The organism is Arthrobacter sp. B3I4, from assembly GCF_030816855.1.
Classification (GTDB): domain Bacteria; phylum Actinomycetota; class Actinomycetes; order Actinomycetales; family Micrococcaceae; genus Arthrobacter.
Map to the genome: position 1 here is coordinate 2658907 of NZ_JAUSYK010000001.1, position 114258 is coordinate 2773164.

99 protein-coding genes, 1 tRNA gene, 5 pseudogenes and 1 riboswitch (2 of these 106 cut by a window edge) are annotated in these 114258 nt (G+C 68.4%); of the genes and pseudogenes, 60 read left to right on the forward strand and 45 right to left on the reverse strand.

Annotation, left to right across the window (positions count from 1 at the left end; translation table 11 throughout):
- From QFZ61_RS12655 to QFZ61_RS12665, 3 genes are all read right to left on the reverse strand, one after another.
- Window positions 1–835 carry the start of an ABC transporter ATP-binding protein gene (locus tag QFZ61_RS12655; protein WP_307038187.1) on the reverse strand. The gene continues 1004 nt to the left of window position 1, outside the view, so the window shows 835 of its 1839 coding nt (coding positions 1–835); it begins with the start codon at window positions 833–835; its stop codon lies off the left edge, out of view.
- Window positions 836–927: 92 nt separating this feature from the next.
- The gene (locus QFZ61_RS12660) at window positions 928–2727 is read right to left on the reverse strand and encodes an ABC transporter ATP-binding protein (RefSeq protein WP_307036529.1); all 1800 of its coding nucleotides are present in this window, start codon (window positions 2725–2727) and stop codon (window positions 928–930) included.
- Between the two features lie 133 nt (window positions 2728–2860).
- A complete protein-coding gene (locus tag QFZ61_RS12665) occupies window positions 2861–3634 on the reverse strand; it encodes a trans-aconitate 2-methyltransferase (protein ID WP_307036532.1) in 774 nt (257 codons plus the stop codon).
- Window positions 3635–3695: 61 nt separating this feature from the next.
- Here QFZ61_RS12665 and QFZ61_RS12670 point away from each other — a divergent pair, with 61 nt between their 5' ends.
- From QFZ61_RS12670 to QFZ61_RS12680, 3 genes are all read left to right on the forward strand, one after another.
- Window positions 3696–6242, forward strand: a complete 2547-nt coding sequence (locus QFZ61_RS12670) for an RNA helicase (RefSeq protein WP_307036534.1) — start codon at window positions 3696–3698, stop codon at window positions 6240–6242.
- A gap of 20 nt (window positions 6243–6262) precedes the next feature.
- Complete coding sequence (locus tag QFZ61_RS12675) at window positions 6263–6763, forward strand: GNAT family N-acetyltransferase (RefSeq protein ID WP_307036536.1); 501 nt, start codon at window positions 6263–6265, stop codon at window positions 6761–6763.
- A 142-nt stretch (window positions 6764–6905) separates the two neighbouring features.
- Window positions 6906–8171 carry an alpha/beta fold hydrolase gene (locus tag QFZ61_RS12680; protein WP_307038190.1) on the forward strand — a complete coding sequence of 422 codons (1266 nt, stop codon included), beginning with the start codon at window positions 6906–6908 and terminating at the stop codon, window positions 8169–8171.
- Here QFZ61_RS12680 and QFZ61_RS12685 read toward each other — a convergent pair.
- The 5 genes and pseudogenes from QFZ61_RS12685 to QFZ61_RS12705 all read right to left on the reverse strand — a co-directional run.
- On the reverse strand, window positions 8161–9501 hold the full coding sequence (locus QFZ61_RS12685; protein WP_307036538.1) for an MFS transporter: 1341 nt from the start codon (window positions 9499–9501) through the stop codon (window positions 8161–8163). The two genes, QFZ61_RS12680 and QFZ61_RS12685, sit on opposite strands and share 11 nt — an antisense overlap.
- An 88-nt stretch (window positions 9502–9589) precedes the next feature.
- Window positions 9590–10618 (reverse strand): TerC family protein, encoded by a 1029-nt coding sequence (locus QFZ61_RS12690; protein WP_307036540.1) that lies wholly within the window; start codon window positions 10616–10618, stop codon window positions 9590–9592.
- A gap of 179 nt (window positions 10619–10797) precedes the next feature.
- Complete coding sequence (gene uvrB, locus QFZ61_RS12695; protein ID WP_307036543.1) at window positions 10798–12879, reverse strand: excinuclease ABC subunit UvrB; 2082 nt, start codon at window positions 12877–12879, stop codon at window positions 10798–10800.
- 96 nt (window positions 12880–12975) lie between these two features.
- Window positions 12976–14082, reverse strand: coding sequence for a dephospho-CoA kinase (gene coaE / locus QFZ61_RS12700; protein WP_307036545.1), 1107 nt, complete (start codon window positions 14080–14082; stop codon window positions 12976–12978).
- A 52-nt stretch (window positions 14083–14134) separates the two neighbouring features.
- Window positions 14135–14194: pseudogene (locus QFZ61_RS12705) on the reverse strand (hypothetical protein); the annotation flags it as partial.
- A gap of 22 nt (window positions 14195–14216) precedes the next feature.
- Between QFZ61_RS12705 and QFZ61_RS12710 the strand changes: the two are divergent.
- The 3 genes from QFZ61_RS12710 (at window position 14217) to QFZ61_RS12720 (ending at window position 15961) form a co-directional block, all read left to right on the forward strand.
- Window positions 14217–14918: a YigZ family protein gene (locus QFZ61_RS12710; protein ID WP_307036548.1), complete on the forward strand. Its 702-nt coding sequence runs from the start codon at window positions 14217–14219 to the stop codon at window positions 14916–14918.
- Window positions 14902–15462, forward strand: coding sequence for a GNAT family N-acetyltransferase (locus tag QFZ61_RS12715; RefSeq protein WP_307036550.1), 561 nt, complete (start codon window positions 14902–14904; stop codon window positions 15460–15462). The genes QFZ61_RS12710 and QFZ61_RS12715 overlap by 17 nt, the downstream gene beginning before the upstream one ends.
- A gap of 70 nt (window positions 15463–15532) precedes the next feature.
- Window positions 15533–15961 carry a DUF1810 domain-containing protein gene (locus QFZ61_RS12720; protein WP_307036551.1) on the forward strand — a complete coding sequence of 143 codons (429 nt, stop codon included), beginning with the start codon at window positions 15533–15535 and terminating at the stop codon, window positions 15959–15961.
- A gap of 70 nt (window positions 15962–16031) precedes the next feature.
- Here the strand turns inward: QFZ61_RS12720 and rpsA are convergent, their stop codons facing one another.
- The 3 genes from rpsA to polA all read right to left on the reverse strand — a co-directional run bounded on the left by rpsA (window position 16032) and on the right by polA (window position 21921).
- On the reverse strand, window positions 16032–17513 hold the full coding sequence (rpsA, locus tag QFZ61_RS12725) for a 30S ribosomal protein S1 (RefSeq protein ID WP_307036553.1): 1482 nt from the start codon (window positions 17511–17513) through the stop codon (window positions 16032–16034).
- 243 nt (window positions 17514–17756) lie between these two features.
- The gene (locus tag QFZ61_RS12730; RefSeq protein WP_307036555.1) at window positions 17757–19043 is read right to left on the reverse strand and encodes a GNAT family N-acetyltransferase; all 1287 of its coding nucleotides are present in this window, start codon (window positions 19041–19043) and stop codon (window positions 17757–17759) included.
- A 28-nt stretch (window positions 19044–19071) separates the two neighbouring features.
- Complete coding sequence (gene polA, locus QFZ61_RS12735; RefSeq protein WP_307036558.1) at window positions 19072–21921, reverse strand: DNA polymerase I; 2850 nt, start codon at window positions 21919–21921, stop codon at window positions 19072–19074.
- On the opposite strand from polA, the gene QFZ61_RS12740 reads away from it, so the two are divergent.
- A complete protein-coding gene (locus QFZ61_RS12740) occupies window positions 21920–22396 on the forward strand; it encodes a hotdog fold thioesterase (protein ID WP_307036560.1) in 477 nt (158 codons plus the stop codon). The genes polA and QFZ61_RS12740 overlap by 2 nt on opposite strands.
- Window positions 22397–22463: 67 nt before the next feature.
- Here QFZ61_RS12740 and QFZ61_RS12745 read toward each other — a convergent pair whose 3' ends face one another.
- The 7 genes from QFZ61_RS12745 to QFZ61_RS12775 form a co-directional block, all read right to left on the reverse strand.
- Window positions 22464–23012, reverse strand: a complete 549-nt coding sequence (locus QFZ61_RS12745; RefSeq protein ID WP_307036563.1) for a dihydrofolate reductase family protein — start codon at window positions 23010–23012, stop codon at window positions 22464–22466.
- A 54-nt stretch (window positions 23013–23066) separates the two neighbouring features.
- Window positions 23067–23288 (reverse strand): hypothetical protein, encoded by a 222-nt coding sequence (locus QFZ61_RS12750; RefSeq protein WP_307036565.1) that lies wholly within the window; start codon window positions 23286–23288, stop codon window positions 23067–23069.
- Window positions 23285–24496: an inorganic phosphate transporter gene (locus QFZ61_RS12755; RefSeq protein WP_307036567.1), complete on the reverse strand. Its 1212-nt coding sequence runs from the start codon at window positions 24494–24496 to the stop codon at window positions 23285–23287. The genes QFZ61_RS12750 and QFZ61_RS12755 overlap by 4 nt, the downstream gene beginning before the upstream one ends.
- A 216-nt stretch (window positions 24497–24712) precedes the next feature.
- Window positions 24713–25390 carry a hypothetical protein gene (locus QFZ61_RS12760; protein WP_307036569.1) on the reverse strand — a complete coding sequence of 226 codons (678 nt, stop codon included), beginning with the start codon at window positions 25388–25390 and terminating at the stop codon, window positions 24713–24715.
- A gap of 80 nt (window positions 25391–25470) precedes the next feature.
- Window positions 25471–26340: a universal stress protein gene (locus QFZ61_RS12765; protein WP_307036571.1), complete on the reverse strand. Its 870-nt coding sequence runs from the start codon at window positions 26338–26340 to the stop codon at window positions 25471–25473.
- Window positions 26341–26643: 303 nt separating this feature from the next.
- Window positions 26644–27969, reverse strand: coding sequence for an erythromycin esterase family protein (locus QFZ61_RS12770; RefSeq protein WP_307036573.1), 1326 nt, complete (start codon window positions 27967–27969; stop codon window positions 26644–26646).
- Window positions 27966–29348, reverse strand: a complete 1383-nt coding sequence (locus QFZ61_RS12775; protein WP_307036575.1) for an MBL fold metallo-hydrolase RNA specificity domain-containing protein — start codon at window positions 29346–29348, stop codon at window positions 27966–27968. The genes QFZ61_RS12770 and QFZ61_RS12775 overlap by 4 nt, the downstream gene beginning before the upstream one ends.
- A gap of 231 nt (window positions 29349–29579) precedes the next feature.
- On the opposite strand from QFZ61_RS12775, the gene QFZ61_RS12780 reads away from it, so the two are divergent.
- Window positions 29580–31361, forward strand: coding sequence for a long-chain-fatty-acid--CoA ligase (locus QFZ61_RS12780; RefSeq protein WP_307036577.1), 1782 nt, complete (start codon window positions 29580–29582; stop codon window positions 31359–31361).
- A 7-nt stretch (window positions 31362–31368) separates the two neighbouring features.
- On the opposite strand, the gene QFZ61_RS12785 is transcribed toward QFZ61_RS12780, so the two are convergent.
- Window positions 31369–32235, reverse strand: a complete 867-nt coding sequence (locus QFZ61_RS12785; RefSeq protein WP_307036580.1) for a dienelactone hydrolase family protein — start codon at window positions 32233–32235, stop codon at window positions 31369–31371.
- Window positions 32236–32349: 114 nt separating this feature from the next.
- Window positions 32350–33330, reverse strand: a complete 981-nt coding sequence (locus tag QFZ61_RS12790; protein ID WP_307038192.1) for a LysR family transcriptional regulator — start codon at window positions 33328–33330, stop codon at window positions 32350–32352.
- 117 nt (window positions 33331–33447) lie between these two features.
- Between QFZ61_RS12790 and QFZ61_RS12795 the strand changes: the two genes are divergently transcribed.
- The 14 genes from QFZ61_RS12795 (at window position 33448) to QFZ61_RS12860 (ending at window position 47232) form a co-directional block, all read left to right on the forward strand.
- Entirely contained in the window at window positions 33448–34344 is an 897-nt protein-coding gene (locus tag QFZ61_RS12795; protein ID WP_307036582.1) for a xanthine dehydrogenase family protein subunit M, read from the forward strand.
- A gap of 5 nt (window positions 34345–34349) precedes the next feature.
- Window positions 34350–34928, forward strand: a complete 579-nt coding sequence (locus tag QFZ61_RS12800; protein ID WP_307036583.1) for a (2Fe-2S)-binding protein — start codon at window positions 34350–34352, stop codon at window positions 34926–34928.
- A complete protein-coding gene (locus QFZ61_RS12805; protein WP_307036585.1) occupies window positions 34925–37318 on the forward strand; it encodes an aerobic carbon-monoxide dehydrogenase large subunit in 2394 nt (797 codons plus the stop codon). Before QFZ61_RS12800 ends, QFZ61_RS12805 begins: the two co-directional genes overlap by 4 nt.
- Complete coding sequence (locus tag QFZ61_RS12810; RefSeq protein ID WP_307036587.1) at window positions 37261–38280, forward strand: XdhC family protein; 1020 nt, start codon at window positions 37261–37263, stop codon at window positions 38278–38280. Before QFZ61_RS12805 ends, QFZ61_RS12810 begins: the two co-directional genes overlap by 58 nt.
- Window positions 38264–38893: a nucleotidyltransferase family protein gene (locus tag QFZ61_RS12815; protein ID WP_307036588.1), complete on the forward strand. Its 630-nt coding sequence runs from the start codon at window positions 38264–38266 to the stop codon at window positions 38891–38893. The genes QFZ61_RS12810 and QFZ61_RS12815 overlap by 17 nt, the downstream gene beginning before the upstream one ends.
- Window positions 38890–39813: a MoxR family ATPase gene (locus tag QFZ61_RS12820; RefSeq protein ID WP_307036591.1), complete on the forward strand. Its 924-nt coding sequence runs from the start codon at window positions 38890–38892 to the stop codon at window positions 39811–39813. The genes QFZ61_RS12815 and QFZ61_RS12820 overlap by 4 nt, the downstream gene beginning before the upstream one ends.
- Window positions 39806–41137, forward strand: coding sequence for a VWA domain-containing protein (locus QFZ61_RS12825; protein WP_307036593.1), 1332 nt, complete (start codon window positions 39806–39808; stop codon window positions 41135–41137). Before QFZ61_RS12820 ends, QFZ61_RS12825 begins: the two co-directional genes overlap by 8 nt.
- 11 nt (window positions 41138–41148) lie before the next feature.
- Entirely contained in the window at window positions 41149–42024 is an 876-nt protein-coding gene (locus QFZ61_RS12830; protein ID WP_307036595.1) for an SRPBCC family protein, read from the forward strand.
- A 9-nt stretch (window positions 42025–42033) separates the two neighbouring features.
- Window positions 42034–43161: an XdhC family protein gene (locus QFZ61_RS12835; RefSeq protein WP_307036597.1), complete on the forward strand. Its 1128-nt coding sequence runs from the start codon at window positions 42034–42036 to the stop codon at window positions 43159–43161.
- A gap of 27 nt (window positions 43162–43188) precedes the next feature.
- A complete protein-coding gene (locus QFZ61_RS12840) occupies window positions 43189–43809 on the forward strand; it encodes an L-threonylcarbamoyladenylate synthase (protein WP_307036599.1) in 621 nt (206 codons plus the stop codon).
- Window positions 43810–43845: 36 nt separating this feature from the next.
- Window positions 43846–44379, forward strand: a complete 534-nt coding sequence (locus QFZ61_RS12845; RefSeq protein WP_307036601.1) for a GNAT family N-acetyltransferase — start codon at window positions 43846–43848, stop codon at window positions 44377–44379.
- 76 nt (window positions 44380–44455) lie between these two features.
- Window positions 44456–45397, forward strand: coding sequence for a hypothetical protein (locus QFZ61_RS12850; RefSeq protein ID WP_307036603.1), 942 nt, complete (start codon window positions 44456–44458; stop codon window positions 45395–45397).
- A 118-nt stretch (window positions 45398–45515) separates the two neighbouring features.
- Window positions 45516–45947: a LexA family transcriptional regulator gene (locus tag QFZ61_RS12855; RefSeq protein ID WP_307036605.1), complete on the forward strand. Its 432-nt coding sequence runs from the start codon at window positions 45516–45518 to the stop codon at window positions 45945–45947.
- Complete coding sequence (locus QFZ61_RS12860; RefSeq protein WP_307036607.1) at window positions 45940–47232, forward strand: Y-family DNA polymerase; 1293 nt, start codon at window positions 45940–45942, stop codon at window positions 47230–47232. The genes QFZ61_RS12855 and QFZ61_RS12860 overlap by 8 nt, the downstream gene beginning before the upstream one ends.
- 48 nt (window positions 47233–47280) lie before the next feature.
- Here QFZ61_RS12860 and QFZ61_RS12865 read toward each other — a convergent pair whose 3' ends face one another.
- Entirely contained in the window at window positions 47281–48417 is a 1137-nt protein-coding gene (locus QFZ61_RS12865) for a BTAD domain-containing putative transcriptional regulator (RefSeq protein ID WP_307036609.1), read from the reverse strand.
- A gap of 233 nt (window positions 48418–48650) precedes the next feature.
- Window positions 48651–49316: a DedA family protein gene (locus tag QFZ61_RS12870; protein ID WP_307036611.1), complete on the reverse strand. Its 666-nt coding sequence runs from the start codon at window positions 49314–49316 to the stop codon at window positions 48651–48653.
- Between the two features lie 137 nt (window positions 49317–49453).
- Here QFZ61_RS12870 and QFZ61_RS12875 point away from each other — a divergent pair, with 137 nt between their 5' ends.
- Window positions 49454–50203: a CDP-alcohol phosphatidyltransferase family protein gene (locus QFZ61_RS12875; protein WP_307036613.1), complete on the forward strand. Its 750-nt coding sequence runs from the start codon at window positions 49454–49456 to the stop codon at window positions 50201–50203.
- A 44-nt stretch (window positions 50204–50247) separates the two neighbouring features.
- Here the strand turns inward: QFZ61_RS12875 and QFZ61_RS12880 are convergent.
- From QFZ61_RS12880 to QFZ61_RS12895, 4 genes and pseudogenes are all read right to left on the reverse strand, one after another.
- Window positions 50248–52141, reverse strand: a pseudogene (locus QFZ61_RS12880) (DUF222 domain-containing protein).
- A gap of 586 nt (window positions 52142–52727) precedes the next feature.
- Window positions 52728–53750: a non-homologous end-joining DNA ligase gene (gene ligD, locus QFZ61_RS12885; protein WP_307036618.1), complete on the reverse strand. Its 1023-nt coding sequence runs from the start codon at window positions 53748–53750 to the stop codon at window positions 52728–52730.
- A 35-nt stretch (window positions 53751–53785) separates the two neighbouring features.
- Window positions 53786–56332 (reverse strand): cation-translocating P-type ATPase, encoded by a 2547-nt coding sequence (locus tag QFZ61_RS12890; protein ID WP_307036620.1) that lies wholly within the window; start codon window positions 56330–56332, stop codon window positions 53786–53788.
- A complete protein-coding gene (locus QFZ61_RS12895) occupies window positions 56332–57615 on the reverse strand; it encodes a class I SAM-dependent methyltransferase (RefSeq protein WP_307036623.1) in 1284 nt (427 codons plus the stop codon). The genes QFZ61_RS12890 and QFZ61_RS12895 overlap by 1 nt, the downstream gene beginning before the upstream one ends.
- A 206-nt stretch (window positions 57616–57821) precedes the next feature.
- Here QFZ61_RS12895 and QFZ61_RS12900 point away from each other — a divergent pair, with 206 nt between their 5' ends.
- The 3 genes from QFZ61_RS12900 to QFZ61_RS12910 all read left to right on the forward strand — a co-directional run bounded on the left by QFZ61_RS12900 (window position 57822) and on the right by QFZ61_RS12910 (window position 59840).
- Window positions 57822–58580, forward strand: coding sequence for an alpha/beta family hydrolase (locus tag QFZ61_RS12900; RefSeq protein WP_307036625.1), 759 nt, complete (start codon window positions 57822–57824; stop codon window positions 58578–58580).
- Window positions 58577–59521, forward strand: a complete 945-nt coding sequence (locus tag QFZ61_RS12905; protein WP_307036627.1) for an amidohydrolase family protein — start codon at window positions 58577–58579, stop codon at window positions 59519–59521. Before QFZ61_RS12900 ends, QFZ61_RS12905 begins: the two co-directional genes overlap by 4 nt.
- A gap of 97 nt (window positions 59522–59618) precedes the next feature.
- Entirely contained in the window at window positions 59619–59840 is a 222-nt protein-coding gene (locus tag QFZ61_RS12910; protein WP_307036629.1) for a hypothetical protein, read from the forward strand.
- A gap of 26 nt (window positions 59841–59866) precedes the next feature.
- Here the strand turns inward: QFZ61_RS12910 and hrpB are convergent.
- Window positions 59867–62571, reverse strand: a pseudogene (gene hrpB / locus QFZ61_RS12915) (ATP-dependent helicase HrpB).
- Between the two features lie 95 nt (window positions 62572–62666).
- On the opposite strand from hrpB, the gene QFZ61_RS12920 reads away from it, so the two are divergent.
- The 6 genes from QFZ61_RS12920 to ggt all read left to right on the forward strand — a co-directional run bounded on the left by QFZ61_RS12920 (window position 62667) and on the right by ggt (window position 68211).
- Window positions 62667–62933 carry a hypothetical protein gene (locus QFZ61_RS12920; RefSeq protein ID WP_307036631.1) on the forward strand — a complete coding sequence of 89 codons (267 nt, stop codon included), beginning with the start codon at window positions 62667–62669 and terminating at the stop codon, window positions 62931–62933.
- A gap of 120 nt (window positions 62934–63053) precedes the next feature.
- Complete coding sequence (locus QFZ61_RS12925) at window positions 63054–64097, forward strand: NAD(P)-dependent alcohol dehydrogenase (protein WP_307036633.1); 1044 nt, start codon at window positions 63054–63056, stop codon at window positions 64095–64097.
- Between the two features lie 215 nt (window positions 64098–64312).
- Window positions 64313–64795: a GNAT family N-acetyltransferase gene (locus QFZ61_RS12930; RefSeq protein ID WP_307036635.1), complete on the forward strand. Its 483-nt coding sequence runs from the start codon at window positions 64313–64315 to the stop codon at window positions 64793–64795.
- Window positions 64796–64840: 45 nt separating this feature from the next.
- Complete coding sequence (locus QFZ61_RS12935; RefSeq protein ID WP_307036637.1) at window positions 64841–65770, forward strand: hypothetical protein; 930 nt, start codon at window positions 64841–64843, stop codon at window positions 65768–65770.
- 34 nt (window positions 65771–65804) lie between these two features.
- On the forward strand, window positions 65805–66311 hold the full coding sequence (locus QFZ61_RS12940; protein ID WP_307036639.1) for an NUDIX domain-containing protein: 507 nt from the start codon (window positions 65805–65807) through the stop codon (window positions 66309–66311).
- Window positions 66312–66384: 73 nt separating this feature from the next.
- Window positions 66385–68211 (forward strand): gamma-glutamyltransferase, encoded by a 1827-nt coding sequence (ggt, locus tag QFZ61_RS12945; RefSeq protein ID WP_307036640.1) that lies wholly within the window; start codon window positions 66385–66387, stop codon window positions 68209–68211.
- On the opposite strand, the gene QFZ61_RS12950 is transcribed toward ggt, so the two are convergent.
- Window positions 68203–68709 (reverse strand): DinB family protein, encoded by a 507-nt coding sequence (locus tag QFZ61_RS12950; protein ID WP_307036642.1) that lies wholly within the window; start codon window positions 68707–68709, stop codon window positions 68203–68205. The two genes, ggt and QFZ61_RS12950, sit on opposite strands and share 9 nt — an antisense overlap.
- A 294-nt stretch (window positions 68710–69003) precedes the next feature.
- Here QFZ61_RS12950 and QFZ61_RS12955 point away from each other — a divergent pair, with 294 nt between their 5' ends.
- The 4 genes from QFZ61_RS12955 (at window position 69004) to QFZ61_RS12970 (ending at window position 74015) form a co-directional block, all read left to right on the forward strand.
- Window positions 69004–69777 (forward strand): TetR/AcrR family transcriptional regulator, encoded by a 774-nt coding sequence (locus QFZ61_RS12955; RefSeq protein WP_307036644.1) that lies wholly within the window; start codon window positions 69004–69006, stop codon window positions 69775–69777.
- A gap of 139 nt (window positions 69778–69916) precedes the next feature.
- On the forward strand, window positions 69917–71167 hold the full coding sequence (locus QFZ61_RS12960; protein ID WP_307036645.1) for an acyl-CoA dehydrogenase family protein: 1251 nt from the start codon (window positions 69917–69919) through the stop codon (window positions 71165–71167).
- A 37-nt stretch (window positions 71168–71204) separates the two neighbouring features.
- Window positions 71205–72401: an acetyl-CoA C-acyltransferase gene (locus QFZ61_RS12965; protein ID WP_307036647.1), complete on the forward strand. Its 1197-nt coding sequence runs from the start codon at window positions 71205–71207 to the stop codon at window positions 72399–72401.
- Window positions 72402–72452: 51 nt separating this feature from the next.
- Complete coding sequence (locus QFZ61_RS12970; protein ID WP_307036649.1) at window positions 72453–74015, forward strand: long-chain fatty acid--CoA ligase; 1563 nt, start codon at window positions 72453–72455, stop codon at window positions 74013–74015.
- A gap of 91 nt (window positions 74016–74106) precedes the next feature.
- On the opposite strand, the gene crcB is transcribed toward QFZ61_RS12970, so the two are convergent.
- From crcB to QFZ61_RS12985, 3 genes are read right to left on the reverse strand one after another with little or no spacing between them, the layout of a single operon-like run.
- Complete coding sequence (gene crcB, locus QFZ61_RS12975; RefSeq protein ID WP_307038194.1) at window positions 74107–74475, reverse strand: fluoride efflux transporter CrcB; 369 nt, start codon at window positions 74473–74475, stop codon at window positions 74107–74109.
- A 5-nt stretch (window positions 74476–74480) separates the two neighbouring features.
- The gene (locus QFZ61_RS12980; RefSeq protein WP_307036651.1) at window positions 74481–75047 is read right to left on the reverse strand and encodes a CrcB family protein; all 567 of its coding nucleotides are present in this window, start codon (window positions 75045–75047) and stop codon (window positions 74481–74483) included.
- The gene (locus tag QFZ61_RS12985) at window positions 75044–75607 is read right to left on the reverse strand and encodes a universal stress protein (protein ID WP_307036653.1); all 564 of its coding nucleotides are present in this window, start codon (window positions 75605–75607) and stop codon (window positions 75044–75046) included. Before QFZ61_RS12985 ends, QFZ61_RS12980 begins: the two co-directional genes overlap by 4 nt.
- A 72-nt stretch (window positions 75608–75679) precedes the next feature.
- A riboswitch (Fluoride riboswitch) is annotated at window positions 75680–75768 on the reverse strand.
- A gap of 107 nt (window positions 75769–75875) precedes the next feature.
- On the opposite strand from QFZ61_RS12985, the gene arfB reads away from it, so the two are divergent.
- From arfB to QFZ61_RS13015, 6 genes are all read left to right on the forward strand, one after another.
- The gene (gene arfB / locus QFZ61_RS12990; RefSeq protein ID WP_307036655.1) at window positions 75876–76298 is read left to right on the forward strand and encodes an alternative ribosome rescue aminoacyl-tRNA hydrolase ArfB; all 423 of its coding nucleotides are present in this window, start codon (window positions 75876–75878) and stop codon (window positions 76296–76298) included.
- 154 nt (window positions 76299–76452) lie between these two features.
- Entirely contained in the window at window positions 76453–77619 is a 1167-nt protein-coding gene (locus QFZ61_RS12995) for a cytochrome P450 (RefSeq protein ID WP_307036657.1), read from the forward strand.
- 120 nt (window positions 77620–77739) lie between these two features.
- Entirely contained in the window at window positions 77740–78843 is a 1104-nt protein-coding gene (locus QFZ61_RS13000; RefSeq protein ID WP_307036659.1) for an alkaline phosphatase family protein, read from the forward strand.
- A 12-nt stretch (window positions 78844–78855) separates the two neighbouring features.
- A complete protein-coding gene (locus QFZ61_RS13005) occupies window positions 78856–80544 on the forward strand; it encodes a phospholipase C (protein ID WP_307036661.1) in 1689 nt (562 codons plus the stop codon).
- A gap of 63 nt (window positions 80545–80607) precedes the next feature.
- Window positions 80608–81471, forward strand: coding sequence for a phosphatase PAP2 family protein (locus QFZ61_RS13010; protein ID WP_307036662.1), 864 nt, complete (start codon window positions 80608–80610; stop codon window positions 81469–81471).
- 143 nt (window positions 81472–81614) lie between these two features.
- The gene (locus QFZ61_RS13015; protein WP_307036664.1) at window positions 81615–81830 is read left to right on the forward strand and encodes a hypothetical protein; all 216 of its coding nucleotides are present in this window, start codon (window positions 81615–81617) and stop codon (window positions 81828–81830) included.
- 111 nt (window positions 81831–81941) lie between these two features.
- Here QFZ61_RS13015 and QFZ61_RS13020 read toward each other — a convergent pair whose 3' ends face one another.
- A complete protein-coding gene (locus QFZ61_RS13020; RefSeq protein WP_307036666.1) occupies window positions 81942–82973 on the reverse strand; it encodes an NADPH:quinone reductase in 1032 nt (343 codons plus the stop codon).
- 398 nt (window positions 82974–83371) lie between these two features.
- On the opposite strand from QFZ61_RS13020, the gene ligD (QFZ61_RS13025) reads away from it, so the two are divergent.
- The gene (ligD, locus tag QFZ61_RS13025; RefSeq protein WP_307036668.1) at window positions 83372–84616 is read left to right on the forward strand and encodes a non-homologous end-joining DNA ligase; all 1245 of its coding nucleotides are present in this window, start codon (window positions 83372–83374) and stop codon (window positions 84614–84616) included.
- A 183-nt stretch (window positions 84617–84799) separates the two neighbouring features.
- The gene (locus QFZ61_RS13030; protein WP_307036670.1) at window positions 84800–85720 is read left to right on the forward strand and encodes a hypothetical protein; all 921 of its coding nucleotides are present in this window, start codon (window positions 84800–84802) and stop codon (window positions 85718–85720) included.
- A gap of 27 nt (window positions 85721–85747) precedes the next feature.
- On the opposite strand, the gene QFZ61_RS13035 is transcribed toward QFZ61_RS13030, so the two are convergent.
- On the reverse strand, window positions 85748–86839 hold the full coding sequence (locus tag QFZ61_RS13035; RefSeq protein ID WP_307036672.1) for a tartrate dehydrogenase: 1092 nt from the start codon (window positions 86837–86839) through the stop codon (window positions 85748–85750).
- Window positions 86840–86956: 117 nt separating this feature from the next.
- Window positions 86957–87841 (reverse strand): NAD(P)-dependent oxidoreductase, encoded by an 885-nt coding sequence (locus tag QFZ61_RS13040; protein ID WP_307036674.1) that lies wholly within the window; start codon window positions 87839–87841, stop codon window positions 86957–86959.
- Between the two features lie 246 nt (window positions 87842–88087).
- On the opposite strand from QFZ61_RS13040, the gene QFZ61_RS13045 reads away from it, so the two are divergent.
- The gene (locus tag QFZ61_RS13045; RefSeq protein WP_307036676.1) at window positions 88088–88945 is read left to right on the forward strand and encodes an isocitrate lyase/phosphoenolpyruvate mutase family protein; all 858 of its coding nucleotides are present in this window, start codon (window positions 88088–88090) and stop codon (window positions 88943–88945) included.
- Between the two features lie 8 nt (window positions 88946–88953).
- Here QFZ61_RS13045 and QFZ61_RS13050 read toward each other — a convergent pair whose 3' ends face one another.
- On the reverse strand, window positions 88954–89100 hold the full coding sequence (locus QFZ61_RS13050; protein WP_307036678.1) for a lmo0937 family membrane protein: 147 nt from the start codon (window positions 89098–89100) through the stop codon (window positions 88954–88956).
- Window positions 89101–89325: 225 nt separating this feature from the next.
- Here QFZ61_RS13050 and QFZ61_RS13055 point away from each other — a divergent pair, with 225 nt between their 5' ends.
- Window positions 89326–89700: a VOC family protein gene (locus tag QFZ61_RS13055; RefSeq protein ID WP_307036679.1), complete on the forward strand. Its 375-nt coding sequence runs from the start codon at window positions 89326–89328 to the stop codon at window positions 89698–89700.
- 51 nt (window positions 89701–89751) lie between these two features.
- Here the strand turns inward: QFZ61_RS13055 and QFZ61_RS13060 are convergent, their stop codons facing one another.
- Window positions 89752–90216, reverse strand: a complete 465-nt coding sequence (locus tag QFZ61_RS13060; protein WP_307036681.1) for a phage tail protein — start codon at window positions 90214–90216, stop codon at window positions 89752–89754.
- A 70-nt stretch (window positions 90217–90286) separates the two neighbouring features.
- The gene (locus QFZ61_RS13065; protein ID WP_307036683.1) at window positions 90287–91900 is read right to left on the reverse strand and encodes a phospholipase D-like domain-containing protein; all 1614 of its coding nucleotides are present in this window, start codon (window positions 91898–91900) and stop codon (window positions 90287–90289) included.
- Window positions 91901–92030: 130 nt separating this feature from the next.
- On the opposite strand from QFZ61_RS13065, the pseudogene QFZ61_RS13070 reads away from it, so the two are divergent.
- From QFZ61_RS13070 to QFZ61_RS13085, 4 genes and pseudogenes are all read left to right on the forward strand, one after another.
- Window positions 92031–92571 (forward strand): annotated as a pseudogene (locus QFZ61_RS13070) (PadR family transcriptional regulator).
- Window positions 92572–92576: 5 nt separating this feature from the next.
- Window positions 92577–94289, forward strand: coding sequence for an AarF/ABC1/UbiB kinase family protein (locus QFZ61_RS13075; RefSeq protein WP_307036685.1), 1713 nt, complete (start codon window positions 92577–92579; stop codon window positions 94287–94289).
- 455 nt (window positions 94290–94744) lie between these two features.
- Complete coding sequence (locus QFZ61_RS13080) at window positions 94745–95260, forward strand: GAF domain-containing protein (protein ID WP_307036687.1); 516 nt, start codon at window positions 94745–94747, stop codon at window positions 95258–95260.
- The gene (locus QFZ61_RS13085; protein WP_307036690.1) at window positions 95257–95784 is read left to right on the forward strand and encodes a DUF427 domain-containing protein; all 528 of its coding nucleotides are present in this window, start codon (window positions 95257–95259) and stop codon (window positions 95782–95784) included. Before QFZ61_RS13080 ends, QFZ61_RS13085 begins: the two co-directional genes overlap by 4 nt.
- Window positions 95785–95799: 15 nt before the next feature.
- On the opposite strand, the gene QFZ61_RS13090 is transcribed toward QFZ61_RS13085, so the two are convergent.
- On the reverse strand, window positions 95800–96279 hold the full coding sequence (locus QFZ61_RS13090; RefSeq protein WP_307036692.1) for a hypothetical protein: 480 nt from the start codon (window positions 96277–96279) through the stop codon (window positions 95800–95802).
- Between the two features lie 138 nt (window positions 96280–96417).
- Here QFZ61_RS13090 and fdh point away from each other — a divergent pair.
- The 3 genes and pseudogenes from fdh (at window position 96418) to nrfD (ending at window position 101954) form a co-directional block, all read left to right on the forward strand.
- A pseudogene (gene fdh, locus QFZ61_RS13095) lies at window positions 96418–99757 on the forward strand (formate dehydrogenase).
- A 104-nt stretch (window positions 99758–99861) separates the two neighbouring features.
- The gene (locus QFZ61_RS13100; RefSeq protein WP_307036694.1) at window positions 99862–100866 is read left to right on the forward strand and encodes a 4Fe-4S dicluster domain-containing protein; all 1005 of its coding nucleotides are present in this window, start codon (window positions 99862–99864) and stop codon (window positions 100864–100866) included.
- The gene (nrfD, locus tag QFZ61_RS13105; RefSeq protein ID WP_307036696.1) at window positions 100863–101954 is read left to right on the forward strand and encodes an NrfD/PsrC family molybdoenzyme membrane anchor subunit; all 1092 of its coding nucleotides are present in this window, start codon (window positions 100863–100865) and stop codon (window positions 101952–101954) included. The genes QFZ61_RS13100 and nrfD overlap by 4 nt, the downstream gene beginning before the upstream one ends.
- Before the next feature lie 32 nt (window positions 101955–101986).
- Here the strand turns inward: nrfD and selD are convergent, their stop codons facing one another.
- Window positions 101987–102994: a selenide, water dikinase SelD gene (gene selD, locus QFZ61_RS13110; RefSeq protein ID WP_373427202.1), complete on the reverse strand. Its 1008-nt coding sequence runs from the start codon at window positions 102992–102994 to the stop codon at window positions 101987–101989.
- A 60-nt stretch (window positions 102995–103054) separates the two neighbouring features.
- On the opposite strand from selD, the gene QFZ61_RS13115 reads away from it, so the two are divergent.
- The 3 genes from QFZ61_RS13115 to selB all read left to right on the forward strand — a co-directional run bounded on the left by QFZ61_RS13115 (window position 103055) and on the right by selB (window position 106331).
- A tRNA-Sec gene (locus tag QFZ61_RS13115) sits at window positions 103055–103150 on the forward strand.
- A gap of 37 nt (window positions 103151–103187) precedes the next feature.
- The gene (gene selA, locus QFZ61_RS13120; RefSeq protein WP_307036700.1) at window positions 103188–104519 is read left to right on the forward strand and encodes an L-seryl-tRNA(Sec) selenium transferase; all 1332 of its coding nucleotides are present in this window, start codon (window positions 103188–103190) and stop codon (window positions 104517–104519) included.
- Window positions 104520–104522: 3 nt separating this feature from the next.
- On the forward strand, window positions 104523–106331 hold the full coding sequence (gene selB / locus QFZ61_RS13125; protein WP_307036701.1) for a selenocysteine-specific translation elongation factor: 1809 nt from the start codon (window positions 104523–104525) through the stop codon (window positions 106329–106331).
- A gap of 31 nt (window positions 106332–106362) precedes the next feature.
- Here the strand turns inward: selB and QFZ61_RS13130 are convergent, their stop codons facing one another.
- From QFZ61_RS13130 to QFZ61_RS13140, 3 genes are all read right to left on the reverse strand, one after another.
- A complete protein-coding gene (locus tag QFZ61_RS13130) occupies window positions 106363–107115 on the reverse strand; it encodes a glycoside hydrolase family 16 protein (protein ID WP_307036703.1) in 753 nt (250 codons plus the stop codon).
- Window positions 107116–107279: 164 nt separating this feature from the next.
- Window positions 107280–107939 carry a dihydrofolate reductase family protein gene (locus QFZ61_RS13135; protein WP_307036705.1) on the reverse strand — a complete coding sequence of 220 codons (660 nt, stop codon included), beginning with the start codon at window positions 107937–107939 and terminating at the stop codon, window positions 107280–107282.
- A gap of 135 nt (window positions 107940–108074) precedes the next feature.
- Window positions 108075–108827 (reverse strand): lytic transglycosylase domain-containing protein, encoded by a 753-nt coding sequence (locus tag QFZ61_RS13140; RefSeq protein ID WP_307036707.1) that lies wholly within the window; start codon window positions 108825–108827, stop codon window positions 108075–108077.
- A gap of 38 nt (window positions 108828–108865) precedes the next feature.
- Here QFZ61_RS13140 and QFZ61_RS13145 point away from each other — a divergent pair, with 38 nt between their 5' ends.
- Window positions 108866–109156: a hypothetical protein gene (locus QFZ61_RS13145; RefSeq protein ID WP_307036709.1), complete on the forward strand. Its 291-nt coding sequence runs from the start codon at window positions 108866–108868 to the stop codon at window positions 109154–109156.
- A 13-nt stretch (window positions 109157–109169) separates the two neighbouring features.
- Here the strand turns inward: QFZ61_RS13145 and QFZ61_RS13150 are convergent, their stop codons facing one another.
- Both QFZ61_RS13150 and QFZ61_RS13155 read right to left on the reverse strand, forming a co-directional pair.
- The gene (locus QFZ61_RS13150) at window positions 109170–110642 is read right to left on the reverse strand and encodes an MFS transporter (RefSeq protein WP_307036711.1); all 1473 of its coding nucleotides are present in this window, start codon (window positions 110640–110642) and stop codon (window positions 109170–109172) included.
- Between the two features lie 133 nt (window positions 110643–110775).
- Window positions 110776–111228, reverse strand: coding sequence for a hypothetical protein (locus QFZ61_RS13155; RefSeq protein WP_307036713.1), 453 nt, complete (start codon window positions 111226–111228; stop codon window positions 110776–110778).
- Window positions 111229–111420: 192 nt separating this feature from the next.
- Between QFZ61_RS13155 and QFZ61_RS13160 the strand changes: the two genes are divergently transcribed.
- The 3 genes from QFZ61_RS13160 to QFZ61_RS13170 are packed head-to-tail and all read left to right on the forward strand — an operon-like array spanning window position 111421 to window position 113459.
- Window positions 111421–112113: an MSMEG_4193 family putative phosphomutase gene (locus QFZ61_RS13160; RefSeq protein WP_307036715.1), complete on the forward strand. Its 693-nt coding sequence runs from the start codon at window positions 111421–111423 to the stop codon at window positions 112111–112113.
- Between the two features lie 24 nt (window positions 112114–112137).
- Entirely contained in the window at window positions 112138–112692 is a 555-nt protein-coding gene (locus QFZ61_RS13165) for a DUF3090 domain-containing protein (protein ID WP_307036717.1), read from the forward strand.
- Entirely contained in the window at window positions 112692–113459 is a 768-nt protein-coding gene (locus QFZ61_RS13170) for an SCO1664 family protein (protein WP_307036720.1), read from the forward strand. The genes QFZ61_RS13165 and QFZ61_RS13170 overlap by 1 nt, the downstream gene beginning before the upstream one ends.
- Window positions 113460–113535: 76 nt before the next feature.
- Here the strand turns inward: QFZ61_RS13170 and QFZ61_RS13175 are convergent, their stop codons facing one another.
- On the reverse strand, window positions 113536–114258 hold the end of the coding sequence (locus tag QFZ61_RS13175; protein WP_307036722.1) for a hypothetical protein. Its footprint extends 1779 nt past the window's final position; the window shows 723 of its 2502 coding nt (coding positions 1780–2502); its start codon lies beyond the right edge, outside the window; the stop codon is at window positions 113536–113538.

The following is a 114258-nucleotide window of genomic DNA, read 5'->3' on the forward strand; positions in this document are numbered from 1 at the left end:
GGCCCATCGGCTGGCTGAAGAGCCGGCTGAACTGGATGAAGGCCTGCACACCGCCGACAGTCATGGCACCGGCGATGACCTGCAGCGCACCGATCACCGCGACCGCGATGTAGTTAAGGTTGGAAACGAAGATCATCAGGGGCTGCACGACGCCGGACAGGTACTGGGCGCTGGACGCTGCCCGGAAGAGCCGGTGGTTGCTGTCCGCAAAGGTTGCCGCGGCGGCGTCCTGCCGCCCGAAGGCCTTGATCACCTCGTGCCCGGTGAAGAACTCTTCGAGGTGTGAGTGCAGGGTGCCGGTACTGGCCCACTGTTCGGTGAAATGGGCCTGTGATTTCCGCGCCACGAGCACGGTGATCCAGGTGGAGAGCGGAACCGAGGCCAGCGCCACCAGGGCCAGCAGCGGGGACAGCCAGACCATCATGGCGAGGGCGCCGGAGAGCATCAGCACCGACATGATCAGCTGGTTCAGCAGTTGGTTGAGGGCCTGGGAGACGTTGTCGACGTCGCTGGTGGCCCGGCTCAGCACGTCCCCGCGGTGCTGGTCGTCGAAATGGCTGAACGGCAGCACATGCAGTTTCCGTTCCACCGCGGCGCGCAGCCCGTAGCTGAGCCGCTGCACGGCCGTCGCGGTCAGCGCACCCTGGATCCAGCTGAACAGCGAGGCGCCCAGGTACATCAGCGCCACCGCGAGCAGCAGGAGGCCGAGCTTCTGTTCGTCAAAGGTCCCGCCCACCACGCTTTTCACCACGACGTCGGTGGCGTCCCCGAGGTATTTGGGTGCCGCGACGTTCAGGGCAGCAAAGCCGCAGGTCGCGGCAAGCGCGGCGGCCATCCGGAGCCGCACCGGCCGGAGAAGCCCCAGCAGCCGTGCGGCGATCAGCCACGTTCCGGAAGCGCCCCGGCCCGGCGCTGCTGGGCCTGCGGTCACAGGGTTTCCTCCACAACGAGCTGCGAGGCGGCGATGGCCTGGTAGGTCGGCGAGGACTCCAGCAGCGCCTCGTGGGTGCCCTGCGCGACCAGCTGCCCGTCCTCCAGCACCAGGATCAAGTCCGCATCCACGATGCTGGAGACCCGCTCGGCGACGACCAGCAACGTGGCCCCGAGGAGCAGCCGTTCCAGCGCGCCGCGCAGGCGCCGGTCGGTGCCGTAGTCCAGGGCGGAGAAGCTGTCATCAAAGACGTAGACGGGACCCGGCCGCAGCAGCGCCCGGGCGATGCACAGGCGCTGCCGCTGGCCGCCGGAGAAGTTGGTGCCCCCCTGGCTGACCGGAGCGTCGAGTCCCCCGGCCAGGTCCCGGACGAAGTCGGCGGCCTGGGCTGCCTCCAGCACGCGCCACAGCTCTGCCTCGCCCGCGTCCGGGCCGCCGACCCGCAGGTTCTCCGCCACCGTCCCGGAGAAAAGGTAGGAGTGCTGTGGAACGAGGGCAATCAGGCTGCGCAGCGACGCCAGCGGCAGCGAACGGACGTCGCGGCCGCCGATGCTGATGGTGCCTGCCGTCGGATCCAGCAGCCGCGGCAGCAGGTTCAGCAGCGTGGTTTTGCCGCTGCCAGTGGCGCCGACGATCGCCGTCGTGGTTCCCGGCGCGGCGGTGAAGCTGACTCCGGCCAGGACCGGAGCCTCTGCCCCCGGGTAGGCGAACGCCACGCCGCGGAACTCCACAGTGCCGGCAGGCGCGGGGCTCTGCGCACGCGGGGCGCCGTCCGGTTCCCGACTCCCGGTCGCGGGCGGGCTCCGAGTGGCGGACGGGCTCCCGGTGGCGGCCGGACTGCCGATTGAGGGCACGGTGGCCAGGACAGCCTGGATGCGTTCGGCGCAGGCGGCAGCACGCGGCGCCGTCGTGAGGACGTACATGGCCATCATGATGGCGATCAGAATCTGCAGGATGTAGGCGATGAACGCGGTGAGGGCACCCAGGCGCATGTCCCCGGCCTGGATCCGGTGGCCGCCGAACCAGACCACTGCGACGGAGGACAGGTTGACCACCACCATGATCATCGGGTTCATGCCGGCGACCAGCAGCGCGGAGTCCAGGTTGTTCCGGGTGAGCTCCTTGTTGGCAGCGTCAAAGCGGCGGATCTCGTGGTCCTGCCGGACGAAGCCGCGGATGACGTGGGCGCCGATGATCTGTTCCCGGAGCACGCGGCCGGTCCGGTCGATCAGGTCCTGGCCCTGCCGGTAGAGCGGGATGAGCCGGCGCACGATGAGGACCATGATGACGGCGAGCACGGGGATCACCGCGAGCACGATCCCCGCCAGCGGCAGGTCCTGGTGTACCGCCAGGGCGATCCCGCCCAAAAAGCTCGCAGGCGCCGCAACCAGCATGGTGAAGACCAGGACGGTGAGGTTCTGGATCTGGGTGACGTCGTTGGTGGCCCGGGTGACGAGGCTGTGCGCCCCGAAGACGCTCATGTCCTGTGAGGAGAACGTCTGCACCGTGGCGAACAGCTCCTGGCGCAACTCCCGGCCGACGCGCATCGCGACGACGGCGCCGAGGTAGCCGGCGGCGACGGCGGCGGCCACCTGAAGCGCCGCGACGCCGGCCATCCAACCACCCAGCCGCAGGATCTCCGCGGTGTTCCCCGCGACGATGCCGTCGTCAATGACGGCGGCGTTCAGGGTGGGAAGCAGGAGGTTCGCCGTGGTCTGGACGAGCTGCAGGCACGCGATGGCCAGGACGGTCGTTCGGTGGGGAGAAAGCAGCCGACCCAGCAGTCTTGGCAGCACCGAACCTCCATCATCGCCGCAGGGCTCGGATACGGACCAGGCGGCCGCCCCCAGGCCGCTTTGTCATTGTAAGGCACGTCACACGCTGCATCTTGTCATACGGCCTGTCACGTCCGTCAAAGCGCTGGCCGGACTAGCCGCGCTTCCGGGCGACCGCGAAGATCCGCCGGAAGGGAAACACGGTTCCGTGGGCTCCCGGCGGGTAGGCCTCGGTGAGCAGCCGTGCGTAGTCCGCCTCGAACCTTTCGGCTTCCTCGGCTGAGAGCGCCGCCAGCACCGGCCGGAGCCCGGTGCCCCGCACCCACTCAAGGACCGGGTCGCGTCCCGGCAGCAGCTGAAGATACGTGGTCTCCCAGGCGTCGGCCTCGCAGCCGGCGTCGAGCATCAGGGCGAGGTAGTCTGCGGGTTCGGCGACGGCGCCGTCGTGGCGCAGCACGCCGGCCAGGCGTCCGGCCCACTCGTCCGAGTCAGCCAGGCCGCGCATCAGCGAGTGGGAAGGGGCACTGAAGTTTCCCGGGACCTGCAGCGCGAACCAGGCGTCGGGGCGCAGTGCCTCGAGCCAGCGCGGCAGCAGCTCCCGGTGCCCCGGCACCCATTGCAGGGCGGCGTTCGTGACCACCACATCGGTGTCCGGAGCCGGCATCCAGGCGGCGATATCCGCGGCGCCGAAGGAGAGGTTCCCGGCTGCTAGCCGGCCGGCCTTTTCAAGCATCTCTGCGGAGGAGTCGAGCCCCTGCACCGCGGCGTCCGGCCAGCGGGCCGCGAGCGTTGCGGTCAGGTTGCCCGGCCCGCAGCCGAGGTCGACGACGCGCCCCGGGGCCTCCGCGTGGACCCGGCCGGTCAGGTCGAAGAACGGCCGGTCCCGATAGTTCCCGAACTGTACGTACTTGGCTGGGTCCCACTGCATGCGCTTCCTCCGCTTCCAGTCGAAGCCTAACCCCGGCCGGGGGCCACTAAGCTGGAAGGCAATGAAACTTGTTGATCAACTCCCCGCCCCGGCCGCCCGAGTCCCCGGCAGGGCAGGCCTCGATCCGGATGAGCTGTACACCCGGTTCGTCGAATGGACGGAGAGCCGCGGGCTGGCCCTCTACGCCGCCCAGGACGAGGCCGTGATGGAGCTCGCCGCCGGTGCCAACGTCATTCTGGCCACGCCCACCGGATCAGGAAAATCCCTCGTGGCGATCGCCGCGCATTTCCAGGCGATGGCCCGCGGTGCGCGCAGCTACTACACCGCGCCGATCAAGGCACTGGTCTCGGAGAAGTTCTTCGCCTTGTGCGAGATCTTCGGAGCCGAAAACGTCGGCATGATCACCGGCGATTCCGGCGTCAACCAGGACGCGCCGATTATCTGCTGCACCGCGGAGATCCTGGCCAACATCGCCCTGCGCGAGGGCTCCGACGCGGAGCTCGGCGCCGTGATCATGGACGAGTTCCACTTTTACTCCGATCCGCAGCGCGGCTGGGCGTGGCAGGTGCCGCTGCTGGAGCTTCCGCAGGCCCAGTTCCTGCTGATGTCCGCCACCCTGGGCGACGTCAGCCGCTTCGAAGACGGCATCACCGCCCTGACCGGCCGGCCGACGACGACGGTCAGTTCGGCCGAGCGGCCCATTCCACTGCACTTCTACTACCAGCAGACCCCCGTGCACGAGACCCTCGAGGAGCTGCTCTCCACCAAACAGGTCCCGGTATACGTGGTGCACTTCAGCCAGCTCGAGGCGATCGACCGGGCCCAGAACCTGATGAGCATCAACGTCTGCACCCGGGAGGAAAAGGACAAGATCGCGGAACTGATCGCCGGGTTCCGCTTCGCCGCCGGCTTCGGCAAGACCCTCAACCGGCTGGTCCGGCACGGCATTGGTGTGCACCACGCCGGCATGCTGCCCAAATACCGCCGGCTCGTCGAGCAGCTGGCCCAGGCCGGCCTGCTCAAGGTCATCTGCGGCACCGACACCCTGGGCGTCGGCATCAACGTCCCGATCCGCACCGTGCTGCTCACCGCGCTGAGCAAGTACGACGGCGTCCGCACCCGGCTGCTGAACTCCCGCGAGTTCCACCAGATTGCCGGCCGGGCCGGCCGCGCCGGCTACGACACCGCCGGGACTGTCGTGGTGCAGGCCCCGGAGCATGTGATTGAGAACGTCAAAGCGATGGCCAAGGCCACCGCCAAATTCGGCGATGACCAGAAAAAGCTCCGCCAGGTGGTCAAGAAGAAGCCGCCGGAAGGCTTCGTGTCCTGGGGCGAACCGACCTACAAACGACTCGTGGACTCCGTGCCGGATCCGCTGGGCTCCAGCTTCACCGTCACGCACGCCATGCTGATGAACCTGATGGAGCGCCCGGGCGACCCGTTCAAGGCCGCGCGCCGCCTGCTGACCGAAAACCACGAACCCCGCGCCGTCCAGCTGCAGCTGATGAAGAAGGCCCTGGGCATTTACCGCGAACTGCTGGCCGCCGGCGTCGTCGAGCGGATCCCGCCGGCGGAGCAGGGCCCGGACGGGCGCACCGTCCGGCTCACCGTGCACCTGCAGGCCAACTTTGCCCTGAACCAGCCGCTCTCCCCCTTCGCACTGGCAGCCCTGGAGTTGCTGGATCCGGAGTCGCCGTCGTACGCCCTCGATGTGGTGTCGGTGATCGAGGCGACCTTGGAGAAGCCGCGGCAGATCCTTTCGGCACAGCAGAAGAAGGCCCGCGGCGACGCGATTGCCGCGATGAAGGCCGACGGGATCGAGTATGACCAGCGCATGGCCCTGCTCGAGGAGGTCAGTTATCCGCAGCCGCTCGCGGAGATTCTGGGTGAGGCGTTCGACGTGTACCGTAAGGCCGCGCCGTGGATCGGCGACTTTGAGCTGGCGCCCAAGTCGGTGGTCCGGGACATGTACGAGCGTGCGATGAACTTCGGCGAGTTCGTGCAGTTCTACGGGCTGGCCCGCTCCGAGGGCATTGTGCTGCGGTACCTGGCCGATGGTTTCAAGGCGCTCCGGCAGACCGTGCCGCAGGATGCGCTGCGCGAGGATCTGGAGGACCTCATCGCCTGGCTGGGCGAGCTGGTCCGTCAGGTCGACTCCAGCCTGCTGGACGAATGGGAGGAGCTCACGTCCGGCGCCGCCCCGACCCCGCATGACGCGCCACCGCCCCCGCCGCCGTCACTGACGTCCAACATCCGGGCCTTCCGGGTGATGGTCCGCAACGAAATGTTCCGGCGGGTGGAACTGTTCGCCGATGAAGCCGCCACGGCGCTGGGCGAGCTCGACGGCGGCGCCGGCTGGGACGCTGAGCGCTGGGAGGATGCGCTGGACGACTACTTCGAAGAGCACGGGGACATCGGCACCGGCCCGGACGCCCGCGGGCCGGGCCTGCTGATCATCACCGAGCAGCCCGGCAGCTGGAAAGTCCGGCAGATCTTCGATGACCCGGCCGGCAACCACGACTGGGGAATCTCCGCGGAGGTCGATCTGGCCGCCTCGGATGAGAGCGGCACCGCCGTCGTGCGGGTGGTCGACGTGAACCGGTTGTAGCCGCTAGTAAACTGGCGCCCATGAGTGTAATCCGTCCGGCCACGGCCGCCGATGTCCCCGCCATCCTGCAGATGATCCACGACCTCGCTGTCTACGAGAAGGAACCGGACGCCGTCCGGAACACCCCGGAGATGCTGACGGAGGTGCTCTTCGGCGCCGACCCGCGGGTCTTCGCGACGATGGCTGAGAACGGTTCCGGCGACGTCCAAGGGTTCGCGTTGTGGTTCCTCAACTACTCCACCTGGGAAGGTGTGCACGGCATCTACCTGGAGGATCTCTACGTCAAGCCGGAGGCCCGCGGCGCCGGCCACGGCAAGGCGCTGCTGCAGTACCTCGCCGGCACCGCCGTCGAACGCGGCTACGCCCGGGTGGAGTGGAGCGTGCTGGACTGGAATGAGCCTTCGATTGCCTTTTACCGGAACCTGGGTGCCGCTCCCATGGACGACTGGTCCACCTTCCGGCTCACCGGCGGCGCCCTGGAAGCGTTCGGCGGGACACAGACAGCTGACATCCGTGGCTGAGCAGGCGGCCGTGGCTGGGCAGGCGGCCCTGGCAGGAGAGGGCCGCCCGGACCGGGCTGCCCTCTCCGGCGCGGGACGCCCGGGGGGAACCGTGCCCGGCGGTGTTCCCCACACCGTCAAGGCCCGGCACGAGTACCGCGGGATGCGCACCGCGGAGCACTACTTCGAGGTGCCCCTGGACCACTCCGACGCCCAGGGTGAAACCATCACGGTGTTCGCACGCGAGTACGTCTCGGCCGAACACACCGAGGAAGCCGCGGCGGAACTGCCGTGGCTGCTGTACCTGCAAGGCGGCCCGGGCGGCCGGGGCAACCGTTTCTCCGGCCTCGGCGGCTGGGGCAAAGCCGCGGCAAAAGAGTTCAGGATCCTGATGCTGGACCAGCGCGGCACCGGGCTTTCCTCCCCCGCTGACCGCAAGACCCTGCCGCTGCGCGGCAGTGACCGGGACCAGGCCCAGTATCTGGAGCGATTCCGGGCCGACTCGATCGTGGCCGACGCGGAAGCCATCCGCCGCACCCTCGGCGCCGCGCCGTGGACCGTCTACGGACAAAGTTTCGGCGGTTTCTGCGTGCTGAGCTACCTCTCGTTCGCTCCTGAAGGCGTGCGGGAGGCGCTGATCACCGGCGGCCTGGCTCCCCTGGCCGGCCCTGCCGACCGGGTCTACCAGGCGACGTTCCGCCGGGTGGCGGCGCGCAACGCCGAGTACTTCGGCCGGTACCCGCAGGACCGGGAGCTCGTGACCCGGATCGCCCGCCACCTGCGCGAAACCGAGGAGGTGCTGCCCGACGGCAGCCCGCTCACCGTGGAGCGGTTCCAGATGGTGGGCTCCTACCTGGGCGGCAACACCCGGGTGGACGGGCTGCACCACCTGCTGGAGGATGCGTTCGTCAGCACCCCCGGCGGCGACCGTCTCTCCGACGCGTTCCTGGAGCAGGTCCGCGGCCTGGTTTCCCGCGCCGCCAACCCGCTGTACGCACTGCTGCACGAGTCGATTTACGGCCAGGACGAGGCCACCGACTGGGCGGCGCTGCGGGTGCTGCAGGACTACCCGGAGTTCCGCCCGGACGCCGCCGCCCCGCTGCTGACCGGGGAAATGGTCTATCCGTGGTACTTCGACCAGGACCCCGCGCTGCAGCCGCTGCGGACGGTGGCGCAGCTACTCGCGGAGAAAAACGACTGGAAGCCGCTGTACGACGCGGAACGGCTCGCGCTCAACACCGTTCCGGTGGCCGCCGCCGTGTACAGCGATGACATTTACGTGGACCGGGACCTGTCGCTGGAAACCGCCGCCGGCGTGCGCGGCCTGCGGGTGTGGGAGACGGACAAGTTCCACCACGACGGTATCGCGGACGACGGGGAGGCCATCTTCGGGCGGCTGCTTGGCATGGTCCGCGGCGTCAGGTCCTGACGCGGGGCCGTGCCGCCCCGGCCACGCCAAGCACAACCAGGGCCACCACGGCCGCTGTCAGGTTCAGCCCCCGGTAACCCACTCCGCTCATCACGAGCCCGGCGAAGCCGGAGCCGACGGCCCCGGCGGCCCCCATCAGCGTGTCGGACACGCCCTGGACGAGGACCCGGTCGTCGGCGGCGACGCTTTCGGCGAGCAGCGTGGAACCGGCGATCGTCGCCGCGGACCAGCCAAGGCCCAGCAGCACCAGCCCCGTCGTGACCAAGGCTGGCTGGGCCTGGCCGAAGCCCGCGATGCAGACCGAGACCAGGATCAGCCCGTGGCCCAGCAGGATCACGGGCAGCCGCCCGGTCCGGTCGGTGAGCCAGCCCATCACCGGTGAGAGGGCGTACATGCCTGCGATGTGTAGTGAAATGGTGAAGCCGATCAGCACAAAGACGTCCGTGCTGGCGGCGTGCGTGTGGCCGGCGGCCTGGCCGGCCAGCGGTCCCTCGGTCAGCAGCTGCAGGTGCAGCGGGGTCATGGACATGACGGCGGCCATGCAGCCGTGCGCCGCGACGATCGCGAGCAGTGCCAGTTTGGCCCGCGGCGAGGAGCGGGCTGCCCGCAGCCCGTTCCGCAGCGCATGCCTGCCGCGGGTGCCAGTGGTGCCCTTGGCCTCCGTGTCCCCGGCGCCGTTTCGGAGCCTGGCGGCCAGCAGGAGGGGGTCCGGGCGCAGCGCGATCATGAGCAGCAGCCCGGCGAGGGCGAGCCCGGCGGTGGAGAACACGAACGGGCCCGCGATCGCCGGCAGCCCTAAGGCTTGGCCCACCAGCGCCCCGGGCTGGATCAGGTTGGGTCCGGCGACGGCGCCGACGGTCACGGCCCATACCACGATCGCCAGGGATCTGCCCCGGTGTTCGGGGTCGGCGAGGTCGACGGCGGCGAACCGGGCCTGCAGGTTGGCTGCGGTGCCGAGCCCCAGCAGCGCCGCGCCCAGCAGCAGCACCGGGAAGACCTCGGTGACTGTGGCGAGGATAACGAGAAGGGCGCCGGTCATCGCGGAGAAAATACCGGTGACGAGGGCGGACCGTCGTCCCCGCCGTCCGGCGAGCCCGGCCAGCGGAAGGGCCGCCAGCGCGGCCGCCAGCGTCATCGTGGTGGTGACCGAACCGGCCCAGGCGTTGGAGCCGGAGAGCTGCACGGCCAGCAGCGAGCCGACGGAAAGACTCGCGCCGCTGCCCACGCCGCTGAGCAGCTGGGCGGTGCTGAGCACCACGACAGTACGGCGCTGCACCTGTTGCGGGTGCAGCGCCGTAGCGGCCGCCGCAGCGGCATCAAAGCTTTTCACGGTCCGAGCTTAGCCGGTGCCGGCGCCCGCCCGGGAGGGCCGGCAGCGAGCCCGGGGAAACCTGGCCCGGCTGGCCCTGCCGGGCCGGTTACTCGGCGTCGGTCAGGCTCTTGCGCGAGTCCTCTTCGAGCCGGGCGTCCAGCTTGGCTTTGGACGCCTTGGAGCTGAGCAGGCTGGCGACCACCGCGACGATGATGGTGCCGACGATCACCGCGAGCGAGACATAGGTGGGGATCTCGGGGGCCCATTCAATGTGCTTGCCGCCGTTGATGAACGGCAGTTCGTTGACGTGCATCGCGTGCAGCACCAGCTTGACACCGATGAAGGCGAGGATGACGGAGAGGGCGTGCTTGAGGTAGACCAGCCGGGTCATCAGGCCGCCGAGCAGGAAGTACAGCTGACGGAGTCCCATCAGGGCGAAGATGTTGGCGGTAAACACGATGAAGGCGCTCTGGGTGAGGCCGAAGATCGCAGGGATGGAATCCACCGCAAACAACAGGTCCGTCATGCCGATGGTCACGAAGACGATCACCATGGGGGTGAAGACCTTCCTGCCGTTGACCTCGGTGCGCAGCTTGCCGCCGTCGAACTTCTCGGACATCGGCAATACCTTGCGGATCCGGGCGATCAGCGGGTTTTCCTTGTCCTCCTCGTCCTCGCCGTCGTCCTGGGCCTGCTTCCAGGCAGTCCAGAGCAGGAACGCACCGAAGATGTAGAAGACCCAGCTGAACTGTTCGATCACAAGCGCGCCGAGCAAAATGAAGATGCCGCGCAGGATCAGGGCGATGATGATGCCCACCATGAGCACTTCCTGCTGGTACTTACGGGGTACCGAGAAGCGCGCCATGATGATGATGAAGACGAACAGGTTGTCGATGCTGAGGCTGTACTCGGTCACCCAGCCGGCGATGAACTGTCCGCCGTATTCCGGGCCGGTGAAGAGGAACATAGCGCCGGCGAAGACCAAGGCCAGGGCGATGTAGAAGGAAACCCAGAGTCCGGCTTCCTTCATGGACGGTTCGTGCGGGCGCTTCACGACCAGGAGCAGGTCGATAAGGAGGATGATCCCGAGAACGACAAAGGAGCCGATCTCAAACCAAAGGGGAAGTTCGGGCACGAAGATACCTTTCGCAGGGCACAGCTAAGCGGTGTAAGTCTCTCCGGCTGGACCGCTGCTCCGGGGCCATGGCCACCTGGTGCTGCTTCACTGCCCGCTACGCCCGGCAGGGCATCTGTGCCCTGCGTGTTGACGATCGTAGCGCTTGGGATACTCCCCTACGTTTGTTCCACTTTACCTCAGGCGTGCCCGGCGGACTGCATCTGGCGCAGTTCCTTCTTGAGGTCGCCGACCTCGTCGCGGAGCCGGGCAGCGAGCTCGAACTGCAGTTCGCCGGCGGCGGCGTGCATCTGCTCGGTGAGCTGCTCGATTAGTCCGACCAGGTCCTCCGCCGGGGCCGCGGCGAGGCCGTCGGCCCGGACCTTGGCGTTGCCCTTGTTCTTGCCTTTCGCCTTGCCGGCGGTCGCCAGCAACTCACGGGTGTCGGCGTCCTCCTTGGCCAGCTGGTCGGTGATGTCGGCGATTTTTTTCCGCAGCGGCTGCGGGTCGATGCCGCGTTCGGTGTTGTAGGCGACCTGGATGGCGCGCCGGCGGTTCGTCTCGTCGATGGCCTGGGCCATCGAGTCCGTGATCTTGTCGGCGTACATGTGGACCTCGCCGGAGACGTTGCGGGCGGCACGGCCGATGGTCTGGATCAGCGACGTCGCCGAGCGCAGGAACCCTTCCTTGTCCGCGTCGAGGATGCTCACCAGCGACACCTCCGGAAGGTCGAGGCCCTCGCGGAGCAGGTTGATGCCGACCAGGACGTCGAAGACACCCATCCGGAGTTCGCGGAGCAACTCCACGCGGCGCAGCGTGTCGACGTCGGAGTGCAGGTACTCGACTTTCACGCCGTGCCCCAGCAGGTAGTCGGTGAGGTCCTCGGCCATCCGCTTGGTCAGGGTGGTGACCAGCACGCGCTCGTTCTTCTCGGTGCGGGTGCGGATTTCGCCGAGCAGGTCATCGATCTGGCCCTTGGTCGGTTTGACGATGACCTCGGGATCGATCAGGCCCGTGGGCCGGATGATCTGCTGGACGAAGCCGTCCGCCTTGCCGAGCTCGTACTTGCCGGGGGTCGCGGACAGGTAGACGGTCTGGCCCACCCGTTCGAGGAACTCGTCCCATTTGAGCGGGCGGTTGTCCATCGCGGAGGGCAACCGGAAGCCGAAGTCCACGAGGTTCCGCTTGCGCGACATGTCGCCTTCGTACATAGCGCCGATCTGCGGGACCGTGACGTGGGATTCGTCGATTACCAGCAGGAAATCATCCGGGAAGTAGTCGAGCAGGCAGTGCGGGGCGGTGCCGGGGGCCCGGCCGTCGATGTGGGACGAGTAGTTCTCGATGCCGTTGCAGAAGCCCATCTGCTGCATCATCTCAAGGTCATAGGTGGTGCGCATCCGGAGCCGCTGGGCTTCCACGAGCTTGTTCTGGCTTTCCAGCACCTTCAGCCGGTCCGCGAGCTCGTCCTCGATGCGTTTGATGGCCTTGGCCATCCGCTCGGGCCCGGCGACGTAGTGCGAGGCCGGGAAGACGTACATCTCCTCTTCTTCCCGGAGCACCTCTCCGGTCAGCGGGTGCAGGGTTTGAATGTTCTCGATTTCGTCGCCAAAGAACTCGATCCGGATCGCGAGTTCCTCGTACATCGGGATGATTTCGACCGTGTCGCCGCGCACCCGGAAGGTCCCGCGGTGGAAGTCCATGTCGTTGCGGGCATACTGCATGGACACGAACTTCCGCAGCAAGTGGTCCCGGTTCATCTCCGCTCCCTTGCGGAGCGTGACCATCCCGGCGATGTACTCTTCGGGGGTGCCGAGGCCGTAAATGCAGGAAACGGTGGCGACGACCACGACGTCGCGGCGGGTGAGCAGCGCGTTGGTGGCCGAGTGCCGGAGCCGTTCGACTTCCTCGTTGATGGAGGAGTCCTTCTCGATGAAGGTGTCCGTCTGGGCCACGTAGGCCTCGGGCTGGTAGTAGTCGTAGTACGAGACGAAGTACTCGACCGCGTTGTTGGGCAGCAGTTCGCGGAACTCGTTGGCGAGCTGCGCGGCGAGGGTCTTGTTCTGCACCATCACCAGGGTTGGCCGCTGGACCTGCTCGATCAGCCACGCCGTCGTCGCGCTTTTACCGGTACCGGTGGCGCCGAGCAGCACCACGTCCTTTTCGCCGTTCTTGATCCGCTCGGTAAGTTCAGCGATGGCGGCGGGCTGGTCGCCGGCGGCTTGGAATTCGCTGATGACTTCGAAGGGGGCCACGACGCGGCCGATTTGCTGGGCAAGGCTCATGTATCTAATCTACCGCCGCCCTCCGGCAGCATTCCGGAATTCAGCTTTGGGCGGTACCCGGCGGTGCGGTACCCGGCGGTCAGAGCCGGCGTCCGGTCAGGGCGCGGCGTACGACGGCGGCTGCCAGCCGGTGTGTGTGGCCCACTCCTCCATCCGGGGGGCGGCGTAGCCGGTGAACCAGCCCTCCTTGTCGGCCGCGTAGGCCGCGGTGGACTTGTCCACACCGTGCCGACGGGCTGCCTTCCGTTTCTCCGTGAGATAGTCCGCGCGGGCGGCGGCATCGTCGCGCAGCCAGTCGCGGAAGCACAGGGCATAGCGCCAGCCCGGCGACCCGGCCGCACGGACGTGCAGGTTGACGGCCCGGTCCGGGTCCGCGCTGCCGTGCACCCGTTTGTCCCACGCGGCCGGGTCCGGCTGCCCGGGTTTGGGGTTGTCCGGCCCCGTCCCCGGCCAGCGCGGGAAGCCTGCCTCGGCCAGCAGCGGCTCCAGCCGGTCGGCCGCCGCCAGGTCCCGGACGGTGAGCTGCAGGTCCAGCACGTCCTTCGCATCCAGGCCGGGGACGGCGGTGGAGCCGATGTGGTCCACCGCCAGAACCTCCCGCGGGGCTACTGCCAGCAGGCGGGCCGCGATCCGGGCGGCCTGCTGCGCCCAGCCGGGGTTGGCTGCAGTGAGCACCGGCCCGCCGGGCCGCGCGGCGATTCTGCGCTTGGCCAGGTTCTCGGCGTACGGCGCGAGCCGGTGCCGCCAGAGCAGGTCCACCGCGTCGCGCAGTTCGTCCTTGGTGCCGGCGTTGTCCAGCACGACGTCGGCGGCCGCGAGCCGGTCCTCGCGGCTGGCCTGCGCGGCAATCCGGGAGCGGGCATCGTCGGCCGACATCTTCCGGTGCTCAATCATCCGTTGCAGCCGGAGGTCCTCCGGGGCGTCCACCACCAGCACCAGGTGGAAGCTGGGACCCTGGCCGGTCTCAACGAGCAGCGGGATGTCCTGGACCAGGACGGCGCCTTTCGGGGCGGCGGCCGCGAGGGCGGCCGCGCGTTCCCGGACCAACGGGTGGATGATGCCGTTCAGCACGGCCAGCCTCTCCGGGTTGCCGAAGACCAGGGCACCCAGCCGGGGACGGTCGAGTCCGCCGTCGGCGGCCAGGACGGAGGCGCTGAACGCCTCCACCACCCGCGCCAACCCCGGCGTTCCAGGCTCCACCACTTCCCGGGGCCAGCGCGTCGGCGTCGATCAGGACCGCACCGAGCTCACGCAGCCGCGAGGCCACCACAGACTTCCCCGAGGCGATGCCGCCCGTCAATCCGATCTTCAGCATCCCACCAGACTAAACTGAACCGGTGCCAGACGACGCGGTTTCCTTTCACAGCGGGGCTCCGCTGTACACGACGCTGGCGGCCGGTACAGGGTTCCGGAATGAGCTGGAAATCAAGCGGTCCCGCTTCATCACGGTGCTGCAGCGCACTGCCGACGAGGAGGACGCCCGGTCCCTGGTGGCGTCGCTGCGCCGGGAGTTCCACGACGCGCGGCACCACTGCTCGGCCTTCGTGCTGGGCCCGGACCGCGGCGTGCAGCGGTCGAACGACGACGGCGAACCCTCCGGCACAGCCGGGATCCCGATGCTGGAGGCGTTGCTGAGGCGCGAAACCGCGCCCGGGGTGGCGGACCTCAGCGACGTGACCGCCGTCGTCGTCCGCTATTTCGGCGGGATCCTGCTCGGTGCCGGCGGCCTGGTCCGGGCCTACTCCGAATCGGTGTCCGCCGCGCTCGAACTGGCGCCGCTGGTGCGGCGGCAGCGGCTGCGGATCTGCGCGGTTGAGGTGCCGCACGCCGCTGCGGGCCGGCTCGAGAACGACCTGCGCGCTGCGGGCTACGTCATGGCGGGGGCCAGCTATGATGCGCAGACGACGGTTCTTCGGCTGGCCCTGCCCGACGAGCCTGCAGGCCTGGCGCAGGCAGCCGAGCGCCTTGCCGCCCTAACGGCCGGAAGCGCGGCGTTGCTGCCTGGAGAAACGGAGTGGATGGATGTGCCAATCGACTGAGCCGGACCCCGGAGTCGCGCTGGTCGACGTCACCGAGCCGGTGCTGGAAATGCTGCTGTCAGCCGCCCTGCACGACGCCGACGCCGACGAAGTCGCCCCGCCGCTGGGCACCGCCGGGGGCTGGAACACCGAGCGGATCAGCTGGTTCCGGGAGTACCACCTGGCTGCCGCGGCAGGCCTCGACGGACCGGCGCAGCAGAAGACCTGGGCGATTACGGCCGGCGGCGAGATCGCAGGTTCCATCCGGCTGCGGCGGCTTCCGCAGGCCGGGCCGGCGCCAGGGCAGGCGGGGCAGGCGCAGGTCGGGACCCTGGGGACCGGGACCCTGGAGACCGGGATCTGGCTGGGCCGCAGCTTCCGCGGGCGCGGCATCGGCGTTGCGGCCCTGCGTTTGGTCAGGGCCGAGGCTGCGGCGGCCGGCGCAGACCTGCTGCAAGCTGAAACCACAGCCGGCAACGCGGCCGCGCAGGCCCTGCTGCGGTCCGCCGGCGCGGAACTCACGACGAACGGCCCCCAGGTCACGGCGCGCTTCACGCTCAGCTAACCGCCGGCGCAGGCGCATGCGAGACTGTGACCAGTCCGGCGCCGAGCCGGACCAGGACAGGAGAACCGACGTGGACGACCCCTTCGAGCTATCCCGTTTCACCGAAGCCCAGGACTCGACGGGCACCTACCAGCGCGCGCTGTCGGAGCTGCAGAGCGGTTCCAAGAGAAGCCATTGGATGTGGTTCGTTTTTCCGCAGATCGCCGGCCTCGGCATGAGCCCCACGTCCCGCCGGTATGCCATTTCGTCGCTGGACGAGGCACGGGCCTACCTGGAGCACCCGGTGCTGGGCCCCCGCCTGCTCGACTGCGCCCGGGCGGTCCTTGCAATCGAGGGACGAAGCGCCGAGCAGATCTTCGGAAGCATCGACGCACGCAAGCTGCACTCGTCGTCGACCCTGTTTCTCCGCGCCGCGCCCGGTGAGCCGGTGTTCCAGCAAGTCATCGACACGTACTTCGGCGGGGTTCCCGATACAGCCACGGACCGGCTTCTCGGTTAAGCCACAGCGGGCCCCTGCCTGTGGCAGGGGCCCGCTGTGGCTGGCCCGGAGCGATCCGGGCCGTTGGCAATTAGTTGCCGGTCAGCTTCTCACGCAGAGCTGCAAGAGCCTCGTCGGAAGCGAGCGTGCCGCCACCGGTGTTGGACTCGGCTGCAGCCGGCTCGGAGGAGTAGCTGGTGGTGCCGGAGTCGCTCTCACCGGAGGTTGCAGCGGCAGCGTCGTCGGCAGCGTGCTGGACAACCTGCTTCTTGTGGGCTTCCCAGCGGGTCTGGGCGTCAGCGTACTGCTGCTCCCAGGCGGCGCGCTGCGTCTCGTAGCCTTCAAGCCACTCGTTGGACTCCGGGTCGAAGCCCTCCGGGTACTTGTAGTTGCCCTCTTCGTCGTACTCTGCGGCCATGCCGTAGAGAGCCGGATCGAATTCGGTGGAGTCGGCGTCGACGCCCTCGTTGGCCTGCTTGAGGGACAGCGAGATGCGGCGGCGTTCCAGGTCGATGTCGATGACCTTGACGAACAGCTCGTCGCCAACGGAGACGACCTGCTCGGCCAGCTCAACGTGACGCACGGCGAGCTCGGAGATGTGGACCAGGCCTTCGATGCCGTCTTCGACGCGAACGAACGCACCGAACGGAACGAGCTTGGTGACCTTACCCGGAACAACCTGGCCGAGGGCGTGGGTGCGGGCGAAGGTCTGCCACGGATCTTCCTGCGTAGCCTTGAGCGACAGGGAGACGCGCTCGCGGTCCAGGTCGACCTCGAGAACCTCGACGGTGACTTCCTGGCCGACTTCGACAACCTCGGACGGGTGGTCGATGTGCTTCCAGGACAGCTCGGAGACGTGAACCAGGCCGTCGACGCCGCCCAGGTCCACGAAGGCACCGAAGTTGACGATGGAGGAAACGACGCCGGGACGGACCTGGCCCTTTTCCAGCTTGTTGAGGAACGTGGAGCGGACCTCGGACTGGGTCTGCTCGAGCCAGGCGCGGCGGGACAGCACAACGTTGTTGCGGTTCTTGTCCAGCTCGATGATCTTGGCTTCGATCTGCTGACCGATGTACGGAGCGAGGTCGCGCACACGACGCATCTCGACGAGGGATGCGGGCAGGAAGCCGCGCAGGCCGATGTCGAGGATAAGACCACCCTTGACAACTTCGATGACGGTACCGGTGACGACACCGTCTTCTTCCTTGACCTTCTCGATGTCGCCCCAGGCGCGCTCGTACTGAGCGCGCTTCTTGGAGAGGATCAGACGGCCTTCTTTGTCTTCCTTGGTGAGCACCAGGGCTTCGACCTGATCGCCGACGGAGACGACGTCTCCGGGGTCAACGTCGTGCTTGATGGAAAGCTCGCGGGAGGGAATGACACCTTCGGTCTTGTAACCGATGTCGAGCAGGACTTCATCGCGGTCGACCTTGACGACGGTACCTTCGACGAGGTCTCCGTCGTTGAAGTACTTGATGGTCGCGTCGACTGCTGCGAGGAAGTCCTCAGCGGTACCGATGTCGTTGATGGCGACTACGGGGGTACCGGGCTTCTCGGTGGAGGTGATGGTCATGTAGTAGGGGCTCCGTTGTGGATAGTTAGTCGGTCAGGCGGACCGTCACACACGCGTCGGCGACGCGAGTGAAGAACACGGCGAATCTCAGCGATTCGCCGGGCCATCCTGATTTGTGGATTTGGTTGCGCGCACGTAGTACACGCCCGCTCAGTCTAGTCGGATACGACAACGCGGGTCAAAGCGCGCCGGGCCGCTGCGGGGGCGTCACCGCCGCGCCCGGGGCCACGCGAACCGCTGCCGCTAAAAGTGCGTGAGGCAGTGTGCCGGGCGTTCGACCGCGAACATCCCGGCAGCGCGGAACGCCGCACCGGCTGACTTCTCATGAAGCCGCCCGGAAGCGGCCAGTGTGGCCGGGTGCACGCCGCCAAGGTACATCGAGGACAACGCTGCCACATCCAGCTCAAGGTCAACCTCAGCGTCGCGGTCTTCCGTGACGACGCCGGCACCCCGGACGACGTCCAGGGCGAACGTCCCACCCGTCAGGCCGAGCGGATCCGACACTTTCAGCACCAGCCGGCCGTCGACCGGGTAGTAGCGGGCCGCCAGGGCCTTCTGCACATCCAGGATCCGCAGCCAGAGCATGTCGCGCGACGCCGAGGCGTCCACGCAGCGCGGATCCTTGAGGGCCCACGGCAGCGGGTCGTCCACGGGCGCCTCCTCCCAGGTGACGCGCTCCACCAGATCGATGGCGCCGAGGTACTGCCACAGTTCCAGGTACGCCGCGCGGGTGGCGGCGACCAGGTCGATCACCTCCATCGTGTACGGGGTGCTGGCCCAGCCGCCGAACTTGTAGGACACGTAGCCGTCGACGGCGCCGTCGGGGCCGTAGTGCAGCGCCACCTTGACCTTCGTGTCCTCGCCGTCGTCCCTGCTGATGGACCCCGAAGCGAACTGCCGGTAGAACTCGTGCCTGCCGATGGAGCCCGGCGTCAGCCGGTGCAGGCGGTCGAAGACCAGCGGTGCCAGCTCCAGCAGCACCTTGGGATCGGCCACCTCGACGCTGCCGGCCGGGGTGTGGTCCAGGACGAAGCGGGCACTGGTGTCGACCTTGATCGACTGCTCGGAGGTTGCGACGCCGTATCCGAAGCGGCCATAAATGGACGCCTCCGACGCGGTGAGGGCTGCCATGGCGAGGCCCTCCTGCCGTGCGAGGCCAAGTTCCTCAGCCATCATCCGCCGCAGCAACCCGCGGCGGCGGTGGGAGGTACGCACCGTCACGGCGGTCACGAGCCGGGTGTCAAGCAACCGGCCGAAGCCGACGTTCAGCGTCTTGTCCAGCGTGCCGAACGTCGCCACCGGTATGTCGGCGTGGAGTGCGTGCTCTGCGACCGGCCCGGTCTGATAAACGCCGGTCATCACCCGCCCGTCCGCGCGCTGCATCTCAAGGCCCCGGTCCACCCGCTCCTCGCTGCGGCGGGCGTCGTGGAAGCCGAAGGCCACGGCGCGCATCCAGGCGACGGACGCCGGGTACGACGGGTCGTCCTTGGCCGCAGGTTTGAACCGCCGGACTTCGTACTGCTCTGCCACGTGCTTCTCCCCCAAGGAATGTCGTTGGTTAGTGCCCGGCCTCGTACCAGCTGGTGCCGATACCGATCTGGACTTCAAGCGGAACCGACAGCTGCGCTGCGGCGCCCATCTGCTCCGTGACGAGCCGCTCGACCGTCTCTCGTTCGCCCTCGGCGACTTCGAGGACCAGTTCATCATGGACCTGCAGCAGCATCCGCGATTTCAGCCCCTGTTCGGCCAGCGCGCCGGCCACGCCGAGCATGGCCCGTTTGATGATGTCAGCGGCGGACCCCTGGATCGGCGAGTTCAGGGCAATGCGCTCCGCGTTCTCGCGCAGCTGCCGGTCGGTGCTCGTCAGGTCTGGCAGGTAGCGCCGTCGTCCCTCGATGGTGGCGGTGTAACCGTCGATCCTGGCCTGCTCCACGACACCGCGGAGGTAGTCGCGGACGGCGCCGAACCGGTCGAAGTAGTCCTTCATCAGGGTCCGCGCCTCGTCAACGGAAATCTCCAGCTGCTTGGACAGGCCGAAGGAGGTCAGGCCGTAGGCGAGGCCGTAGGACATGGCCTTGACCTTGGAGCGCATGGCGCTGGTGACCTGGTCGGTGGGCACGTGGAAGATATTCGAGCCCACGAACCGGTGCAGGTCTTCGCCGTCCTTGTACGCCTGGATCAGGCCGGCGTCGCCGGAGAGGTGGGCCATGATGCGCATTTCAATCTGCGAATAGTCCGCGGACAGCAGGCACTCGTAGCCCTCGCTGACGACGAAAATACCGCGGACCCGGCGGCCTTCCTCACTGCGGATCGGGATGTTCTGCAGGTTGGGATTGTTGGAGGAGATCCGGCCCGTGGCTGCAACGTTCTGCGCGTAGGTGGTGTGGATCCGGCCGTCTTCGGTGACGGATTTCTTCAGCGACTCCAGCATCTGGCGCAGCTTGGATGATTCCCGGTGCGCCATCAGCTGGACGAGGAACTCGTGCCCGGTCTTTTCCAGCAGGTTCTTGAGCGAGGCGGCGTCGGTGGTGTAACCGGACTTGATTTTCTTCGTCTTGGGCAGCTGCAGCTCCTCGAACAGGACTGTCTGCAGTTGCTTGGGCGAACCGAGGTTCACCTCGTGCCCGATCGCGGCGAAGGCCTGCTCGCGGGCGTTGTCGATGACCTTGGCGAGGTCCGAGAGCTGCTCGTCCATCCGCGGCATATCGATGCCGATACCGGCGAGTTCCATGCCGGCAAGGACCCGGCTGACCGGCAGTTCCAGGGTGGTCAGCAGGTCCTGGGCCTTGCGGTCCTTGAGCTCGGATTCGAAGTAACGGCTGAGGGCCTGCACGACGGCGGCGACGTGGACCAGCTCGCCCGCGGCGGCGGCGTCGTCGCCGTCGAACGTCAGCTCAAGTTGCCCGGCCTTCGCGACCTCCTTGGAGATGCCGATGTTGAGGTGGTGCTGCGCCAGTTCGGCGAGTTCGTAGCTGCGGCGGTCGGGCTGGATGAGGTAGCCCGAGATGGACGTGTCATCAACTACGCCCTCCAGCGCCAGTCCGCGGCTGGACAACGCTTTCAGGGCCCCTTTGTAGCCGTGCATGACCTTGGCCGCACCGGCATCCCGCAGCCAGTCGGCGAGGACGTTCTCGGCGGCAGCATCCTGGCTTGCGAGGTCGATGTAGGCCGCACCGTTGTCGTGGACGATAGCCAGCGCGGCGGCGTCCTCGACTATCCGGCCCGGCACCAGGTCGACGGCGACAGCGCAGCGCAGCCCGGCGCCGGTCTCGAGGAAAGCGCGCAGCTCGGCGGCGTCCTGCGGCGTGACAAAGTCAGGGATGTCGAGGGTCTCCCGCTCAGCTTCCGTGACTTCACTGCCGTAAAGGTCGAAAAGCCTGGTCCGGATGGTCTTGAATTCAAGTTCGTCAAAGAGTTGCTCGAGCGCGGCCTCGTCCGGCCGCGGATCCGCGAGGTCCTCCAGCGTGACGGGCAGGTCGAGGTCGGTGCGGAGCCTATTGAGCCGCCGGTTGCGCTTGACGTCCTCGACGTTTTCGCGGAGGGCATCCCCGACCTTCCCGCCGATGGCGTCCAGGTTTTCCAACACCCCCTCCAGACCGCCGTACAGGTTGATCCACTTCGCCGCCGTTTTGGGCCCGACGCCGGGGACGCCCGGAAGGTTGTCCGCGCTCTCGCCCACCAGGGCGGCGAGGTCGGAGTACTGGGCCGGGCTGACGAAGTACTTCTCCTGGATGGCCTCGGCGTCCATCCGCGGGATGTCGCTGACGCCCTTCCGTGGATAGAGCACGAACACGTTGTCGGTGATCAGCTGGAAGGCGTCGCGGTCGCCGGAGACCAGCAACACTTCAAAGCCGGCCTTCTCACCCTGGGCGGCGAGCGTGGCCAGAATGTCGTCGGCTTCCCAGCCGGGCAACTTGATGGTCTTGATGCCCCACGCCGTCATGACCTTGTCGATCAGGTCGATCTGTCCGCTCATCTCCCGCGGGGTCTCGTTGCGGCCGCCCTTGTAGCCGTCGTACTCGGCCTTCCGGTGCGTGGTCTCATCCGACACGTCGAAGGCCACCGCCACGTGCGTCGGTTTCTGTTCCTTGATCAGGTTGATCAGCATCGACGTGAAGCCGTGGATGGCGTTGGTGTGCTGCCCGTTGGCGGTCGAGAATTTGTCTGCCGGAAGCGCGAAGAAGGCACGGAAGGCCATCGAGTGCCCGTCCAGCACCAGCAGGCGCGGCTGGTCGGTGATCGGAATGACGGGTGCCTCTGTGGCGGAAACCGGCTCCGCCCGGCGGGGGCTTCCGGGACGCTTCGCCGGGGGCGCCGCCTCCGGTTCCGGTGCCGGAAGGGTGTCCACTGCGGATCGGGAAGGGGCCGGTTTGGTAGTTTCGCTCACAGGTGCCAGCCTAGTTCCCATGATCGACAATTTCACGCCCGCCCCGTTCGCCGCCGAACTGGAAGCCGCCGGTGTACCCCCGGAACTGCACGACTGGCTGGGCCGGATGGGTGTCGGCGCCCTGGTGGTGAAGATGGGGATCCGCTTCCTGGAAATGAGCCCGGAGCGCACGGTGGCGACCATGCCCGTGGAGGGCAACACGCAGGTGGCCGGGATTCTGCACGGCGGCGCCCACGTGGTGCTGGCCGAAACCCTGGGGTCGTTCGCCGCCGGCATGCATGCCGGACCCGGGCGGCAGGCGCTGGGCGTCGACGTCGGTGCGACGCATCACCGCGCCATCGCCTCCGGCACCGTGACGGGCACCTGCACGGCCATCCATCTGGGGCGCACGCTGACCACCCACGAAATTGTTATGACCGATGAGCAGGGCCGCCGGTTGTCCACGGCGCGGATCACCAACATGCTCCGCGATGTGACTCAGCAGCCAGTCAAGTAGGGCAGCCAGTTAAGTAGGGCCAGGCAAGTAGGGCCAGGCGGCCAGCCGGAGCGCCGGCGGGGCCCGCTCAGGAACGGCCGGGGAAGCGGTACCGGAGTTCGACGATGCCGCGGCCCATGGTCCGTGAGGCGAGCAGCTCCAGCGGCGCGGTCGGCCCGGCGAGGGGCAGCAGCGGCTTGCCGGCCCCCAGAACCACGGGAATGACCGAGAGGATCAGCTCCCCCAGCAGCCCGGCGTCGGCGAACTGCGCGGCGAGGACTCCCCCGCCCACGACCCAGACGTTCCTGCCGTTCGCCGCCTCCGTCAGGTCCTCGGCGAACTCCGGCACCGGGCCGCGGACAAAGGTGATGTCCGTGCCGTTCGGGGCGGCGAGTTCGTGGTGCGTGAAGACCCAGCAGGGAGTGCCGTGGTACGGCCACGCACCGGCGGCGTGTTCTGCCAGCCAGGCGTAGGTTTCGCCGCCCATCACGATGCAGCCGACGTCGGCCAGGAAGGAATCGTAGCTTTCCTTCCCGCCGGCGAAACCGTCGAACTGGAGCAGCCAGTCGAGGTTGTCGTCCGGGGTGGCGATGAAGCCGTCCAGGGAGGCCGCGACGAAGTACTGGAAACCAGGCATGGCCACAGCGTAGCCAGTCCCGGCTGTCATTCCCAGAGCCGCGCTGCGGGCAGCCTATTTACTGAAGTACGGAATGATCAGGTACAGCCCGAAGAGCACCGCGAGGCCGCAGAGGCCGAAGCAGAGGTAGGAAAGCGGCCGGATCCATCCGGGCTGGGCGGTCCGCGTATCGCCGGCGATGGCGGTGAGCCGGACCCCCAGTGCGTAGAGAACGGTGACGGTAACCGCGGCAAGGAGGGTAGACCCCGCTACCAGGACGAGTTCAAGCCATTTCATTTCCGGCCACCCTTGGATTTGTTGTTGCGGCTGACCGCCGCTGCCTTCTTCTTCGCGAACCGGATCGCCTGGCCTGCCTCTTCAACCTCGACGGCGTTGTGGTGGCCGACATGGGACTTCCGGGAAGCGACGAACATGTAGACCACCGCTGCTGTGCCGGCGACGGCGGCAATGATGAATCCGGCAGTCCCGGTCTGGACCAGCAGCGCCGTCAGGGCGCCGACGATTCCGGCGGCCGGAAGGGTGAAGAGCCATCCCACCACGATTTTCCGGGCGGTGCCCCAGCGGACTGTGGTGCCGCGGCGGCCCATTCCGGAACCGATGACCGAGCCTGACGCCACGTGGGTGGTCGAGAGGGCAAAGCCGAGGTGGGAGGAGGCCAGAATGGCGGCGGCCGTGCTGGTTTCGGCGGCGAACCCCTGGGCCGGTTTGACCTCGGTGAGGCCCGAACCCATAGTCCGGATAATCCGCCAGCCGCCGGAGTAGGTGCCGACCGCGATGGCCAGGGCACAGGCGGCGATGACCCAGAGCTGCGGGCCGGAGCCGGGCGCCTGGCTGCCGGCCGAAATCAGGACCAGGGTGATGATGCCCATGGTCTTTTGAGCGTCGTTCGTGCCGTGCGCGAGGGCCACGAGGCTGGACGTGAAGACCTGGCCGGTGCGGAAGCCGCCGCGTTTCTGCGTGAGTTTGCTGCCGGTCTCCGGGTCATGGCGGGAGGTCAGTGCGTAGGCCAGCCTGGTGCACACGTACGCCGCTGTGGCCGCGATGACCGGGGCGAAGACGGCCGGAAGGAGAACCTTCTGCACCACGGAGATGAAGTTCACCGAGTGCAGGCCGATGCCGGCGATGGCGGCACCGATGAGCCCGCCGAAGAGGGCGTGCGAGGAGCTGGAGGGAAGACCCTTCAGCCAGGTGATCATGTTCCAGAGGATGGCGCCCATCAGGCCGGCGAAGATAATGGCCGGGGTGATTTGGACGCCGTCGGAACCTTCCCGGATGATTCCGCCGGAAACGGTCTTCGCAACTTCGGTGGAGAGGAACGCCCCGACCAGGTTGAGCACCGCCGCGAGGGCGACGGCCGTCTTCGGTTTGATGGCACCGGTGGCGATGGGGGTAGCCATCGCGTTGGCGGTGTCATGGAATCCGTTAGTGAAGTCAAAAAACAGCGCCAGCGTTATAACCAGCGCCACCATTACGGTGATTTCCACCTGTTGCCCAATCTGCAGAGTCGACGGTCAGCAGTTTCATCCCCGTGGCGGCCTTGTTGGGTCTGTTCATCCGTTGTTAAGGCGGAGTCACTTTCGCCGTACACCAAAGCTGTCTGAAACCCTATCGATCGTACGCGGGAAAGGGGGCAGGGCAAAACATGGTGTGCTGCACCACGGGCGACGGGCGGCCGGCCGGAGACGGCCTGGTCAGTGGGCTCAAGCCGGTGGCTTAAGTCCCCGGCTGACGAGCATGCCGGCACTTTTCTGTTCCAGGGCCGCGAGCGTGGCCTCGGGCAGGACGATCAAGCCGTCCAGCTCCCGGCGTGCCCGTTTGTAGGCTGTCTGCCGTTCCGCGGGGGTGGCGGCGGCGTCGGAGGCGATGCGCAGCAGCTTCCGGGCGGTGGCGAGTCTTTCGCGTTCCGGGCCGGTGAAGTTGCTGTCCTTGATCCGGCGCGCTTCCCGCTCGGCCACGTCGAAGGCCAGTTCGAAGCCGCGGACAGCAGTCCGGTAGTCGGCGAGCCGCGCCGCCGTCGTGATCTGACCTGGGTCGCCGGGGCGCAGGCCGTCCGCTTCGCGCTTCGCACGGAGAAACGCGACCGTCAGCGGTTCACGCACGTCGGTCATCGCGGGAAAGTCGATCAGCTTTCCGACGTCCAGTTCGTAGTCCAGCCAGCGCCGGTTGACAGCGTCATGGGCATCCATAAGGCCCTCCACTTCAGTCCGGCTGGCGTGCTCTGCCGCGGTCTGCTGGTTCCTCAGGCGGTACAGCTCCACCCTGCGGCGGTGCCGGCGTTCGGATGCGTTGGTCCAGGTCCGCAGCCAATGGCCGAGGAGGGCACTGAGCGGAAACACCATCCACCAGTTGTGGCCGATGATATTGAAGAGGGAGTCCACGTCATCATCCTGCCACCGGCCTCGGGCGGCGGAAAGCCCCGAAGCAAAGGGGGCTTCCCGCCGGCTGTGCAGAGTCTGCCTCAGTCCTCGTGCTTGACCTTGTGCACCCGTGTGACGACGGTGGGGCATGGCACGTCCAGCAGTACGGCGTGGGCCGTGGAGCCGAGCACCAGCCTGGAGAAACCGCCCCGCCCACGGCTGCCGATCACCAGCAGTCGTGCTTCGCGTGCCGCTTCCACGAGCGCCTTGGCCGGTTCCGTGTCGGTCTCCAGTCGCTGGTTGACCACGAGGTCGGGGTACTTGTCCCGGAGCCCCGCCACGGATTCGGCCAGCACGATCCGGTCCTCTTCAACGATGCTCTCGGCCAGTCCGCTGGACGGAAGCTGGCGTTCAATCCAGCGGGCCGGGCTGCGGAAGGCAAGGACCACGGTCAGCTCGTCGCCGCCGCGGTCCGCTTCAGCTGCAGCGAATGCCACAGCCTGCAGCGACTCTTCCGACCCGTCAACGCCGACCACCACACCGCGGTTTCCCGTGCCACGCGCGCTGGGGATGACGGCCACCGGGCAGTCCGAGGCGGACACGGCCTGCAAGGCCCGGTCGGTCATCGGTCCGCCGTCCAGCCAGTGCTTGTCATGACCGCCGACCACCAGCAGGGAGGCGTCCTGGGACGCCTCGCGCAGCGCGGAACCGGGGCTTCCGTGCCGCAGCTGCACGTCAACGTCGACGTCCGGGGCCTGGTTGGCCGCACTGGCTTTGCTTTTCTCCAACAACTCCATCCCGGAGTCGCGGATAAGTTCGTGATACTGGAAGTCCGGCGACATCCAGCGGTCGTCCACGGCGTGGACGCACAGAACCGGGGACTTCTGCTGCGCGGCGCGTTCCAGCGCCCACGTCAGCGCAGCTTCGCTGCCGGTCGAACCGTTGATGCCGACGACGATTGGTTTACTCATGCTGAACCCTGCTCTTTTCCATCGCGGCCTGCGCCTGCCCGCTGCAGTGGTCCCGGCAGCGCACCCTTCTGTGACCGCTGCCTGCCGCCGCTGCAGGCCTTTGCTCTGGCCACTGCTGTCTGGCATGAAACGCCGGCAGCACCGTGGCCCTGCCGACACCCCAGTGTGCCCAAGGTGCAAGGGCCCTGGTTAGGGCCTTAAGCCCCACACTCGCTCCCGGCGCGCCCTTCACGTCGGCCCGAAAATCCGACGCGTCGGCCCGCGCCTGCCGGAAGACCGGTCGGCGCCGGGGCTGCGCCGGGCTTAGAAGCCGGTCGGTTCCGTCTCGAACTCGGGCTCCCGCGGCGGACCCTCGTGGTGCACCGGGCGGACCGCGGCCGTGTGTTCGAGCCAGATCAGCGCGTCGTAGCGCTCCCCCATCTTGGTCGGAACGTAATTCCCCAGCTCCCGCTCCGGATCGTAAACCACCCCGATGGCCCGGTGGCCGAGCCGGGTCGAAAGCCAGGGTCCGCTCCGGTCCTCGCCGAAGACCAGCACCGCGGGCACGCCCAGGGCCTCGTGCAGGAAGTCCTCATGGCTGCCGGGGCGCGCAACCGGCACCGGCAGGATCCGCTCCGGCGAACCCCAGGCATCGGCGGCGAGCACCGTGCCGCGGTGGGCGGCGAGGCCTACCAGCAGGACCCCCTCCGGGGCGTGCCGCTCGCGCAGCAACTGCCCGACGTTGACGAGGCCGTCCTGTGCCATGTCCGTGGCCCGAGCGTCGCCCACGTGGGTGTTGTGCTCCCAGATGATGCCTTTCGATCCAGTCCCCAGGTGCCGGCTGAGCCGGTCGATGGTGTCCGCCATGTGGTGGTCCCGGACGTTCCAGGACTGCCGGTCACCGCGGACCATGATCCGGTAGTAGTGCTCGGCGTTGGCCGCCACCTCGGCATTTTGGACAGCGTCAAACGCTTCAGCGTCGTGCTCCCCGGGCCCGGACAGTCCGGACACGCGGCCCCGGACCTCGGCCAGCAGGGCGACGACGTCGGCCTCACAGGACTGCGGGACCAGCCGGGTACTCCAGGCGTACCGGTGCGGGTCCTCGTGGTGCGGCAGGAAACACCGCCAGGCGCGCAGGGCGGCCGGCACGGCGTCGGGCTGATGTTCTTCAAGCCAGGTGATGATCTCCCGCAGCGAGTCCCACAGCGAATAGACGTCGAGGCCGTAGAAACCAACCCGTTCCGGCACGGGCCGCTGCAGGTTCCAGGTCCGCAGCCAGTCCAGGAACCCGGCCACCTCCTCGTTGGCCCACATCCACGTAGGCCAGCGCTGGAAACCGGCGAGGAGCGCGTGGACGCCCTGGTCGGGTCCGCTCAGGCCGCGGACCCACTGGTTGATCCGCCAGCAGTCCGGCCAGTCCCCTTCGACGCCGATCCAGGTGTAGCCCTGTTCCTCGATCAGCCGGCGGCTCAGTGTCGCCCGCCAGGTGTAGAACTCGTGGGTGCCGTGGGAGGCTTCCCCGATAGCGGTGTAACGGCACTCGGCAGCGCGGCGGACGACGCCGTCGAGGTCACGGTCGCTGCGCAACTGCCGTGCGAGGGAATGGATCTCCCCCAACACGGCTGACTTGGCGACGTTGCCCGGCGTCACTGCGGGTCTCCGAGGTCGATGCGTTCCAGATGTTCGGGGACACGGGCCCGCCATCCCAGTTCGCGTTTGATCCGTATCCGCAGCGCGTCGGAGGCTTCCGGTTCGCCGTGCGTGATGTAGGTCATTCGCGGCTGCCGCGGCGCGGCTTTCATCCAGTTGATCAGCCCATCGGTGTCGGCGTGCGCGGACAGGTTCTCCATCTGGATGACCTCCGCCCGGATCGCCACATCCTCGCCGTAGATCCGCAGGTTCCGTTCGCCGGCGGCGAGGGCAGCGCCGCGCGTGCCGCCGGCCTGGTAGCCGCTGAGGATGAGGGCGTTCGCCGGGTCGGGGCCGTACGCGGCCAGGTGGTGCAGAATCCTGCCTCCGGTGAGCATGCCGCTGGCGGAGATGATGATCATCGGACCTCCCCGCAGGTTCAGCAGCTTGGATTCGTCAACGCTGCGGGTGAGTTTGGCGACGCTGTACATGTTGTCGTACTCGTCCTGCTTCAGCCGGTGCTCCTCCGGGTGCCGCTGGTACATGTCTGAGGCGTCGATGGCCATCGGGCTGTTGAGGTACACCGGGATGTCCGGGATGGCGTTTTTCCGGCGGAGCCTGGACAGGTACAGCATGAGCGTCTCGGCCCGCCCGACGGCGAACGCGGCGATCATGACCACGCCGCCGCGCTTCGCGACCCGGGTGATGATCTCGCCGAGCTGCTTTTCGGGATCCAGCGGGGAGTGCACGCGGTTTCCGTAGGTGGACTCGGTGACGAGCACATCAACCTCCCCGAGGGCCCGGGGCGGAAACATCAACGGGTCGTCCGCACGGCCCAGGTCGCCGGTGAAATGCACCGACTGGGAGCCGAACCGGACAAGGACCTGCGCCGCTCCCAGGATGTGCCCGGCCGGTACCAAGGTCAGTTCCATGCCCCCGCCCAGGTCCAGCGGGTCGTCAAAGTCCCGGATCGTGAAGCTGTTTAGCGACTTGACGGCGTCCGCGGCGGTGTACAGCGGCAAGGCCGGGCTGTGGCTGGCGGAGCCACGGTGGGTCGCGTAGCGCGCCTCCTCCTCCTGCAGGTAGCCGCTGTCCGGCAGGATCAGTTTGCATAAGTCGGCGGTCCCGCTGGTGGCGTAGACCGGGCCGGCGAACCCGTCCCGGACCAGTGCCGGAACGTAACCGCTGTGGTCGAGGTGGGCGTGGCTGAGGACGACGGCGTCAACGGACGCCGGCGGGACCGGAAACGGCAAGCGGTTGCGCTCCCGGCTGCGTTTGTAGCCCTGGAACAGTCCGCAGTCGATCAGCACCCGGCGGCGGCCGGATTCGAGCAGGTATCGGGATCCGGTCACGGTATCGGTTGCACCGAAGAACCGGAGGGTCGGCCGGTCGTGTGTCATGGTGCTCTCATGGTGCTTCCGATCCGAAAATCCGTCACGGCCCACGCTCCGCGCATTCCGGTCCCGGACCTAGGGCCGAAAGTCACCGGCAGCCCGCGGCCGCAGGGTGGCGCTCCTGGGTTGCAGAGCGGGATGCCCGCACCGGTAGGCTTTTTACGGCACGCCCGGCGGGCGGGGCCTCCGGGGCAGGGGCCATTACGGGCTCCGCCATACCAGCGGCAAGGACTCAGCATGACGAAGAACCTCAACGGCGGCAGCAGGAGATCCACCGGCGGCGCCGCGGTTCCCGGCCTTCCCTGGGCGGACCGGCCCTGGACGAAGCACTACAGCCCCGGGGTGCCCGCCGGCCTGACGCTGCCCCAGGGTTCCCTGGTGGATCTGGTGGACGCCTCGGTCCGGCGCTTCGGCAACAGGACCGCGCTGGAGTTCTTCGGGGCGAGGACCAGCTACCGGGAGCTCGGCGCGCAGATCAGCCGGGTGGCAGCCGGGTTGAAGAAACTCGGCGTCAAGGCAGGCGACCGGGTGGCTCTGGTCCTGCCGAACTGCCCGCAGCACGTCATCGCCTTCCACGCAGCCTTGCGCGTGGGCGCCGTCGTCGTCGAGCACAACCCGTTGTACACGGACCGCGAGCTGCGTCACCAGTTCGAGGACCACGGGGCGGCCGTGGCCATTGTCTGGGACAAAGCGGTGGAGCGGGTACTGCAACTGCCGGCCGACATCGGACTGCGCAGCGTCGTCTCGGTCGACCTGATCCCCGCGATGCCGCTGGGCAATCGGCTCGCGTTGCGGCTGCCGCTCCCGGCCGCGCGCCGGGCCCGGGCCGCCCTCTCCGCGGGCAAAGCGGCACCGCACGCCTCCCACGCGCACCTCCGCACCGTTCTGCCGTGGCGCGAACTGCTGGACGCCGGCGAGCTGAAGAAACGCCACCCGCGACCGGCGGCCGATGACCTGGCGGTGCTGCAGTACACCAGCGGCACCACCGGGGCGCCGAAGGGTGCCATGCTGACGCACGCAAACCTGCAGGCCAACGCCGCCCAAGGCCGGGCCTGGGTGCCGGGACTCAAGGACGGCAGGGAGACCGTCTACGCGGTGCTGCCGATGTTCCACGCCTACGGGCTGACCCTGTGCATGACTTTCGCGCTGAGCATCGGCGCCCGGCTGGTCCTGTTCCCCAGGTTCGACGTCGACCTGGTGTTGAAGGCGTACCGGAAGTCCCCGGCGACGTTCCTGCCGGCGGTGCCGCCGATCTATGACCGGCTCGCCGCCGCGGCCGCTGCCCAGGGCGTGAGCCTGAAAGGGATCCGCTACTCGATTTCCGGGGCGATGAACCTGCCGACGTCGACGGTGGCGACCTGGGAGAAGGCAACCGGCGGCTACCTGATCGAAGGCTACGGGCTCACCGAGACCTCCCCCATTTCGATAGGCAACCCTTTCGGCCCGAGCCGCAAGCCGGGCACCGTGGGGGTGCCGTTTCCGCTGACCGACATCCGCGTCGTGGACCCGCAGAACATCCGAATCAACCGCGGCCCGGGCGAGGAGGGCGAGCTGCTCATCCGCGGCCCGCAGGTGTTCGCGGGGTACTGGAACCGCCCGCAGGAAACCGAAGAGGCGCTGCTGGAGGGCGGCTGGTTCCGCACCGGTGACATCGTGTCCGTGGACGAAGACTACTTCGTCACGATCCGGGACCGGATCAAGGAACTGATCATCACCGGCGGCTTCAACGTCTCCCCCACCGAGGTGGAGGAGGTCCTGGCACAGTACCCCGGGATCGCCGACGTGTCGGTGGTGGGCCTGCCCCGGTCCGGCGGCGGCGAGGACGTGGTGGCCGCAGTCGTGGCCGCGCCCGGTAGCACCGTCGACGCCGCAGGCCTGCAGGAGTTCGGCCGCGGGCATCTGGCCGCGTACAAGGTCCCGCGGCGGGTCGTCGTCCTGGACGAGTTACCGCGCTCGCTGATTGGCAAGGTCCTGCGCCGGGAGATCCAGGACCTGCTGGCCACCGCCGGCCGGGACTGACTCCCCCTTAGCGGCCCTCTTCCGGGCGCAACCGCTCGGCGATGAAGTCAAGGGTCCGGTCCAGGGCCTCCCTGGTGGGGTGCCCCGGGCGGTCCACCAAATCGACGGTGAGGACGCAATGGGCGGTCTCCGGGATGCCGTGGCCGTTGCCCCGGGAAGAGTCGATTTCGATGCCTTCGAAACGGTCGCCGAGTTCCCGGCGCAGCGTAGCGAACCGTTCCGCCGGGCAGCCCCGGTCGCTGCTGAACCGAAGGCCCAGCACGCCCAGTCCCTCGTTCACCGTGCGTTCCTTCAGCCGGGACAGTTCGCCGGCATCGAGCCCGACGGCGGCCCGGCGGCGCGCTGACAGGGGCGCGGGCAGGGCAGGCTGGCTCATCACCGGTGCCAGCACGGATGGCTCCAGCGCCATGGCGAGGGCGAAACTCCCCGTCAGGCACATGCCGATTGCGCCCACGCCCGGTCCGCCGCACTCCGCGTGCGCTTGAGCGGCCAGGGCCCGCAGCCAGCCGGTGACAGGACTGGAACTGTCCGCCAGCAGCCGGAACTCCCGTGAGACGCAGATCCGGGTGACGGCCCGGGCGATGCCCTCGCCGGGCTCGCCGCCGGGCCGGCCGAAGAGCGAGGGAAGGTAGACCGTGAAGCCGCGGTCGATCAGCCGGTGGGCCAGTTCCACCACTCCCTTGTGGAGGCCGGGGATTTCGTGGATCAGTACCACCGCCGGCCCGCTGCCGGCCCGGAACACCTGATGGCGAATGCCGCCGTGGCTGAAGGAGGATTCGGTAAAACCGGCCAGTGCCTCGGGCACGCCGCCTGGCGTGCCGCTGCCCTGACCACCGTTGCCGCCGCTGCGGTCTCCGATCGGCTCCTGGGTCATGGCCCCTCCTCTCGCCTCCCGGCCGACGCCGGCCGAAGTAGGGCACATACTACGGAACCCGCACCCCGCCGTCGACGCCCCGAGGAAGACCGGCCAGCATTGGCCCGGCCGCAATCAGCTCCACAGTGCGACGTGGAACTTTGAGCCGCGGCGTTCCAGCCCGCGGGAACCGCCGCGGGCGACCATCGCCGCCGTCGCATCGGCCGTACCGACGAAGCGCTGCAGCGTCTGGGTCATGGTGGTGGTCCGGTACCGGTCCAGGGTGCTGGCCCACCACAGCCCGGGCACCGGCGTGCCGGCGACGGGCACCCGCAGCAGCGTACGGCTGCGGACGTCGGCCTGGACGATGTGTCCCAGCGCCAGCATGGTGCCCTCACCCGCCCTCACCGCGGCAAGCGCGTCCGTTTCGCTGCTAAGCCTGATGATCTCCGGCACCACGCCCAGGCGCGCGAGCCAGCGCCCTTCCTCTGAGCTGTCCAGGATGCCCGCGGGGCCGGTGAACCAGGGCCGGCCCAGCAGCCGGTCCACGGCAACCGGTCCGCTCAGCCGCCCGAGCGGGTCACCCGGCGCCACCACAAAAACCCGCTGGTAGCGCAGCAGCGGAACGGATTCCAGGCCGGGGACAGTCGTGGGGCCGCCGCCCGGCGCGGTCGGGCGGGCGCCGAGCGCGATGTCGTAGGCCCGCTCCAGCAGCAGGGAGGCCAGCTCTTCGGCGGCTTCAGCGACGACGTCCACCGCGGCCCCGGGGACCCGTGCGGTGAACAGGTCCAGCAACGGGCCGGCGGCGTGCTCGGCAAACGGCGCGGTTGCGGCGATCCTTAGCCGCCCGGCGTCGTTCTTGGCGTTGCCCACCTCCCGGCGGGCCCGGTCCGCGAGCCCGACGATGTCCTGGGCGTACTCCGCCAGCACCCTCCCGCCGGGCGTTAGGCTGATGCCGCCGGAGGAACGCACAAACAGGGGATCACCGAGGTCCTGGCGCAGCGCGGCGATGGCCGCGGAAACGGCGGGCTCACTGACACCGAGTGCTGCTGCGGCGGCATGGAGCGAGCCAAGGCGTGCCACCAGCGCAAAGGTGCGCAACTGGTTCAGCGTCATGGACACGGCTTCATAACCTTTCGCTTATTCCGATATTGACACCCCCGTTTTGGCAGGGCAAGACTGGCCTTAAATCGGCGCTGGCGGCGTTGCCTGCGCCTCGGAATGAGGTGGGACATGCAGATTCCGGCTCCATTCGACTATGTTCGCGCCGCCACGGTGGAGAACGCGCTTGAGCTGCTGGCACGCCACGGTCCCGACTCCCGGATTATCGCGGGCGGCCACAGCCTGCTTCCGATGATGAAGCTGCGGCTGGCCCGGCCGGAACGGCTGATAGACATCAACGACCTCTTCGAACTGGACTTCATCCTGCGCGACGGCGAAGAACTGCGCATCGGCGCTCTCACCCGGCACACCGCCCTGTTGGAGGACGACGAGCTGGCCCGGCTGTTCCCGATCATCCGGGACGCGGAACTCGTGATCGCCGACCCCGTGGTGCGGAACCGCGGCACCATCGGCGGCTCGCTCTGCCAGGCCGACCCGGCCGAGGACCTCTCCACGGTCTGCGACGTTCTCGGCGCCACCGCAGTCATCCGCGGTCCCGGCGGCGAGCGCGTCCTGGCGATGCGGGACTTCCACCGCGGCCCGTACCAGACCGCCGTCGGCCCGGATGAACTGTTGTGCGAAGTCCGTCTGCCGGTCCGGCAGCGCTCCGGCAGCGCCTACGAAAAGGTGGAACGCCGCGTCGGCGACTGGGCGGTGGCAGCCGCGGGCGCGGCCGTGATGCTCGCGGAAGACGGCAGCATCGCCGACGCCGCCGTCGGGCTGACGGCGCTGGGCCTGGACCACACCGTGGCCGAAGCCGCCGGGCTGCTGCGCGGCAAGCAGCCCTCCGAGGAACTGTTCGCCGACGCCGGGCGCCTCGCCGCCGAAGCCTGCGACCCGGTCGCGGACCAGCGCGGGCCGGTCGACTACAAACGGCATCTGGCCGACGAACTCACCCGTCGCGTCTTGCGGCAGGCCTGCGCCCGCGCCGCACAGGCAACCCAGACGGCCCAGACCAAGGAAGGCTGAAGCGCATGCAGATCAGCATGACCGTGAACGGCGACGAAGTAACGTCCGACATTGAACCCCGCGTGCTTCTGGTGCACTACATCCGTGAGGTGCTCGGTCTGACCGGCACCCACTGGGGCTGCGACACAAGCAACTGCGGGACCTGCGTGGTCCTGATGGACGGCCAGCCGGTAAAGTCCTGCACCGTCCTCGCGGCGATGGCTGCCGGGCACGATATCCGCACGGTCGAGGGGCTCGCTGCCGGAGCGACCCTGGACCCGGTGCAGCAGGGCTTCATGGAGGAACACGGGCTGCAGTGCGGCTTCTGCACGCCGGGCATGATGCTCACCGCCCGGGCGCTGCTGGACAAGAACCCGCACCCGGACGACAGCGAAATCCGGCAGGCGATCTCCGGTCAGATCTGCCGCTGCACCGGCTACGCCACGATCGTCCGCTCGGTGCAGTGGGCTGCCGCCCATCCCGCGGCCGTCGCCGGGAACGGGGACGAACGTGCCTCAGACAGTGCCGGCGGAGTTCTGGACGGCACGGACGCCGCGGTCGAGGACGTCGCCCAGGAAACCGACAACGCAGAGGTGAAGGCATGACTGTCATCCATGAGCGGGAGAGCAACCCCGCCGCCGGGGACGCGGACCGGCCGATCGGCTACGGCCGCATCCAGCGCAAGGAAGACCCGCGCTTCGTCCGCGGCAAGGGCCACTATATTGACGACCTCGTGCTGCCCGGCATGCTGCACGGAGCGATCCTGCGTGCCCCCGTGGCGCACGCCCGGCTGGTGTCGATCGACACCACGAACGCCCTCGCCCACCCCAAGGTGCTCGCCGTCATCACCGGCAAGGACCTCGAGGGGCTCAACCTCGCCTGGGCGCCCACCCTCTCTGCGGACGTGCAGGCCGTCCTGGTCACGGACAAGGTCCGCTTCCAGGGCCAGGAGGTGGCGTTCGTCGTGGCCGAGGACCGCTACGCCGCCCGGGATGCGCTGGAGCTGATCGACGTCGAATATGACGTGCTGCCGCCGCTGGTCGACGCGCGCAAGGCCCTCGACGCCGACGCCCCGGTCATCCGGGACGAGATCGAGGGCCGGACGGACAACAGGATTTTCGACTGGGAGCTGGGCGACGCGGCGGAGACGGAGGCGGTCTTTGCCCGCGCCGACGTCGTGGTGAGCCAGGAGATGGTCTACCCGCGCGTGCACCCGGCGCCGATGGAAACCTGCGGCGCCGTCGCCGACTACGACGCCGTGGACGGAAACCTGACCCTCTACGAAACGACCCAGGCGCCGCACGCCCACCGGACGCTCTTCGCGATCGTGGCCGGCATCCCGGAGCACAAGATCCGGATCGTGTCCCCCGACATCGGCGGCGGCTTCGGCAACAAGGTCGGCATCTACCCCGGCTACATCCTCGCCGTCGTCGGCTCCATCGTCACCGGCCGCCCGGTGAAGTGGATGGAGGACCGCTCCGAGAACCTGATGTCCACCTCCTTCGCCCGCGACTACATCATGCGCGGCGAGATCGCCGCGACCAGGGACGGCAAAATCCTCGCGCTGCGGACCGATGTGCTGGCCGACCACGGCGCCTTCAACGCCACCGCGCAGCCCACCAAAAACCCGGCAGGCTTCTTCTCCATCTTTACCGGCAGCTACGACCTGCAGGCCGCGCACTGCAAGGTCACCGGCGTCTACACCAACAAGGCGCCCGGCGGCGTCGCTTATGCCTGTTCCTTCCGGGTCACCGAGGCGGTGTATCTGGTCGAGCGGATGGTCGACGTCCTGGCCCGGAAGCTGGAGATGGACCCAGCGGAACTGCGGTTGAAGAACTTCATCAAGCCCGAGCAGTTCCCCTACGCCAACAAGACCGGCTGGGTCTACGATTCGGGCAATTACGAGGCGGCCATGCGGTTGTCCATGCAGCTGGCCGGCTACGAGGACCTCCGGCGTGAGCAGCAGGAGAAACGCGCCAGGGGCGAGCTGATGGGCATCGGGCTGTCGTTCTTCACCGAGGTCGTCGGCGCCGGACCGCGCAAGCACTTCGACATCGTGGGCCTCGGGATGGCCGACGGGGCCGAGCTGCGGATCCACCCGACCGGCAAGGCCGTCGTGCGGCTGTCCGTGCAAAGCCAGGGGCAGGGACACGAAACCACCTTTGCCCAGATCGTCGCGGAGGAGCTGGGCATCCCGCCGGAGAACATCGACGTCGTCCACGGCGACACGGACCAGACGCCCTTCGGCCTGGGCACCTACGGGAGCCGCTCGACGCCGGTGAGCGGCGGCGCCGTGGCGCTGGTGGCCCGGAAGGTGCGGGAAAAGGCGAAGCTGATCGCCGCGGCCATGCTGGAGACCCGCCCGGAGGACCTGGAGTGGGAGAAGGGCCGCTGGTTCGTCAAGGGCGACCCGACGGCCGGGAAGACTATCGAGGACATCGCCATGGCCGCGCACGGCACCATGACGCTGCCGGAGGGTGTCGACGGTAACCTCGACGCCGAAGTCACCTACGACCCGCCCAACCTGACCTTCCCGTTCGGCGCGTACATCTGCGTCGTCGACGTCGATCCGGGCACTGGCCATGTCAAGGTGCGCCGCTTCGTCGCGGTGGATGACTGCGGGACCCGGATCAACCCGATGATCATCGAAGGCCAGGTGCACGGCGGGCTGACCGACGGCGTCGGCATGGCGCTGATGGAAATCATCGAGTTCGACGCCGACGGCAACAATCTGGGCGGCTCCTTCATGGACTACCTGATCCCCACGGCGATGGAGGTGCCGGACTGGGAGACCGGGTTCACGGTCACACCGTCCCCGCACCACCCGATCGGTGCCAAGGGCATCGGGGAGTCCGCCACCGTCGGGTCCCCACCCGCGGTCGTGAACGCGGTGGTCGACGCGCTGGCGCCGTTCGGGGTGGTCCATATGGACATGCCGTGCACACCGGCCCGGGTCTGGGCCGCCATGCAGGGCCGGCCGACGCCGCCGATCTGATGACTACCGCCGCAGCATCCCTCGCCGCCCGGGCCGTTGACCTCGCGGCCCGACGCGAGCCGTTTGTGCACGCGACGGTGGTGCGGGCCCAGCACCCCACCAGTGCCACCGCCGGAGACACCGCCCTGGTGCTGCCCGGCGGTGAAATCCAGGGCTTCGTCGGGGGCCAATGCGTCGAGTCCTCGGTCCGGGAGTACGGGCTGCAGGTGCTCGCCTCCGGGGAGCCCCTGCTCCTCCGGGTCCTGCCCGGGGAGCCGTCCCGCCGTGCGGAGGAGGGCGCCGTGGACGTGTCCAACCCGTGCCTGAGCGGCGGGGCGATCGAGATTTTCCTGCAGCCCCGCCTCCCGGCGCCCCGGGTGGTCGTGGTGGGGACCGCCCCGGTGGCGCAGGCGCTCGCCGCGCTGGGCCCCGGCGTCGGGTTCGACGTCGAACTGGCCGACGGCGACGCCGCGCAGCCGCGCCCCGACGACGCGGCCCTGATTGTCGCCTCGCACGGCAAAGCGGAGGAAGCCGCCCTCGAAGCGGCCCTGCGCGCCGGTGTCCCGTACGTTGCCCTCGTGGCCAGCGAGGCCCGCGGCGGCGCGGTGCTGGACTCGCTCGACGTCGACGCTGCGCTGCGCTCGCGGGTGTACACCCCCGCGGGCCTGCAGTTGGGCGCGCGCACGCCCGGGGAAATCGCCCTGTCCATCCTGGCCCAGCTGGTCCAGGAACGGGCCGCGGCCCGGGCCGCCGCCCGGACCGCCGCCAAGGATGGTGCGCGGGAAGGCGATCAGGCAGCCGGGGTTTCCGCCCCGTCCGCCCCGCAGCCGGGAACCGCCGTGGACCCCGTATGCGGCATGTCCGTGCCCGCAGTCGAATCGTCCCTGCACGCTGAGTACAACGGCACCACTGTGTACTTCTGCTCCTCCGGCTGCCGTACGGCCTTCCGCAAGGATCCGGAGCGCTATGCCCTCAGTGTCTGAACCGCCGCTCCTTGCCGGCACCGCCGCCATCATCCTGGCCGCCGGATCGTCGCAGCGCCTGGGCCGGCCCAAGCAGTTGCTGCCCTACGGGAACGGGGTGCTGCTCGATGCCGCGATCGGAACCGCCCGGCGTTGCGGCTTCGCCCAGACCGTGCTGGCGCTGGGCGGGTCCGCCGCCGCGGTGCTGGCCGCCGTGGACACCGCCGGCTGCGAGGTGGTCCTGAACCCGGACTACGGGCAGGGATGTTCGTCCTCCATTACGGCCGCGCTGGCAGTGCTGCGGCCGGAGACCAGGGCGGTGGTGCTGTTGCTGGGCGACCAGCCGGGTGCCCGGGCCGAGAGTGTGCCGCCGCTGCTGCGGGCGCTCGCCGCGCCGGAGGGGCCGGCGGCCGCGGTGTGCCGTTACGACGACGGGGTGGGCCATCCGCTCGCGTTCAGCAGCGCGCTGCTGCCGGACCTGGCCGGGACGCATGGGGACAAAGCCGTGTGGAAGCTGCTGGAGCAACGGGCGGACGACGTCGTCGAGGTCCCGACGCCGGGCCGGGTCCCGCTTGATGTCGACACCGAGGAGGACTACCGGCGCGTACTGGCAGAGCTGCAGGGGGCGCGGTGAGCGCCGCGGCCCGGGCGGGGGCCGAGGCAGAGGTGCAGCGGCGGGTCCCCGACGTTCCGTCGCTGATGGCGGCCCTGGACCGGCAGGATTACCTCGCCGACGCCGGGCTCGCCACCGCGCTCTTCCTCGCGCTCCGGCTGCCGCAGCCCATCCTGCTGGAGGGCGAGGCCGGGGTGGGCAAGACTGAGGCCGCGAAGATGCTGGCCCAGCTGCTGGACACCCCGCTGTACCGGCTGCAGTGCTATGAGGGAATCGATTCGGGTGAGGCGCTCTACGAGTGGAACCACCAGCGCCAGCTGCTCGGGATCCGGCTGGCGGAGGCGCGCGATGCCGAGGTCAGCGAGGCTGAACTGTTCGGCCCGCAGTACCTGCTGCGCCGGCCCCTGTTGCAGGCCATTGAACACCCGGGGCCGCGGCCGGCCGTGCTGTTGCTGGATGAGATCGACCGTGCCGACGCGGAGTTCGAGGCATTCACCTTCGAACTGCTGGCCGAAGCCGCCGTCACGATCCCCGAACTGGGCACGATCCGGGCCACCCATCCCCCCATAGTTGTCCTGACGTCCAACCGCACCCGGGACCTCCACGACGCTCTTACCCGCCGGTGCCTCTACCACTGGATCGACTACCCGGGGCCTGCCCGTATCGCCGAGATTGTGCGGCGCCGGGTGCCGGCCAGTAGCGGACCGATGGCGTTGCAGGCCGCTGCTGTCATCACCCGGCTGCGAACCCTGGACCTGGCCAAACCGCCCGGGATCGCCGAGGCCATCGACTGGGTTTCAGCGCTCGCGGTGCTGGGCATCAACCGGATCGACGCCGCGACGGCCGAACAAACCTGGGGTTCCATCATCAAGAACCGGGACGATCTGGAACTGGTGAACGCCCGGGGCGCGGCCCGGCTGATCGGCGGACCAGATGAGTGACCCGACGCGGGCGGGCGCGCCCGTCGTGGAGGCTGCATCGTTCGCCGCGGCCTTTCTCACGGCGCTGCGGGCAGCGGGCCTGTCGTGCTCCCCCGACCGGGCGGCCCGGCTCGCCCAGGCGCTGCAGCTGGTTCCGCCGACCGGTTCGCAGCGGCTGTACTGGAGCCTGCGGGTTGTGTTGGTTTCCAGCCGTGAGCAGGTGCCGGTGTTCGACGCCGTCTTTGCCAGGGTTTTCGGCGGCGGTTTCGATCCGGCCGCCGCGCTGGACCGCGGCGCGGGGCAGCCGGTCCCGGCCCCGCCTGCTACCGGCAGTGCACTTGCCCGGCCTGCCGCGGAAAGCCGCCGCGCGACCGAGCCGGCCGGCGGGCCAGAACGGTCCCATCCCGCGGTTGCCTCGGCCGGAGATGACACCGGGACCGCCACCGGCCTCGAACGTGAGGCCGTCCTGGCGATGGCATCCGCCGAGGAGCACTTGCACGGCATGGACTTTGCGGCGCTTTCCGAGGCGGAAGCTGCAGAGATCCGCCGGCTGGCGGCCCGGGTCCTGCTGGCAACGCCTGTGCGCCTGAGCCGGCGCATCCGCACCTCCCCGCGCAGCACCGCACGGCTCGACATCCGGGCCACGGTTCGGGCCGCCCGCCGCCTCGGGTCCGACTCCCCCACACTGCTGTACGCCCGACGCCGGGAGCAGCGGCGCAAACTCGTGCTGTTGTGCGACGTGTCCGGCTCAATGGATCCGTACTCCCGGATCTTTTTGGCGCTGCTGCAGGGCGCCGTGGCCAACTCCGGGGCCGAAGCCTTTGTTTTCGCCACACGGCTGACCCGTCTGACCCGGCAACTTGGGCAACGCGATCCGGATCTGGCACTGGCCCGGGCGGCGGCCACCGCACCGGACTGGGCCAGCGGCACAAGAATGGCCGAGAGCATCCGGCATTTCGTGGATGAACACGGACGCCGCGGACTGGCGCGGGGAGCTGTGGTGGTGGTCTTCTCCGACGGCTGGGCGCAGGAAGAACCGGAGCAAGTCGGCGTCCAGATGGCCCGGTTACGCCGGCTCGCCCATCGGGTGGTCTGGGTGAACCCCCGCAAGGCAGCACCCGGCTACCGGCCACTGGCCGGCGGGATGGCCGCGGCGCTGCCGTTTTGTGACGCTTTCGTCAGCGGCCACAGCTATGACGCCTTGGCGGAAGTGGCGGACGCCATCCGGGATGCCGCCCCCTGCCGGCTCCCCGCCGGCCGGTCGGACCCAGCAGCGAAAGACATGCCCCCTGAAGGCAATGCGCCCAAGGCCCACACCTCCGTAGACCAGGGATCGGAAGATTAAGGAGCAGCTCAATGCAGATCGACAGCAGTTTCGCGGTGGTCGCCCCGATCGAGAAGGTCTGGGAGACCCTGATGGACTTTGAACGGGTAGCCGGCTGCCTGCCGGGCGCCCGGATCCTGAACAAGCTCTCCGACGACGCCTACCAGGTCGGGATGACGGTCAAACTGGGCCCGGTCAACATGCAATACCGGGGGCTGCTCACCGTCTTGGAGCGGAACGCCGCCGATCACCGCGCGGTGCTGGGCGGCAAGGCCCAGGAGACCCGCGGCCAGGGCACCGCCGACGCCACGGTGACGCTGGCCTTGACCGAAGACGGGACCACGACGCGCGGGACCGTCAACGCGGAGCTGGCACTGTCGGGCAAGGCGGCAGCGATGGGCAAAAGCGTGATCGGGAGCGTCACGGAGCAAATGATGGGAATCTTCGCCGGCAACCTGCAGGCCATGCTTGCCGAACCCGGGGCAGGGACCGGACCAGGCCAACAAGAACACACGGCGGCAGGGACCGGGACGACGGCGGCACCAGGACCGGCGAGCGCGGCGTCCGGAGGTGCCGGAGCGGGGACCGGGACGACGGCGGCACCGTCCCCCGCGCCAGCGGCGTCGGCGGAACCGCCGTCGCCGTCACCGGTTCCCGAACCACCGACCCCGTCACCGTCCCCGTCCCCGCTTCCGTCGCCGTCACCGCCGCCGTCACCGTCCCCGCTTCCCGGGCAACCGTCGCCGGCCGGGAGTCTCGACGCTTTCACCCTCGCCCGGGGCATCGCCGTCGACCAGCTTTCCAGCCCGGGGAAGGTAGCCGGCCTGGTTGCGGCCGTGGCCGTCCTGGCCTATTGGGCGGGGCGGCGGTCCGCGTTCCGGCTGCTCCGTCTTTGCGGAAGGCTGTAGGGATATCCGATGCGGGACGTTCTGGCGGCCATCCTGCCGGGCTGGCAGCAGGGCGAGACTGCCGGGCTTGCCACCGTGGTGAGCACCTTCAAGTCCGCCCCCCGGCTGCCGGGGGCGGCCATGCTGGTCACCGCCGGCGGCGAGGCCGTCGGTTCGGTGTCCGGAGGCTGCGTCGAGGGCGCCGTCTACGACCTGGCCACCCAGGTGATGGACGACGGCATCCCGGTGCTGGTGCGGTACGGCATCAGCGACGACGACGCGTTCGCCGTCGGATTGACCTGCGGCGGCATCATTGACATCTTCGTCGAACCGGTCTCGCAGGAACGCTTCGCCGAACTCGACCGCGTCCGGCAGGACCTCGCCGACGGCAAACGGGTGGGAGTCGCCACGGTCATTGAGCACCCGGACAACAGTTGGCTGGGACGGCACCTGGTGGTGCGGCCGGATGGTGTTGAAGGGAACCTTGGCTCGGAGCGTGCCAACCTCGCAGTCGGCGACGACACCCTTGGCTACCTTGCCGCTGGCCGGACCGGCGTCCTGAGCTACGGGCCGGATGGTGAACGGCTGGACAGCGGTATGCGGGTCTTCTTCAGCAGCTACGCCCCGCCGCCGCGGATGCTCGTCTTCGGCGCCATCGACTTCGCTTCGGCGCTGGCAAGGCTGGGCACTTTCCTGGGCTACCGGGTGACCGTGTGTGACGCCCGCGCCGTCTTCGCCACCCCGGCCCGGTTCCCCGAGGCCGCGGAGGTGGTCAACGAGTGGCCGCACCGCTATCTCGCCGGACAGCAGGACCGCGGGCTGGTGGATGAAAGGACCGTCATCTGCGTCCTCACGCACGATCCAAAATTCGACATACCGCTCCTGGAGGTGGCCCTGCGCGGGAATCCGGTGGCGTTTGTTGGCGCCATGGGCTCACGCCGGACCCATGAGGACCGCATCCGGCGCCTGCGCGAAGCCGGCCTCAGCGGGGACGCGCTCTCCAGCCTCCACAGCCCGGTGGGCCTGGACCTCGGCGCGCGGACGCCGGAAGAGACCGCGGTGTCCATCGCCGCTGAAATCATCGCCAAGCAGTGGAGCGGCAGCGGCGAGCCTCTGCGGTTCCTGGACGAGCGGATCCACCACGACGAGGCCCTTTGAGGCGAGGGCCGGGCGTAAGCTCGTGCCATGGCGAGATTCCTGGATGTGCACCCCGACAACCCGCAACCGCGTTCCATCACCCAGGCGGTGGAACTGCTCAAGTCCGGCGGACTGATCGCTTATCCCACCGACTCCTGCTACGCCCTCGGCGCCCAACTGGGGAACCGCGAGGCGCTGGACAGGATCCGCGCCATCCGGCATCTCGACGACAAGCACCACTTCACCCTGGTATGCAAGGATTTCGCCCAGCTCGGCCAGTTCGTGCAGATCGACAATGACGTGTTCCGCAGCATCAAGGCCGTGACCCCCGGAAGCTACACCTTCATCCTGCCGGCCACCAAGGAGGTCCCGAAGCGGCTCCTCCATCCGAAAAAGAAGACTGTGGGCGTCCGTATCCCCGACCACAAGGTGGTCCAGGCGCTCCTGGCCGAACTCGGCGAGCCGCTGCTGTCGAGCACGCTGCTGCTGCCGGACGAAGAGGAGCCGTTGACCCAGGGCTGGGAGATCAAGGAGCGGCTCGACCACGTGGTCGACGCCGTCATCGATTCCGGCGACTGCGGGGCGGAGCCGACGACGGTCATTGATTTCTCCAGCGGCGTCGCGGAGGTAGTGCGCCGCGGCATGGGCGACCCGTCCCGGTTCGAGTAGCGAAGGAATAGGAGCGCCCTCCCGTACGATCATCTGATGCCTCTGCTTATCGCACCCGACGTCAGCTATCACTCCTCATGGCTGGAAGGCTCGGCGGAATTTGAGGGCGCCCACAGGGACGGCGCGGGCGCGGAGGACTGGGACCTGCAAGAACTCAGCGACGCCGGGACGTTCCGACGCTTCGTCCAAGCCCTCCTCGACGATGCTTTGCCGGAAAGCCCGCGGAAGCCGGGCTACGTGCCGTGCACCTACCTGTGGATCGTGGAAGGTGACTCATTCCTCGGTTCACTGGCCATCAGGCATGAGCTGAACGACTTCCTGCTCAACGAAGGGGGCCACATCGGCTACAGCGTGAGGCCTTCCGCGCGGCGACGCGGTCATGCAGCGAAGGCCCTCGCCGCCGCCCTGCCGCTTGCCCGCGATCTGGGGATCCCGCGGGTTCTTCTCACCTGCGACGAGGAGAACGCGGCCTCCCGGGCGACCATCGAACGGAACGGCGGCGCCTATGAGGACACCCGCAACGGCAAGCGGCGCTACTGGATCGATCCCGCCTCAGCTGCTGCACCTTAGCCGGGTTACCTGCGGAGTAGCTTTTGAACGAATAGCTCCCTCTTTCAGCTGGTCAGCTCCAGTAGCCTAGGGATCAATGAACCCCTTTGGACTGCCGGACCACCAGCTCGCCGCGTTTGCCCGCCCCGTCTTGGAATACCTTCCTGCGGGGTTCGACGCCGAGGAAGCGGAGCAGGCAGAGATCGACGACGTCGGGTCCCTCGCCACTCTTGCGTCTCCGAACGTGGCGGCGGCCAGGATTGCCCGGCTTGGCGTCAAAGTAAGCGTTGAAGACATGACCGAGCGGCTGCTTGAAACCAGCGATGAGCGCACCGTGGTTTCAGGCCTCAGATACCGCAACCTCGATCCGGACTTCCCGTTCGTGGCGGTCAAGACTACTGCCCGGGTGAACGGCCTATCGGCCGTTAACGCGTTGGCCGCCCAGGTGAGCGGGGCCTACCGTGGCGTTGACCTGCGTGGCTTTACATTTTGGGAGCAGCCAGGCCTCGAAGAATTAGACGCAGAGAGCTGGGCAACATGCATGGCCGGGTCCCTGAGCGCGGCAACACGAACTGGCGAGCGGGACCTGCCCGGGTTTTTGACGATCTCCTGGCCGGAAGCGGCGGGTGAGGTGTTCCCCGACTACCAGCACGAACATCAGGCGTGGCGGTCAGACGCCCCGGGACTTGCCCCGTTCGTCTCGGAGTCCGACCTGGAGGGGCTTCAAGAGGCGGCGGACCAGGGCCTGTTGATGTCGCTTCGGGACGACCACGGCTTCGCGGGATTGGCGGCTGCCACGATCTCCCCGCTCTTTGGCCGACGTGCCCTCTGCATGCTGGACATCCTCCTGTCGAAGCGCCTCCGTGGCAGGGGTCTGGCTGCCGCGGTGCAGTCTTCATTCCTGGCAGGTCAACGCTCGGGTGCGGACACCGTGTGGGGCCAGATCCACGCGGAGAACCAGCCCTCAATGCGCACTGCCCGGAAGCTGGACCGTCGCGCGGTCCAGCAGGAGTACTTCGTCAGTCTGACCGGACGCTAAACCACCGCCCTCGCGGGTTCGGTGGTCGTGCACCGGCGACCATCGGACAAGGTCGGGTTAAAAGTCGGCCCCCGGGGCTACACTTTTATTCGAACATATATTCGAACTAAGGTGTGTTGTGGGCGTAATCATCGGACCCCGCGTGATAGACGCGGGCACCTCCCTTCTCTCGGTCCTGATCTCGCCGGTGCCCGTCGCGGCGGGGTATCCCTCGCCGGCTCAGGACTACTTTGAGGGCCGGATCGACCTTAATGAGCACCTGATCAAGGACATCACCAGCACCTACGTCGTCAGGGTGTCCGGGGATTCGATGGAGGGCGCGGGCATCAGCGACGGGGACGAGCTCATCGTCAACCGGGCGCTGGAGCCCCGCGACGGGTCCGTCGTCGTCGCCGTCCTCGACGGCGAATTGACCGTCAAGCGCCTGCGCATCAGTGGTTCCGGCGTGATTTTGCAGGCGGACAACCCGCGCTATCCGGACATTGCGGTGGCGGCTCTGTCTGACCTTGTCATCTGGGGTGTCGCCACCCGCTGCCTGCACCATGTCTGACTCCGGCTTTGGCAGCGGCAGCATAGCGCTCGTGGACGTGAACTGCTTTTACGCCAGCGCGGAGCGGGCCTTCGATCCCTCCTTGGAGGGCCGGCCGGTGGTGGTGCTGTCCAACAATGACGGTTGCGCGGTCACCCGCTCGGCCGAGGCGAAGGCCCTCGGCATCCCGCTGGGTGAACCGTGGTTCAAGCTTGCACCCCGGGCAAAGGAATGGGGGCTGGTTGCCAAGTCCAGCAACTACGAGCTCTATGGGGACATCAGCGCCCGCGTTATGGAGCTGCTGGGCCGGTATTCGGCCTGGCTGGAGGTTTACAGCATCGACGAAGCTTTCCTTGGTGTGCGCGGCAGCCCCGAGGAGCTGCTCCGGCTCGGGCACGCCATGAAGACTGCGGTCCGCCGCAATGTTGGAGTTCCGGTCTGCGTGGGCATCGCCGGCACCAAAACCCTGGCGAAGCTTGCGAACAAGTGGGCCAAGCACAACCCGGCGTTCGACGGTGTGTGCCACTGGGACTCAATTCCGCCGGAAATGCGGGACAGGCTCATGGCCGGTCTTTCCGTCATCGAACTGTGGGGAATTTCGACCCGGCTCACGAAGCGCCTGAACGCACTTGGAATCCAAACCGTCCTAGACCTCGCACGGGCGGACCCGGTTCGGATCCGCGAGCGCTTCTCGGTGGTGCTGATGCGCACCGTTCTGGAGCTGGGTGGTACAGCCTGCATTCCGCTCGAAGAGGAGCGCGCAATCCGGGACCAGCTGATTTTCAGCCGGTCCTTCGCGACCCCCATCAACTCTGCGGCCGGAATCCGCCAGGTCCTGGGGATCTACGCCCAGCAAGCCAGCGCCCGGCTCGCTCGACACGGTTTGCAGGCCAAAGTCCTGACCGCCTTCGCAGCAACGTCCTACTACAACCCGCGGGACAGCTCGCATCCGTCCGCCTGCGTCCGGTTGCCGATGCCCACCGCGGACCCGCTCTTGCTGGCCCGGGCGGCCTATGCCTTGCTCCCCCGGATCGAGGACGGCGTGAAGTACGCGCGGGCGGGCATCATGGTCACCGATCTGCGCCCGACCGCCAACCAGGCACCGTTGGCCGTCTTCGAGAACCCGCATGAGGAACGCGGCATCGGCCCGCTGCTGGAAGAGGTCGGCCGTAAATACGGCAGGGGTTCCATCGGCCTCGGCCATGCAGGCATCCGCGGCGGTCCCGACTGGACGATGAAGCGCGACATGCTGTCCCCGCGCTACACAACGCACTGGGACGAGCTGCCCGTGGTGAAGGCCGCCTGACAGGCCCAACCGACAGCCACCCGCAGCCGCCGGCCGCGGTGTCCACGGTCAGACCGCCGCGCGGACCCGTTGCAGGAAGGAATCCAGGATCCGGCTGGCGTCCTCGTGCAGCCGGCGCTCCGCCGCCCGGTGCTGGACGGCGCCCCGCCCAGCGGTTCCTTGCCCGCCGGTTCCTTCGCCGCCGTCACCTTGCCCGGCGTCGCGCCCTCCGGCGCCCTGCCCTCCGGCGCCTTGCCCGCCGGCACCCTGCCCGCCGCCCTGCCTGCCGGTGACTTGCCCGCCGTTGTACGTCCCGGTGCCCTGCCCGGCGTCGCGCCCGCCGGCGCCGCTGAGCCGTTCGCCGAGGTAAAGCAAGGCCGCCAGCACCTCGGACAGTTCCGGGTTGGCGTCTGCGCGCTGTCGCAGCAATCTCAGATGGGCCGCCTGAAGCGCCGGTCCCGGCGTGCAGGCGAGGTCGCGGTCAAAGCGACGGCGGCAACGCTCGTAGGCAGTCAGTCCTTCGGCCGGAAGCCCGGCCCTCTCGTAGGCGGTCACGAGCGCCGTCCATGCCCGTTCATTCAGCGGCTCCGCCTGGACGGACAACTGCGCCCAGCGGACCGCCTCGTGGTGCCGGTCGAGGACAGACGCTGTCTCCGCCGCCGCGATCATCGCTCCCACCCGTTCCGCCGCGTGCCGGGTCCTGGCGTCATCGGCCCAGTCGGCAGCCAGTTCGAATCCGAGCAAAGGTTCAGCAGACAGTTCCAGCGCTTCCACCAGGAGCGGGTACGCCTCGTCCGGTTTCCTGAGGGTTGCCGCGCGGAGCAGCGCTGCGAAGCGCGACAGATCCAGGTCAACCAACCCGGGATCGAGCAGGTATCCGCTGTTGGCGGTCCTCAGCGGTCCTGTCTTGGTCTGCCCGGGTTGGATGGCGCGGCGGATCCCACTGACGTAGCTTTCCAGCGTAGCCACTGCCCCCTCGCCGGCACTGTGTCCCCAGAGCATCTCAATCAGATGGACCTTGGAAACCGGCTTTCCAAGGCTAAGCAGGAGAATCTCCAGAATGTGCCGTGGCTTGCATCCACCCAGATCCTTTGCGGTCAGCGTCGTGCCGTCGCGGCGGATCACCAGCGGTCCAAACAGTTGGACGGCAATCGATGGTGCTGGTTCCAGCGCGTCGTCCACGATGTTCTCCGTTTCCCCAGGCAAAACGATGCAATTCACGTTCCCAGGGCCGGCAGAGAAGAACATCGCACGCTGCGCCTTTGTGTCCAGACGGCCCCTCGAAGCCCACGGTTGCACGAATGAAGGGTAGGCAACAAGCCGGGGAACTACCCGACTTTTGACGGCACAAAAGACGCGTAGGAGGCCCAGTAGCGGTGCGGGTGGACCCGAGAGGACCGACAGGTAAGTCGGGAACAGGCCAAGTAGGCCCGGTCACCTCAGGATTTTGTGTCTGCTGAATTCCTGCGCCGGGCGGCTCTGACGATAAACCACAGCACCACCGCGGCCACCGCCGCGTAAACGGCGTAATTGAGGTACCGGGAGTACTGGTCGATGAGTTCGTACTGCGTTCCAAGGAGCGAGCCCAGGCCGATCAGTAGTCCGTTCCACAAGCCGCTTCCCAAAAGGGTGAAAATGCTGAAGCTGAGGATGTTCATCTTCTGGGCTCCTGCGGGCAGGCTGATGAGGCTCCGCACCCCGGGAATCAGTCTGCCGAAGAAAATTGCCGGCCGGCCATGGCGGTCGAACCAGTCCGCGGCTTTCTCGAAGTCTTCCCGCTCCACCAAGGGCAGCTTGGACAGCCAGCGGATGGACCGTTCGAGGCCCAGCCGGGCGCCAAGCCAATACAGCAGAAGCGCGCCCGCGTAGGCTCCCAGCGTGCTGGTCAGGAAGACAAGCGGCAGGCTCATGGATCCCTGTCGCGTCAGGAAGCCGGCAAGCGGCAGGATGACCTCGCTGGGAATCGGCGGGAACACCGTCTCCGCTAGGGTGAAGAGTCCTACGCCCCACTCGCCCAGAGCATCAATGGCCTTGGCCGCAAAGCCGACAATCCCACCCAGATCCTGCGACGCGGCGGCGATGGGCACCAGGATGGGCACGGTCATGGGCAAGGACTCCTTGGGTGCAATCGGACACAGGCTACTTCCCACCCTGCCACACCACGGGGCAACGGCTCTCCAAGGGGCCGCCGCCGGCCATCTACAGCAGCGCTGTGCGTTGCTAGCATGGGGACGAGGTGTCCATGCCAAATATCATCGCTCGCGGGACAAGGCGGGACCTGACCGCCGCCGCTGCCGCTTATCTCGGTGTGGGCAGTTGGCTGGCGTTTCTGACATCCCCCAGCGCAGCGTTTGGAGTCGTGGCTGTGGGCGCCGGAGCAGCCGTGCTGGGCACCAACTGCGCCTCCATTCTGCGCCGGGAACCTCCGGCGTTCACTCCGGCTGACCGTGTCACCCTGGGACGAGCCGTCCTGGTGGCGTGTTGTGCGGTACTCACGGTCACGAGCCTCCTCAGCCCGCATCCCCCGGACGGGCTGCTCCTGATCCTGGGCGCTGCGGCTTTCGGGCTGGACGCCGTCGACGGTGCTGTGGCGAGGCGAACTCGCTCCACCTCTGCCGATGGTGCACGCTTCGACACCGAAACCGATGCCGCGCTTACGCTTGTGCTGTCCTTTGCCGCCGCTGCAGCCCTTGGAGCCTGGACGCTGCTGATCGGGCTGATGTACTACGCGTTTTCGGCTGCCGGGAGGTTCCGCCCGGCCCTGCGAAGGACGCTTCCGGTCTCCCACGGCCGCAAGGCCATCGGCGCTCTGCAGCCTCTCGCATTACTTTTCGCGCTGTCCCCGGGCGTCCCAGTTTTTCCGAAGACGACGGCGGTCTTGTTGGCCCTCGCGCTGCTGTCGTACTCGTTCGGCCGGGACCTCATCACCCTTGAACGAAGCCACCCAGTCGAGGAGGCGGGCATCAGCGAGGCGGACGCCCTCGATAGGTGACCAGGTGACACTAACGGAACGACACGCGACGGGATGAAGCTCAACTACGCGGCGACGAAGAGGTACCAATCGGGGAAGGGGTCTTCAGGTAGGGTCAGATTGGGATCGGGGCCGGGGTCCGGAGGCGGGTCGAATTCGAGGTCCGGTTCGAAGTCGGGTTCCGGAGCCGGACGCAGGTCCCATTCCAGGCCGGGGTCGGGGTCCGGGGGCATCGCGGGCCTATAGCCGGGGGCAGGGTCCGGGGGTGTTCGCAACCCGCGGCCCGGTTCATGGCCGCCGGGGTCCCGCGGCGGTTCGGAACCGACGAGCGGGTCTGCTATCGGAAACTCTGCAGTCAGGGACTCAGCGGCCAGGGAATCTGCAGGCAGGAGGCCATCGGGCATTCGGGGTGGTTCCCAGTCCTGATGTTCGCTTGGGTAGGTGCGGCCTGTTGGGGACGTCCAGCCGGGCGGGTGGTCTCTACTGGCTCCAGTGGGTGTCCAGGCGGTGGTGTGTTTGAGGCCGTGGTGTTTACGGCAGGCCTGGCCCAGGTTAGTGATCCCGGTCGTGCCGCCGTCGGCCCAGGCCAGCAGGTGGTCCGTTTCGTTATCCAGCGACGCGTTGTTACAGCCCGGGAACGAGCACTTCGCGTCCCGCAGCCGCAGCCACTGCCGCAGGGCCTTGCTTGGCCGGTAGCTTTTCCGGCCGATCTCCAACGGCGCCCCGTCCCGCGGATCAACCAGCACCCGGTACATCGAGTCAGTGCCCCCGGCCACCAGCCGGCGGGCCATCGACGGCGGGATCGGGCCGTACCCGTCCAACATCGCTGGTTCCTCCGTGAATCCCAGCAGCGACAGAACCGGTACGGTGACCAGCACCTGCGCCCGCGGGAACCGCACATCCCCCAGCAACCCAGCCCCTCTAACGCCGGAAGCGGCCGACCCGGAAGCAGAACCGGTGCTGCCGGACCATGAAGCACCGGTGCCGATCTCGTTGCCGCTTTCGGCGCCGGTGCCGGTGCCGGTGATAGTTACGGCGGCTATTTCGTTGCCGTCGGTGCCGTTGCTGCTGCCGCTGCCGCTGCCGGTGATCTCGCCGGTGAGGAGCAGGTCCGCGGTGACGTCAGCGCGGAGCTGCGTGAGGTTCCGTCCCTCGGTCGGGCTCTGCAGGGCCCGGGCCGTGGCGGTGGTCCGTTCCCAGATCCCTGCCGCGGTGTCCGCGGGCAGATACGTGTTGTACCAGGCCATCCCGTCGCTGTCGGGCAGGAATTCCACCCGCCGGTCCTGCACGCTTTTGGTATGCCGGGCTTCGATGCTGTCCGGGTGGTGGCGTTCCCGCCACGTCCGGGCCTTCGCACGGAACCGGCCCGGCACCAGTTCCCCCGCCGGGCAGCCCCTCGCCGGGTCCGGGAACGACCAGGTCCGGGAAGTACGGTGCCATAAAGTGCGCCTCCAGCGCCGCGGCGCCTGCCGGGTCCAGGTTCATGGTCTCATCGACCATGATCCGGGCGTGCTGCCAGGAAATCTGCCCGGCCTGCAACGCCCCCAGCGTCAGCGGCAACACTGTCGTCAACGCCACCGCCTGACCAATCAACGCGTCGGCGGAGCGTTCACTGACCGTCAACACACACGCAAGCTCCGCGACCATCGACATCCGGTGCACCGTGCGCTGCTGCGGCGCCGACACCGGCGGCATCAACGCCTCCGACACCTCGAGGTACTCCGCAGTCAGCCGGGTCTTCACCGCCGCGAACTGCCCCTCCAACCGCGCCACCTCCGCGAGCCCGTCCAGGCACGCATCCGCCGCCTCACGCAACGGATCCTCAACAAACACAGCACCCTCGCTAGCCTCAGAACTGGCCTCAGGCACAGAACCGGCATCAGCCAGGGGCCCGGCCCCAGGCGCGGCGCCTGCAGCAGCCAGGGGGCCGGCCTCGCGGGAAGAACCGGCAACGGGCACAAGCTCACCGACCACGACACCGCCGCCGGCCAGGGAACCAGCCGCAGGCGAGGGAACGGCGTTGAGTGGCTCGCAGTCCTCCAGCACCACCCCCACAGAAGCAGCAAACGCCGTAACCGACGCAAGAAGCGCAGCCACCGCCGACCTGCTCTCCGCACTCAAAGCCACTCCGCTTCTCATACCCAAAGCCTACTCACGGGCACCGACAATATAGACGGACCGGCGCAGTCCGCACAGCAGCCGATCAGCGCAAACAGGGCACAGCGCGGAACAACTCCGGGCGGGCCCAGCTGGCGACGCCGAAGAGCAGGGCAGCAAACGAAGCACTGGGCGCGGCTAGCGGCGCACCCAAAGCAGCAACTGGGGCGCCTACCACCGCGGCCCTGCTCCCCGCACTCAAAGCCACCCCGCTTCCCATGGGAAAAGACTAGAAGTGGGGTGGAACATTGAAGGAGAACCGCGCCGGCGCCGGCGCCGGCTGCTGCGGCTGCGGCTGCGGCTGCGGCGGCGGCTGCGCCGGCGGCTGCGGCTGCACCAGACGCTGCCGCCAGCTCATCCTGTCGTCGACCCAGCTGGCTAGGGACACCTACTCCTTGACGCGTGCCCTGCTGGGCTGCACCCTCGGCGGCTCACCGGGCATCTTCGGAAAGTCCGGCGGAAAGGGAAGCTCGCCGAGGCCGGAGCCGAGGTCCCGTTCCCACCAGCTGAGCAGGGTCTCGAGAGAGCCGGGGCTGGCGTGCATGTCCGCCCACGGGTCTCCGGTGGACTTGAGCCGGCCCGGAACGGTGGCGACGGTGAAATCCCCGGGATCCGTGCCGTCGAGTTCGTCCCAGGACAGCGGGCAGGACACGGTGGCGGCCGGCAGCGGCCGGGGGCTGTAGGCGCCGGCCATCGTCCGGTCCCGGTTGGCCTGGTTGAAGTCGATGAAGACCCGTGCACCGCGCTCCTCCTTCCACCAGGCGGTGGTGACCTGGTCGGGCATCCGGCGCTCAAGCTCGCGCGCGGCCGCGATCACGGCATGCCTCACCTCAAGGAACTCGTGCACCGGCTCGATGGGCGCGAAAACGTGGAGCCCGCGGTTGCCCGAGGTCTTGATGAAGGCGTTCAGCCCGGCCTCGGCCAGGACAGCGCGCAGTTCCCGGGCGGCCGGAACGGCGTCTTTGAAGTCAGTGCCCGGCTGCGGGTCGAGGTCGATCCGCAGCTGATCCGGGTTGTCGGGGTTCCCGGCCCGCGACGCCCAGGGGTGGAAGACCACGGTGTTCATCTGCACGGCCCACACCGCGGCGGCTATTTCGTCGATCACGAGCTGGGGGTGGGAGCGGCCGGACGGATAGACGACGTCCACCGACCGGACGAAGTCGGGTGCACCCTTGGGCGGGTTCTTCGAAAAGAACTGTTCGCCGTCGACATCACCGGAAAAGCGCTGCAGCGTGATCGGCCGGTCACCGTTGGCTGCCAGGAAAGGGCCCCCTACGCTGATCATGTAGTGGACCAGGTCGAGCTTGGTCAGGCCCGCTTCGGGCCACACCAGCCTGCTCGGACTTGAAATCCTAAGTTCCCTGCCGCCGTCGGGTCCCTCCACGGTGACCCTTGTTTCTTCCCTCGCCATGAACGCAGGCTACCCCGGAGAGAAGCACGAAAGCATCAGGGCCGGCGGACGGTCTTGTAGATTTCGAACCATGCCACGCCAACGACGCCGACCACAACAGCCAGCGCCCAGTCCCCCGGCGCCAGCGGCCCCAGGTTAAACGCACTGCGTAGCCCGGGGATGTTCAACAGTGCCACCAGCAGCAGGGCCGCGCCGCCGACGACCCACTTCAGCGTGCGGTTGCGCCGTTCGCGGAAGGTCCGCCAGACCGGCAGCCGCCAGGACCGGTTCACCAGGATCAGGGACAGGTTGCCCACAACCAGGGTGGCGAAAGAGAGGGACCGGGTGACGTCGTCGGGCCGCGCTGCGCCGAGGCTCCAGAGGTAAACCCCGACGATGGCGGCCAGCACCGAGAGCCCCTGGAGGACAGCGATGGTGAGCACCCGGCGGCTGAAGAGGCCTTGACCGCTCCGGCGCGGGGGCTGGTCCATGATGCGCGGGTCGATCTCCTCGGCTTCGAACACCACTGAGCAGGCCGGGTCGATGATCAGCTCCAGGAACGCGATCTGGAGCGGCAGCAGCACCAGCGGCCAGCCGCCGACGAAGACCGGCAGCAGGGACATGCCGACGATCGGCACGTGCACTGCAATGGTGTAGGCGAGGGCCTTGCGCAGGTTGTCGAAGATACCGCGGCCCTGGCGGATGCCGCCGGCGATCGAAGTGAAGTCGTCGTCGGTGAGGACCAGGTCGGCCGATTCCCTGGCCACATCGGTGCCGCGTGCGCCCATCGCTATGCCGATGTCCGCGGCCCGCAGGGCGGGCGCGTCGTTGACGCCGTCGCCCGTCATCCCGACGATCTCCCCGTTGACCTTGAGCGCGCGGATCAGCCGGAGTTTCTGTTCCGGAACCATCCGGGCGAAAACACTGACGGTCCGGATCCGCCGGGCGAGCTCGTCGTCGCCCATGTCCGCAAGCTCAGGGCCGGTGATCACGCCCGACCCGTGCTCCACACCGATCTCCCGGGCGATCGCCAGGGCGGTGCCGGGATAATCGCCGGTGATCATCACGGTACGGACCCCCGCCCGGGCGCAGGCAGCGACGGAGTCGGCCGCGCCGGGGCGGAGCGGGTCGTGCAGCGCGACGAGACCCAGGTACTCAAAGTCGAAGCCGAGCTGGAGTTCCGGCAGGGCAGCCTCCGGGGCGGATGAGGCCCGGGCCACGGCCAGGACGCGCTGGCCGCTTGCTGTGGCCCGTTCGACGTCGGCGGTGAGCGCCGCGTACTGGGCCGGATTCAGCCGGCACAGCCTAGCCACCGCTTCCGGCGCCCCCTTGGCGGCGACTACGTACCGGCCGCCAGCGGGAAGGCGCCACACATGCGAAAGCGCAAGCAGGTCCTCGCTGAGCGGGTACTCCCGCACCAGCTCCCAGCCTGCGTGCAGCTGTTCGGTGTCCGGAAGGTGCTCGGCGGCCAGTGCCTTGAACGCCTTGTCCATCGGGTCGAAGGGATGCACCGGGGAGGCGAGCATGCCGTACTCCACGATCGAGTGGAACGTCTCCGGCAGCGGGCCGTCATCGATGGTGTGGCTCCGGGCGCCCACCACCAACTGGCTTACCGTCATGCTGTTCAGGGTCAGGGTTCCAGTTTTGTCCACGCAGATCACGGTGGCCGAGCCGAGGGCTTCGATGACCGGCGACCGTCGGGTCAGCACGTGCTTTTGCGACATCCGCCAGGCACCGAGGGCGAGGAACACGGTCAGGACCACCGGGAATTCCTCGGGCAGCATCGCCATGGCGGTCGCGATCCCGGCGAGTACGCCCTCCAGCCAGTTTCCGCGGGTCAACCCGTAGACAACGACGACGACGGCCGCGGCCGCGAGGCCGAACACCGCCAGGAACCGGACCAGCCGGTCGATCTCCTGCTGCAAGGGAGTGCGTTCCTGGTCAATGGAGCGCAGCGCCGAGCCGATCCGGCCCAGTTCGGTGCCGGCACCGGTTTCCTTCACAAGTGCCAGTCCGTGACCCTTCACGACGAGGGTGCCGGAGAAGATCCAGGCGGTGGCGTCCCCGCCCGGGCGGCCCATCGGCCCGTCCGCGGCGCCCGCGCCGGGTGCTTTGCGCACCGGGACCGACTCCCCCGTCAAGGCCGACTCGTCCGCCGAGAAGTTACGGGCCTCCAGCAGCACCGCGTCGGCCGGAACCCGGTCCCCTTCGGCGAGCACCGCGAGGTCACCGCGGACAACGTCCCGTCCGGGGATCCGGACCTGGTTCCCGTCGCGGACCACGAGGGCCCGCGGTGAGGACAGGTCCCGGAGCGCGGTGAGGGCATTCTCGGTCTTGCGCTCCTGGTAGATGGAGATGCCGATCACGACCACGACGAAGGACAGCAGCAGCAGACCGTCCAGCAGTTCGGCGAGGAGGAAGTTGACGGTGCCGGCAACCAGCAGGAGCAGCAGCATGGGCTGGCGGACGACGGCCCAGGTTTGTTGCAGCAGGTTGCGCGGCTTCGCCGTCGGCAGCTCGTTGGGCCCCTCTGCAGCCAGCCGCCGGGCCGCTTCGCCCGAGGACAACCCCTCCGCGACGGCGATTGCGGGACCGGACGTCATCAGAGCCAGGCGGTCCGGCGCAACGGTGGTTCCGTGCCGCCGGGGCGCTGGACCAGGATCTGGTTCACACCGGTGAGGCCGGCTTCGAAGCCGAGCGCGCTCGCGGCCATGTACAGCCGCCACACCCGGGCCCGGCCCAGGCTGCTGGCCTGCACAGCCTCGTCCCAGTTCGCCTCCAGGTTGTGCACCCAGGCCCGTAGTGTCAACGCATAATGCTGGCGCAGCGCCTCGACGTCCAGCACTTCCATTCCGCCGCCCTCGAGTGCGCCGACCATCTGGGTCAGGCTGAGCATCTCCCCGTCCGGGAATACGTAGCGCGGAATGAAGGAATCGGGATCCGGGGCGGTGGGGCCGGCGTTCCAGGAGATGGCATGGTTCAGCAGCCGCCCGCCGGGGCGCAGGAGCCCGTGCAGCCGGGAGACGTAATGCCCGATCTGCTCGTGGCCCACGTGCTCGGACATCCCGATGGAACTGATCGCGTCGAAGGGGCCGTCCGTCACGTCGCGGTAGTCCTGGACCCGGATCTCCACCCGGTCCGTCAGCCCGGCCTGTGCCACCCGTTTGCGCGCCAGTTCCGCCTGTTCGGCAGAGAGCGTGACGCCGACGACGTCGGCCCCGTACCGCTGGGCGGCGTGCAGGGCGAAGCTGCCCCAGCCGCAGCCGACATCGAGCACCCGCATCCCGGGACGAAGCCCCAGCTTCCGGCAGACAAGGTCAAGCTTCGCTTCCTGTGCCGCGTCCAGGCCGGTATCCGGGTCCTCCCAGACCGCGCAGGAGTAGACCAGGGAGGGCCCGAGCACGAGCGTGTAGAAACGGTTGCCGACGTCGTAGTGGTGCGAGATGGCTGCGGCATCGCGCTCGCGGGAGTGCTGGCGTCCCCGGCGCGCTATGCGGGCTTCTTCCGGAGGCGGCGCCGGGTTGGGGCCCACGGCACCGAGCCGCACCGCCGCCGTCGTCAGCTTCCGCAGCTCCCGGACGGTAGGCCGCCGGAACGGCCCGGGCTCGGCGAACTTTCCCGCCGAACTCAGGGCGGCGAAGGCCGCGAAGATGTCCCCGGGAACCTCAATCTCGCCGGTGACATACGCCCTGCTGAGTCCCAACTGCCCGGGCGACCAGAGGATCCGCCGCAGCGCCCTGCGGGAGTGGACCACCACCAGCGGGGCACCGGCGGGTCCGTTTTCGGAACCGTCCCAGGCACGCAGCCGCAGCGGGATGTCCTTGGTGCCGAGCACGATCGCCAGCGCTTCGGCAAGCCGCGACGCGGCACTTGCAGTGGTCAGCATGTTCTCTTCTTCCTCTCAGCCGGTGACTGCCCAGCCTCAATCTATGGCCAACCACCGGTTTCGGAACAGGGGCCGGATGTCCCGGGCGCCGGTGCTTTCGGTGCTGCACGGCGGGCCGCGTTGGTGCTCCCCCTGGCAACTAAATAGGGTGGCTCACATGATTGAGGCCTTTTCGTCCCTGCAGGACGCGTTCCGCGGAGCCCGGCATGCCTGCCCTTGAGACTGCGGTCAGTATGGAGGCCGACGGCGCTGCATTTTCCGGGGTGTACGCCCGCCCCGAAAGCCCCGTCGCGACCCTGGTTCTCGCCCACGGCGCCGGAGCCGGGATGGAGCACCCCTTCCTGCGCGGCTTTACCGGCGCCTTGAACGACGACGGCGTCGCTACCCTGCGTTTCAACTTCCCCTACCGGGAAGCAGGGCGGAAGTTCCCGGACCGGCCGCCTGCTGCCATCGCGGCGTGGCGGGCCGCCATGGACGCCGCCGCTGCACGCTCTGAGGGGGAGCCGCTCTGGGCGGCAGGGAAATCCTTCGGCGGCCGGATGGCGTCGATGGCAGTAGCGGAGGGCATGGCCGCAGCCGGGCTGGTGTACCTGGGCTATCCGTTGCATCCGCCGGGCAAACCGGAGAAGCTGCGCGACGAGCATCTCTACGGCATTAACACTCCGGGGCGGTCAGTGCCGATGCTGTTTTTGCAGGGCACCCGGGACACCTTCGCGACCAGGGAGCTGCTGGAGTCGGTGGTGGAGCGGATCGGCCCGGCCGCGACGCTGCAGTGGTGTGAGGGCGGCGACCATTCCTTCGCAGTGGCCGGCAGAAAGCGCCCGGCCGAAGAGATCGGAGCGGAGCTGGCCGCACCGGTGGTTGAATTTATCCGACTGCACGGCGCCAGCCCAAGGAACAGCGCCGGCCCCGGACCAGGCACAAAGCGTGGAAGTACTCCTCCGGCTCCCGGTGGTGCCGGATGACCGCCGCGGACAGCGCCCATAGCCCTGCCCGGCGCCCTGCCGTCCCCGCCCCGCTGAGTGACGGCGACGTCCCGGCCTGGTGGCAGCGGCTCGGGCTGCCGGGAGTGATTGACGTCCACACGCATTTCCTCCCCGACAGGATGCTGCGGCGGGTCTGGGCGCATTTTGACGAAGCCGGACCGCTGGTGGGCAGGCCGTGGCCCATCACCTACCGCACCGACCAGGACACCCGGCTGGCGCGGCTCCGCGAAATGGGAGTCCGCCGGTTCACCGCCCTGACGTACGCGCACCGGCCCGGCATGGCGGCCGACCTCACTGACTTCGCCCTGACCCTCGCGGCGGCCGAGCCGGACTGCGTGCCCAGCGCAACCTTTTACCCGGAAGAAGGCGTGCTGCAACAGGTCCAGGCCGCCCTTGACCGGGGTGCCCGCATCTTCAAAATCCACGCCCAGGTGGGCGGGTTTGACCTGCGTGAGCCGATCCTGGACCCGGTCTGGGGGCTCCTCGCCGAGGCCGGAATCCCCGTAGTGGTGCATGTGGGCAGCGGGCCGGTACCCCGGCCCGGCTTCACCGGTCCGGACAAGCTCGAGGGCGTGCTGCGCCGGCACCCCGCGCTGACCGCCGTCGTGGCGCACCTGGGCACGCCGGAGTACCGGGAATTCCTGGCGCTCGCCGAACGCTATCCCCGCGTCCAGCTGGACACCACCATGGCGTTCACCGATTTCTTCGAAGCGGTGGCGCCGTTCCCGGCCGCGCTGCTGCCCAGGCTGGCGGACCTCCAGGACCGGATTGTGCTCGGCAGCGACTTCCCCAACATCCCCTACCCCTACGCCCACCAACTCGAAGCCCTGGAACGGCTGCGGGACAAGGAGCCCCGGCTCGACGATCAATGGCTGCGGGCCGTGTGCTGGTTTAACGGCGAGCGGCTGGTCGGCAGCTGAACCTGCAACATCGACGACGCCGGCGGCTGGCCTAACGGCTCAGATCCCGCTCACGACGGTGGTTCCCATAACGGCATTCACCCTGAAAGATAGGGCCATGAGCAAACCATATGATGCTGCCCGCCGCGTCGAGTCCGACAACCCCGACGCAGTCCAGATCGCGGTCCGGGAGGCAACCCAGGAACTCCGCCAGAACCTGGAGCGGGACGGGATCGACGTCAGCTTCCAGGACCTGGCACTGCTGGGCCACTCAGAATCCTGGGACGGCGAGGGCCAGCGCTGGGTCCACGTCACCTGGGAAGGCGCCGAGGCCGGGTAACTGCCGTCACTGGCTCCGGGCCCCCGCTACATCCTGCTTTTGACCCTGGCAGTCGCGGGCGCGGTCCACGGGTCCTCGGGCCAGGGGTGCTTGGGATAACGGCCGCGCATTTCCGCCCGCACCTGCGCGTAAGGCCCGGACCAAAAAGATGCCAGATCGTCGGTCACGGCCAGGGGGCGCCGGGCCGGCGAGAGCAGGTGGAACAGCACCGGTACCCGGCCATCGACCAGCCGCGGAGTCTGTTCCCAGCCAAAGCACTCCTGCAGCTTGACCGCGACCACCGGCCGGGCGGCGCCGTCGTCCACGTCGGGATAGTCAATGTGCACCCGCGAACCGCTGGGCACCAGCAGCGTTTCCGGCGCCAGCTCCCCCAGCCTGGCCGCTTCGGGCCAGGGCAGCAGCCGGCGCAGCGGATCCACCAGATTGATGCTGCTTGTCGCGGCACCGGCTGCCAGCGCCTCGAGTTCCGGCGCGAGCCAGTCGTTCAGTCTCGCCAGCAGGGCGGGCTCCGACACATCAGGCCACGGTTCGCCCAGTTCGCGGTGCAGCAGGGCCAAGCGCCGGCGCAGGGCGTCCGCCGCCGTCGACCAGCCGATGGTTTCCAGTCCCGTCCGGGCCAGGGCGGCGGCCACCGCGGGGCGGCCCTCCTCGGCCGACGGCCGCACCGGAGTTGAGGCGAGCGTGATCGCGCCCAGCCGGCGGACCCGCCGGGCCGTGACCCTGCCCTGGCCAAAGGCCGCCTCCACCGTATCGCTGAGCAGGTGCCCCGCGGCAGCCTCCGCAGCGTCCGCGCTCAGCGGCGCCGCCGACCGGATCACCGCCCCCGTGCCTGCCGCGTCCTGTCCTTCGGCGCGGGATACCTCCGCGATGGCCAGCCACTCCTGGCCGGCGAGCCCGCTGCCGCCGGGAAGCCCGGCACGGGTGCCGGACGTGAGCAGGTACCGCTCCTCCGGCCCTGGCACCCGGCGGGCCACCCGGTCCGGGAAGGCGAGGGCGACGACGAATCCCGCGGCCTCCGCGCTTCTCGGGGACAGCGCAAAGGCGGCCTGACGCGGCGGCGCCTTGGCGGTTCCTGCTTGCCGGGCAATCGCCTCCATCCGGCGGACGTCATCGGTCCAGCGCCGGGAGCCCGGGTCCCGCCCGGACCGCAGGGCCGTCAGGAGTCCGGGCAGGTCGGCGCCCGGCGCCCGCTGACCGCCTGCTACCACGGCGACGGTCTCCGCAGCGGCGCGGTGCCCGACGGCGGAGGTGCCGTCCAGCAGCGCCCGTGCCAGCCGCGGATCGGCGGGGACCAGGGCCAGCGTCTTGCCCAGGTTCGTGGCAAGGCCGGTCAGTCCCACAGCCCCGAGTTCGCGCAGTACCTCAACGGCTTCGTGCATCGCCGCCACCGGCGGCGGGTCCGGAAGCGCCAGTCCCTGGCCGCCCGGCGCGCCCCAGCAGGCCAGGACCAGGGCCGCACCGGTGAGGTCGGCAACGGCGATTTCCGGTGTCTGGTGGGCGGGGGCGGCGCCGTAGCTTTTCTGGTCATAGCAGCGCACCACCCGTCCGGGACCCAGACGTGCGGCCCGGCCGGCGCGCTGTTCGGCCGACGCCCGGGAGCAGGACACGGTGACCAAGCCGGTCATCGCGCGCGCCGCGTCCCGCCGTGGCTCACGGGCCAGGCCGGAATCGATCACCAGGCGTACGCCGGGAACCGTCAGCGACGATTCGGCGAGCGCCGTGGAGACGATGATCCGCGCCCGTTCCCCGGGCCTGCGGCAGGACACTGCACGGTCCTGCAGGGCGGGGCCGACCTGGCCGTGCAGTTCCAGCACTTCCGCCGGCACCCGGCCGCGCAACCGGGCTGCGACGTGGGCAACCTCGCGGGCGCCGGGAACGAAAACCAGGGCGTCGATATCTTCACCGGCGGCGAGCGCCGCGGCCGAAGCGTCCGCGGCGGTGTCCGCCACGTGGTCCAGGAAGGCGCGGGTCACGCCGCGGGCGTCCAGCCGGGGGCCCGCCGAGGGCGCCCACTGGACCTGCAGCGGATGTAGCGCGGAAGGGCAGCCGACGACGGGAGCGGCCGCTTCCGCAGCCTCCCCGGCGCCGCCTGGCACGCTGTCCCCCAGCAGGGCGGCAAAGCGCCGCGCGTCGAGGGTGGCGGACATGGCCACCAGGGTGAGGTCGCCGCGGAGCTGGCGGACCTCGGCGAGCATGCCGAGGAGCAGGTCGGTCTCCAATCCCCGTTCGTGCACCTCATCGAGCACCACCGAGCGCCCGTGCCCTCCAGCCCCGGGTCAGCGAGCAGGCGGCGCAGCAGGATTCCGGGCGTCACGAACTCAATCCAGGTTCCCGGCCCGGCCTGCCGGTCTCCGCGGACGGTGTAGCCGACGCGTCCGCCCAGCGGGCTGCCGTCCAGTTCGGCGAGGCGCCGGGCCGCGGCACGGGCCGCAACCCGGCGCGGCTGGGTCACCACGACGCGCGGCACCCGGCCAGGGCCGCCGTCGGCGCCGGTACCGTGGAAGCCGGCCAGCGCGAAGTCGGCCAGGGCCAAGTTGGCCAGCAGCGGGGGCACCAGCGTGGTTTTGCCGGTGCCAGGCGGCGCCTCCACCACGGCCGTCCCCGCCGGGCCTCCCCTGCGCAGCGCCGCCGTCAGCTCTCCAAGGGAACCAGCGAACACCAAACCCGATCCGATGGTGTCAAGGTCGAAGGCGCGGGGCGCCGGGCGGCCGGTGGCGGAAGCTGAAGTCACCCCTCCATTGTGGCGGCAAAAGCTCCGCCGCTGTCAGCGCCTGCCCACCAACTACGGAAGACTGGAACCACCCACGAACAAAAGGCGGAACTCCCATGATCAAGCTTCAACAGGACGCGGAAGGCTTCATCCGGATGAAGCAGCACTTCCCGGCCAGCACTCCCATCACCATCAGCTTCAACGACGGCACGGAAGGGCAGTTCACCGGCCGCCAGTTGAACGCCGCCTACGACGCCGCCCTGGCCGAGTACCGCGCACAGAACCACTTGGACGCGAAAGGCTTCAACCGGGCGGCCAAGAAGAAGTCAGACCCGGGAAACAAGATTGAATTCGTCCGCGTCGATCCCGGAATGGGCGCCTGATTCGGATTGCTCGGCGCGTAACGGTGGTCACTCTGCGGAACAATCCGGCGGCGAGACCTGTTGCCGCCCTTTGGGCCCTCCCCACGAACGCAACTATGTAATGACTGATACCGGAGAAGAATGCTTACCGTAAACGCTTACGCCGCCCCGTCCGCCACCGAGGACCTCGTTCCCACCACCATCGAACGCCGCGACGTCGGACCCCACGACGTCCTGATTGACATCAAGTTCGCAGGCATCTGCCACTCGGACATCCACACCGTCCGCGGCGACTGGGGCCCGCAGTCGTACCCGCTCGCCCCCGGCCATGAGATCGCCGGCATCGTCACCGAGGTCGGCTCCGCCGTGACCAAGCACGCCGTCGGCGACCGCGTCGGCGTCGGCTGCATGGTGAACTCCTGCGGCGAGTGCGCCAACTGCCAGGCCGGCGAGGAGCAGTACTGCCTCAAGGGCAACACCGGCACCTATGGCGCCGTGGACCGTGACGGCACCATCACGCAGGGCGGCTACTCCACCCACGTCGTCGTGACCGAGGACTTCGTCCTCTCCATCCCGGAGGGCATCGAGCTCGACGTCGCCGCTCCCCTGCTCTGCGCCGGCATCACCACGTACTCGCCGCTGCGGCACTGGAACGCGGGTCCGGGCAAGAAGGTCGCCGTCGTCGGACTCGGCGGGCTGGGCCACATGGCCGTCAAGCTCGCCCACGCGATGGGCGCCGAGGTCACGGTCCTCTCGCAGTCGCTCAAGAAGCAGGAAGACGGGCTGCGCCTTGGCGCCGACCACTACTTCGCCACGAGCGATGAGAACACCTTCACCGAGCTCGCGGGCAGCTTCGACCTGATCATCAACACGGTCAGCGCTTCGATCGACATCAGCTCCTACCTGCAGCTGCTCAGCCTCGACGGCACCATGGTGAACGTCGGCGCGCCGGCCGAACCGCTGCCGGTGAACGCGTTCGCGCTGATCGGCGGCCGGCGCTCCTTCGCCGGTTCCATGATCGGCGGCATCCGCCAGACCCAGGAGATGCTCGACTTCTGCGCCGAGCACCACCTCGGCGCCGAGATTGAGGTCATCCCGGCCGACAAGATCAACGAGGCCTACGAACGCGTGCTCGCCTCCGATGTGCGCTACCGCTTCGTGATCGACACCGCGACCCTCAGCTAGGCGCGGCGGCTCCGGATCCACGATCCGCAAACGGTCCGGTGCTGCGGGGATCCCCTGCAGCACCGGACCGTTTTTGTGTCCCGGCGCCGGATCCGCCGCCAAACTGACACCTTTCCGAAACCTGGCGGCAATATTGCGGGTCCATGCTGGAGGATCAACGTACGGAATGTCCCGTTCAGGAGAGAGTGCAGGTCGTCGTGAATCCATTGTTCATTTTGACCGCGGACACACGCGGCGGAGGAATCCCCCGCGGCGGTGCTCCGGTGCGTCCGATCCACCCGGCCGACGTCGACGAACTCTCGGACATGTACCGGAAGTCCTACGCTGAGAGCCTCCCGCAGCCGCCGGAACGTGCCACCGGCTGGATCGATTCGCTGCTCGCCGGAGCGGAAGGCAACCATCTCCGGGGAGCTTCGGCGGTGCTGACCGGGCCGGAAGGACAGCTCACGGCCGCCATCATTGTCACGGAGCCTGCCGCGGGCGAGAACCCGGGCTGGGATGCGGTGATCGCCGAGTTGTTCACCCATCCGGGCCACCGCAGACAGGGCCTCGCCGAAGATCTCCTGGCCCATTCCCTGTCCGCGTTGCGTGCGATGGGCCGGACCAGGGTCGCCGTCGCCGTCGACAGTGGCAATTCCGCCGCCCTGGCGCTCTACCTCTCCCGGGACTTCCGCCGGGTCACCGACGACGACTCCTAAACCTGCCAGCTTCCGGCCGGACCGGACCGGTGCTAGCTTTTCCGGATGGACCTCCTCGACTGGCTGCTCGACGCCGACCCTGCTATTCGGTGGCAGGTGTTACGTGACCTGACCGGCGCCCCCGCCGCCGACGTGGCAGCTGAACGGGCCCTGGTCGAGTCCGAGGGCTGGGGCGCCCGGCTGCTGGCGTTGCAGGGCGAGGACGGACAGTGGGACGGCGGCACCTACTTCCCGTCGCCCTTCGACGATTCCGAGGACGGCCAGCCCTGGACCGCGACGGCGTATAGCCTGCTGCTGCTCCGTGAGTTCGGGCTGGACCCGCGCAGCGACGCGGCGCGCGCCGCCGTGGCCCGGGTAGCGGCGGACAGCCGCTGGGAGGAAGGCAACCAGCCGTTCTTCGAGGGCGAGGTGGAGCCCTGCATCAACGGCATGACCGTCGCCCTGGGTGCGTACTTCGGCGAGGACGTTGACGGCGTGGTCAAGCGGCTGCTGGCCGAACAGCTCGACGACGGCGGCTGGAACTGCGAGGCGGAGAGGGGCTCCACCCGGTCCTCGTTCGGCACCACGATCAACGTGCTCGAAGGCCTGCTGGAGTACAGCCGGGCGACCGGAGGCACCGGCGAACTGGCCGCGGCCCGGCAGCGCGGCGAGGAATACCTGCTGGAGCGGGGCCTGATGCGGCGCAAGAGCACCGGAGAACTGATCAACCCCGCCTGGCTGCAGTTTTCGTACCCCACCCGCTGGCACTACGACGTGCTCCGCGGCCTCGATTACTTCCGCGCCGCCGGCGGCCCTCCGGACCCACGGCTGTCCGAAGCAGTGGAACATGTCCGCTCCAAGCGGCAGCCGGACGGGACGTGGCTGCTGGAAAACAGCCACCCTGGCCGGATCCACTTCCCGCTCGACGACGGCGACGGCCGGCCCAGCCGCTGGAACACGCTCCGCGCGCTGCGGGTGCTCCAGTGGGCCGGGTAGCGGCACGAATGTTCGTTCGGTTGGTGGTTCCTGAATGACGGCACGGAGTGCGGGCCTGCTGCTGTACCGGCGCACGCCCGCGTCCGGGGTTGAGGTCTGGATTGCCCACATGGGCGGCCCGTTCTGGGCGCGCAAAAAAGCGGCAGCGTGGTCCATCCCTAAGGGTTTGTACACCGCCGAGGAAGACCCGCTGGCCGCCGCCCGGCGCGAGTTCGCCGAGGAGATCGGCACCGAGCCGCCGCCTGCCGACTACTTCCTGCTCGGCAGCTTCCGGCAGGCCTCGGGGAAGGTTGTCACCGTTTTCGCGGCGGAAGCCGAGTTCGCGCCGGAGCGGATCGTGAGCAACACCTTTCCGCTGGAATGGCCCAAGGGATCGGGCATCGTCCGCGACTTCCCGGAGATAGATGCGGCCGAGTGGGTCAGCGAAACCGACGCCCGACTGAGACTGGTCCGGGGTCAGGTGCCGGTGCTGGATGCTCTTCTCCGGCACCTGTTCGAGAGCGCCCCGGAGGCCGACTGTCATAGGCGTGACAACGGTTAAACATTGAATGTCACAGCCGGTGGGAGTAGTGTGACCAGCACCCCATTCCGCAGGAACCAGCTTGGGAGCCACCATGCACACTGCACGACGCCGACTGTCTGCGGCCACGGCCGCACTCGCCCTAAGCGTGGCGGGCGGCGCCGTCGCCAGCCCCGCTTTCGCTGACCCCCGCGAGACTGAGAAGACCCCGACGGCGACCGGTTACGGCGGCGCCGTGAGTACGGTGGACCCGGAAGCCTCCGCCGCAGCGATCGAGGTACTCCGCAAGGGCGGCAACGCGGCCGACGCCGCCGTCGCCGCTGCCGCGACCCTGGGCGTCACCGAGCCTTACAGCGCCGGAGTCGGCGGTGGCGGTTATTTCGTGTATTACAACGCCAAGACCGGCAAGGTCGGCACCGTCGACGGTCGTGAGACGGCCCCGGCGTCCATGCCGCACAACGCCTTCATCGACCCGGCCACCGGCAAGCCCTACCGCTTCACCCCGGAGCTCGTCACCAGCGGCGTATCCGTGGGAGTCCCGGGCACGCCGGCCACCTGGGAACGCGCCCTGGCCCGCTGGGGAACCCTGGATCTTGGCGAGGCTCTGAAGCCGGCGATCAAGGTCGCGACCCGCGGTTTCGTGGTGGACGCAACCTTCCGGCAGCAAACCCTGGACAACAAGAACCGCTTCGCAGCGTTCCCCGCGACCAGCAAGCTCTTCCTGCCCGGCGGGGACGCCCCCGCCGTCGGCAGCATCTTCCAGAACCACGACCTCGCCGCCACCTACCGGCTCCTCGCGAAGGAGGGCACGGACGGGTTCTACCAGGGCCCGCTCGCGGCGGAAATTGCGGCCACCGTCCAGGCCCCGGCGAAGGCCGCCGGAACCGCGCTGCCCGTTCCGGCCGGGTTCATGACGACGAAGGACCTAGCCGCCTACCGCGCCCTGGACCAGGCCCCCACCCACGTCGACTACCGCGGCCTGGACGTTTACGGCATGGCGCCCTCGAGCAGCGGCGGCACGACGGTGGGCGAGGCGTTGAACATTCTTGATCCGTCGAACCTGTCCGCCATGGCACCGGCCGGTGCGCTGCACTACTACCTCGAAGCCAGTGCCCTCGCCTTTGCGGACCGCGGCAAGTACGTGGGCGACCCCGCCCAGGTGAACGTGCCCACGGCAGCTCTAACCGACCCGCTTTTCGGTAAGGAGCGCGCCTGCAAGATCGACCCGAAGCACGCGGCGCCCAAGCCGGTCATGCCGGGGAACGTGGACGGGTACGACGGCGTGTGCCCCGCCACGGTTGCGCCGACGGCGGACGAGAAGGACACCGAGAACATCTCGACGACGAATATGACTGTCGCGGACAAGTGGGGCAACGTGGCGGAGTACACCCTCACCATCGAGCAGACCGGCGGGTCCGGCATGGTGGTCCCGGGCCGCGGATTCCTGCTCAACAACGAGCTGACCGACTTCTCGACCGTCTACGATGCGGCTGATCCGAACCGGATCGAGCCGGGCAAGCGTCCGCGCTCCTCGATGGCGCCGACCATCATCCTCAAGGACGGCGATCCGTTCCTGGCACTGGGTTCGCCGGGCGGCTCGACGATCATCACGACGGTGCTGCAGACCATCCTGAACCGGGTCGACCTGGGCATGACCATTTCCGAAGCGATCGCGGCGCCGCGCGCCTCGCAGCGGAACACGACCAAGGTCACCGCCGAGCCGGACTTCATCGCCGCCTACGGCAGCCAGCTGACGCCGTTCGGGCATGAGTTCACGCCGTCGGGCGATGCCTTCACCTCAGCGGCGGAAATCGGTGCGGCGACAGCGATCGAATTCGGGCGGGACGGGAAAATGACCGCGGCGGCGGAGCCAGTGCGGCGCGGCGGCGGCTCCGCGATGGTGCTCAGCGGTTCACGATAGGGTTCCGGAGCCCTTTGCGTACGCGGCCTGCCCGGCGTGCTGCAGGCAATCGCTGAGGATGCTGACAAGGCGTACCCCGAGGGTGACCGGCGGATTCCAGCGCGAATCGACGACCCGGTCGAGATCCGCGTCATCGAGGTCCTTCAGGACGTCCTCCGTCTGCCGGTGGACGGCGTCGTAGTACGCCAGCAACAGGTCCGCCGGTGCCCGGACTGTGTCGACCTGGTCCGCGCTGTGTCCGTACCCGGTGTCCGCAACGGGCAGCGGGAGGTCGAACCGTCCGGCGAATCCTTGGGCCGTCCAGAGCTGCTCCAGGCCCGCGGCTGAGGCGACCTGGGCGTCCTCCCCGCGGCTCAGGTGCCAGATCAGCCAGGCGACCGGGTTTGCCCCGGCGGCCGGCCGCCGTTTCGGTGTGTCCGGATCTGTACCTTCCAAGGTTGCGGCCACGATTTCGTGGATTCGGCCGAATCCGTCAAGCAGCAGTTCGTTGGCTTTCATTTGCTGTTCCCTCCCGGCGCGTTGCGACTGAGTCCCCATGCTGGCACGAACGGCCGGCACCGGATAGGGCACGACGCCGGTGCAAGATCGAATGCGGTCGCGGGGTTCGAGTCGGTTGCCCGTGCGTTCCTGCCCGGTTACCACCGCCGAAACCCACACCCGCCCCCGAAAGCTCGGCGTGTCAGGCGAGTCGGTCACGGTAACTGGGCAGGAACGCCGCGGCCTGCCCCTGTCAGGACCCCGGAAGACCGCCGGAGAACAGTCCGGCCCGAGGCCTGTGCTAGATTTCGGCCCATGACCTCGCAGCCGACAGGCCTCTCCGCCGACGGACCAGTCGCCACCGCCGTCGGGCTGCTGGCACGCCAGGGGTTTGATGCGACGTCGGTCGAGGAACTCGCCGAAGCCGCCGGGATGAGCCGCAGCACCTTTTTCCGGAAGTTCGGCTCCAAGGAGGACGTCGTCTTCGCCGACCACGAGCGCATCCTGGCGCAGGTGAACGACCAGCTCGCCGCTTCCCGGCAGGATCCCTTGGCCGCCGTGGAGGACGCCGCCCTGCTGGTCTTCGACCACCACCTGCGGAACCGCGACACCTCGCGCGCCCGGTATGAACTTATGCAGGCCGTCCCCGCGCTGCGGGACCGTGAGCTGGTCACCTCACACCGCTACGAGCGGGCGTTCCTGCTGCACCTGCTGGACAGACTGCCCGACGGCGGGCACCGGGAACACCAGGCGGTGGCCTTCGCCGCGGCCGTGGTCGCCGTGCACAACGCCTTCCTCCGGCAATGGCTCCGCGCGGCACCCGGTGTCACGCAGCCAGCAGAAGCAGCCGACGGCGCCGACCGGGTTAAGTCATCAGCGCTCGCTAACGAACTGCAGGCCCTCTCCGCGCTCTTCCGGCCGGCGCTGCTCGGCGGTGCTCGATTTGCTGGTGCCGGCCATGCAGAGCTCGGCGGCGCGGGTACCGAGGCTGCGAGTACCGCAGCGCGGCCGACCGTCGTCGTCACAGTGCTGACCGCCGGCGCGGACAAGGACGCGATTGCCCAGGCAGTCCGGGATGCGCTGCCCTGACACCCGCAAGGTTGCTGACGCGGCGTCCCTGACACGGAGTTTCTTGACGTGGAACTGCGTTTCAATGCATCCTTAGACGTGGCGTGAGCCACAGCACTCGGCCGGCCATGACCCGCCGCTGAACCAGAGGACAATCACCATGACGACGACGTCGCCCGCTTCCTGCACTACGGACACCACGGCGGAATTCCCGGCCGGCACGGTCGAGCCCGACTACCTGCTCACCGAAGCCCTCGGCACCGACCCCGCCTCCGTCTTCGCCGGCATCAGCGCTGAGGACCGCGAATACTGGGACCGCGCCCGCAGCTTCGTCCAGGACGAAGTCCTGCCCGTGATCGACGGCTACTGGGAACGCGGTGACTACCCGCTCCAACTGCTCCAGCGCCTGGGCGAACTGGACCTGCTGCGCGACGGAATCCCGGTCGACGGTTTCGCCCCCATGAGCAGCATGGCCGCCGGGCTGGTCAACATGGAGATCAGCCGCGGCGACGGCTCCGTAGCGACGATGATCGCGGTGCAGGGCGGCCTTGCGCTGCGGTCCATCGCCGGGTGCGGCTCCGCCGAGCAGAAGGAACGCTGGCTCCCGGCAGTGGCTGCCGGAACCGAATACGCGGCGTTCGCACTGACTGAACCCACGCACGGCTCGGACGCGGTGGCCCTGGAGTCCACTGCCACCAGGACCGACGGCGGGTTCCTGCTCAACGGCGAGAAGAAATGGATCGGCAACGGGTCCATCGGCGGCGTCAGTGTCGTCTGGGCCCGTGGCGAAGACGGCCAGGTCCACGGCTACCTCGTCCCGCAGGACTCCCCCGGCTACTCCGCCACGAAAATCGAAGGCAAGCTCGCCCTGCGAGCCATTTGGCAGGCCCACATCCGGCTTGAAAACGTGTTCGTCCCGGACGAGAACGTCCTCCCCGGCGCCCGGACCTTCAAGGACACCGCACGGGTGCTGCTGGCCACGAGGCTCGGTGTCGCCTGGTCCGCCGTCGGCCACGCCACCGCCTGCTACGAAACGGCAGTCCAGTACGCCAAGCAGCGCCGCCAGTTCGGCCGCCCGCTGGCTGCCTCCCAGATCGTGCAGGAACGCCTCGCCAGGATGCTCAGCGAGCTGGCGACCATGCAGTTGATGGTGGTCCAGATGACCCGGCTCGATGAAGCCGGCGCGCTCACGCCCGAACAGGCGTCGCTCGCCAAGTACACCTGCACCCGGATCGCCCGGGGCATCGCCTCCAACGCCCGCGACCTGCTCGGCGGCAACGGCATCCTGCTCACGAACCGCGTCGCCCGCCACCTGGCCGACATCGAGGCGATCCACACCTACGAGGGTACCGAGACCATGCAGGCCCTCATCATCGGCCGCGGCATCACCGGCACCTCGGCCTTCGCCTGATCCCCGCATTCCCGCCAGCTTCGAAGAAGGACTCCCCATGAACGCGAACGACAATATCCCCGTCATCCTCGGCGGCGCCCGGACCCCTTTTGGCCGGTTCCGCGGCGGCCTCACCGCCTTCTCCTCAAGCGAACTGGGCGCGCACGCCATCCGTAACGCCCTGGAACGCACCGGCGTTGCGCCGGAACAGGTCGGCGCCGTCATTGTCGGCCAGGTCATCCAGGCCGGCGCCGGACAGGGCCCGGCACGGCAGGCCAGCCTGGCGGCCGGGATCGGCTGGGACGTCCCGACCGTCACGATCAACAAGCTCTGCCTGTCCGGGCTCACCGCCGTGATCGACGCGGCCCGGATGATCCGGGCCGGTGAGGCGGACTTCATCGTCGCCGCCGGCCAGGAGTCGATGACCAATGCCCCGCACCTCGTGCCGGGCCTTCGCGCCGGCGTCGTCATTGGCGACGCCCCGATGCTGGACTCGCTGAACCACGACGGGCTGCAGGACCCGGTAAGCGGTGCGCTGATGGGCGCCGCGACCGACGCCGGCAACGCCGAGCGCGGCATCGGACGCGCGGAGCAGGACGCCGTCGCCGCCCGCTCGCACCAGCGTGCCGCGGCGGCCCGCAGCGCCGGAGTGCTTGCCGAGGAAATCGCGCCGATCGACGTCCCGCAGCGCAAGGGTCCTGCCGTGACCCTCGAGCACGATGAGGGCATCCGTCCGGACACCACCGCCGAATCCCTGGCCGGACTCCGGCCCGCGTTCTCCAAGGACGAAGCAGCCACCATCACCGCCGGGTCCTCGTCGCCGCTCTCCGACGGCGCCGCGGCCCTGGTGATTGCCAGCAAGGCGGCAGCCATTGCCGCGGGGCTCGAATGGATCGCCGAGATCGGTGCCCACGGCCAGACGGCAGGACCGGACGGTTCCCTGCACTCCCAGCCCGCCCGCGCCATTGAACGGGCGCTGAAGCTCGAGGGGCTCACCGCGCAGGAGCTGGACCTCGTCGAGATCAACGAGGCGTTCGCGTCGGTCCTGATCCAGTCCGCCAACGACCTGGGCATCGAAACCGAGGCCATCAACGCCGAGGGCGGCGCCATTGCCCTCGGGCACCCGGTCGGCGCGTCCGGCGCACGCCTGGTGCTGCACCAGGCGCTGGCGCTGAAGCGCCGCGGCGGCGGCACCGGCATCGTGGCCCTCTGCGGCGGCGGCGGCCAGGGCGACGCCCTGATCCTCAAGGCCTGACCTTCACAGCCTGATTTTTAACGCACGACCATCCCAACGAAGAAGCAGGACATGACCAACACCAATTCCGCAGACGGCTTCGCCACCATCTCTGTCGCCGCCATTCTGGCTGAATCCGCCCGGAAGTCTCCGGACAGCGTCGCCCTGATCGTCGGCGACGACCAGGTCAGCTACGGCGAGCTGTGGAACCAGACCCGCGCCTACGCCGGGGCCCTGCAGGCCAGGGGCATCGGTCCGGGCGACGCCGTCGCCGTCCTGATTCCCAACGTGCCCGACTTCGCTCGGGTGTACTACGCCATTCTGGCGCTGGGCGCCGTTGTGGTTCCGGTCCACGCCCTGCTTAAAGCCCGCGAAATCGAGTATGTGCTACAGGACAGCGGCGCCGGTCTGCTGATCTGCGCCGCTCCGTTGCTGACAGAGGGAGCAGCAGGTGCCGCCGCCAGCGGCGTCGATGTGCTGACGGTGATGGCGCCCGACGGCGGCGGGTTCCCCCGGCTCGAAGCGGAGGCCGCCGCGGCGGAGCCGATCCGGACCTACGTCCCGTGCCAGCCCTCCGACACCGCGACGATCCTGTATACGTCAGGCACCACCGGAAAACCCAAGGGCGCCCTGGGCAGCCACTTCGCGCTGGTGGAGCAAACCTCTGTGCTGCTGACCAGCGTGATGGATTTCAAGGCCGGCGACGTTCTCTTCGGCGGGCTGCCGCTGTTCCACACCTTTGGCCAGACGGTGGTGCTGAACGCGGGGCTGCGCGCGGGTGTCACGGTCGTTCTGATGCCGCGCTTCAGCGGCGAGGGTGCACTCAACCTGCTGGACCGGCACCAGGTCACGGTCTTTATCGGGGTGCCGACCATGTATGTGGCGCTGCTGGAGGCGGCCAAGACCACCGGCGTCCGCCCCGCTGCCTTGCGCTACGGAATTTCCGGCGGGGCGGCCCTGCCGCTGGCCGTGATGGACAAGTTCCGTGACGTCTACGGCGTGGAAATCCATGAAGGCTACGGCCTGACCGAGACGTCCCCGGTCGCTGCGTTCAACCACGTGGGCACCAAGCCGCGGCCCGGCACCATCGGGATCCCGCTCTGGGGCGTCGACATCGAAATTGCCCGCGCTGAAATCACGGACAGCATCGAACTGCTCCCCCACGGCGAACTCGGCGAACTGGTCATCCGCGGCCACCTGCTGATGAAGGGCTACCTCAACCGGCCCGAGGCCACCGCTGAAGCGATCGTCGACGGCTGGTTCCGCACCGGGGACCTGGGGACCAAGGACGACGACGGCTACCTCACCATCGTGGACCGCAAAAAGGACATGATCATCCGCAACGGTTACAACGTGTATCCCCGCGAGGTCGAAGAAATCCTGCTCACCCACCCGGACGTCGTCAGCGCCGCCGTGTACGGGGTTCCGCACGATGTCCACGGCCAGGAAATCGCCGCCGCCATCGTGCTGGACGCGGGAGCCACTGCTACCGAGACCGAGCTGATCGAATTTGCCAGCTCACAGCTCGCCGCTTACAAGTACCCGCGCGTCATTCGGCTGCTCTCCGAGCTTCCCCTTGGCCCCAGCGGCAAGATCCTCAAGCGGAACCTGGCCGCGGACGCCGCCGCGGGCTAGGGGCGGTGCCGGCCAGGGGCGGCGCGGACTAGGGCGCCGCGGACCTGGGGCGGAACGAGCTTGGGGCGGCACCTTCCCTTAAAGCCCGGCCCTAGAGAAGGGCGGCGAGGGCCAGCCCGGCGGCTGCGGCGCCGACCGCAGCGACGGCCGTGCCCAAACCGTTCAGGAGGGCTAGCCCGGTGCGGCCGGACTGCACCAGCCGGACGGTCTCGAAACTCGCTGTGCTGAATGTGGTGTAGCCGCCCAGGAACCCCGTGCCGGCGATGGCCTGCAGCTCGACGGGCGCCGCGTGCACGATCACCGCGCCGGCGACCAGCCCCAGCAGGAACGACCCGGTGACGTTGATGGCGATGGTCCCCACCGGCAGGGCGGTACGCAGCCTGGCCCGGACCAGACCGTCCACGACGAAGCGGGTTCCGGCGCCTAATCCCCCGGCGACACCGAGCAGGACAATGGTCAGGATGTTCACCGGGCGTCCTCCGCCCCGGCAGGCCTGGAGGCCGCCCCCCGGCGCCGATTGACGGGTCTGGACTGCTGCACGGCGGCGGCCCGGATGCCTGCCACCGTCGCGAGGGCGCCGCCGAGCAGCGTGACGGCGACATACACCACGGCATCGGTGGAACGTCCCGATCCGAGCAGGTTGGTGGCCTCGAGGGCCAGTGTGCTGTACGTCGTGAAGGCCCCCATGAAGCCGGTGCCGGCGAGCAGGCGGACCCTCCGCAGCCGCCCGGCGTCGGGTCCGCGCCGGACCAGGGCCTCCAGCAGCAGGCCGAGCAGGAACGCGCCGGCCAGGTTGATGACCAGGGTAGGCAGGGGCCAGCCTCCCGGGGACGGCAGGACGGTGCTCAGGCCGTATCGCGCCAGCGCCCCCGCCATGCCGCCGGCAACGACCAGGAGCACGAAGCCGGGGTGCAGGTGCACCGGGCGGTGCGCGCGGGCTTCACCGAGGGTGCCTTCGTCCCGGCTGTCGACACGGATGGTTGCCCTGGGGTCCGCGTCAGCCGTGCCGTCCGGGGTGCCCGGTTCCGTCACTGGCCCCCCTTTGGACTGCGTTCGGACAGTTTCGGCTGTTTCGGCTGTGGAGCGAGCGGGACGACCAGTACCGGCCGGTGCTGCCGGTGGGTGAGGTGGACCGCGACGGAGCCGACCAGCAGCTCCTCAAAGCGGGCTCCCAAGCCGCGCTCCCGGGTGCCGACGACGATGACGGACGCGTCCGCGGACTCCGCCAGACGTCCCAGCGCCCGCGCGGGGTCCCCGGCGAGGGTCACGAAGGACCAGCGCACGCCGGTGCCGTCCAGAGCTTCCCGGAGGCGCTCCTTGGTGGCTGCGCTGATCCCCTCGATGTCGTCGTCGACGCCGTCGGGGTCCAGTGGCCGGGCTTCGGCCCGTCCGCCGGGTTCTTCCGCGAGATAGGTCGTGACGTCCACGTAGGCACACACCAGCTCGACGTCCAGGCTGAAGGCCAGGTCGGCGGCGCGGTGAGCCACCGCCAGCGGCTGGCCCGGCACGACACCCATCAGCACCGGCCCGGTAATCCTCTGCGCACTGACGGCGGCTATTCCGGCGGCGGGCCGGTCTTCGCTGCTGGACATGTTCACGGGCTCTCCTGTCATCTGGCGTCGCGGCGACGCCGCTGTAAGCATCGGCCACCCACCTTCGTACCAGCAAAGGTAGGAACCATCAGCCAGGAGGCGGTTTGAAGAGCTGCAGCTGGGTGCGGGCTGTTCGGGCGGGATCCATCACCGTGGTCAGAGAATACAGCGGCGACGGCGGACCGCGCCACCTGGCGGGGCCAGGCGGCCGCGGAAGAACGCGGATTCGGCGCCTGTCGCGGCGCTCACACTGTGCGACGCTGGTGGTATGGATCTGTTGATATCGCCCGCGCTCACGATTCCGTCGTCGGAACTCGGCTGGCGGTTCTCCCGTTCCTCTGGACCGGGCGGCCAGCATGTGAACACCTCGGACAGCCGCGTGGAGCTCTCCTGGAACCTTCAGAGCTCGGCGGCGCTCTCTGAGGAGCAGCGGCTGATGCTGCTGACGCGTCTGGGCCGGCGACTGGTCGCCGGAACTATTACAGTAACCGCAGCGGAACGGCGCTCCCAGCTGCGCAACCGCGAGATCGCCCTGGCTAAGCTCTCCGAGCTGGTGGCAGAGGGCCTTGCTCCCGACGCTGCCGCCCGCCGGCCGACGAAACCCACCCGCGGGTCGAACCGCCGTCGGCTGGCAGCCAAGGAACGGCGGGCGGCGACAAAGCAGCAGCGCCGGCGGCCGTTCCCGGAGTAAAACCGGCCCGGCGGCCAGCCCCGCTTCCGCTGCCCCGGGCTACTGACACACTCCACCGGCCGGGGATAAAATCTGGAGTTCCAGGGTCAGTCAACCAGGCCCCCGGCACCCTGGCCGAGCCGATGGTGCGCGGGGCTGAGCAGAGAGGCCAGCCATGGACGACACCCGGTCCGCTGGGCAGCAACTCGATCCCTTTCCCCACTACCACCGGATGCGGGAAGCGGCCCCCGTCTTTCACGACGAACCGTCGGGGAGTTGGCACGTCTTCCGGTACGACGACGTGCAGCGGGCACTGTCCGAACATGCCACGTTCTCGTCGCGGATGGGTGGAGATGACCCGTCCGGGACAGGCCAGCTGTTCGCCGCGAGCCTGATCACCACCGATCCTCCACGGCACCGGCAACTGCGTTCCCTGGTCACCCAGGCGTTCACGCCGAAGGCCGTCGATGCCCTCGCTCCGCGCATCTCCAGCCTCACCGGCGAGCTCCTGGACGCAATCAGCGCCCGCGGAACCGCGGACTTGATCAAGGAACTGGCGTATCCGCTGCCGGTCATCGTGATCTCCGAACTGCTCGGCATCCCCGCCGAAGACCGGGACCGATTCAAGCGCTGGTCCGACGCCATTGTCAGCCAAAGCCAGGCCGGTTCGGTGAACGCGGACCACGAGGCCACTAACCTGGAGATGACCGGGTACTTCCTGGCCCTGATCGAGCAGCGCCGGAAGCGGCCCGGGGAGGACTTGATCAGCAGCCTGCTGGGAGCTGAGATTGACGGCCAGAAGCTGACAGTGCCCGAGCTGCTGGGTTTTTGCAGTTTGCTGCTCGTCGCCGGGAATGAAACCACGACCAACCTGATCGGCAACGCTGTTCTTTGCTTTACCGAGAAGCCTGGCACCATTGAACGCCTGTTGCGCCAGCCGGCCTTGCTGCCGGGAGCGATCGAAGAAGTGCTGCGCTTCCGGTCGCCCGTGCAGTCCATGTACCGCGTGACCGTTGCGGACACTGTCCTGGGCGGAACACGCATCCCCGCCGGCGCTCCGCTGGTCGCGTGGATCGGTTCCGCCAACCGCGATGAGAGGCAGTTTGAGCGTCCGGACGAGTTCGACGCCGACCGCGGCCAGAACCGGCACCTGGCGTTCGGCCACGGCGTTCACTTTTGCCTCGGCGCGCCGCTGGCGCGGCTCGAAGCCCGGACCGCGCTGGAGGCCATCCTTTCCCGGCTGCCCGGGCTGGACCTGGTTCCCGGCACAGAGCTGGAACGCATGGACAGCACCATCGTCTATGGGGTGAAGGCGCTCCCGGTGAACTGGCAGGCGGCCTGACCGGAAGGGGCCACAGGATTCAGGGGGAACTCCCAGACGGCGACCGGGGCAGGGCGGGCCCGGACGTGCAACAGTTTCTAAACCTGCAATTCCTGCATCCCGGAAGTCAGGAGCTTAGAGGTGCGAGTCCAAACCCAACCGCTCAAAGTCCAGGCCGGCCGGTCCGGGCTCCGTCGGCGACTTTCCGTGATCGTCCTGCTGATGTCCGTGCTGCTGGCTGCCGCGGGCTGCCAGCAGCAACCCGGCCCCCAGGCCCCGCGGGCCGGCACGCCAGGGCACATCTTCGTGATCAACCTTGAAAACAAGCGCTACGACCGGGTGTGGGGCAGCGGGTCCGCCGCCCCCTATCTGGCCGGAACCCTGCGGTCGCAAGGGGTGCTGCTGAGCAACTACTACGGAATTTCGCACAACTCCCTGCCGAACTACCTGGCCCAGATCTCCGGTCAGCCGCCGAACAGCAGCACCGAGCACGACTGCCACACCTACTCGCCCTTCGAATCCTCGGGCGTCGACTCCGAGGGCCGACTGCAGGGCGAGGGGTGCGTCTTTCCCGCCCAGGTGCCCACCCTCGCCGGGCAGCTCAGCCAGGCCGGCAAAACCTGGCGCGGCTACATGGAGGACATGGGCTCGCCCTGCCAGCACCCGGCCCTCGCCGCCGAGGACGGGCACGTCAAAGCCACCCCGGACGACCAGTACGGCACCCGGCACAACCCCTTCGTCTACTTCCGTTCCATCACCTCAACCGCGGACTGCGCCAAGAACGTCGTGAACTTCGCCGCGCTCCAGCGGGACCTGCGGTCCGTTGACACCACCCGCAACCTCTCCTACATCACGCCCAACCTCTGCCACGACGGCCATGACAGTCCGTGCGCGGACGGAACTTCCGGCGGCCTGCCGACCGCTGATGACTGGCTAAAGCGCCAGGTTCCGGCGATCCTGGCGTCCCCCGCTTTCCGGCAGGACGGCATGCTCGTGATCACCTTTGACGAGGCCGACGGCGGCGCTGTCGGGCCCGCGACCGGCGTCGCCGGAGGCACCGGCGGCGGAAAGGTCGGCGCCCTGGTGCTTTCGCCCTTCGCGGCCGCAGGCACCACCTCGGAGCTGCCCTACAACCACTACAGCCTGCTGGCCAGCGTGGAGGACATCTTCTCCCTCCCCCGCCTGGCCGGCGCAGGCGAACCCGGGGTCAACGCCTTCGGGGCCGACGTCTACCGGGCCCACTGAGAGGACACGGCCATGGCACGACGACCCCGCACCTCCGGCCCACGGATCCTTGGCGGTGCTCTCCGGCTCAATACCGCCTCGCATCGCCGCAGGGTCGTGGCGGCTGTTGCCGCGCTGGCCGTCCTCGGCCTGCTTGCCGCGGTCCTGACCGGCAACCCGTTGACCGGCCCCGGCCTGTTCTCGGCGCCCGCCGCGGGTATCTCCAAGATCAAGCACGTGGTGATCATTACCCAGGAGAACCGCTCTTTCGACAGCTACTTCGGCACCTTCCCGGGCGCGGACGGCATCCCGATGCAGAACGGGGAACCCTCGGTCTGCCTGCCCGATCCGGGTCACGGCAGCTGTGCCCGGCCGTTCCACAATCCGGCGGACAGCAATGCCGGTGCCCCGCACAGCCATTCCGACGAGCTCGCCGACGTGGACCACGGTGCCATGGACGGCTTTGTCGTCCAGGCGGAAAAGGGCCTCGCCGGGTGCGGCGCAACGGCGGCCGCCTGCCCTTACGGGACCAAGAAGACCGACGTCATGGGTTACCACGACGGACAGGACCTCCCCAACTACTGGGCCTACGCCCGGAACTTCACGCTCCAGGACCACTTGTTCGCCTCAGCGGCAGCCTGGAGCCTGCCCGCCCACCTGTACCTGGTGTCCGAATGGTCGGCCAAGTGCAGCACCGCCGGGGATCCCGCCTCCTGCGTCAATGCCCTGCAGAACCCGGACAGCGGCCCCGACCCGGAGATCATCCAAAACACCCTGATCGGCAAATGCCGGTCCGGCCTGGATCTCCAGCCCTGTCAGGACGCCCTGAAGGCCGCCGGCATCAGCCCCGACCTGGCCGGCCAGATCGACCAGTTGATCAGCACCAGCTGCAAACCCACCGATTCCTACCCGACCTGCCAGGCCGCCGTCGACGCCGCCCCCGTGCCCGCCCCCTTGAAGAAGAAGCTCAGTGATACCGCCAAGAAGCTGGAGCTGCCTGACTATGCCTGGACTGATCTGACCTACCTGCTCCACCAGCAGCACGTCCCCTGGGCCTACTACGTGTTCAACGGCACGGAACCGGACTGCCGGAACGACGCTGCCACTTGCGCCCCGGTGAAGCAGGACGCGAAGACCCCCGGACTGTGGAATCCCCTGCTGTACTTCGACACCGTCAAGGAGGACGGCGAACTGGGCAACATCCAGGGGCTGGGCAACTTCTACGACGCAGCCCGCAACGGCACCCTCCCCGCGGTCAGCTGGGTGGCCCCTACCAACAAAGTCAGCGAACACGCACCCGCCACCATCAGCGCCGGACAGGCGTACGTCGCAGGGCTCGTCAATGCCGTCATGTCCGGACCCGACTGGGACAGCACGGCCATCTTCCTGACCTGGGACGACTGGGGCGGGTTCTACGACCACGTCGCGCCGCCGACCGCCGACGAAAACGGCTACGGCCTCCGGGTTCCCGGCCTGATCATCAGTCCGTACGCGAAGAAGGGGTACATCGACCATCAGACGCTAAGCCACGACGCCTACATCAAGTTCATCGAGGACGACTTCCTGCACGGCCAACGCCTCGATCCCGCGACCGACGGACGCCCCGACCCACGCCCCGGCGTCAGGGAAACGAATCCGCAGCTCGGAGACCTGACCAAGGCCTTTGATTTCACTCAGACTCCGCTGCCGCCCCTCATCCTGGCGAATGCCACGACCTATTGACGGCCCTCCGCGATGCTAAGGTTGCTTATTATTTAGGGTCGCCGGAGTTGAAAGGCAAGAAGCATGACGCTGGAGAAGAAGCAGTCGCCCGACGGCGGCGTGCAGGGCGAAGTCAGGCAAGACCGGTTTGTCGGGAGCAGCGACCTCACGCGCTGGGACACCCGGCTTGGCCGGTTCCTGGCCGCGGTGGTCGGGCGGATCAGCCGGGCTCTCGGGCCGCATGCGGCCCTGATCCTCACCCTTGCCATTGGCGCGGCCCTTGCTGCCTCGCTTACTGCGGTGTTCGCCCAGGTCTACGAGTCGGTCGTCGAAGCCGACGGCGTCGCAGGTCTGGACCATCCCGTCCTGGCGGCGGCCAAGACCCTGCGCTCGCCCGAATTGGACATCGTCACGACCGGCTACACCGACGTCGGCGGCACCATCGGCATGCCGATCCTCGCCGTCACCGTTATGACGATCCTCGCCCTGCGGCGCCGCTCCTGGACTCCGGTGATCCTGATCGTCGTCGCCGGCGCAGGGTCGCTGCTCATGACCATCGCGGGCAAGTCACTCGTCGGAAGGACCCGCCCGCCGCTGTCGGATGCCGTTCCGCCGTACGAACACTCGGCTTCCTTCCCCAGCGGCCACTCGCTGAACGCCGTCGTTATTGCTGGGATCGTCGCCTACCTCATCATCCTGCGACTGAAGTCGCCCCGCGCCCGGCTCATCACAGCGCTCCTCGCGGCGGCGTTCGCCATCACGATCGGGCTCAGCCGGGTGTACCTGGGCCACCACTGGCTCACCGACGTCCTCGCCGCGTGGGCCCTGGGCGCCGCGTGGCTGGCGTTCGTCATCACGGCCCATCGGCTCTACCTCACCGCCCGCACCCACCACCTGGCCCACCGCGGACACGGCCCGGGCGCGGGCGGGCGCGACATCGAGCCCTGACCAAACAGGGCGGCTGCGTGGCTTTCGGGACTTTGGCCCTAGTCTTCGGCTTCGGCGGGGCGTTAACTTGTGAGCTGGGGTAAGCGCCATACGCCGTGGTGCTCCCGCAAAGCTCACAGCGAGCAGGAAGGCGGGATCGCCAAATGAACATCAGGGACCACTGGGACCGCTTGGATCCGGCCACCCGGAAATGGCTCATGGACAACCCCGGATGCCAGATCCTCCCCCGGACCCTCACCACCGTCGTCACCAGGGAGACGGGGGAAGACCTCACGGACAGCCAGCACGGCGAGAAGGTTCTCTCTCCGGAGGACCACGAGTTCATCCGTGCCAAGGCGAACGAGGGCTCGACCGCCTGAGCCAGCGCCACCGGGACCAGCGTCACGGGCCCGGCGTCACCGGAGCCAGCGTCACCGGGCGTGGAAGCCGGCGTCAGCGGGCGTGGAAGCCAGCCAGGGGCCGCGTCCAGGCTAGACGGGCGCCACGTCGATCAGGACCTTGCCCACAACACCGGCTTCCACCGCCGCGTGGGCCTCGGCCGTGCGGGGCAGGTCAAAGCGGTGCAGCGGCAGTCCGGCGTCCTCCCCCACCGGCAGTGCCCCGTCGGCTACGGCCAGATTGATGTCTTCGGCGGCAGCTCGCACCGCGTCCATGCCGACGGTGTACAGCAGCACAAACTGGTACCGGACGTTCAGGCTGAAATGCTTGCGCACGTCCAGGCTCACGGTATCCCCGCCGTTGTTGGCGTACACGGCCACCGAACCGCGGTTGCGGATCACGGCCAAATCGAGTTCGGCGTTCTGCGCCGGGGAGACCTCTACGATCAGGTCCACCCCCTCCGGCGCGATGCTCCGGATCTGTGCGGCCGCGTCGGCGTCCTTGTAGTTGACGATGTGGTGGGCGCCGGCGCTGCGGACCAGCGCAGCCTTCGCGGGGCCGCTAACGGTGGTGACCACCGTTGCGCCGGCCCATCGGGCAAGCTGAATGGCGGCGTGGCCCACCGCTCCCGCGCCTCCGGCCACGAGTACGACCTTGCCATCCAGAGCGCCGGGACGCAGCCGCCGGGGACCGTCCTCGGCGACGGTCAGCGCCCGCCAGGCGGTGATGGCCGGAACACCCAGGCTCGCACCGACGTCGAACCCCGCGCCGGCGGGAAGGGCAAAAACGTGCTCGGCCGGCAGAACTGTGAATTCCTGGGCCGTCCCGCCGTCCGCCCTCTGGTAGGCGGCCAGCGCCACCCAGACCGGGTCCCCCAGCTGGAACCGGTCAACGCCGGCGCCCAGGGCGTCCACCGTGCCCGCCCCGTCCTGGTTGGGCACGACCTCCGGAAACGGGAGCGGGCTGCCGGCGGTGGCGCCCCGGCGTGACTTCCAGTCCGTGGGGTTCACCGCGGAGACCGCAAGACGGACCCGCACCTCCCCCGGACCGGGGTCGCGGACCTCCCGGTCGACCAGCTCGAGAACCGACGGATCACCAGTGGCGCGGTACACAATAGCTTTCATACCCAGACCTAACGCGTGCGGTTGCCGGAAATTCCCGTCCCAGCCGGGCACCAGGGTGCCACTGCGGGGCGCCGGGTGCTTGACGGCCCGGTGCCGGGCTCGTAGGTTCGGAGTGTTCGACGCCGGGAGGTCCTCCACCCGCGGGCCCCGCACGGCGTCCGTGGGTCATCGGTCGTCCCGGACCGACCCCGCCGAGAAAGGACCGTCCCCACCATGGCGATCAGTGACATTGGCCCCCGGCCCGCTTCCTTAGACGTGGACACCGTGACCACTGAGAACGCCTACTCCGCCGATGCCGCCAGGGATGGAGCCGGGAGTAAGTACGACCCGCCGGGCTGGACGGAACAACCGCCGGACACGGCCCCCGCCCAGCACGCAGAGAACGGGTGGCGGTCCGGATGACCCCGTCGAAAGCCCCCGCCGAGATCCTTGAGGTTGCCGGCCACGAGGTCCGCATCTCAAGTCCGGACAAGGTGGTGTTCCCCGAACCCGGGCTGACCAAACTGGACCTGGTCCGCTACTACCTGGCCGTCGCGGACGGTGCGCTGCGCGGCGCCGGCGGACGGCCCATGGTGCTCAAGCGCTTCCCGAAAGGCATCGGCGCTGAACCTTTTTTCCAAAAGCGCGTGCCCGAAAACCACCCCGACTTCATTGACACTGCCACGCTGCACTACGCCTCGGGGACGTCGGCCGAAGAGGCAGTCATCCGGGACGCGGCCGGCCTGGCATGGGTCGTGAACCTTGGCTGCCTGGACCTCAACCCGCACCCCGTGCGCGCCGAGGATCTCGAGCACCCTGACGAGCTCCGCGTGGACCTGGATCCGATGCCGGGGGTCGACTGGTCCCAGATCGTAGACGTCGCCTACGCGGCGCAGGAGGTGCTTGACGACGTCGGGCTGGTGGGGTGGCCGAAAACGAGCGGCTCACGCGGCCTCCACATCTTGGTGCGGCTCGCGCCGAAGTGGACCTACCGGGACGTGCGGCTCGCAGCCGAGACCCTCGCCCGCGAGGTCGAGAACCGCGCCCCCGGCCTTGCCACCGCGCGGTGGTGGAAGGAAGAGCGCGGCGAGAGCGTCTTCGTCGACTTCAACCAGAACGCCAAGGACCGCACCGTGGCGTCGGCCTATTCAATCCGTGCCCTGCCCGACGCCCGGGTCTCGACACCGCTCAGCTGGGAGGAAGTACGCTCCGCACGGCCGGAGCAGTTCACCGTAGTGACGGTTCCGGGGCGCTTCGCCGACGGCGGCGACCCGCACGCCGGGATTGACGACGCCGTCGGCTCCCTCGACGGGCTCCTCGCCCTCGCGGCCGAGCTCGGCCCCGCCGAGAAACCGCCCCGCGGTGTCGACGGCTCCGGCCGCAGGCAGTCAGTCATGCCCCTCATCGAAGTGGCGCGCACCAAAACCAAACCTGAGGCACTGGCGGCCCTCGAGGAATGGAAGACCCGGCATGGGGAGGCCGCACGGGCACTACATCCCGCCGACGCCCTCGTTGACGGGATGCGCGGGTCCAGTTCGCTCTGGTACCGGGTCCGGGTGAACCTGCAGCACGTCCCCGACCAGCAGCGTCCGCCGCAGGAAGAACTCATCGCCGACTACGACCCTTGGGCAGGCAAGGAATGGCCGGGGCGCACACGGACTTGACGCCCCCGCCGGCGCCCCGTTGCGCCCCAAACCGGCCGCACAAGTAGAAACCAAGTGGTCCGGCGTAGCTTTGGCCTCTGAACTCCGGTAACGACCACCCGTGACCGGAGCCGGCGAAGGTTCCTAGGATGCAATGTGGGCCGCCGGGGTCCTGCTGCCGGTGACAGGAATCGGGGTCGGTCAATGAATCAGGGAAAGCTACTCGCCCTGGCCTGCCTGACGCTCGCGTTGCAGGCCGGTCCGGCCCTGACCGCAGCGGCCCAGCCGGAAGACCCCGCCCGGCACGGGCCGGCTGTCGGCAATGACGTCTCCTGGCCGCAGTGCGACGGTGAACTGCCGGACCCGCTGGGCTTCGCCGTTATCGGCGTCAACGGCGGCCGGCCGGAGACCACGAATCCATGCCTGGCCGCACAACTCACCTGGGCCGGCGGCACCGCCGCGGCCATGGCCGGGACGCCGGTTCCGGTGTACGTCAACACGGCCAACCCGGGCCCCGACGGGTCGGGGTGGTGGCCCGCGTCGAACAGCTACGGCGGAAAAGACATCACCAACCCGTACGGCATGTGCGACGGCGCCTCCACTGCAGCATGTGCCTACCTGTACGGCTACGCCATGGCCTTCGACGACGTCAATTCCCGCGGCGTCCCCGAGCCGGCGCACCGGGTGTGGTGGCTGGACGTCGAGACCGAGAACAGCTGGTCATCCGACACCGCGGCCAACACAGCCGATCTGGAGGGCATGACCGCGTACCTGCACAGTATCGGAGCGGAGGTCGGGCTCTACTCCACGGCGTACCAGTTCGCTGTCATCGCCGGCGACGTCGGCCCGGCCAGTATCCTGTCCACGCTGAAGGAGTGGATCCCCGGGGCGGACTCGACGGCGTCAGCGCTGGCGGCCTGCGCTGACCCGCCGCTGGCACCGGGCGCGTCCGTCGTGCTGGTGCAATACGTGGAAGCAGACCTCGACTACAACGTCGCCTGCCCGGCTCCCGCACCTCCGTTGAAGCCCGCCGGTACCTCCACCGCGCCGGCAACGGTTCCGCCCAAGGTGGTGCTCCCCGCTCAGTCCCTGCCGCCAGGACGCACGCCGCGCAACGTCAACTGACGCCCGCTACGCCGTCGGCCTACCTTCTCAGCCGTTCGCTGCCACGGCGCGGATCTCGTCCGCGATGGTCTTGCCCAGCAGTTCGGTGCTGCCGCTGCCGCCCAGGTCCGGGGTGAGCGCTTCCCCGCCCCGTGCCAGGACGTTCTCGAAGGCCTGCACGACCGCGGCAGCAGCGGCACCCTCGCCGAGGTGCTGCAGCATCATCGCCGCACTCCAGATCTGGCCGACCGGATTGGCGATGCCCTTGCCCGCGATGTCCGGCGCTGATCCGTGCACCGGTTCGAAAAGGCTCGGGAACCGGCGTTCGGGGTTGATGTTGCCGCTAGGCGCGATGCCGATGGTGCCCGTGCAGGCAGGCCCCAGGTCGGACAGAATGTCGCCGAAAAGGTTGCTCGCAACGACGACGTCGAACCTTTCCGGGTGCAGCACGAAGTTCGCCGTGAGAATGTCGATGTGGTAGCTGTCGGTCCTGACGTCGCCGAAGTTTTTCGCCATCGCTTCGACCCGTTCGTCCCAGTACGGCATGGTGATCGAGATGCCATTGCTCTTCGTGGCGGACGTCAGGTGCTTCTTGGGGCGGCTGTCGGCGAGGTCGAACGCGTACTTCAGGATGCGGTCAACACCGGTCCGGGTCATCACCGTTTCCTGGAGGACAGTTTCCCTGTCGGTGCCTTCGAACATCCGCCCGCCGATGCTGGAGTACTCACCCTCGGTGTTCTCGCGGACGACGTAGAAGTCAATGTCCCCGGGGACCCGGTCCGCCAGCGGGCTCTTGACGCCGGCGAGCAGTTTCACCGGCCGCAGGTTCACGTACTGGTCAAAGTGCCGCCGGAACTGCAGCAGACTGCCCCATAACGAGATGTGGTCCGGGACGGTGTCCGGGGAGCCGACGGCGCCGAAGAAGATGGCATCGAAGCCGCTGAGCTGGTCGAACCAGTTGTCGGGAAGCATCTTCCCGTGTTTCAGGTAATATTCGCCGTTGGCAAAGTCAAAGGCGGTGGTCTGCAGCGTGAAATCGAAGGCTTCTGCCGCCGCTTCCAGGGCCCGGAGGCCTTGCGGAACGACTTCCTGGCCGATTCCGTCGCCGGCGATCACGGCAATCTTGTGCGTCTGGGTCATCGGGATACTTTCTTGTCGGGCGTGGTGCCAGCCTGCCGGATCCAGCAACTGCGGATCACCTTCTGAGACACCAGTGTAGGGATGAAGAGGCTGGATCCTGACGTCGCCAACAGCGCCTTAGGCATCCTGCTGGGTGCTGGCGTAATAAGCGGCGGCCATATCCTGCTTTGACCGGCCCTGGGAAGCGACCCGCGCCAGCCGTGCGGCAGACGCTTCGGCGCCGTCGAGCCGGAGACCGTGCTCGCGGGCGGCGTCGAGGATGAGGCGGGCGTCCTTCAGGGAGGTGTCGACCGCGAAGGACGCAGGTTCCAGCCGGTCTTCGAGGACAAGGCCCGCCTTGGCCCGCAGGAACGGCAGATCGAGGCCGCCGCCGTCGATCAGGTTAAAGAACTGCTGGGGCTCCACCCCGAGTGCCTCCGCCAGGGCCAGGATTTCGCCGGCAGCGTTCGACGCAGCGATGACCCAGCTGTTCACCACTAGCTTGAGCCGAGCGGCCGAGCCCGCGGACGGATCCTCACCGGTCCAGACGGTCCGGGCGCCGATTGCGTCCAGAACCGGCGCTACGCGCTCACGCACCGCCTCGGGTCCGGCCGCGATGACCAGAAGCTGCCCTGCCTCGGCAGGCTCACGGGTACCGGAAACAGGCGCCTCCACCAGATCGAGGCCCACCACCTCCGCCAGGGCGGCGAGGGCGGCGACGTCGTGTACCCCGACGGTGGTGGACTGCACCCATGCGGTGCCCGGGCTCACTCCCGGGGCTGCCTGCCGGATCACCTCGGTGACGGCTGCAGCGTCGTACAACATAGTCACAACCACCTCGGCGCCGGCGACCGCCTCGGCCGGGGACGAGGCAACCTGGGCCCCGGCGTCGGCGAGCGGGGCGGTCTTGGCCTGGTCCCGGTTCCATACCCGGACCTCGTGGCCGGCCCGCAGCAGGTTCCGGGCCATGGCGGCCCCCATGATGCCGGTGCCCAGTACCGCGACCGTGCGTTGCGTGTTCATCCTGTCGTCCTTTCGATCAAGGTGAAGGCCGGGTGAGTGGACCCGGCCCGTCATTGCAGCCCCTATTCCTCCATTCATTCATCTCAGCAGACGACCGCCAAAAAACGGGCCTGCTTCACCGGCAAGTCCTGCGGCGGCTGATCAGACGGGCCTGCTGAACCGCGGTTCCGCTGGACCCTTGCGGTGCCCGGTGGCGTTTGTAGACTGGGCCTGGGTCCACCCGCCGGGGCCCGGGATGGGAGTGACATGCCCACTTTTCAGGAACTCCACCACGCTGGCAGCCCTTTGTTGCTGCCCAATGCATGGGACGTGGGAACCGGCGTGGCATTTGCCGCGGCGGGTTTCCCCGCCATCGGCACCACCAGCTTCGGGATCGCCGCAAGCGCCGGCTTGCCGGACGGCGGCCGGTCGAGCAAAGCGGCGACGGCCGCGCTGGTGTCGCAGTTGTGCCGCCTGCCCGTGCACATCACGGCGGACATCGAGGACGGGTACTCCGATGACCCCGCCGAGGTTGCCGGCTTCGTAGCGCACCTGGCCGACCTGGGGGTGGCCGGGATCAACCTGGAAGACAGCACGGCCGGGCACCTGGTCGATCCGGCAGCCTTTGCCGACAAGGTTGCCGCCGTCAAGCAACGCAGCCCGGCCGTCTTCGTCAACGCCCGGGTCGACAACATCTGGTTCGGCGAACAAGCGACGGTGGATGCCGTGCTGCTGCGCGCCGGGGTCTACGCCGACGCCGGCGCGGACGGGATCTTCGTGCCCGGACTCGTGGTCCCGGAAGACATCCGGAACATTACCGCCGGCGTGGGACTGCCGGTCAACGTGCTGGCTCACCCGACGCTGACGGTCGCCGATCTGGGTGAACTGGGGGTCCGGCGGGTCAGTTCCGGCTCCCTGCCGTACCGTGCGGCGGTTGACGCGGCGGTGAACGTCGCGACCGCCCTCCGCGACGGCAGGCAGACGCCGGCTGCGACGTCTTACTGGGAGATGCAGGCCCGTCTCGTGTCATTCGGCAACAGTCCGCGCCCCGCCCCCGGAGACGACGCCCGCGGCGCCGACGGCGGCGGGGACGACGGCGGCGGGGAGGGGGACCGCGGAGCCTAGTGCCGTAGCTACGCCCGGGACCTGCCCTGGACAAAGTGGATGATCAGGACGATCACGGCAATCACCAGGAGCAGGTGGATAAACCCGCCGCCGATGTTGCCGATCAGGCCGAGAAGCCACAGCACCGCGATGATGATGGCGATCCAAAGCAACATGAGAGTCTCCTTAGTACGTTCTGGGACACGCTGGTACTTTCCCCGGCAGCGTTCGCGGTACCGGTCAAGGTCCACTCGGATGTCGCCTGGTGCCGCTTACCCTATGCCAGGACCGGGACTTTGGGAATGGACTGGCTGGGCGGGACGGAACTCCCGTAACTAGCGCGTTCGGGCGGTCCCGCCTACAGTGGGACCACCCATGGCAGACCGGCGGAAGGAAACTCGGTGGCAGCGCTGGCTCGACTCGCGGCAGTTTCGATCGATTGCCCAGATCCCGCCGTCCTGGCGGACTTCTACCGCCGGTTGCTCGACGCGGAGGTGTTCTATGAGTCCGCGGATTTCGTGGCCCTGAAGGGTGCCGGGATCATGCTGACACTTCAACGGGTCGACGGTTACGTTCCCCCGGTGTGGCCCGAAGGGGGCGTCCCGAAGCAACTCCACCTTGAATTTGCTGTCACAGATCTTGAGGCAGCGGAGCGTCAGGTTCTGGAGTTGGGCGCCCGCCGGGCGGACCCGCAGCCTAACCCGGACCGGTGGCGCGTACTGCTTGACCCGGCAGGCCACCCCTTCTGCATCATGCACCCCATTCCGGGCGCGTAACAGGCCGGCGGGACAGTCCAAAAAACGGACGTCGCCCCCCCGGCTACGGGATCAGTACTGGCCCTTGATGACGAAGTAAGAGCCGCGAATAACGCCGGCCAGTTTCGATTTCTGGCGGGCGAATTTGAACCGGGCCGCCAATTCTTCCGGGATCTCCATGCCCTCAGCGAGTTTGAACCCGACCGCCCTCTTGCCGCCGTCGTCGATGCTGTACATGACGTTGACCGCTAAACCGGACTCATAGAAAACGTAGGCCATGCTCAGGCCGTCGACTTCGAAGGCGGTCGCCTCCAGCGGGCGCGACGCCAGAACGATGTCGCGCTCTTCCCTGAGTATGCGGCTCACCCGGTCAACCACGTCCGGAACGTCGCCGGCGGGGTGCACGGTGAAGACGTGGCCGTACTTATTGCGGTAATAGCGGGCCTCGTTGGCGCGCAGCCCGGCGAGAGCGTCAGCGACAGGAGACGACTCCACCCCAACGGTCGAAACTTTCTCATAATCAACGATGTACGGCATGCACCCTCCCTTGCTGAAGCCCGGTGGCACCTATGCTAACGCTCCGGGCCCGGCGCGCTCCTTCGCCTGCCTAGAACTCGGTCGTGCCCCGCAGCCGGCGCGGGCGGCCGTCCGGGTCCATGATGAACCGGCTGATCGGATCTGCCCAAAGACGCTGGCGCGGTGACACGGGTTCCGGATTGTGCCGGCGCGCCTGGCCAGGCGGCCGGGGCGGGCGGCGCCCGGCTTCGTGCCAGCGGTCGACAGCTTCGGCGGTGGCGTTCCACAGGTCCAGCCCCGCCGCCGGATCCTGAAGTCGAGGATCGCCCTGGTCCAGGCCCAGGTGTTCGGCCCAAAGCTGGAGCCGCAGCCCGCGGGCCAAGGGCGCGGAAGCTTCGCGCCCCGTCCCTTCGCCCTGCGGTTCCCCGCCGCCGGCAGAGGTGTCGAAGACGGCGCAGGTGAGCTCGCTATCGGTGGTCCAGGAGCGGCGGTTGAAGTTGTCTGAACCGCAGGTAAACCAGGTGTCGTCGATGATGCAGATCTTGGCGTGGACGTAGATCGGGGTTCCCTTGCTGTTCTCCAGGTCAAACACGCCGACCCGGCCGGGAGCAGCCTCGCGGAGTTTCCTGATGGCGCGCAGCTGCCCGATCCGCTTCGGCGGCCCGCTGACAGGCCCATCGGAGTCGGGGTAGCGCGGCACGACGGCGATCACCTTGAGGTCCGGGTTCCGCTCAAGGGCCTCCGCGATCCCGGCCGCGACTTCGGGCGACCAAAGGTACTGATCCTCGATGTAGATCAAGGACCGCGCGCGGGAGAAGGCTTTCGCGTAGGCGCGGGCGATGCTGCGCTCCCCCTCGGGCGCGAACGGGAACGGCGGGTGTTTCACGCCGTAGGTGCGCAGCAGCTGCACGGCATGAGGTCCGACCGGTGGCGGCGGTGGCGCAGCGGCCGGCAGCGGTTCGGGGTGCCGGGGCATCCGGGCCAGGCGTTGCAGCAGCATCCGGTAAGGGGTATGACGGTCCAGCGGATGGGGGTCGTTCCACCGCTCGGCGAACACCGCCAGCACGTCAGCCACGACGGGGCCCCGCAGTTCGAGCGCTGCGTCGTGCCACGGGGGCCGCTTCCCGTACCGGGGATCCATGTCCACCGCTTGCGGATCGCCCGCGTGGTCGGCGTCGTCCCGGCGGCTGTGGGACAGGTCAATCCCGCCCACGAAGGCAACGTCGCGCGACGGGTCGTCGCGACGGCGGATGACGAACAGCTTCTGGTGGTGCGAACCGAACAGGCGCACCCGCTGGTCCAGCAACACTTCCCCGCCGGCGTCGTTGATCTGCCGGCTGAGGAGCTCGTTGGAGCGGCCACTGATCGGGGCCGACACCCGCTCACCATGGGATCGCCAGACAAGGCCGCGCACTTCCACTCCGGCGCGTGCCGCTCCCGCCAGCACGTCACCGATGGACGGTCCGTCCGGCAGCAGCCGCTGATCAGCGTCACCGCGCCAGTCAGTGAACCAGACGCGGTCTCCCGCCTGCAGGGTGGTCAGCTCCTCATGGAGCCGGGCGAAGTAGGCCGCGCCGTGAACCAGGGGCCGCACCAGATTGCCCTCCGACCAGCCCGGCGACCCGGTGCCGCCCGCTTGCACGTCGGTGGTCGGGTTCCCCCGCTCCGCGCGGTCCAGGAACCATGTACCCACGTCGCTGTCCATTCGGTGCACTCTACGGGACCCCGGCGGAAACCCTGTGAGCGGCTGACCCGTAGGGGCAGAATTCCTCTTGGCTTCGTCTATATCGGGACGTATCGTTGACTATCGTTCGTGACTCGAAGAGGAGGGCATGATGCATAATTCACATCCCGCAGGCGGATTCGGCGGTCCCACGATCGACGGCATGTGGCGGGCGCGTTGAGGAGTTGCGTTCCCGGTTTGAGAAGCCGTCCGGCACCCGCGCCGGGCGCGGCGAGGTGCGGTCGGCGATACTGGCTCTGCTCGCGGAGCGGCCGATGCATGGTTACCAGATCATCCGGGAGATCGAGGAGCGCAGCAGCGGCAGCTGGAAACCGAGTGCCGGCTCCGTTTACCCGACGCTGCAGCTGCTGGCCGATGAGGGGTTCATCCGCGCCGAGGAATCCAACGGCCGCAAAATCTACTCACTGACCGAAGCCGGCCGGGAGGAGGCCGCAGGCTCCGACGCGTCAGCACCCTGGGAGGTCCCGGGCCCGGCGGCAGGAGGGTTCGCGGCATTGCCCAAGGCCGGCCTCGAGCTCGCGCAGGCCGCATCACAGGTCGGCCGCACAGGGTCACCGAAGCAGGTGCAGGAGGCCGTCAAGGTGCTCGACGAGGCACGCCGCCGGCTGTACTCCATCCTCGCCCAGGACTGACGGGGGTGCCGTCGGTTCGCCGGCGCCGGGCAGACCCGGCAGCCGGCACCGGAAGCACCCGCGCGCGTTACCGCCGCATCCTGCGCTTCGCCGCGTGGCAACTCGCGGTGACGTGGTGGTTTGAGCTCCTCCTCCCCCGCATCGGGCTGGCCAGGATCGCCGAACGCACCCGGGCAAGGAGGATGCGGCGCTTCGCGCAGCGCTTCCGCGTGCTCGCCGCGGACCTTGGCGGTCTGATGATCAAGGTCGGCCAGTTCCTGTCGTCCCGGCTCGATGTGCTCCCGCCGGAGATCACTGCCGAACTGGAAGGACTGCAGGACGAAGCGCCTCCCGTCCCGTTCGCCGCGATCCGTGACCTGGCCGAAGCGGAGCTGGGCGCGCCGCTGGATCTGGTGTTCGCCGCCGTCGAGGAGAAGCCAATCGCGGCAGCATCCCTCGGGCAGGCGCACCGGGCACGGCTTCTTGGCACCGATGCCGCGGACACCGGCCTCGACACTGTGGTGGTGAAGGTACAGCGGCCCGGCATCGAAGCGATCGTCGACGTCGACCTCGCCGCGCTGCGCAAGGTGGGCGGCTGGCTCAGCCATGTGCGGCTCGTGTCCAAGCGGGCCGACATGCCCGCGTTGGTGGAGGAATTCGCCCAGACGAGTCTCGAAGAAATCGACTACCTCCATGAGGCGGAAAACCTGGAGCGCTTTGCCGCTGATTTTAACGGCGACGGCAGGGTGGCGGTGCCTGAGGTCGTTTGGGAACGGACGACCCGGCGCGTGCTCACCCTCGAGGATGTCACCGCAATCAAGATCACCGACGTTGCGGCGCTTTCTGCGGCGGGCATCGACCCGGCGGAAGTCGCCCCGGTCTTCGCCTCTGTCATGTTCGACCAGCTGTTCACGAACGGCTTTTTCCACGCCGATCCGCATCCGGGCAATATGTTCGTCACGCCGACAACCGATCCGGCCGCGGAGCACCCCTGGAAGCTGACTTTCATCGACTTCGGCATGATGGGCGAGGTTCCGGCCGGAACCCGCAGCGGCCTGCGGAAACTGCTGATCGCGGCGGCTTCGCGGGACGGCAAGGGCTTGGTGGCCGCCATCAGCGACGTGGGCGTGCTGGTCCCTTCCGCGGATACGGCCGAGCTCGAACGGGCCATGACGCACCTCTTCGCCCGCTTCGGCGGAATGGGCTTCGCGGAGCTCCGGGAGGTGGACCCGCGGGAGTTCCTCGACTTCGCGGAGGAGTTCGGCGACCTGGTCCGGTCCCTGCCGTTCCAGCTGCCGGAAAATTTCCTGCTCATCGTCCGGGCGATGTCACTGACCTCGGGGGTGTGCAGTTCGCTGGACCCACGGTTCAACCTGTGGGACTCCGTTGAACCCTATGCGGCACGGCTGCTGCGCGACGAACGCGGCAACATTGTGCAGGATGCCGGGCAACAGGCTCTCGACGCCGCCGGCCTGGCGCTGCGTCTGCCGAAACGGCTGGACGGGCTCATCACCCGGATCGAAGATGGTTCACTGTCGGTTACCAGCCCGCGCCTGGAGCGACAGCTGTCCCGGCTTAACCGAACAGCGCAAAGGACAACGTCGGCGCTGATCTTCGGCGCCCTGCTCATCGCAGGTGCGGTGGTCCGGGCGGACGACCCAGCGCTGGGCAGCGGGCTGATGATCGTCTCGGTGGTGCCGCTCCTGCAGGCGCTCTGGGCGGGTCAAACGCGGCGGTGAAACCCGGCCGGCAGACCCCTCGAGGGCGGGGCACGGAGGTGCGGGGTGCGGCCCGGGGCTGCTTGCGTTCTGGGCCCCGGGTTTCCTCCCGCCCGATTGATAAGTAGCCTTAGCTATATGACGCTCCAACCGGATGAGGTGATCTCTTGAACCATGACCTGACCGGAACTAACGCCAGGGATAATGAGGTACAGCGCCGCACCGAGTTGGCTGCTGCTATCGGGATGGACCCCAGGCAGCTCTGGCCGTCCTATTTCAGTGCATCCCGATGCTCGGCGCCCGACGTGCACACCCACCCCGATGGGGAGCTGGCTTTGCCGTCGCTGAGGCACCATGGGGGGGCCGGTCCCAAAACCGTGAGTCCTTACCCGGGGCACGGCCGTCGCCTGCCGGAGTTTCGAACGGCAGGGAGACCGGGCCGGCCAGCGGCCAACCGGAAGGACGCCGCCCAGGACATGTTGGCGGCGTTGGGCGCCGCCGGCAAGTTCCTGCTGAGCCCTGAAAGGGCCGAGGCAGAACGCTTGGAATCCTTGCGCGTGACCGACCTGCTTGCTACCGGCCCGGAGGAATCGTTTGACCGGGTGGTAACTGCCGCCCGGGCCTTCTTTGATGTCAGTGCCGCGTCGTTGTCGCTGATCACCGACGACGCCCAGGTTCTCAAATCCGTGGTGGGACCGCTCGAGGAGAGAACACCCCGGGACATTGCGCTCTGCACCCAGACAGTCAAGCGGAACTCGATGCTGGTCATCAATGACACGCATACCGATTCCCGGTTCGCCGCCAATCCGCTCGTCGTCGGAGAGCCGTATATACGTTTCTACGCCGGTTATCCCCTGCACGGGCCGCGCGGCTGGAACATCGGAACGCTTTGCATCATCGACCAGCAACCCAGGGCCTTCCCGCCGCCCGAGCAGCAGGTACTCCGGACCCTGGCCGCGGTCGTCCAGCAGCACATCGACGCCCGCGCATGATCCGCCGTCACAGTCTGCCCGGCTTCTCCCGGCGTCCCCGGCCCGATAAACCCGGGGCTGGTCAGGAATCGGTGTGGGACTATCCGCGGCCGCCAAAAGTCGAACCCCGCGCTGAACGGGTCGTCGTCCGGCTTGGCGGGCAGACGATTGCCGACACCACCGACGCAGTTCGAGTTCTTGAGACCAGCCACCCGCCTGTCTACTACCTGCCGGTCGACGCCTTTCCTCCTGGTGTACTGGTCCCGGTCAAGGGCAGCACCTTCTGTGAGTTCAAGGGGGAAGCCCGTTACTTCGACGTCGTCGCTGGAGCCGTCGTCGCTCCCCGTGCAGGCTGGACCTACCCCGACCCCGCCCCTGGCTTCGAGGACCTCAGCACCCGCGTCGCGCTCTATCCGGGCCGAATGGACTCCTGCGAGGTCGACGGCGAGCGGGTGACCAGCCAGGAAGGTGACTTCTACGGCGGTTGGATCACCAGCCGCATTGTTGGTCCGTTCAAAGGCGGCCCGGGCACCGCCGGCTGGTAACCCCGATAGAGGTTGCTACCGGTGATCCAGGCGGATGTCGTCCACGAGCTGCTCAATGCTGTCCGGAGTTCCTGGTCCTCTGGTGAAGAGCGAGACGGTGACGGAGGCACAGCCGGGATGGAACCGGCCACTTCCGGCAGGAATGGTCATGGTCAGCTTCTGGGTCTCCCCGGTGCAGGGTCGCTGCCCGGATCCGGCGCCCCCGTACACCGCTGCGTGATGACCGTCCTGGGTAAGGAAGACCCCCACTCCCGCCTGCGCGCCCACCTGGCACTGGTAGCTGACGCGCACCTGCACCTCTGCGCCAGAGCCGAGCAGCTTCCCGCCCCTGACCTGTAACGACTCTCCCGGGTCCGCCTGCGCCGGGGACGCGGCTGCGAGCAGACCGAGAACGCCGGCAATCACAGTGCCGGCGAGTGTCGTCAACCTGGGTCGAGGACCGGCCGGACGCCGCCCCCAAGCCGGGTTCCTCAGCGCTTTTCCCATCTGGTCCATGACTTCCTTTCTCCCCCGGCCTACCCAGTTCATGCCCCGGCCCGGGACCCGGGTAGGGACAAAAGTCCCGCCCCGCGGCTCGGTGCGCTTCAGCGCGTCCCTGTCGCTGGGGGTTTGGTTTGGGGGTAAGCTCCTGACATGGCACGGCACAGTTTTCTTCAATGGCCGGTCGTCCGGCAGTTCAGCACGGGCGACCTGCTCGGCCGCGGGCCGGCAGTAACCTCGCCGAAAACGAGCGCGATCACTCCGCGGACTGCCACGGCGGACCGCGTCGTACAGAGCGTATGCCCGTATTGCGCCGTGGGTTGCGGACAGCGGGTCTACGTCAAGGACGAGAAGGTGGTCCAGATTGAGGGCGACCCGGATTCGCCCATCTCACGCGGCCGCCTCTGCCCCAAGGGCTCGGCCAGCGAACAGCTCGTCAATTCACCGGGCCGGCAGACCAAGGTGCTTTACCGTGCGCCGCGCTCCACTGAATGGGAGCATCTTGACCTCGCCACCGCCGTTGACATGGTGGCGGACCGGTTCATCGAGACGCGCCGCAGGACCTGGCAACAGGAAGACGAGTCGGGCCGGCTGCTGCGGCGGACCATGGGCATCGCTTCGCTGGGCGGGGCAACCCTGGACAACGAAGAAAACTACCTGATCAAGAAACTCTTTACAGCTGCCGGGGCGGTGCAGACCGAGAACCAAGCCCGCATATGACACTCCGCCACGGTTCCCAGTTTGGGAGCCTCATTTGGACGCGGTGGTGCAACGCAATCACTGCAGGACATGGCGAACGCTGACTGCATCATCATTCAGGGTTCGAACATTGGCCGAATGCCACCCGGTGGGATACCAGTGGGTTGCGGAGGCGAAAGCCCGCGGAGCGAAGGTCATCCACGTCGATCCCCGGTTCACCCGCACCTCCGCGGTCGCGGACAAGCATGTCCCGATCCGGGCCGGCTCCGACGTCGTCCTCCTCGGTGCGCTCATCAACTACGTCATCTCCAATGACCTCTGGTTCAAGGAGTACGTCAGCGCTTACACCAACGCCGCCACGCTGGTCCACGAGGATTACCGCGACTCCGAGGATTTGGGCGGGCTGTTCTCCGGCTTCGACCCTGAGAAGGGGGCGTATGACACCTCGTCATGGTCGTACGCTGAACGCGACGAGCGTGGTGCCATCAATGAGCCCGGGTCCGGCACCGAGCACGGCGCCGACGCTTCGGACCGTGCCGCTGGCCACCAGTTCGGCAGCGGCGGACCGGCCCTGGAGCATGCCGAGGTGCAGCGTGATGACACACTGCAGGACCCACGGACCGTTTTCCAGATCGTGAAGCGCCACTATGCCCGGTACACCCCGGAGATGGTGGCGGACATGTGCGGTATCAAAGCCGCGGACTTCGAGTATCTGGCCCGGACCATTACGGAGAATTCGGGGCGCGAGCGGACAACCTGCTTCGCCTACGCCGTGGGCTGGACCCAGCACTCGCTCGGAACGCAGTTCATCCGGGCCGCTGCCATTCTGCAGCTGCTGCTGGGGAACATGGGCCGCCCGGGCGGCGGAATCATGGCCCTGCGCGGCCATGCCAGCATCCAGGGCTCCACGGACATTCCGACGCTCTTCAACCTGCTGCCGGGCTACCTGCCCATGCCCAGCGCCGGCCGCCACGACACCATGGGTGACTATCTGGAGGCAATCGCGTCAAAGAAACAAAAGGGCTACTGGGCGGACGCCGACGCCTATACGGTCAGCTTGCTGAAGGCCTGGTGGGGCGAAGCCGCGACAGCGGACAACGACTGGGCCTACGACTATCTTCCGAGGCTGACCGGCGCGCACGGCACCTACGAGACCGTCATGAGCATGCTCAAGGACGAAGTCGAAGGGTACTTCCTGCTCGGTCAGAACCCGGCAGTCGGGTCGTCCAACGGCCGGATGCAGCGTCTGGGCATGTCGCATTTGAAGTGGCTGGTCGTGCGTGACTTGAACATGATCGAGTCGGCAACCTGGTGGAAGGACGGCCCGGAGATCGAATCCGGTGAGCTGCGCACCGAGGACATCGAAACTGAGGTGTTCTTCCTGCCGGCTGCAACGCACGTCGAAAAGGCCGGTTCGTTCACCCAGACCCAGCGGCTGCTGCAGTGGCGGCACCAGGCCGTAGCACCGCCCGGGGAGTGCCAAAGTGAACTGCAGTTCTTCTACGAACTGGGCCAGCGGATCCGGGAGAAGCTTGCCGGTTCCACTGACGAACGCGACCGTCCGCTGCTGGATCTGACCTGGGATTATCCCCTGGACGAACACGGCGATCCGGACCCGGAGGCGGTGCTTGCCGAGATCAACGGCCGCCACCTCGATGGCCCGGATGCCGGCAAGACTCTTTCCTCGTATACCGAGCTGCGCGCTGATGGTTCGACGTCCGGGGGCTGCTGGATCTACACCGGCGTGTACGCGGACGGCGTCAATCAGGCCGCGAACCGGAAGCCTGGCCAGGAGCAGGGACCTGCGGCTCCGGAGTGGGGCTGGGCCTGGCCGGCCAACCGCCGCATTCTCTACAACCGTGCGTCGGCGGATCCTTCCGGTAAGCCATGGAGTGAGCGGAAGAAGTACATCTGGTGGGACGAGGAGCAGGGACGGTGGGTCGGAGACGACGTGCCCGACTTCCCGGTTGACCGGGCCCCGGGCAGCAAACCTGACCCGTCCCTCGGCGGTGCGGCCGCACTCAGCGGCGATGATCCCTTCATCATGCAGTCCGACGGCAAGGGCTGGTTGTTCGCGCCGAAGGGCCTGATGGACGGGCCCCTTCCCACCCACTACGAGCCGCAGGAATCGCCGGTCGCCAACGCGTTGTACCCGCAGCAGCAGAACCCGGCGCGCCTGACCTACCCGCGTAAGGACAACCTCAGCGCACCCAGCGCCGGGACCAGCGGTGCTGGCGTGTACCCCTACGTCTTCACCACGTACCGGCTCACCGAGCACCACACGGCTGGTGGCATGAGCCGCTGGTTGCCGTACCTCTCGGAGCTGCAACCGGAGATGTTCTGTGAGGTTTCCCCCGAGCTGGCGGCCGAGCGCGGTCTTGAGCCGTACGGGTGGGCGACGATTGTCTCGGCCCGTTCCGCCATCGAGGCGAAGGTGCTTGTTACCGAACGGATGACTCCGCTGACTGTCGGCGGCCACACGGTGCACCAGATCGGGCTGCCCTACCACTGGGGTGTCGGGAAGAACGCCGTGGTCAGCGGTGACGCGGCCAACGACCTGCTGGGCGTGACGCTGGACCCCAACGTGCAGATCCAGGAATCGAAGGTCGCCTCGTGTGACATCCGGCCGGGGCGCAGGCCGCGGGGTCCGGAGCTGCTTGCCTTGGTTGCTGAGTATCAGGCACGCGCCGGGGTGACGGTCGACACCGGGAACACTGCGGTGACCGATCCCGAGGCGGAAGGCCTCGAGCCCGGTCCCAGTAATGACCGCCGTAGCGACCGGGGGGCGCAGTGATGAACGTGACTGACGCTGTCCCGGGTGCACCACACTTTGCCACGTCCGGACAGCCGACGCCTGTCGGCATCGCTCCGGACACCGACTCCACCTTGGAGGACTAGATGGGCCAGCTGGCCGGACCAACCGACCCCACCGCCGATGCCCACTGGGAGCACAACCATCCGCGCAAGGGGTTCTTCACTGACACCTCGATCTGCATCGGCTGCAAGGCGTGCGAAGTTGCCTGCAAAGAGTGGAACCACAACCCGCAGGACGGAAACCTCGAACTGCTCGGGTCCTCCTACGACAACACCGGATCGCTGGGTGCCAGCACCTGGCGGCATGTCGCCTTCATCGAACAGGGCCAGGAACGCATTGCCGAGGCACGGGAATCAGGCCGCGCCCTGGTCAGCCTGGGTATGCCGCGCATCGGTCCTCCGACCCTGCCCGCCGTGACGGACCTCGCAGACGCCGATACCACCCCGCCGGACACGGCAGACTTCCGCTGGCTGATGTCCTCTGACGTCTGCAAGCACTGCACGCACGCCGGATGCCTCGACGTCTGCCCCACCGGCGCGTTGTTCCGCACCGAGTTCGGCACCGTGGTGGTCCAGGACGACGTCTGCAACGGCTGCGGAACGTGCGTGGCCGGGTGCCCCTTCGGCGTGATCGAGCGCCGCAGCAACGGCACGGTGAAGGTCGCCGGCAGCAGGGAAGAACAGCACGACAAGCATGCCGACGTCCCCAACGCGGGCGTCGCGCAGAAGTGCACGCTGTGTTACGACCGGCTGGTGGCCGACGAGACGCCCGCCTGCGCGAAGGCCTGCCCGACGACGTCCATCAAGTTCGGCGACCATGACGACATGGTGGAGACGGCCCGGGAACGGGTCGCCGACCTGCACTCAAAGGGCATGACCGAAGCGCGGCTTTACGGCGCCAATGAACTCGACGGCGTCGGCGGAACCGGTTCGGTCTTCCTGCTGCTCGACGAACCCGAGGTCTACGGCCTTCCGCCGGACCCGCGGGTGCCGACCGCCGATCTGCCGAAGATGTACCGGCAGGCCGGCTTGGCGGTAGCGGGCATGGCTGCCGCCGCCGCGGTGGCTTTCCTGGGGGCGCGCTCGTGACGCTTTCAGAATTCGACAGCTTCCGGCCAGCAGAGCCTGCCCGGCGCCGCCGGGAGGGAGGCAAACGTGGCACCGGCCGCCGCCGTGACAACGGTGACGGTTCCCGCGAGATGCCTATGGTTCCGGAGCCTGAGTTTAGCTCCTACTATGGCCGTCCGGTGGTCAAGCCGGCGCCGTGGGGCGACGACGTCGCGATTTACTTGTTCCTTGGCGGGGTCGCGGGCGGTTCGGCGCTGCTTGGCCTCGGCGGCCAGCTGACGGGGCGGCCGGCGCTGCGCCGGAACGCCCGGCTGAGTTCCTTGGCCGCAGTGAGTCTCGGTGCCGTGGCCCTGGTGAGGGACCTGGGCCGGCCGGAACGTTTCCTGAACATGCTGCGGACCTTCAAGGTGACCTCGCCGATGAGTGTGGGGTCGTGGATCCTCAGCGCCTTCAGTGCCGGCACGGCCGTCTCAGCGGTCGCTGAGATCGACCGGATGATCGGCGCGCGGTTGCCGCTGGGTCCCCTGCGGACTGTGCTGAGGGCCGTGGAGGGACCGGCCGGCTTTGAGGCCGCGCTGTTTGCCGGGCCGCTGGCCGCGTACACGGCGGTCCTGCTCGGCGACACCGCAACCCCGACGTGGAACGCCGCGCATGAGGAACTGCCCTTCGTTTTTGTGAGCTCGGCGGCCCTCGCCTCTTCCGGGCTCGCCATGATTACGACTCCGGTACGGGAGGCGGGTCCGGCCCGGACGCTCGCCGTGCTCGGCGTCCTGGGCGACGTGATCGCCATGCGGGTCATGGAGCACCGGATGGACCCGGTAGCGGCCGAGCCCCTGCACCAGGGGAAGGCGGGGACGATGCTGAAATGGAGCGAGCGGCTCGCGGCCGCCGGCGGCCTGGGCACGCTGCTGGGCGGACGGAACCGGGCCGTGGCGGCAGCGTCCGGACTGGCACTGCTGGCCGCCTCGGCGCTGACCCGGTTCGGGGTGTTCGAAGCGGGCCTGGCCTCGGCCAGGGACCCGCGCTACACGATCGAACCGCAGAAGAACCGGCTCGCCGCCCGCCGGGCCGCCGGCATCACCGGCGATTCGATCACCACCGCCGTCTGACCGGCCGGCCCTAATTCAGCGGGTCAAAGGGTTCAGCGGATTTCGATGCCCTGGCCTGCGTCGGTGTGGCCGATGACCGGATAGCCGGGCACCTCACCGACGACGAGCAGTCCGCCGGAGGTCTGGGCATCGGCCAGCAGGAGCAGGTCGTCCTCAGTGACGCCGGCGGCGGCCCGGAGGTGCGGGCGCACCCAGTCGAGGTTGCGCCGCGTTCCGCCGGACACAAAGCCGTCCCGCAATGCCTCCCGGGCGCCGTCGACCAGGGGTACCGCCCGCCGGTCGATCACGGCCCCCACTCCGGAGGCGCGGCACATCTTGTGCAGGTGCCCGAGCAGGCCGAAGCCCGTCACGTCCGTGGCGGCAACGACGCCGGCCAACACCGCTGCTTCGGCGGCATCACGGTTGAGGCGCGTCATGGTCGCCACCGCTTCGGCGAACACCTCGCCGGTCTGCTTGTGCCGGTTATTGAGCAGCCCGACGCCGATCGGTTTGGTGAGCGTCAGCGGCAGCCCGGGCAGGGCGGCGTCGTTGCGCAGCAGCCGGTCGGGATGGGCGACCCCGGTGACCGCCATGCCGTACTTCGGCTCCGGATCGTCAATGGAGTGCCCGCCGAGCACCGGGCAGGCCGCCTCGGAGGCGACGCTGAGCCCGCCGCGGAGCACTTCAGTCATCAACTCCATTGGCAGCACGTCACGGGGCCAGCCGACGAGGTTGATCGCCATGATCGGGCGGCCGCCCATCGCGTAGATGTCCGAGAGCGCGTTCGCGGCGGCGATCCGTCCCCAGTCAAAGGCGTCGTCCACGACCGGGGTGAAGAAGTCTGCGGTGGAGAGTACCGCGAGGTCGCCGCGCACCAGGACGGCCGCAGCGTCGTCGCCGCTGTCCAGACCGACCAGCACGTCAGCGCCGGGCTGGCCGGTGAGGCCGCGGACCGCTTCTTCGAGTTCGCCGGGCGGAATTTTGCACGCACAGCCGCCGCCGTGCGCGAAGCCGGTGAGCCGGACAGCGCCGTGGGCGTCGTCTTGAAGTTGCGGACTGATCAGTTGGGCCTCATTCACTCCCTTAGGGTACCCCGGAGGCAATCTGCTAGATTTGAACGCGGTGGCGTCCGGGTCCTGGTGGGCCCCCCGGTCTTCAAAAACCGGTGAGGCTGAGTATCTCGGCCTGGCGGGTTCGATTCCCGTCCGCCTCCGCCAACTACCGGCGCCCAGGGCTGCGCAAAGAGGAGAAACCGTGGACCAGACCGATCCGCGCCGCCTGATCCCGCGCACCGATGACCTGCTGGCCCTTCCCGGCGTCCGGGCCGCCCGGAAGCGCCTCAGTGATCGTGTCATCCGCGACCTCATCCGGCACACCCAGGAGCAGGCGCGGCGCAGCGAACTCGCCCCCGCGCAGGTGGAACCCGCCCTGCTCGCCGCCGTCGCTGCCCGTTCGGCGACGACCCTGCGCCCGGTGCTCAACGCGACCGGCGTCGTCGTCCATACCAACCTCGGCCGTGCCCCGCTTTCTGCCGCTGCCGTTGACGCCCTGGTCGCAGCCAGCGGCTACGTCGACGTGGAGCTGGACCTGGCGACCGGCAGCCGGTCCCGCCGCGGCGCCGGGGCCCGGGCCGCACTGCTCGCCGCCTGTCCCGCTGCCGAGGACGCGCTGGTGGTCAACAACGGTGCTGCCGCGCTGGTCCTGGCGACCACAGCGCTGGCCGCCGGCCGTGAAGTGGTGGTGAGCCGCGGGGAACTGGTTGAAATCGGTGCCGGCTTCCGGCTGCCGGACCTGATCGAATCGACGGGCGCGAGGCTGCACGAGGTGGGAACGACGAACCGGACGCACCTCTCGGACTACGCCGATGCCCTCAGCCCCGCCACCGGCTGCGTGCTCAAGGTCCACCCGAGCAACTTCCGGGTGGAGGGATTCACCTCCGAAGTTCCGCTCGGCGAGTTGAGCCCGCTCGCCGCGGCGCACGGCGTCGCCCTCGTGGCGGACCTCGGCAGCGGACTGCTGGCGCCCGATCCGCACCTGCCCGGGGAACCCGATGTCGCCACCGCGCTGGCCAGCGGGGCCGACGTCGTCATCGCCAGCGGCGACAAACTGCTCGGCGGGCCCCAGGCCGGTTTGCTGCTCGGCCGCGCGGAGGTCATCTCCCGGTTGGCGCGCCACCCGCTGGCCCGCGCCGTCCGGGCCGACAAACTCGCCCTCGCAGCACTGGAGGCAACGGTCGCCGGAGAAGCACCGCCCGTGGTCCAGGCGCTGCACGCCGACCCTGACCGGCTGCGGAGCCGCACCGAGCGGCTCGCAGCGGCCCTCCAGGTACCGGTCACCGCACACGATGGCCGGGTCGGCGGCGGCGGAGCGCCCGGCGTCCCTCTGCCGGGGTGGGCGCTCCGGCTCCCCCAGGCCGCCGCCGCTCCCCTGCGCACCGGTGACCCCGCCGTGCTCCCGCGCGTCCATGACGGCTTCTGCCTCCTCGACCTGCGCTGCGTGCCCGAAGCCGACGATGACCGGATCCTCGACGCGGTACGCCGGGCGCTGGCGACCCTCGAGGCTGCAGCTGAAGTCGGGGCGGGCTAAGCAATGCATGTCATTGCCACCGCCGGACACGTCGATTCCGGAAAGAGCACGCTGGTGCGCGCGCTGACCGGCATGGAGCCCGACCGCTGGGAAGAAGAGCGGCGCCGCGGGCTGACCATCGACCTGGGCTACGCGTGGACCACGTTGCCGTCCGGCCGGGATGTGGCGTTCGTGGACGTCCCGGGCCACGAACGCTTCCTCGGCAACATGCTCGCCGGAATCGGGCCGGCACCGGTCGTGTGCTTCGTCGTCGCTGCCGACGAGGGCTGGCAGGCCCAGTCTGGTGACCACCGGGATGCCGTTGCGGCGCTGGGCATTGAGTACGGCGTCGTGGTCCTCAGCCGCGCCGACCGGGCGTTGGGGCAGGTTGCTGAGGTCCTCGCCCGGACCCGAAGGGAGCTGGCCGGGACGGGTCTGGCGAACGCGCCGGCAGTAGCTGTCTCGGCGATCGAAGGCACCGGCCTGGCCGAATTGCGCACAACGCTCGACGACGTGCTGGCCGCGGTACCCTCCCCCGCCACCACGGGCCGGGTCCGGTTGTGGGTGGACCGCTCCTTCACCATCAAGGGTTCCGGCACGGTGGTGACCGGAACACTGGCCGCGGGTACGCTCAGCCAGGGCGACCGGCTGGAGCTGTTCGGCCACGATGGCTCGCGATCCGTGGTGGTCCGCGGCCTGCAAAGCCGCGACACGTCCTACTCCTCGCTGGGTCCGGTGAACCGGGTGGCGCTGAACCTGCGGGATGTTTCTGCCGCCGACGTCCGCCGCGGCGACGCGTTGCTGACCGCCGACGCCTGGCCCGTCACGGCGGTCCTGGGGATCCAGCGCACGTCCGGGGTGGCCTACACGGATGTCCCGGAGCAGCTCATGGTGCATGCCGGAACAGCTGCCGTACCGGCCCGGTTACGTCCGTTTGGTCCTGACCATGCCCGGCTCGTCCTGGACCGGCGCCTGCCGCTCGTACTCGGGGACCGTCTGGTGCTGCGGGACCCCGGGAGCCGCTCGGTGCTGGGCGGCGCACAAGTCCTCGACGCCGACCCGCCGGCCTTGCGGCGCCGCGGGGACGGCGCCCACTGGGCGGAACGGCTCGCTGGCATGGACTCCGGCGGGGACGTGCTGGGTGAAGTGGCACGCCGCGGGGCGGTGCAGGAAGAACACCTGCGCCGGCTCGGGCTCCTCCCTGCGCAGGACGGAAATGCGCAGGACGCGGACGCCCCGGCCGGCGTCCGGGTGCTCGGCGACTGGTGGGTGCACGCCCCCGCCTTTGAGGCATGGCAGCGCCGGCTGCGAACGGCAGTACAGGCGCTGCACGAGCGCGATCCGTTGGCGCCGGGCCTGTCCGGCGGCGCGGCGCGGGACCTGCTCGAACTTCCCCATGAGGGGCTCCTCGCGCCGGTTGTCGAGGGCGCGGGTCTGGAACAGGAGGGCGGCCACATCCGGCTGCCCGGCAGCGCTGGCGACCTCGGCGCCGTCGGACTGGCGGTCACCGAGCTGGAGCGCCGGCTTACCGCGGGCGCGTTCCAGGCCCCGGAAGCCGGCGAGTTGGCCGCCCTGGGCCTGGGGGCGCGCGAACTGGCCGCCGCCGAACGCACCGGGCGTCTGCTCAGGCTGCGCGACGGTGTGGTGCTCCTGCCCACCGCGCCGGCGCTTGCGATGCGCGCGTTGGCTGGCCTGGAACAGCCCTTCACCACCAGCCAGGCACGCCAGGCACTCGGGACGACACGACGGGTCGCCGTTCCGTTGCTTGAATATCTCGACTCACGCGGCTGGACCCGGCGCCTGGACGCAGGCCACCGCACTGTGGTGCGCTGACCCGCTGATGCGCGCCAACGCCGTCGCGAGGCTACTTCCACACCCTGATGTAGTCCACTAACACGGCCCCCGCCGCACCAAACACCGGAGACCCCGCCGCATAGCCGACGTTGACGATGAGGTGGTGCGGGGCTCCGCCATCCCGGGTCGGATAGGAGTGCACCAGCCGGCCGTCGTAGTAAACGTCGTTCCTTCCGGTCATGCGGTTCACGCCGTAGACGTGGTACTCCCCCGCCCAGCAGCCGGCGATAGTCTTGTTGGCGTTGCCCGCAGACGAATGGTAATTGGAGTGCATGACGCCGCCCAGGGGTTCGGCGATGTCGTTCTCGCCGGTGGCCGGCCACGACTGGCCGGTGGTCCACCATGCCGGCCAGTTGTGGATCCCGGAGCCGCAGCGGCCCGGAAAGAGAATCCTGGCCTCGAAGTACCCGAAACCGAATTCGGCGCCGGAGTGGCCCGCAACTCCGTCCTTCGGACTGGTCGAAACGAGCGCGCCCTTGTCGGCTGCTGACATCTGCAGGCGCAGGGCGCCGCCAGCCACGCTGACGTTGCTCGAGCACGTCTGGACCAGGTTCATCACGGAGCCGGCGCTGCAGTCCTTGAACCAGTATGGCGTCCACACGGAGCGGTTCAACGAGTCGAAATTGTCCTCGAAAACCAGAGCCCACGTACCGGGCACGCCGGGAGGCGCAGGCGTCCCGGTGGCGCCGAAAGCTACGCTCCCGGACAGGACAACGGACCTGAAAGCCGCCGCAAGGCCGCCCCAGATGCTGGACTTCCTCACTTCTCTCCCTTCAAACGATGCTTCCATCGTTCAGCTCACGGGGAGACCGTTGCTGCTTCCCGCGGGTGAGGAGCGCTTCATGCCACGGAACCAGCCACCCGCCCGCACAAGGGAAGTGTGGCACCGACGGCGGGCCGATTCAAGAGGTCCCGGTTATGGGCGGTCTACCGCTCGCCGCGGCGGGTCAAGATCAGATGAACAACCCCGGACGGGGAAGGGGTCGCCTCGATGTCGAAGCGTTGGTCAAGTCCTTCGAGCCCGTTCCACAGCCGTTCACCCCGGCCCAGGACGATGGGCACCAGAACAATGTGCAGGTGGTCGATCAGGTCTGCCTCGAGGAACTGCCGAACCGTGCTGACGCCGCCGCCGATCCGGACATCCCGGCCACCGGCCAGGGCGCGGGCCTGCTTGAGCGCGGTGACGGGGTCGGCGTCAACGAAATGGAAGGTCGTTCCGCCTTCCATCTCAAGGACCGGCCGGGGATGGTGCGTCAGAACAACGACGGGCGTGTGGAAGACGGGGTTGTCGCCCCACCATCCCTTCCACTCCTCGTCCTGCCAGGGACCGCGTTGGGGTCCAAACTTGTTGCGCCCCATGATCTCCACGCCGATGCCCGTGCCCCACTGGCTCGCGAACGCCTCGTCGACGCCGAAGGATCCCTCCGACTCCCCGTGGAAGCCCATTCCGCGGAAGGTCCGTGTCTCGAAAGCCCACTCCATGAGCCGTGAGCCGGCGTGGCCGAACGGAGCATCGAGCTGCTGGCCCTCCCCGGTGCCGAAGCCGTCGAGGGAGATCGAAAAGTTGTGCACGCGGACGAGGGACATGTCATCTCCTGGGTGCTAGCCGTTGGCGCCCACTCTATGGTGATCAACCCGGCGGCTCAAGACCGGCGTGGGGAAACCGGCGTCGCCCAGCGGCGCGGCCGGGGCGCTGTTACAGCGTGGCCGTTCGCCCGGGGCTCAGTCGGCGGTGCCCGTCTTCGCGGCATAGGCCGTGGCCTGGGCCCGCACCTGGCGGATGTAGGGACTGGACTGGTTGTACGAGTAGATCGCGTCGGTCCAGCCCTGCGCGGTTGAGAGGTTCCGGCCGTGGCCGCAGAGATAGATCGCCGCGCTGAGGGCGGCGTCGTCGATATTGAACGGGTCCGCTGTTCCGTCCCCGTTCCCGTCCCGGCCTGCAAGCTCCCAGGTGGTGGGAATGAACTGCATGGGTCCGACGGCGTGGTCCCAGTGCGGGTCGCCGTCCAGGGCACCGGCGTCCGTGTCGGCGATCGCGGCGAAGCCGGCGCCATTGAGGCTCGGACCAACGATCGGACCGCTCGCCTGCCCTGCGCTGTTGAGGCTGCCGCCGCCGTACGTCCCGTGCGCGGACTCGACCGAGCCGACGGCCGCCACGGTATTCCAGCCGATCCTGCATGCCGGGGCGGCATCGTTGGCTGCGGCGGCTGCGGCAACGTAGGCCCGGAGCGCGCGGGCAGGGATGCCGGTCTGCGCGGCCGACTGGACGAGCCACTGGGCGTCCGGGTTCCCGGTGACGTTCACGGCGGTCGTGACGCCGGCGGACAACGACTCAAGTTTCACCTGCGCCTGCGGCGGCGGGGAGACGGCCCCGAGGGCGTCTGCGCCGGCCTGCCGAACTGCCCAGAACGAGAAGGCAGCGATAACGCAGAGCGCGAACAGGCCGAAAACCATAAGGCGTTTGAGACGGAGCACGGACTAATCAAACCATCCCGGGAGGTAAGCTGGCGGCCATGAACGCGAACACCATCTTCGGCTGGGCCTTCGGAGACTCCGCCCGTGACGCCGACGAGGAATATCTGGACACGCTGAGGGACGATGCGCTGAAGAACGCGCGCCAGGACGCAGCGCGCCAAGGGGTGCAGATCGATCCCGGCACGGCGGTTTTCACACTGGTCCCCGAAGGCCATTCCCTGATCGATGCGGGCGAGTCAGCGCGGGGCCGGATAACCGTGCGTTGCACCGTGCAGGTGGTGGGTCCGGGCGCCGAGGAGTTCCGCGCCGAAGGGCCCATGAACGGCTGACCGCGTGGCTGCTTTAGTCCTGTGCCGACGCTGCGCTGGGTTCCGGGGCCGCGGTGTCCACGGCGGGGCGGGCGGTGGTCAAGTTGTTCGTGGCGGGCATCGCGATAACCGCCACGACGGTGAGAACGGCGCCGGCGAGGACGGCCAGGAAGACGGCAGCGGAAGCTGAGACAACGGTGTGCGGATCGGTGTTGCCGCCCGGAGTGCCGGCGTAGATGGTGTTGGCAACCGCCCCGAAAACCGCGACCCCGATGGAACTGCCGATCGACCGGGCGAAAAGGTTGGTCCCGGTGACAACTCCGCGCTCGTTCCACTCAACGCTGGACTGGGCAGCGATGAGGCTCGGGGTGGCCACCAGGCCGAGCCCGAGCCCGACGATGAAGCAACTCGCTGCCACCAGAAGGACACTGGGCGTGGAGGCGGTGAGGGCAAGTACCGCTGTCCCGATGACCGTGACCGTGATGCCGATCAGCGCGGTCTTCCGAAACCCCAGCCGAAGATAGAACCGGCCCGATTGGGACGCGCTGATGGGCCAGCCAATCGTCAGTGCCGCCAGCGCAAGCCCGGCCAGGATCGGCGAGGTCGAGAGGGATCCTTCGAGGAACGTGGGAACGTAGGAGGTCAGCCCCAGCATGACAGCTCCGACGCCGAAGGAGATCAGTGCCGTCGTCGCCAGCAGCCGCCGGGAGACAACCCAGGGCGGCAGGACCGGCTCGGCGGCCCGGCGCTCCACGAGGACAAACGCGGCGAACAAAAGGGCTCCCCCGGCGAACACCGCAACGCTGGCGGTGGAGGCCCAGCCCCATGCCTGGCCGCCTTCCAGAGCCCCAAGAATGATCAGGGTCAGCGCGGCCGTCAGGAGGCCCGCGCCCAGATAGTCGACGCGGTGCCTGGCGCGTTCGACGTTCTCGTGGAACGTTCGGACCAGCATCCACCCTGCGAGCAGGCAGAGGGGGATGTTCACGAAGAAGATCCCGCGCCAGAAGCCCAATGCGGAAAACACACCGCCGAGCGTCGGGCCGACGACGGAGGACACCGCCCACACACTCGCGAGGTAGCCTTGCACCTTCGCCCGTTCGGTCAACGTATAGATGTCACCGGCAATCGTGATCGCTACCGGCTGGACTGCCCCCGCGCCCAGCCCCTGCAACACGCGGAAGGCGATGAGGGCCGGCATGCTCCAGGCCAGCCCGCAGAGGATCGAACCGAGCAGGAACAGCCCGATACCGGTCAGGATGATCGGCTTACGGCCGACGACGTCGGAGAGTTTCGCATAGACCGGAACGGAGACGGCCTGCGCCAACAGGTAGGCAGAAAAGAGCCACGGAAAAGACGCGAAGCCGCCGATGTCGTGCACAATCGACGGCACCGCCGTCGCGACAATCGTTGAATCGATGGCCACCAGCCCTGTCGAAAGCATCAAGGAAATCAGGATGGGGCCGCGCTTGGAGCGGAAGCCGACTCCCTCTGCAGGCGTTGTCGTCACGTAATCTCATTCCGTCGTCATCCAAGAGCTATCGGCGCAGACCCAGGCCCGCACCAGAGGCATAACTGCTTGATTCCACGAAATAGTCCCCGCTCGCGCCACCGATTCTGGCTACAAGAGCTGGGGCACTGCCTTATTTAGGAACATAGGGCGCGTACTGTTCCAGCGTTCCGTCCAGGACCGGGACGTTCAGGACGGACTTCTCCCCCTTGGCCCCCACGGTCAGGTCCGTGCGCGCGCCGGGTGGCTCGTCTGTAGTTTGCAGGATGTGGACGGCAGTGTCGAAAGGCAGCTGTCCTTTGGCCGGGACGGTCAGGTCGAGGCTGTTGTCCCGGTCTCCGATGGTTAGCTTGATATCTTCACCCGTCGGGTTGAAGACCGCACCCAGCAGCCGGCCCGGCTGGTTCTCGGCCCGCGACGCGATGGAGATGCTCCGCAGTTCGAGCCCGGCCAGATTGAGGTTGGAGCCAACGGCCACGGACTTATAGTTTTCACTGCCCGAGTTGTAGCACCCGCTCAGTGCAAGGACCGTTACAAGTGCCAGCAGGATGGTGCGAACGCAACGGATCAGTCGATTCGAGGCCATCTGACGTTCCTTCCCGAAGAATGGTGTCGAGCGTCGACAGGTTCCCTCCACCGTAAACCTGATCCTGGGGACTATCCACCCACTACTGCCACGGCAGTAACGTCACCGGACCAACCGCCGTCGAGCGGACCGACCGCGGTCGAGCGGGCGCCGTCGAGCAACCGCGGTCGAGCGGGTGGTTAGGCTGGGTGGATGGCGACAGTTATCCTCGTGCGGCACGGCCGCACCACAGCCAATGCCGCTGGGCTGCTGGCCGGCCGGGCCGTCGGCGTCCGCCTGGACCAGACCGGGCGTGACCAGGCGGCTCTGACCGGAGACCGGATCGCGGCAGTGCCCGTAGTCGGGGTGGTCTCGAGCCCTCTTGAGCGCTGCCGGCAGACCGCCCAGCTCATCCTTGACCGCCAGGCCGGCACGCCGCACGCGCCGGTCGATCCCGATCTCACCGAGTGCGATTACGGCCAGTGGCAGGGCCGCACGCTCACTGATCTCGCGGCCGAGGACTTGTGGCCGGCGGTGCAGTCGCAACCGTCCGCCGTCGTCTTTCCCGGTGGTGAATCCATGGCCGCAATGCAGGCCCGGTCGGTGGCAGCGGTTCGACGCCACGATGCGGCCTTCGAAGCCGAGTACGGGCCAGGGGCGGTGTGGGTGGCGGTGAGTCACGGCGACATCATCAAGTCGATCCTCGCCGACGCGCTCGGCATGCACCTGGACCTGTTCCAACGCATCAACGTCGGCCCCGCCTCCGTATCGATCGTGCGCTACGGCGCTAGTCGTCCCAGCGTCTATGCGACCAACACCGACGCCGGTGATCTGTCGTGGCTGTCAAAACGCCTCGATTCCGGCGATGCGCCGGTGGGCGGCGGTGCAGGCCAAACCGCGCCATGAACCTCATGTGCCTAAAATACTGACATGCCTACACGCGTTCACGACTTTGCCTGGCCCGATCGGATCGTCGTTGGCACCATTGGCCTTCCGGGGGCGCGCACGTTCTACCTGCAGGTGCGCGCAGGGACGCAGATCGTCAGTATCGCCCTGGAGAAGCAGCAATCCACTTTGCTCGCGGAGAAGATCGACGAAATCCTCGACCAGCTCATCACCGTCGAGGGCAACCCCTTCAGCGTTCCCACGAGCACTCCCATCGAACTTGTCGACAACGACCAGCTCGAGGCCGTCCAGGAGCAGTTTCGCACCGGCGCCATGAGCTTAGGCTGGGACCCAACCACGGCCCAGGTCGTCATAGAGGCCTACCCGATCACCGACGCCGATCCCGATGACGACGACGACCCGCTTGCTGAGGACGGCGATCAAGAGTCCGAAATGCTTCTGGTGCGAATGCCGGTCGGCATGGCCCGCGCCTTCGCGAAACGCACCCGTGAAATCGTGGAGGCCGGACGTCCGATCTGCCCGCTCTGCGGTTACCCCGTCGACGCCGACGGGCACACCTGCACCCTTCCCGAGGCCTGATGCCCGCGACGGACCTGGTGACCGCAGAGTTGACGCTCACCGGCCGCCTCACGACGGCGTCGAACGCTACCTTTCTGGGCAGCATCGGCGACGCGGTGGTCGTCTATAAGCCGATAGCCGGCGAGAGTCCGCTGTGGGATTTTCCCGACGGCACGCTGGCTCACCGCGAGGTGGCCGCCCACCTGGTCTCCCAGGCGCTCGGCTGGGACGTCGTGCCGCGCACCTGGCTGCGTGATGGTCCGCTGGGCGAAGGGATGGTGCAGCTCTGGCAGGAGCAGGACCCTGCCCAGGCCGCCGTGGACCTGGTCGCGACGGACAACGTGCCGGAGACGGGATGGAAACAGGTTCTCGAAGGACGAGACGAGAACGGACAGATGGTCACCCTCATACATGAGGACTCGCCGGCGCTCCGACGCATGGCGGTGTTCGACATCATCGTCAACAACGCCGACCGGAAAGGCGACCACATCCTCGCCATGACGGGCGGCCACCGGCACGGTGTGGACCATGGGCTGACCTTTCACCGCGAGCACAAACTGCGCACGGTGCTGTGGGGATGGGTGGGAGAGGCCCTGACCGCGGAGGAACGCGACGGCATCGACCGTGTCAGCGACGGGCTGCAGGGTGGGCTGGGCCGGCAGCTGGCGGACCTGCTCCGCGCCGAAGAACTCGACTCGCTCGCCGCGCGCTGCGCCCTGCTGCGCTCGGCGGGCCGGTTTCCGGCTCCGAGCGGCGGGATGCCGGCGGTCCCCTGGCCGCTGTTCTGAGGGAGCTGTTGCGACGCGGCACGAGACGCCAACCGCGTATCCGTGGCTAAACGAATATTCCGGTTCCCGAGGATGATCAGCGGTATGGCAGGGGCGTCGACGGGTCCGGCGGAATGATCTGCCGGGAACCGTTTTGATTTCCTTTGTGACCGTCTACGCTGAAACTTTCCGCTGATTCGGTTGTCACGGGGGTGCCGACGGAAACCGGCCGGTTTCGTGGAGGTGGAAGCGGCGCGGAGATGCTTTTGCACATATCGTCTATGCGATTCCATAATCTGGGGTCAAGCCAGTAACCCGTGTGACTTAGGATACGGGGCAATGGCTGGCCAAAAAGGTACCATCGCGTGGGAGGGTCGAGGAGGTGCTTATCGATTTTTCCTGCGCTATCGATGACTTCGGCCGTCATTGACGTTTTCTCGGTCCAGTTGGCTTCGACGGGGCCGCCAATGTAGTCAGTCGCGTAGTAGACGTTGCACCAGCCGACGGGTCCGATGCCCCCATTGCCCGCTGCCAAGCTCCGCAGGAGGTCGTCGCTGATCAGCGCAGGAAAGGCCCACCGATATAACTTTGCCAGCGGCGAGCCGAAGGTCACGAGCCCGATTTTCTTGTTCTTTTCCTCCGGACGGTTCGACTGTCGTGCCAAGACTGCAGCCGCAATTACACTGCCTTGTGAATGTGCCGTCATCACCACTCTGCCCCCGTTCTCGTGAAGCCACCAGATCCGTCGCGTCAGATCGGGAATGGCCTTCTCCGTGTAGGACGGCGGCGCGAACGGATGGAACGAGCGCGGGAAGAAGGT

What these genes read in the sequence shown, in the direction of transcription:
- QFZ61_RS12815 (WP_307036588.1), top strand. Translation starts at nt 38,264, where the DNA reads ATGCCCTCAGTGTCTGAACCGCCGCTCCTTGCCGGCACCGCCGCCATC.
- QFZ61_RS12740 (WP_307036560.1), top strand. Translation starts at nt 21,920, where the DNA reads ATGATCGACAATTTCACGCCCGCCCCGTTCGCCGCCGAACTGGAAGCC.
- QFZ61_RS12845 (WP_307036601.1), top strand. Translation starts at nt 43,846, where the DNA reads ATGCCTCTGCTTATCGCACCCGACGTCAGCTATCACTCCTCATGGCTG.
- QFZ61_RS13030 (WP_307036670.1), top strand. Translation starts at nt 84,800, where the DNA reads ATGAATCAGGGAAAGCTACTCGCCCTGGCCTGCCTGACGCTCGCGTTG.
- ggt (WP_307036640.1), top strand. Translation starts at nt 66,385, where the DNA reads ATGCACACTGCACGACGCCGACTGTCTGCGGCCACGGCCGCACTCGCC.
- QFZ61_RS12670 (WP_307036534.1), top strand. Translation starts at nt 3,696, where the DNA reads ATGAAACTTGTTGATCAACTCCCCGCCCCGGCCGCCCGAGTCCCCGGC.
- QFZ61_RS13015 (WP_307036664.1), top strand. Translation starts at nt 81,615, where the DNA reads ATGAACATCAGGGACCACTGGGACCGCTTGGATCCGGCCACCCGGAAA.
- arfB (WP_307036655.1), top strand. Translation starts at nt 75,876, where the DNA reads ATGGATCTGTTGATATCGCCCGCGCTCACGATTCCGTCGTCGGAACTC.
- QFZ61_RS12825 (WP_307036593.1), top strand. Translation starts at nt 39,806, where the DNA reads ATGAGTGACCCGACGCGGGCGGGCGCGCCCGTCGTGGAGGCTGCATCG.
- QFZ61_RS12905 (WP_307036627.1), top strand. Translation starts at nt 58,577, where the DNA reads ATGACCGCCGCGGACAGCGCCCATAGCCCTGCCCGGCGCCCTGCCGTC.
- QFZ61_RS12790 (WP_307038192.1), bottom strand. Translation starts at nt 33,330, where the DNA reads ATGACGCTGAACCAGTTGCGCACCTTTGCGCTGGTGGCACGCCTTGGC.
- QFZ61_RS13040 (WP_307036674.1), bottom strand. Translation starts at nt 87,841, where the DNA reads ATGAACACGCAACGCACGGTCGCGGTACTGGGCACCGGCATCATGGGG.
- QFZ61_RS12795 (WP_307036582.1), top strand. Translation starts at nt 33,448, where the DNA reads ATGCAGATTCCGGCTCCATTCGACTATGTTCGCGCCGCCACGGTGGAG.
- QFZ61_RS13155 (WP_307036713.1), bottom strand. Translation starts at nt 111,228, where the DNA reads ATGGCCTCGAATCGACTGATCCGTTGCGTTCGCACCATCCTGCTGGCA.
- QFZ61_RS13090 (WP_307036692.1), bottom strand. Translation starts at nt 96,279, where the DNA reads ATGGACCAGATGGGAAAAGCGCTGAGGAACCCGGCTTGGGGGCGGCGT.
- QFZ61_RS13050 (WP_307036678.1), bottom strand. Translation starts at nt 89,100, where the DNA reads ATGTTGCTTTGGATCGCCATCATCATCGCGGTGCTGTGGCTTCTCGGC.
- QFZ61_RS12765 (WP_307036571.1), bottom strand. Translation starts at nt 26,340, where the DNA reads ATGAGTAAACCAATCGTCGTCGGCATCAACGGTTCGACCGGCAGCGAA.
- QFZ61_RS12835 (WP_307036597.1), top strand. Translation starts at nt 42,034, where the DNA reads ATGCGGGACGTTCTGGCGGCCATCCTGCCGGGCTGGCAGCAGGGCGAG.
- QFZ61_RS12925 (WP_307036633.1), top strand. Translation starts at nt 63,054, where the DNA reads ATGCTTACCGTAAACGCTTACGCCGCCCCGTCCGCCACCGAGGACCTC.
- QFZ61_RS12785 (WP_307036580.1), bottom strand. Translation starts at nt 32,235, where the DNA reads ATGACCCAGGAGCCGATCGGAGACCGCAGCGGCGGCAACGGTGGTCAG.
- QFZ61_RS13160 (WP_307036715.1), top strand. Translation starts at nt 111,421, where the DNA reads ATGGCGACAGTTATCCTCGTGCGGCACGGCCGCACCACAGCCAATGCC.
- QFZ61_RS12965 (WP_307036647.1), top strand. Translation starts at nt 71,205, where the DNA reads ATGAACGCGAACGACAATATCCCCGTCATCCTCGGCGGCGCCCGGACC.
- QFZ61_RS12680 (WP_307038190.1), top strand. Translation starts at nt 6,906, where the DNA reads ATGCGCACCGCGGAGCACTACTTCGAGGTGCCCCTGGACCACTCCGAC.
- QFZ61_RS12935 (WP_307036637.1), top strand. Translation starts at nt 64,841, where the DNA reads ATGGACCTCCTCGACTGGCTGCTCGACGCCGACCCTGCTATTCGGTGG.
- QFZ61_RS12950 (WP_307036642.1), bottom strand. Translation starts at nt 68,709, where the DNA reads ATGAAAGCCAACGAACTGCTGCTTGACGGATTCGGCCGAATCCACGAA.
- QFZ61_RS12860 (WP_307036607.1), top strand. Translation starts at nt 45,940, where the DNA reads ATGTCTGACTCCGGCTTTGGCAGCGGCAGCATAGCGCTCGTGGACGTG.
- QFZ61_RS13165 (WP_307036717.1), top strand. Translation starts at nt 112,138, where the DNA reads ATGCCTACACGCGTTCACGACTTTGCCTGGCCCGATCGGATCGTCGTT.
- QFZ61_RS13085 (WP_307036690.1), top strand. Translation starts at nt 95,257, where the DNA reads ATGATCCGCCGTCACAGTCTGCCCGGCTTCTCCCGGCGTCCCCGGCCC.
- QFZ61_RS13170 (WP_307036720.1), top strand. Translation starts at nt 112,692, where the DNA reads ATGCCCGCGACGGACCTGGTGACCGCAGAGTTGACGCTCACCGGCCGC.
- QFZ61_RS12870 (WP_307036611.1), bottom strand. Translation starts at nt 49,316, where the DNA reads ATGACCGTGCCCATCCTGGTGCCCATCGCCGCCGCGTCGCAGGATCTG.
- uvrB (WP_307036543.1), bottom strand. Translation starts at nt 12,879, where the DNA reads ATGAGCCTTGCCCAGCAAATCGGCCGCGTCGTGGCCCCCTTCGAAGTC.
- QFZ61_RS12805 (WP_307036585.1), top strand. Translation starts at nt 34,925, where the DNA reads ATGACTGTCATCCATGAGCGGGAGAGCAACCCCGCCGCCGGGGACGCG.
- QFZ61_RS13060 (WP_307036681.1), bottom strand. Translation starts at nt 90,216, where the DNA reads ATGCCGTACATCGTTGATTATGAGAAAGTTTCGACCGTTGGGGTGGAG.
- QFZ61_RS12995 (WP_307036657.1), top strand. Translation starts at nt 76,453, where the DNA reads ATGGACGACACCCGGTCCGCTGGGCAGCAACTCGATCCCTTTCCCCAC.
- QFZ61_RS13045 (WP_307036676.1), top strand. Translation starts at nt 88,088, where the DNA reads ATGCCCACTTTTCAGGAACTCCACCACGCTGGCAGCCCTTTGTTGCTG.
- QFZ61_RS12960 (WP_307036645.1), top strand. Translation starts at nt 69,917, where the DNA reads ATGACGACGACGTCGCCCGCTTCCTGCACTACGGACACCACGGCGGAA.
- QFZ61_RS13135 (WP_307036705.1), bottom strand. Translation starts at nt 107,939, where the DNA reads ATGTCCCTCGTCCGCGTGCACAACTTTTCGATCTCCCTCGACGGCTTC.
- QFZ61_RS12940 (WP_307036639.1), top strand. Translation starts at nt 65,805, where the DNA reads ATGACGGCACGGAGTGCGGGCCTGCTGCTGTACCGGCGCACGCCCGCG.
- polA (WP_307036558.1), bottom strand. Translation starts at nt 21,921, where the DNA reads ATGGGAACTAGGCTGGCACCTGTGAGCGAAACTACCAAACCGGCCCCT.
- QFZ61_RS13145 (WP_307036709.1), top strand. Translation starts at nt 108,866, where the DNA reads ATGAACGCGAACACCATCTTCGGCTGGGCCTTCGGAGACTCCGCCCGT.
- QFZ61_RS12840 (WP_307036599.1), top strand. Translation starts at nt 43,189, where the DNA reads ATGGCGAGATTCCTGGATGTGCACCCCGACAACCCGCAACCGCGTTCC.
- QFZ61_RS13010 (WP_307036662.1), top strand. Translation starts at nt 80,608, where the DNA reads ATGACGCTGGAGAAGAAGCAGTCGCCCGACGGCGGCGTGCAGGGCGAA.
- QFZ61_RS13020 (WP_307036666.1), bottom strand. Translation starts at nt 82,973, where the DNA reads ATGAAAGCTATTGTGTACCGCGCCACTGGTGATCCGTCGGTTCTCGAG.
- QFZ61_RS13065 (WP_307036683.1), bottom strand. Translation starts at nt 91,900, where the DNA reads ATGGACAGCGACGTGGGTACATGGTTCCTGGACCGCGCGGAGCGGGGG.
- ligD (WP_307036668.1), top strand. Translation starts at nt 83,372, where the DNA reads ATGACCCCGTCGAAAGCCCCCGCCGAGATCCTTGAGGTTGCCGGCCAC.
- QFZ61_RS12920 (WP_307036631.1), top strand. Translation starts at nt 62,667, where the DNA reads ATGATCAAGCTTCAACAGGACGCGGAAGGCTTCATCCGGATGAAGCAG.
- QFZ61_RS13100 (WP_307036694.1), top strand. Translation starts at nt 99,862, where the DNA reads ATGGGCCAGCTGGCCGGACCAACCGACCCCACCGCCGATGCCCACTGG.
- QFZ61_RS12665 (WP_307036532.1), bottom strand. Translation starts at nt 3,634, where the DNA reads ATGCAGTGGGACCCAGCCAAGTACGTACAGTTCGGGAACTATCGGGAC.
- QFZ61_RS12955 (WP_307036644.1), top strand. Translation starts at nt 69,004, where the DNA reads ATGACCTCGCAGCCGACAGGCCTCTCCGCCGACGGACCAGTCGCCACC.
- QFZ61_RS12750 (WP_307036565.1), bottom strand. Translation starts at nt 23,288, where the DNA reads ATGAAATGGCTTGAACTCGTCCTGGTAGCGGGGTCTACCCTCCTTGCC.
- QFZ61_RS13005 (WP_307036661.1), top strand. Translation starts at nt 78,856, where the DNA reads ATGGCACGACGACCCCGCACCTCCGGCCCACGGATCCTTGGCGGTGCT.
- QFZ61_RS12800 (WP_307036583.1), top strand. Translation starts at nt 34,350, where the DNA reads ATGCAGATCAGCATGACCGTGAACGGCGACGAAGTAACGTCCGACATT.
- QFZ61_RS12895 (WP_307036623.1), bottom strand. Translation starts at nt 57,615, where the DNA reads ATGCTGACCACTGCAAGTGCCGCGTCGCGGCTTGCCGAAGCGCTGGCG.
- QFZ61_RS12850 (WP_307036603.1), top strand. Translation starts at nt 44,456, where the DNA reads ATGAACCCCTTTGGACTGCCGGACCACCAGCTCGCCGCGTTTGCCCGC.
- QFZ61_RS12745 (WP_307036563.1), bottom strand. Translation starts at nt 23,012, where the DNA reads ATGCCTGGTTTCCAGTACTTCGTCGCGGCCTCCCTGGACGGCTTCATC.
- QFZ61_RS12890 (WP_307036620.1), bottom strand. Translation starts at nt 56,332, where the DNA reads ATGACGTCCGGTCCCGCAATCGCCGTCGCGGAGGGGTTGTCCTCGGGC.
- QFZ61_RS12875 (WP_307036613.1), top strand. Translation starts at nt 49,454, where the DNA reads ATGCCAAATATCATCGCTCGCGGGACAAGGCGGGACCTGACCGCCGCC.
- QFZ61_RS12775 (WP_307036575.1), bottom strand. Translation starts at nt 29,348, where the DNA reads ATGACACACGACCGGCCGACCCTCCGGTTCTTCGGTGCAACCGATACC.
- QFZ61_RS12715 (WP_307036550.1), top strand. Translation starts at nt 14,902, where the DNA reads ATGTGCCAATCGACTGAGCCGGACCCCGGAGTCGCGCTGGTCGACGTC.
- QFZ61_RS12910 (WP_307036629.1), top strand. Translation starts at nt 59,619, where the DNA reads ATGAGCAAACCATATGATGCTGCCCGCCGCGTCGAGTCCGACAACCCC.
- QFZ61_RS12970 (WP_307036649.1), top strand. Translation starts at nt 72,453, where the DNA reads ATGACCAACACCAATTCCGCAGACGGCTTCGCCACCATCTCTGTCGCC.
- QFZ61_RS12900 (WP_307036625.1), top strand. Translation starts at nt 57,822, where the DNA reads ATGCCTGCCCTTGAGACTGCGGTCAGTATGGAGGCCGACGGCGCTGCA.
- QFZ61_RS12830 (WP_307036595.1), top strand. Translation starts at nt 41,149, where the DNA reads ATGCAGATCGACAGCAGTTTCGCGGTGGTCGCCCCGATCGAGAAGGTC.
- QFZ61_RS12985 (WP_307036653.1), bottom strand. Translation starts at nt 75,607, where the DNA reads ATGTCCAGCAGCGAAGACCGGCCCGCCGCCGGAATAGCCGCCGTCAGT.
- ligD (WP_307036618.1), bottom strand. Translation starts at nt 53,750, where the DNA reads ATGGCGAGGGAAGAAACAAGGGTCACCGTGGAGGGACCCGACGGCGGC.
- QFZ61_RS13080 (WP_307036687.1), top strand. Translation starts at nt 94,745, where the DNA reads ATGTTGGCGGCGTTGGGCGCCGCCGGCAAGTTCCTGCTGAGCCCTGAA.
- QFZ61_RS12780 (WP_307036577.1), top strand. Translation starts at nt 29,580, where the DNA reads ATGACGAAGAACCTCAACGGCGGCAGCAGGAGATCCACCGGCGGCGCC.
- selB (WP_307036701.1), top strand. Translation starts at nt 104,523, where the DNA reads ATGCATGTCATTGCCACCGCCGGACACGTCGATTCCGGAAAGAGCACG.
- QFZ61_RS13035 (WP_307036672.1), bottom strand. Translation starts at nt 86,839, where the DNA reads ATGACCCAGACGCACAAGATTGCCGTGATCGCCGGCGACGGAATCGGC.
- rpsA (WP_307036553.1), bottom strand. Translation starts at nt 17,513, where the DNA reads ATGACCATCACCTCCACCGAGAAGCCCGGTACCCCCGTAGTCGCCATC.
- QFZ61_RS12675 (WP_307036536.1), top strand. Translation starts at nt 6,263, where the DNA reads ATGAGTGTAATCCGTCCGGCCACGGCCGCCGATGTCCCCGCCATCCTG.